The organism is Pseudomonas sp. FG13 (assembly GCF_057809755.1).
On record NZ_JBMDKO010000003.1, the window covers coordinates 169,154 to 282,459 of the forward strand.

At 61.6% G+C, this 113,306-nt stretch carries 98 protein-coding genes and 2 pseudogenes (1 of these 100 cut by a window edge); 54 read left to right on the forward strand and 46 right to left on the reverse strand.

Annotated features, from left to right (window positions below):
* From coaBC to argB, 4 genes and pseudogenes are all read left to right on the forward strand, one after another.
* Window positions 1-410, forward strand: partial view of a bifunctional phosphopantothenoylcysteine decarboxylase/phosphopantothenate--cysteine ligase CoaBC gene (coaBC, locus tag ACODTO_RS04740; RefSeq protein ID WP_041022862.1) — the final stretch only. Its footprint begins 799 nt before the window's first position; 410 of the gene's 1,209 nt are visible here — the last part of the coding sequence; its start codon lies beyond the left edge, outside the window; the stop codon is at window positions 408-410.
* A 6-nt stretch (window positions 411-416) separates the two neighbouring features.
* Complete coding sequence (gene dut, locus ACODTO_RS04745; RefSeq protein ID WP_047702584.1) at window positions 417-872, forward strand: dUTP diphosphatase; 456 nt, start codon at window positions 417-419, stop codon at window positions 870-872.
* Between the two features lie 250 nt (window positions 873-1,122).
* Window positions 1,123-2,526 (forward strand): annotated as a pseudogene (locus ACODTO_RS04750) (phosphomannomutase/phosphoglucomutase); the annotation flags it as partial.
* Between the two features lie 27 nt (window positions 2,527-2,553).
* Complete coding sequence (gene argB, locus ACODTO_RS04755) at window positions 2,554-3,459, forward strand: acetylglutamate kinase (RefSeq protein WP_053192101.1); 906 nt, start codon at window positions 2,554-2,556, stop codon at window positions 3,457-3,459.
* Window positions 3,460-3,647: 188 nt separating this feature from the next.
* Here the strand turns inward: argB and pyrE are convergent, their stop codons facing one another.
* Entirely contained in the window at window positions 3,648-4,292 is a 645-nt protein-coding gene (gene pyrE, locus ACODTO_RS04760) for an orotate phosphoribosyltransferase (RefSeq protein WP_047702586.1), read from the reverse strand.
* Between the two features lie 83 nt (window positions 4,293-4,375).
* On the opposite strand from pyrE, the gene crc reads away from it, so the two are divergent.
* On the forward strand, window positions 4,376-5,155 hold the full coding sequence (gene crc, locus ACODTO_RS04765; RefSeq protein WP_013694557.1) for a catabolite repression control protein Crc: 780 nt from the start codon (window positions 4,376-4,378) through the stop codon (window positions 5,153-5,155).
* A gap of 174 nt (window positions 5,156-5,329) precedes the next feature.
* Here the strand turns inward: crc and ACODTO_RS04770 are convergent, their stop codons facing one another.
* The gene (locus tag ACODTO_RS04770; protein WP_024780255.1) at window positions 5,330-5,698 is read right to left on the reverse strand and encodes a DUF4870 domain-containing protein; all 369 of its coding nucleotides are present in this window, start codon (window positions 5,696-5,698) and stop codon (window positions 5,330-5,332) included.
* 29 nt (window positions 5,699-5,727) lie between these two features.
* Entirely contained in the window at window positions 5,728-6,450 is a 723-nt protein-coding gene (gene rph / locus ACODTO_RS04775) for a ribonuclease PH (RefSeq protein WP_024780256.1), read from the reverse strand.
* Between the two features lie 276 nt (window positions 6,451-6,726).
* Here rph and ACODTO_RS04780 point away from each other — a divergent pair, with 276 nt between their 5' ends.
* The 6 genes from ACODTO_RS04780 to ACODTO_RS04805 all read left to right on the forward strand — a co-directional run bounded on the left by ACODTO_RS04780 (window position 6,727) and on the right by ACODTO_RS04805 (window position 12,031).
* Window positions 6,727-7,590, forward strand: coding sequence for a YicC/YloC family endoribonuclease (locus ACODTO_RS04780; RefSeq protein ID WP_139641158.1), 864 nt, complete (start codon window positions 6,727-6,729; stop codon window positions 7,588-7,590).
* Window positions 7,591-7,602: 12 nt separating this feature from the next.
* The gene (gmk, locus tag ACODTO_RS04785; RefSeq protein ID WP_139641160.1) at window positions 7,603-8,223 is read left to right on the forward strand and encodes a guanylate kinase; all 621 of its coding nucleotides are present in this window, start codon (window positions 7,603-7,605) and stop codon (window positions 8,221-8,223) included.
* Between the two features lie 167 nt (window positions 8,224-8,390).
* Window positions 8,391-8,654, forward strand: a complete 264-nt coding sequence (gene rpoZ, locus ACODTO_RS04790; protein ID WP_003177259.1) for a DNA-directed RNA polymerase subunit omega — start codon at window positions 8,391-8,393, stop codon at window positions 8,652-8,654.
* 60 nt (window positions 8,655-8,714) lie between these two features.
* Window positions 8,715-10,820: a bifunctional GTP diphosphokinase/guanosine-3',5'-bis pyrophosphate 3'-pyrophosphohydrolase gene (gene spoT, locus ACODTO_RS04795; protein ID WP_055135215.1), complete on the forward strand. Its 2,106-nt coding sequence runs from the start codon at window positions 8,715-8,717 to the stop codon at window positions 10,818-10,820.
* A 34-nt stretch (window positions 10,821-10,854) separates the two neighbouring features.
* Window positions 10,855-11,235, forward strand: a complete 381-nt coding sequence (locus ACODTO_RS04800; protein ID WP_014340863.1) for a RidA family protein — start codon at window positions 10,855-10,857, stop codon at window positions 11,233-11,235.
* Between the two features lie 55 nt (window positions 11,236-11,290).
* The gene (locus ACODTO_RS04805; RefSeq protein WP_489106036.1) at window positions 11,291-12,031 is read left to right on the forward strand and encodes a hypothetical protein; all 741 of its coding nucleotides are present in this window, start codon (window positions 11,291-11,293) and stop codon (window positions 12,029-12,031) included.
* 282 nt (window positions 12,032-12,313) lie between these two features.
* Here ACODTO_RS04805 and ACODTO_RS04810 read toward each other — a convergent pair whose 3' ends face one another.
* Together ACODTO_RS04810 and ACODTO_RS04815 are read right to left on the reverse strand one after the other, a co-directional pair.
* Window positions 12,314-15,262: a P-loop NTPase fold protein gene (locus ACODTO_RS04810; RefSeq protein WP_489106037.1), complete on the reverse strand. Its 2,949-nt coding sequence runs from the start codon at window positions 15,260-15,262 to the stop codon at window positions 12,314-12,316.
* Window positions 15,263-15,565: 303 nt separating this feature from the next.
* Complete coding sequence (locus ACODTO_RS04815; RefSeq protein ID WP_489106038.1) at window positions 15,566-15,928, reverse strand: DUF6124 family protein; 363 nt, start codon at window positions 15,926-15,928, stop codon at window positions 15,566-15,568.
* Between the two features lie 347 nt (window positions 15,929-16,275).
* Between ACODTO_RS04815 and ACODTO_RS04820 the strand changes: the two are divergent.
* Window positions 16,276-16,719 (forward strand): annotated as a pseudogene (locus ACODTO_RS04820) (protein kinase domain-containing protein); the annotation flags it as partial.
* A gap of 380 nt (window positions 16,720-17,099) precedes the next feature.
* The gene (locus ACODTO_RS04825; protein WP_175364174.1) at window positions 17,100-18,233 is read left to right on the forward strand and encodes a hypothetical protein; all 1,134 of its coding nucleotides are present in this window, start codon (window positions 17,100-17,102) and stop codon (window positions 18,231-18,233) included.
* A gap of 108 nt (window positions 18,234-18,341) precedes the next feature.
* On the opposite strand, the gene ACODTO_RS04830 is transcribed toward ACODTO_RS04825, so the two are convergent.
* Window positions 18,342-19,241: a DMT family transporter gene (locus ACODTO_RS04830; RefSeq protein ID WP_139641176.1), complete on the reverse strand. Its 900-nt coding sequence runs from the start codon at window positions 19,239-19,241 to the stop codon at window positions 18,342-18,344.
* 363 nt (window positions 19,242-19,604) lie between these two features.
* Between ACODTO_RS04830 and argJ the strand changes: the two genes are divergently transcribed.
* Window positions 19,605-20,762, forward strand: a complete 1,158-nt coding sequence (argJ, locus tag ACODTO_RS04835) for a bifunctional glutamate N-acetyltransferase/amino-acid acetyltransferase ArgJ (RefSeq protein WP_139641178.1) — start codon at window positions 19,605-19,607, stop codon at window positions 20,760-20,762.
* A 126-nt stretch (window positions 20,763-20,888) separates the two neighbouring features.
* Here the strand turns inward: argJ and ACODTO_RS04840 are convergent, their stop codons facing one another.
* A complete protein-coding gene (locus tag ACODTO_RS04840) occupies window positions 20,889-21,746 on the reverse strand; it encodes an SDR family oxidoreductase (RefSeq protein ID WP_175364172.1) in 858 nt (285 codons plus the stop codon).
* Between the two features lie 186 nt (window positions 21,747-21,932).
* On the opposite strand from ACODTO_RS04840, the gene exbB reads away from it, so the two are divergent.
* The 6 genes from exbB to ACODTO_RS04870 all read left to right on the forward strand — a co-directional run bounded on the left by exbB (window position 21,933) and on the right by ACODTO_RS04870 (window position 28,752).
* A complete protein-coding gene (gene exbB, locus ACODTO_RS04845; protein ID WP_175364171.1) occupies window positions 21,933-22,928 on the forward strand; it encodes a tonB-system energizer ExbB in 996 nt (331 codons plus the stop codon).
* Between the two features lie 6 nt (window positions 22,929-22,934).
* The gene (gene exbD / locus ACODTO_RS04850) at window positions 22,935-23,363 is read left to right on the forward strand and encodes a TonB system transport protein ExbD (RefSeq protein WP_041024074.1); all 429 of its coding nucleotides are present in this window, start codon (window positions 22,935-22,937) and stop codon (window positions 23,361-23,363) included.
* On the forward strand, window positions 23,360-24,118 hold the full coding sequence (locus ACODTO_RS04855; RefSeq protein ID WP_139641184.1) for an energy transducer TonB: 759 nt from the start codon (window positions 23,360-23,362) through the stop codon (window positions 24,116-24,118). The genes exbD and ACODTO_RS04855 overlap by 4 nt, the downstream gene beginning before the upstream one ends.
* 151 nt (window positions 24,119-24,269) lie before the next feature.
* Complete coding sequence (locus tag ACODTO_RS04860; RefSeq protein WP_041024076.1) at window positions 24,270-25,190, forward strand: hydrogen peroxide-inducible genes activator; 921 nt, start codon at window positions 24,270-24,272, stop codon at window positions 25,188-25,190.
* Window positions 25,191-25,199: 9 nt separating this feature from the next.
* A complete protein-coding gene (gene recG / locus ACODTO_RS04865; protein WP_175364170.1) occupies window positions 25,200-27,275 on the forward strand; it encodes an ATP-dependent DNA helicase RecG in 2,076 nt (691 codons plus the stop codon).
* Window positions 27,276-27,354: 79 nt separating this feature from the next.
* Complete coding sequence (locus ACODTO_RS04870) at window positions 27,355-28,752, forward strand: aminoacyl-tRNA deacylase and HDOD domain-containing protein (protein WP_139641188.1); 1,398 nt, start codon at window positions 27,355-27,357, stop codon at window positions 28,750-28,752.
* A gap of 176 nt (window positions 28,753-28,928) precedes the next feature.
* On the opposite strand, the gene ACODTO_RS04875 is transcribed toward ACODTO_RS04870, so the two are convergent.
* Both ACODTO_RS04875 and ACODTO_RS04880 read right to left on the reverse strand, forming a co-directional pair.
* A complete protein-coding gene (locus ACODTO_RS04875) occupies window positions 28,929-29,306 on the reverse strand; it encodes a helicase (RefSeq protein WP_464709961.1) in 378 nt (125 codons plus the stop codon).
* A gap of 278 nt (window positions 29,307-29,584) precedes the next feature.
* Window positions 29,585-30,064: a hypothetical protein gene (locus tag ACODTO_RS04880; protein WP_464709962.1), complete on the reverse strand. Its 480-nt coding sequence runs from the start codon at window positions 30,062-30,064 to the stop codon at window positions 29,585-29,587.
* 460 nt (window positions 30,065-30,524) lie between these two features.
* On the opposite strand from ACODTO_RS04880, the gene ACODTO_RS04885 reads away from it, so the two are divergent.
* Window positions 30,525-30,893, forward strand: a complete 369-nt coding sequence (locus ACODTO_RS04885; protein WP_489106039.1) for a DUF6124 family protein — start codon at window positions 30,525-30,527, stop codon at window positions 30,891-30,893.
* A gap of 603 nt (window positions 30,894-31,496) precedes the next feature.
* On the opposite strand, the gene tagQ is transcribed toward ACODTO_RS04885, so the two are convergent.
* From tagQ to tagH, 12 genes are all read right to left on the reverse strand, one after another.
* Window positions 31,497-32,432: a type VI secretion system-associated lipoprotein TagQ gene (gene tagQ, locus ACODTO_RS04890; RefSeq protein WP_489106040.1), complete on the reverse strand. Its 936-nt coding sequence runs from the start codon at window positions 32,430-32,432 to the stop codon at window positions 31,497-31,499.
* Window positions 32,433-32,515: 83 nt separating this feature from the next.
* A complete protein-coding gene (locus ACODTO_RS04895; RefSeq protein WP_489106041.1) occupies window positions 32,516-34,261 on the reverse strand; it encodes a formylglycine-generating enzyme family protein in 1,746 nt (581 codons plus the stop codon).
* Window positions 34,254-35,450, reverse strand: coding sequence for an ABC transporter permease (locus ACODTO_RS04900; RefSeq protein ID WP_489106042.1), 1,197 nt, complete (start codon window positions 35,448-35,450; stop codon window positions 34,254-34,256). The genes ACODTO_RS04895 and ACODTO_RS04900 overlap by 8 nt, the downstream gene beginning before the upstream one ends.
* Window positions 35,450-36,166: an ABC transporter ATP-binding protein gene (locus ACODTO_RS04905; protein WP_489106058.1), complete on the reverse strand. Its 717-nt coding sequence runs from the start codon at window positions 36,164-36,166 to the stop codon at window positions 35,450-35,452. Before ACODTO_RS04905 ends, ACODTO_RS04900 begins: the two co-directional genes overlap by 1 nt.
* Entirely contained in the window at window positions 36,166-39,279 is a 3,114-nt protein-coding gene (locus ACODTO_RS04910) for a serine/threonine-protein kinase (protein WP_489106043.1), read from the reverse strand. Before ACODTO_RS04910 ends, ACODTO_RS04905 begins: the two co-directional genes overlap by 1 nt.
* On the reverse strand, window positions 39,276-40,007 hold the full coding sequence (locus ACODTO_RS04915; RefSeq protein ID WP_139641203.1) for a PP2C family protein-serine/threonine phosphatase: 732 nt from the start codon (window positions 40,005-40,007) through the stop codon (window positions 39,276-39,278). Before ACODTO_RS04915 ends, ACODTO_RS04910 begins: the two co-directional genes overlap by 4 nt.
* Window positions 40,008-40,661, reverse strand: coding sequence for a type VI secretion system-associated protein TagF (tagF, locus tag ACODTO_RS04920; RefSeq protein WP_139641205.1), 654 nt, complete (start codon window positions 40,659-40,661; stop codon window positions 40,008-40,010).
* On the reverse strand, window positions 40,658-44,158 hold the full coding sequence (tssM, locus tag ACODTO_RS04925; RefSeq protein ID WP_464709966.1) for a type VI secretion system membrane subunit TssM: 3,501 nt from the start codon (window positions 44,156-44,158) through the stop codon (window positions 40,658-40,660). The genes tagF and tssM overlap by 4 nt, the downstream gene beginning before the upstream one ends.
* A complete protein-coding gene (locus tag ACODTO_RS04930) occupies window positions 44,155-45,459 on the reverse strand; it encodes a DotU family type VI secretion system protein (protein WP_175364129.1) in 1,305 nt (434 codons plus the stop codon). The genes tssM and ACODTO_RS04930 overlap by 4 nt, the downstream gene beginning before the upstream one ends.
* Before the next feature lie 6 nt (window positions 45,460-45,465).
* Window positions 45,466-46,800 carry a type VI secretion system baseplate subunit TssK gene (tssK, locus tag ACODTO_RS04935; RefSeq protein WP_489106044.1) on the reverse strand — a complete coding sequence of 445 codons (1,335 nt, stop codon included), beginning with the start codon at window positions 46,798-46,800 and terminating at the stop codon, window positions 45,466-45,468.
* Window positions 46,801-46,815: 15 nt separating this feature from the next.
* The gene (tssJ, locus tag ACODTO_RS04940; RefSeq protein WP_139641214.1) at window positions 46,816-47,322 is read right to left on the reverse strand and encodes a type VI secretion system lipoprotein TssJ; all 507 of its coding nucleotides are present in this window, start codon (window positions 47,320-47,322) and stop codon (window positions 46,816-46,818) included.
* 66 nt (window positions 47,323-47,388) lie between these two features.
* On the reverse strand, window positions 47,389-48,921 hold the full coding sequence (tagH, locus tag ACODTO_RS04945; protein WP_175386918.1) for a type VI secretion system-associated FHA domain protein TagH: 1,533 nt from the start codon (window positions 48,919-48,921) through the stop codon (window positions 47,389-47,391).
* 419 nt (window positions 48,922-49,340) lie between these two features.
* On the opposite strand from tagH, the gene tssA reads away from it, so the two are divergent.
* From tssA to ACODTO_RS05015, 14 genes are all read left to right on the forward strand, one after another.
* Window positions 49,341-50,378, forward strand: a complete 1,038-nt coding sequence (gene tssA, locus ACODTO_RS04950) for a type VI secretion system protein TssA (protein ID WP_175386917.1) — start codon at window positions 49,341-49,343, stop codon at window positions 50,376-50,378.
* Window positions 50,379-50,459: 81 nt separating this feature from the next.
* Window positions 50,460-50,966 (forward strand): type VI secretion system contractile sheath small subunit, encoded by a 507-nt coding sequence (tssB, locus tag ACODTO_RS04955; protein WP_003177230.1) that lies wholly within the window; start codon window positions 50,460-50,462, stop codon window positions 50,964-50,966.
* A gap of 2 nt (window positions 50,967-50,968) precedes the next feature.
* Window positions 50,969-52,465, forward strand: a complete 1,497-nt coding sequence (gene tssC, locus ACODTO_RS04960; protein ID WP_024776801.1) for a type VI secretion system contractile sheath large subunit — start codon at window positions 50,969-50,971, stop codon at window positions 52,463-52,465.
* 158 nt (window positions 52,466-52,623) lie between these two features.
* On the forward strand, window positions 52,624-53,112 hold the full coding sequence (locus ACODTO_RS04965) for an Hcp family type VI secretion system effector (RefSeq protein WP_047698356.1): 489 nt from the start codon (window positions 52,624-52,626) through the stop codon (window positions 53,110-53,112).
* Window positions 53,113-53,193: 81 nt separating this feature from the next.
* The gene (locus tag ACODTO_RS04970) at window positions 53,194-53,649 is read left to right on the forward strand and encodes a T6SS effector amidase Tae4 family protein (protein WP_024776799.1); all 456 of its coding nucleotides are present in this window, start codon (window positions 53,194-53,196) and stop codon (window positions 53,647-53,649) included.
* Window positions 53,649-54,074, forward strand: a complete 426-nt coding sequence (locus ACODTO_RS04975) for a hypothetical protein (RefSeq protein WP_024776798.1) — start codon at window positions 53,649-53,651, stop codon at window positions 54,072-54,074. Before ACODTO_RS04970 ends, ACODTO_RS04975 begins: the two co-directional genes overlap by 1 nt.
* On the forward strand, window positions 54,068-54,580 hold the full coding sequence (tssE, locus tag ACODTO_RS04980; protein ID WP_139641220.1) for a type VI secretion system baseplate subunit TssE: 513 nt from the start codon (window positions 54,068-54,070) through the stop codon (window positions 54,578-54,580). Before ACODTO_RS04975 ends, tssE begins: the two co-directional genes overlap by 7 nt.
* Window positions 54,577-56,436, forward strand: a complete 1,860-nt coding sequence (tssF, locus tag ACODTO_RS04985) for a type VI secretion system baseplate subunit TssF (RefSeq protein ID WP_139641222.1) — start codon at window positions 54,577-54,579, stop codon at window positions 56,434-56,436. Before tssE ends, tssF begins: the two co-directional genes overlap by 4 nt.
* On the forward strand, window positions 56,400-57,452 hold the full coding sequence (gene tssG / locus ACODTO_RS04990; protein ID WP_489106045.1) for a type VI secretion system baseplate subunit TssG: 1,053 nt from the start codon (window positions 56,400-56,402) through the stop codon (window positions 57,450-57,452). The genes tssF and tssG overlap by 37 nt, the downstream gene beginning before the upstream one ends.
* The gene (gene tssH, locus ACODTO_RS04995) at window positions 57,445-60,135 is read left to right on the forward strand and encodes a type VI secretion system ATPase TssH (RefSeq protein ID WP_055136873.1); all 2,691 of its coding nucleotides are present in this window, start codon (window positions 57,445-57,447) and stop codon (window positions 60,133-60,135) included. The genes tssG and tssH overlap by 8 nt, the downstream gene beginning before the upstream one ends.
* A 157-nt stretch (window positions 60,136-60,292) precedes the next feature.
* Entirely contained in the window at window positions 60,293-62,224 is a 1,932-nt protein-coding gene (locus tag ACODTO_RS05000) for a type VI secretion system Vgr family protein (RefSeq protein WP_024776793.1), read from the forward strand.
* Between the two features lie 18 nt (window positions 62,225-62,242).
* Window positions 62,243-62,677 carry a DcrB-related protein gene (locus ACODTO_RS05005; RefSeq protein ID WP_175386915.1) on the forward strand — a complete coding sequence of 145 codons (435 nt, stop codon included), beginning with the start codon at window positions 62,243-62,245 and terminating at the stop codon, window positions 62,675-62,677.
* Between the two features lie 12 nt (window positions 62,678-62,689).
* Window positions 62,690-67,126, forward strand: coding sequence for an RHS repeat-associated core domain-containing protein (locus tag ACODTO_RS05010; RefSeq protein WP_489106046.1), 4,437 nt, complete (start codon window positions 62,690-62,692; stop codon window positions 67,124-67,126).
* Window position 67,127: 1 nt separating this feature from the next.
* Entirely contained in the window at window positions 67,128-67,406 is a 279-nt protein-coding gene (locus ACODTO_RS05015) for a hypothetical protein (protein ID WP_139641231.1), read from the forward strand.
* 93 nt (window positions 67,407-67,499) lie between these two features.
* Here ACODTO_RS05015 and ACODTO_RS05020 read toward each other — a convergent pair whose 3' ends face one another.
* From ACODTO_RS05020 to ACODTO_RS05040, 5 genes are all read right to left on the reverse strand, one after another.
* Entirely contained in the window at window positions 67,500-69,008 is a 1,509-nt protein-coding gene (locus ACODTO_RS05020) for a DUF6630 family protein (RefSeq protein WP_489106047.1), read from the reverse strand.
* 165 nt (window positions 69,009-69,173) lie between these two features.
* Window positions 69,174-69,707 carry a hypothetical protein gene (locus tag ACODTO_RS05025; RefSeq protein ID WP_489106048.1) on the reverse strand — a complete coding sequence of 178 codons (534 nt, stop codon included), beginning with the start codon at window positions 69,705-69,707 and terminating at the stop codon, window positions 69,174-69,176.
* Window positions 69,704-70,999: a PAAR domain-containing protein gene (locus ACODTO_RS05030; RefSeq protein WP_139641236.1), complete on the reverse strand. Its 1,296-nt coding sequence runs from the start codon at window positions 70,997-70,999 to the stop codon at window positions 69,704-69,706. Before ACODTO_RS05030 ends, ACODTO_RS05025 begins: the two co-directional genes overlap by 4 nt.
* A gap of 28 nt (window positions 71,000-71,027) precedes the next feature.
* The gene (locus ACODTO_RS05035; protein ID WP_139641238.1) at window positions 71,028-71,462 is read right to left on the reverse strand and encodes a DcrB-related protein; all 435 of its coding nucleotides are present in this window, start codon (window positions 71,460-71,462) and stop codon (window positions 71,028-71,030) included.
* Window positions 71,463-71,623: 161 nt separating this feature from the next.
* Complete coding sequence (locus ACODTO_RS05040; RefSeq protein WP_489106049.1) at window positions 71,624-72,340, reverse strand: class I SAM-dependent methyltransferase; 717 nt, start codon at window positions 72,338-72,340, stop codon at window positions 71,624-71,626.
* Between the two features lie 165 nt (window positions 72,341-72,505).
* On the opposite strand from ACODTO_RS05040, the gene ACODTO_RS05045 reads away from it, so the two are divergent.
* The gene (locus ACODTO_RS05045) at window positions 72,506-72,883 is read left to right on the forward strand and encodes a hypothetical protein (RefSeq protein WP_489106050.1); all 378 of its coding nucleotides are present in this window, start codon (window positions 72,506-72,508) and stop codon (window positions 72,881-72,883) included.
* A gap of 198 nt (window positions 72,884-73,081) precedes the next feature.
* Here ACODTO_RS05045 and ACODTO_RS05050 read toward each other — a convergent pair whose 3' ends face one another.
* From ACODTO_RS05050 to ACODTO_RS05060, 3 genes are all read right to left on the reverse strand, one after another.
* Window positions 73,082-73,357: an HU family DNA-binding protein gene (locus tag ACODTO_RS05050; RefSeq protein WP_024777879.1), complete on the reverse strand. Its 276-nt coding sequence runs from the start codon at window positions 73,355-73,357 to the stop codon at window positions 73,082-73,084.
* A 192-nt stretch (window positions 73,358-73,549) separates the two neighbouring features.
* Window positions 73,550-74,698, reverse strand: a complete 1,149-nt coding sequence (locus tag ACODTO_RS05055; RefSeq protein WP_139641242.1) for an NAD(P)/FAD-dependent oxidoreductase — start codon at window positions 74,696-74,698, stop codon at window positions 73,550-73,552.
* A 34-nt stretch (window positions 74,699-74,732) separates the two neighbouring features.
* On the reverse strand, window positions 74,733-74,900 hold the full coding sequence (locus tag ACODTO_RS05060) for a rubredoxin (RefSeq protein ID WP_139641244.1): 168 nt from the start codon (window positions 74,898-74,900) through the stop codon (window positions 74,733-74,735).
* Between the two features lie 175 nt (window positions 74,901-75,075).
* Between ACODTO_RS05060 and ACODTO_RS05065 the strand changes: the two genes are divergently transcribed.
* Both ACODTO_RS05065 and ubiA read left to right on the forward strand, forming a co-directional pair.
* The gene (locus tag ACODTO_RS05065) at window positions 75,076-75,639 is read left to right on the forward strand and encodes a chorismate--pyruvate lyase family protein (RefSeq protein WP_257225562.1); all 564 of its coding nucleotides are present in this window, start codon (window positions 75,076-75,078) and stop codon (window positions 75,637-75,639) included.
* Window positions 75,639-76,529, forward strand: a complete 891-nt coding sequence (ubiA, locus tag ACODTO_RS05070; RefSeq protein WP_139641248.1) for a 4-hydroxybenzoate octaprenyltransferase — start codon at window positions 75,639-75,641, stop codon at window positions 76,527-76,529. Before ACODTO_RS05065 ends, ubiA begins: the two co-directional genes overlap by 1 nt.
* An 84-nt stretch (window positions 76,530-76,613) precedes the next feature.
* Here ubiA and ACODTO_RS05075 read toward each other — a convergent pair whose 3' ends face one another.
* Entirely contained in the window at window positions 76,614-76,997 is a 384-nt protein-coding gene (locus ACODTO_RS05075) for a COG4315 family predicted lipoprotein (RefSeq protein WP_139641250.1), read from the reverse strand.
* Window positions 76,998-77,148: 151 nt separating this feature from the next.
* Between ACODTO_RS05075 and phoB the strand changes: the two genes are divergently transcribed.
* The 3 genes from phoB to ACODTO_RS05090 all read left to right on the forward strand — a co-directional run bounded on the left by phoB (window position 77,149) and on the right by ACODTO_RS05090 (window position 80,671).
* Complete coding sequence (gene phoB, locus ACODTO_RS05080) at window positions 77,149-77,838, forward strand: phosphate regulon transcriptional regulator PhoB (RefSeq protein WP_003177195.1); 690 nt, start codon at window positions 77,149-77,151, stop codon at window positions 77,836-77,838.
* Between the two features lie 81 nt (window positions 77,839-77,919).
* Complete coding sequence (phoR, locus tag ACODTO_RS05085; RefSeq protein ID WP_489106059.1) at window positions 77,920-79,206, forward strand: phosphate regulon sensor histidine kinase PhoR; 1,287 nt, start codon at window positions 77,920-77,922, stop codon at window positions 79,204-79,206.
* Between the two features lie 124 nt (window positions 79,207-79,330).
* Entirely contained in the window at window positions 79,331-80,671 is a 1,341-nt protein-coding gene (locus tag ACODTO_RS05090; protein ID WP_041020539.1) for a hemolysin family protein, read from the forward strand.
* Between the two features lie 203 nt (window positions 80,672-80,874).
* Here the strand turns inward: ACODTO_RS05090 and ACODTO_RS05095 are convergent, their stop codons facing one another.
* The 10 genes from ACODTO_RS05095 to ACODTO_RS05140 form a co-directional block, all read right to left on the reverse strand.
* A complete protein-coding gene (locus tag ACODTO_RS05095; RefSeq protein ID WP_175386717.1) occupies window positions 80,875-81,771 on the reverse strand; it encodes a peptidoglycan DD-metalloendopeptidase family protein in 897 nt (298 codons plus the stop codon).
* Window positions 81,772-81,923: 152 nt separating this feature from the next.
* Complete coding sequence (locus tag ACODTO_RS05100; RefSeq protein ID WP_241801607.1) at window positions 81,924-82,967, reverse strand: archease; 1,044 nt, start codon at window positions 82,965-82,967, stop codon at window positions 81,924-81,926.
* A 187-nt stretch (window positions 82,968-83,154) separates the two neighbouring features.
* Entirely contained in the window at window positions 83,155-84,198 is a 1,044-nt protein-coding gene (locus tag ACODTO_RS05105; RefSeq protein WP_139641256.1) for a hypothetical protein, read from the reverse strand.
* A 259-nt stretch (window positions 84,199-84,457) separates the two neighbouring features.
* Window positions 84,458-85,405 (reverse strand): response regulator, encoded by a 948-nt coding sequence (locus tag ACODTO_RS05110; RefSeq protein ID WP_489106051.1) that lies wholly within the window; start codon window positions 85,403-85,405, stop codon window positions 84,458-84,460.
* Window positions 85,406-85,572: 167 nt separating this feature from the next.
* Entirely contained in the window at window positions 85,573-86,334 is a 762-nt protein-coding gene (phoU, locus tag ACODTO_RS05115) for a phosphate signaling complex protein PhoU (RefSeq protein WP_139641260.1), read from the reverse strand.
* Between the two features lie 112 nt (window positions 86,335-86,446).
* Window positions 86,447-87,280, reverse strand: coding sequence for a phosphate ABC transporter ATP-binding protein PstB (pstB, locus tag ACODTO_RS05120; protein WP_024777868.1), 834 nt, complete (start codon window positions 87,278-87,280; stop codon window positions 86,447-86,449).
* A gap of 99 nt (window positions 87,281-87,379) precedes the next feature.
* Window positions 87,380-89,050 carry a phosphate ABC transporter permease PstA gene (gene pstA, locus ACODTO_RS05125; protein WP_041020232.1) on the reverse strand — a complete coding sequence of 557 codons (1,671 nt, stop codon included), beginning with the start codon at window positions 89,048-89,050 and terminating at the stop codon, window positions 87,380-87,382.
* A 15-nt stretch (window positions 89,051-89,065) separates the two neighbouring features.
* The gene (locus tag ACODTO_RS05130; protein WP_175362316.1) at window positions 89,066-91,099 is read right to left on the reverse strand and encodes an ABC transporter permease subunit; all 2,034 of its coding nucleotides are present in this window, start codon (window positions 91,097-91,099) and stop codon (window positions 89,066-89,068) included.
* A gap of 472 nt (window positions 91,100-91,571) precedes the next feature.
* On the reverse strand, window positions 91,572-92,570 hold the full coding sequence (locus tag ACODTO_RS05135; RefSeq protein WP_139641264.1) for a phosphate ABC transporter substrate-binding protein PstS: 999 nt from the start codon (window positions 92,568-92,570) through the stop codon (window positions 91,572-91,574).
* A 239-nt stretch (window positions 92,571-92,809) separates the two neighbouring features.
* Window positions 92,810-94,108 (reverse strand): MFS transporter, encoded by a 1,299-nt coding sequence (locus ACODTO_RS05140; protein WP_139641266.1) that lies wholly within the window; start codon window positions 94,106-94,108, stop codon window positions 92,810-92,812.
* Between the two features lie 381 nt (window positions 94,109-94,489).
* Here ACODTO_RS05140 and ACODTO_RS05145 point away from each other — a divergent pair, with 381 nt between their 5' ends.
* Together ACODTO_RS05145 and ACODTO_RS05150 are read left to right on the forward strand one after the other, a co-directional pair.
* Window positions 94,490-94,894, forward strand: coding sequence for an acyl-CoA thioesterase (locus ACODTO_RS05145; RefSeq protein ID WP_139641270.1), 405 nt, complete (start codon window positions 94,490-94,492; stop codon window positions 94,892-94,894).
* Window positions 94,895-94,951: 57 nt separating this feature from the next.
* Window positions 94,952-95,851 (forward strand): D-hexose-6-phosphate mutarotase, encoded by a 900-nt coding sequence (locus ACODTO_RS05150; protein ID WP_175362301.1) that lies wholly within the window; start codon window positions 94,952-94,954, stop codon window positions 95,849-95,851.
* 132 nt (window positions 95,852-95,983) lie between these two features.
* On the opposite strand, the gene ACODTO_RS05155 is transcribed toward ACODTO_RS05150, so the two are convergent.
* From ACODTO_RS05155 to ACODTO_RS05175, 5 genes are all read right to left on the reverse strand, one after another.
* Window positions 95,984-96,520, reverse strand: coding sequence for a DUF3299 domain-containing protein (locus ACODTO_RS05155; protein ID WP_144929008.1), 537 nt, complete (start codon window positions 96,518-96,520; stop codon window positions 95,984-95,986).
* Window positions 96,521-96,608: 88 nt separating this feature from the next.
* Window positions 96,609-96,854 (reverse strand): GlsB/YeaQ/YmgE family stress response membrane protein, encoded by a 246-nt coding sequence (locus ACODTO_RS05160; RefSeq protein WP_003187057.1) that lies wholly within the window; start codon window positions 96,852-96,854, stop codon window positions 96,609-96,611.
* A gap of 103 nt (window positions 96,855-96,957) precedes the next feature.
* Window positions 96,958-98,043 (reverse strand): 5-(carboxyamino)imidazole ribonucleotide synthase, encoded by a 1,086-nt coding sequence (locus ACODTO_RS05165; protein ID WP_047703863.1) that lies wholly within the window; start codon window positions 98,041-98,043, stop codon window positions 96,958-96,960.
* Window positions 98,044-98,055: 12 nt separating this feature from the next.
* On the reverse strand, window positions 98,056-98,547 hold the full coding sequence (gene purE / locus ACODTO_RS05170; protein WP_003196369.1) for a 5-(carboxyamino)imidazole ribonucleotide mutase: 492 nt from the start codon (window positions 98,545-98,547) through the stop codon (window positions 98,056-98,058).
* Window positions 98,548-99,016: 469 nt separating this feature from the next.
* Window positions 99,017-99,919 carry a LysR substrate-binding domain-containing protein gene (locus ACODTO_RS05175; RefSeq protein ID WP_139641275.1) on the reverse strand — a complete coding sequence of 301 codons (903 nt, stop codon included), beginning with the start codon at window positions 99,917-99,919 and terminating at the stop codon, window positions 99,017-99,019.
* Window positions 99,920-100,100: 181 nt separating this feature from the next.
* Here ACODTO_RS05175 and aspA point away from each other — a divergent pair, with 181 nt between their 5' ends.
* The 8 genes from aspA to ACODTO_RS05215 all read left to right on the forward strand — a co-directional run bounded on the left by aspA (window position 100,101) and on the right by ACODTO_RS05215 (window position 108,946).
* Window positions 100,101-101,525, forward strand: a complete 1,425-nt coding sequence (aspA, locus tag ACODTO_RS05180) for an aspartate ammonia-lyase (protein WP_139641277.1) — start codon at window positions 100,101-100,103, stop codon at window positions 101,523-101,525.
* Window positions 101,526-101,972: 447 nt separating this feature from the next.
* Complete coding sequence (locus tag ACODTO_RS05185) at window positions 101,973-103,421, forward strand: alanine/glycine:cation symporter family protein (protein WP_139641279.1); 1,449 nt, start codon at window positions 101,973-101,975, stop codon at window positions 103,419-103,421.
* Between the two features lie 130 nt (window positions 103,422-103,551).
* Entirely contained in the window at window positions 103,552-104,556 is a 1,005-nt protein-coding gene (locus tag ACODTO_RS05190) for an asparaginase (protein ID WP_489106052.1), read from the forward strand.
* A 187-nt stretch (window positions 104,557-104,743) separates the two neighbouring features.
* Window positions 104,744-105,736: an AraC family transcriptional regulator gene (locus tag ACODTO_RS05195; protein WP_489106053.1), complete on the forward strand. Its 993-nt coding sequence runs from the start codon at window positions 104,744-104,746 to the stop codon at window positions 105,734-105,736.
* Window positions 105,737-105,967: 231 nt separating this feature from the next.
* A complete protein-coding gene (locus ACODTO_RS05200) occupies window positions 105,968-106,555 on the forward strand; it encodes a TetR/AcrR family transcriptional regulator (protein ID WP_489106054.1) in 588 nt (195 codons plus the stop codon).
* Window positions 106,556-106,582: 27 nt separating this feature from the next.
* Entirely contained in the window at window positions 106,583-106,882 is a 300-nt protein-coding gene (locus tag ACODTO_RS05205) for a YciI family protein (RefSeq protein WP_175386725.1), read from the forward strand.
* Between the two features lie 4 nt (window positions 106,883-106,886).
* Window positions 106,887-107,519 (forward strand): DNA-3-methyladenine glycosylase I, encoded by a 633-nt coding sequence (locus tag ACODTO_RS05210; RefSeq protein ID WP_175386726.1) that lies wholly within the window; start codon window positions 106,887-106,889, stop codon window positions 107,517-107,519.
* 587 nt (window positions 107,520-108,106) lie between these two features.
* On the forward strand, window positions 108,107-108,946 hold the full coding sequence (locus ACODTO_RS05215) for a DUF3800 domain-containing protein (RefSeq protein WP_175386727.1): 840 nt from the start codon (window positions 108,107-108,109) through the stop codon (window positions 108,944-108,946).
* Between the two features lie 54 nt (window positions 108,947-109,000).
* On the opposite strand, the gene ACODTO_RS05220 is transcribed toward ACODTO_RS05215, so the two are convergent.
* A complete protein-coding gene (locus ACODTO_RS05220; protein ID WP_489106055.1) occupies window positions 109,001-109,747 on the reverse strand; it encodes an SDR family oxidoreductase in 747 nt (248 codons plus the stop codon).
* 137 nt (window positions 109,748-109,884) lie between these two features.
* Here ACODTO_RS05220 and ACODTO_RS05225 point away from each other — a divergent pair, with 137 nt between their 5' ends.
* From ACODTO_RS05225 to ACODTO_RS05235, 3 genes are all read left to right on the forward strand, one after another.
* On the forward strand, window positions 109,885-110,796 hold the full coding sequence (locus ACODTO_RS05225) for a LysR family transcriptional regulator (protein ID WP_175362297.1): 912 nt from the start codon (window positions 109,885-109,887) through the stop codon (window positions 110,794-110,796).
* Between the two features lie 181 nt (window positions 110,797-110,977).
* Window positions 110,978-112,009, forward strand: coding sequence for a histone deacetylase family protein (locus ACODTO_RS05230; protein WP_139641292.1), 1,032 nt, complete (start codon window positions 110,978-110,980; stop codon window positions 112,007-112,009).
* 11 nt (window positions 112,010-112,020) lie between these two features.
* Window positions 112,021-113,121, forward strand: coding sequence for a polyamine ABC transporter substrate-binding protein (locus tag ACODTO_RS05235; RefSeq protein WP_139641294.1), 1,101 nt, complete (start codon window positions 112,021-112,023; stop codon window positions 113,119-113,121).
* Window positions 113,122-113,306 lie beyond the last annotated feature (185 nt).

A 113,306-nucleotide genomic window follows, 5' to 3' on the forward strand; every position in this document is an offset into this window, starting at 1 on the left:
GCGACTTGTTCATCGCCTCGGCAGCGGTAGCGGACTACCGTCCTGAAGTCATCGCCCCGCAAAAATTGAAGAAAGACCCTACGAGCGGCGACGGCCTGCTATTACAAATGGTCCGCAACCCGGACATCCTGGCCACCATCGCCACCCGTCCCGACCGCCCCTTCAGTGTCGGCTTCGCCGCCGAAACCGAAAACCTGCTCGATTACGCCGCGCGCAAACTCAAGGACAAGAATCTGGACTTGATCGTCGCCAACGACGTCGCCAACCCGAGCATCGGCTTCAACAGCGAAGAAAACGCCTGCAGCGTGATCGACCGCCAGTTGCACGCCACCCTTTTCGCTCAGACCAGCAAGGGCAAGATCGCCCGCCAACTGATCACTTTCATCGCCGAACGGCTGAACCAGGTTTAATTTTCCATGCACGCTCTACAAGCCAAGATCCTCGATCCTCGCATCGGCAACGAATTCCCACTGCCGCAGTACGCCACGCCGGGCTCCGCCGGCCTCGACCTGCGGGCCATGCTCAAGCAGGACACCGTCCTGGAGCCGGGCCAGACCCTGCTGATTCCCACCGGCCTGTCGGTGTACATCGGCGATCCGGGCCTGGCCGCGCTGATCCTGCCGCGTTCGGGCCTGGGTCATAAGCACGGTATCGTGCTGGGCAACCTGGTGGGCTTGATCGACTCCGACTACCAGGGCGAACTGATGGTGTCGTGTTGGAACCGTGGTCAAACGGCATTCAACATCGCGGTGGGCGAACGCATCGCCCAACTGGTGCTGGTACCGGTGGTCCAGGCCCACTTCGAACTGGTCGAGGAGTTCGACGAGAGCCAGCGCGGCGCAGGCGGTTTCGGGCACTCCGGCAGTCACTGACAGGCGGGATCGGGCCGGGCATGCCGCCCGGCCGGTTTATTAAGCTTCTGTTTCAGGGCAAAAAATGCGCAATGGCTTTCTGCTAGGTTTCCCATCCGGAATCAAGGTATTAGGCGAGCGAGGCCAGGGTAACGCTGTCTCATGGCATTTTCCCACCACGAACTCTCTGTCAAAAACGCCGTCATACCCTTCAGCTTGAGCCTGCCGACGCTGATCGTCGGCCTGTCCAGTCACTTCTGAATAGAGCGTCCCGCCCATGAACACCCCAGCCGCAATCGCACCGATCTTTCCTGACAGCATCTTCCGCGCCTACGACATCCGTGGCGTGGTGCCGGAAACCCTGACCGGCGAAACCGCCTACTGGATCGGCCGCGCCATTGGCTCCCAGAGCCTGGCCCAGGGCGAACCGAACGTGTGCGTCGGCCGCGATGGCCGCTTGTCCGGCCCCGAGCTGGTCGAGCAGCTGATCAAGGGCGTTGCCGACAGTGGCTGCCACGTCAGCGACGTCGGCCTGGTCCCGACCCCAGCGCTGTATTACGCCGCCAACGTATTGGCCGGCAAATCCGGCGTGATGCTTACCGGTAGCCACAACCCGTCGAACTACAACGGCTTCAAGATCGTCATCGCCGGCGACACCCTCGCCAACGAGCAGATCCAGGCCCTGCACACCCGTCTCAAGACCAACGACCTGAGCAGCGGCAAGGGCACCGTCACCAAGGTCGATATCCTCGAGCGCTACAGCGACGAAATCGTCAAGGACGTGAAGCTGGCCCGTCGCCTGAAAGTGGTGGTCGACTGCGGCAACGGCGCGGCCGGCGTGATCGCCCCGCAACTGATCGAAGCCCTGAACTGCGAGGTCATCCCGCTGTTCTGCGAGGTGGACGGCAACTTCCCCAACCATCACCCGGACCCGGGCAAGCTGGAAAACCTTGAAGACCTGATCGCCAAGGTCAAGGAAACCAACGCCGACCTGGGCCTGGCCTTCGACGGTGACGGCGACCGCGTGGGCGTGGTGACCAATACCGGCAGCGTTGTGTTCCCTGACCGCCTGCTGATGCTGTTCGCCAAGGACGTCGTGGCCCGCAACCCCGATGCGGAGATCATTTTCGACGTTAAATGCACCCGTCGCCTGGTGCCGCTGATCAAGGAATACGGCGGTCGTCCGCTGATGTGGAAGACCGGCCATTCATTGATCAAGAAAAAAATGAAGCAAAGCGGCGCCCTGCTGGCCGGCGAGATGAGCGGCCACATCTTCTTCAAGGAGCGCTGGTTCGGTTTCGACGACGGCATCTACAGCGCCGCACGCCTGCTGGAGATCCTCAGCAAGGAAAAATCCAGCGCCGAAGACCTGTTCGCGACCTTCCCGAACGATATTTCTACGCCGGAAATCAATATCCATGTGACCGAAGAGAGCAAATTCAGCATCATTGATGCACTGCACGACGCTCAATGGGGCGAAGGGGCCGAACTGACCACCATCGACGGTGTGCGGGTCGACTATCCCCACGGCTGGGGCCTGGTTCGCGCGTCCAACACCACACCGGTGCTGGTCCTGCGTTTCGAGGCCGATAACGAAGCCGAGCTGCAGCGCATCAAGGATGTGTTCCACACCCAACTCAAACGTGTTGCACCCGATCTTCAACTACCGTTTTGATTTTTTGAAGCGCCACTGGAGCCCTGAATGACCCTCGAACGCGAAGCCGCCACCAACACCGCCAAGGTCCTGTCCGAAGCGTTGCCTTATATCCGACGCTACGTCGGCAAGACCCTGGTGATCAAATATGGCGGCAACGCGATGGAAAGCGAGGAGCTGAAGACCGGCTTCGCCCGCGACATCGTGCTGATGAAGGCCGTGGGCATCAACCCGGTGGTGGTGCATGGCGGTGGCCCGCAGATCGGCGACCTGCTCAAGCGCCTGTCGATCGAAAGCCACTTCATCGATGGCATGCGCGTCACCGACGCGCAGACCATGGATGTGGTGGAAATGGTCCTCGGCGGCCAGGTCAACAAGGACATCGTCAACCTGATCAACCGTCATGGCGGCAGCGCCATCGGCCTGACCGGTAAGGATGCCGAGCTGATCCGGGCGAAGAAACTCACCGTCACCCGCCAGACGCCGGAAATGACCCAGCCGGAAATCATCGACATCGGCCATGTGGGCGAAGTGGTCGGCATCAACACCGACCTGCTGAACCTGCTGGTCAAGGGCGATTTCATCCCGGTGATCGCGCCTATCGGCGTGGGCGCCAACGGCGAGTCGTACAACATCAACGCCGACCTGGTGGCCGGCAAGGTCGCCGAAGCACTGAAAGCTGAAAAGCTGATGCTGCTGACCAACATCGCCGGCCTGATGGACAAGTCGGGCAAGGTCCTGACCGGGCTGTCGACCCAACAAGTCGACGATCTGATCGCGGACGGCACCATCTACGGCGGCATGCTGCCGAAGATCCGTTGCGCACTGGAAGCGGTGCAAGGCGGCGTCGGCAGCTCGCTGATCATCGACGGCCGGGTGCCGAATGCGATCCTGCTGGAGATCTTCACCGACACTGGCGTGGGTACGTTGATCAGCAATCGCAAGCGTCCATAAGCCACACCCCAAAAAAAGACCCCGCTCAGCCTGGCTGAGCGGGGTCTTTTTTTGCACCGGGCCACCTGCGAGATACCCCATGTGGGAGCGAGCCTGCTCGCGATGGCGGAATGGGCTTCAACACTGATGTTGACTGATCCGCCGCTATCGCGAGCAGGCTCGCTCCCACAGGGGATTGTGCAAGCCGATCAGACGCCGAACTGCGCCCGATAAGCCTCGACCGCCGGCAAATGCTGCTTGAGCTGCGGATCGTCGGCCAAAAACTCCAGGACCTGGGTCAGCGAAACGATGCTGATGACCGGAATGCCAAAGTCGCGCTCCACTTCCTGGATCGCCGACAGCTCGCCGTTGCCACGTTCCTGACGGTTCAGGGCGATCAGCACACCGGCGGCCTTGGCGCCGTCCTGGGAAGCGATGATCTGCATCACTTCGCGGATGGCGGTGCCGGCGGTGATCACGTCGTCGATGATCAACACGTCACCGGTCAGCGGCGCGCCCACCAGGCTACCGCCTTCACCGTGGGCCTTGGCTTCCTTGCGGTTGAAGCACCAGGGCAGGTCGCGGTCGTGGTGTTCGGCCAGGGCGACGGCAGTGGTGGCGGCCAGCGGGATGCCTTTGTAGGCCGGGCCGAACAGCACGTCGAACGGAATCCCGCTCTCGACAATGGCCGCCGCATAGAAACGACCCAACTGGGCCAGGGCGGAACCGCTGTTGAACAGGCCGGCGTTGAAGAAGTACGGGCTCGTGCGCCCGGACTTGAGGGTGAACTCACCGAAGCGCAAAACCCCGCGATCGATGGCAAAGCGAATGAAATCGCGCTGATACGCCTGCATGAAAAAAAGCCTCAAATACCGCGGATTTAGCTAAATAGGTACACGGCGTGTATCATACACGCACGTGATTTTTGGGGCCATTTATGCGGATCATCAGTGTGAACGTCAATGGTATTCAGGCTGCAGTGGAGCGAGGTTTGCTCAGTTGGCTGCAAGCACAGAATGCCGACGTCATCTGCCTGCAGGACACCCGCGCCTCCGCCTTTGAACTGGACGATGCAGCCTTCCAACTGGATGGTTACTTCCTTTATGCCTGCGATGCCGAAGTCCCCGCCCAGGGTGGCGTGGCTCTGTACTCGCGGCTGCAACCGAAGGCTGTCATCAACGGTCTCGGTTTCGAGACGGCGGACCGCTACGGGCGCTACCTGCAGGCCGATTTCGACAAGGTCAGCATCGCGACCTTATTGCTCCCATCGGGGCAGAACGGCGATGAAGATTTGAATCAGAAATTCAAGTTGATGGACGATTTCGCCCGTTACCTGGATAAGCAGCGGCGCAAACGTCGCGAGTACATCTATTGTGGCTCGCTGTACGTGGCGCAACAGAAGCTGGACATCAAGAACTGGCGCGACAGCCAGCAGTCCCCGGGTTTCCTGGCGCCTGAACGGGCCTGGATGGACGAGATCATCGGCAACATGGGCTATGTCGACGCCCTGCGCGAAGTCAGCCGCGAAGGCGATCAGTACAGCTGGTGGCCGGACAACGAGCAGGCCGAGATGCTCAATCTCGGCTGGCGCTTCGACTACCAGTTGCTGACGCCCGGCCTGCGCCGTTTCGTGCGCAGCGCCCGCTTGCCGCGCCAGCCACGCTTCTCGCAGCATGCGCCGCTGATCGTGGATTACGACTGGACGCTGACGATCTAAGCATCGTTTCGCACCCACAAAAAAACCGACAGCACTGTCGGTTTTTTTGTGGGCAATCCCTTTCCCCTGTGGGAGCGAGCCTGCTCGCGATGGCGGAATGGGCTTCAACACTGATGTGACTGATCCACCGCTATCGCGAGCAGGCTCGCTCCCACACGGGCCATGCGTTGATCGTTATTTGATCAACCGCCAGGTAAACGGGTATCGGTACGGCTGCCCTTCATTGGCCTTGATCCCGCCGATGATGGTCAACACCAGCGCGCCGATGGCGATCAGCCCGAACAGGAAGAAGCCGATCACCACGATCATCAACAGGAAGCTGATAAGCGAGGCAATCGCCACGGTAATCTGGAAGTTCAGCGCTTCCTTGCCCTGGGCATCGATGAACGGATCGGACTCGCGCTTGATCTGCCAGAGCACCAGCGGCCCGATCAGCGTACCGAACGGAATCACCAGGCCCGACAAGGCGGACAAGTGACAAAACATCGCCCATTGACGCGCCTCCCTGTCCGGCTGGGGCAGTAGCACTTGTTCATCACTCATGACGCTCTCCTTGTCTGAAGCGCTGTGGATCAATCGGCCAGGGCGGCCTTTTGCAGTTCGAAAATTTCGCTCATGCCTTTCTTCGCCAGCTCCAGCATAGCGTTCAGCTCTTCAGGCTGGAACGGCGCGCCTTCGGCTGTGCCCTGGACTTCGATGAAGCCGCCAGCACTGGTCATGACCACGTTCAGGTCGGTCTCGGCGGCGGAGTCTTCCAGGTAATCCAGGTCCAGCACCGGCTCGCCCTGATACATGCCTACGGACACCGCGCCGATCATCTGCTTGAGCGGGTCGCCGCCCTTGAGGCCGCCGCGCTTCTTGATCACCTTCAAGGCGTCGACCAAGGCCACCATGGCACCGGTGATGGACGCGGTGCGGGTGCCGCCGTCGGCCTGGATCACATCACAATCGACGTACAGCGTCACGTCACCCAGCTTGGACATGTCCAGGGCAGCACGCAGCGAACGGCCGATCAGGCGCTGGATTTCCAGGGTGCGCCCGCCTTGCTTGCCACGGCTGGCCTCGCGCTGGTTCCGCTCACCGGTGGCGCGCGGCAGCATGCCGTATTCAGCCGTCAACCAGCCCTGGCCCTGGCCCTTGAGGAACCGTGGCACGCCATTTTCGACGCTGACGGTGCAGATGACCTTGGTATCACCGAATTCGACCAGTACGGATCCCTCGGCGTGTTTGGTGTAGTTGCGGGTAATGCGGATCGAGCGGAGCTGATCGGCAGCGCGACCACTTGGACGTTTCATAGGGAACACCTGTACAGAGGACGGAAAACTGCCGGCATTATAAAGCCGCGAATCGTCCTAGGGCAGTTTAAAACGTCGCGACGCTTTGAAACCGCCGCGCCGCATGCCGCTCAAAGGCCCGCCCGACGGGTTGCAGCGCTTTGTCACAGGCACGGTTTGGGGGCACGCGCCTCACTGCGCTACAATCCTGCGCCTTTGCTGCCCGTCGGCTTTTTATCCACAGACCCCAGGCGCCACGACCCCGGTCGTGCCCGGCCTGCATTGCGAGGAACCTCCATGGTGCACAGCATGACCGCCTTCGCCCGCGTCGAAAAGGCCGGCGCCCAAGGCACCCTGAGCTGGGAACTGCGCTCGGTCAACAGCCGCTACCTGGAGCCGCACCTGCGCCTGCCCGAGTCCTTCCGCGACCTGGAAGGCGGCGTGCGCGAAGCACTGCGCCAGGGCCTGTCCCGGGGCAAGCTGGAATGCACCCTGCGCTTTACCGAAGAAAGCACCGGCAAGCCATTGCAAGTGAACCGCGAGCGCGCCGCGCAATTGGTGGCAGCGGCCGAAACCGTTGCCAGCCTGATCAAGAACCCCGCCGCCCTGAACCCGCTGGAAGTCCTGGCCTGGCCTGGCGTGCTGGTGGGCGATGCCAGCGATCCCCAGGCCCTGAACGCCGAGGCGCTGGCGCTGTTCAACCAGGGACTCAAGGAACTCAAAGCCGGCCGTGAGCGCGAAGGCGCGGAACTGGCCCGGCTGATCAACGAGCGCCTGACCTCCATCGAAGAAGACGTGGCGACCCTGCGCGAACTGGTTCCGCAGATGCTCGCCACCCAACGCCAGAAAGTCCTGGATCGCTTCGCCGACATGAAGGCCGAGCTGGATCCGCAGCGCCTGGAACAGGAAATGGTCATGCTCGCGCAGAAAAGCGACGTGGCCGAAGAACTGGATCGCCTGAGCACCCACATCATCGAAGTCCGCCGGGTGCTCAAGTCCGGCGGTGCGGCCGGTCGCCGCCTGGACTTTCTGATGCAGGAACTCAACCGCGAAGCCAATACACTGGGCTCCAAAGCCTTCGACCCGCGCAGCACCCAGGCTGCGGTCAACCTCAAGGTGTTGATCGAGCAGATGCGCGAACAAGTGCAGAACATTGAGTAAGGCTAACCCGACATGACCCACAGCACCGGCACTCTCTACATCATTTCAGCGCCCTCGGGCGCCGGCAAGACCAGCCTGGTCAAGGCCCTGATCGACGCCGAGCCGCAGATCCGCGTCTCGGTCTCCCACACCACCCGCGCCATGCGCCCGGGTGAAGTGAACGGCGTGAACTACCACTTCGTCGACCGCGAAGAGTTCGTGAAGATGGCCGAGCACGGCGACTTCCTGGAGCGCGCCGAAGTCTTCGGCAACCTCTACGGCACCTCGCAGAGCTACTTGCAGCAGACCCTGGACGAAGGCCACGACCTGATCCTGGAAATCGACTGGCAAGGCGCCGAACAGGTGCGCAAGCTGATGCCCCAGGCCCGTTCGATCTTCATCCTGCCACCGAGCCAGCAAGCCTTGCGCCAGCGCCTGAACAACCGTGGCCAGGACAGCGACGAGATTATCGAAGGCCGGATGCGTGAAGCCGTCAGCGAAATGAGCCACTACGTGGACTACGATTACCTGATCATCAACGATGATTTCGCCCACGCGCTGAACGACCTGAAGGCGGTTTTCCGCGCCAATCAGCTGCAACAGAAACGCCAGCAGCAACGTTTCGGTAAATTATTGGCCGAACTGCTGGGCTGACCGCCCCTTCCCAAAACCGCTGCAACGGCTTTACATTGGTACTTGCAGCGCGCCGAGGGGTTTGGTCAAAAAATCAGCGCTTCCCTAAACGCTGGTGTTTTTTTAAACTGTCGAGTCCGCTCGCCCAACCGGGCAGCGCGCATATCGCATTCGCTCCGAGGAATACCATGGCCCGCGTAACCGTTGAAGACTGCCTAGAACACGTGGAAAACCGCTTTGAGCTGGTCATGCTCTCTACCAAGCGTGCCCGTCAACTGGCCACCGGCGGCAAAGAGCCATTGGTCCAGTGGGAAAACGACAAGCCTACCGTGGTAGCGCTGCGTGAAATCGCCGAAGGCCTGATGAGCTACGAGTTCATCGCCAACGCTGAAATCGTTGAAGACGAACCGCTGTTCGCAGCGTTCGAGGACGAGTCCAACGAGGCGGTCTAAATCTATGCCTGGTCGACGTAGCACGGCGCGGGGTCACAGCAAACGGCAGGAGTCATCATCATGCCGAGCATAGACGCCCTCGCCGATCGCTTATCGGCCTACCTCGGCACGGACCAGGTCAATCTGGTCCGCCGAGCCTACTTCTACGCCGAACAAGCCCACGACGGCCAACGCCGCCGCAGCGGCGAGGCGTATGTCACGCACCCGCTCGCGGTGGCGGGCATCCTTGCCGACATGCACATGGACCATCAGAGCCTGATGGCGGCCATGCTCCATGACGTGATCGAAGACACCGGCATTGCCAAGGAAGCGCTGCAAGCGCAGTTCGGCGAAACCGTGGCCGAACTGGTCGACGGGGTCAGCAAACTGACCCAGATGAACTTCGAGACCAAGGCCGAGGCCCAGGCCGAAAACTTCCAGAAAATGGCCATGGCCATGGCCCGCGACATTCGCGTGATCCTGGTCAAGCTCGCCGACCGCCTGCACAACATGCGCACCCTGGAAGTGCTGTCCGGCGAAAAACGCCGACGCATCGCCAAGGAAACCCTGGAAATCTACGCGCCCATCGCCAACCGCCTGGGCATGCATGCAATCCGCATCGAATTCGAAGACCTCGGCTTCAAGGCCATGCACCCGATGCGTTCGGCGCGCATCAACCAGGCCGTCAAGCGCGCCCGGGGCAACCGCAAGGAAATCGTCAACAAGATCGAAGAGTCTCTGAGCCACTGCCTGGCCATCGACGGCATCGAAGGCGAAGTCAGCGGGCGGCAGAAACACCTCTACGGCATCTACAAGAAAATGCGCGGCAAGCGCCGGGCCTTCAACGAGATCATGGACGTCTACGCGTTCCGGATCATCGTCGACAAGGTCGATACCTGCTACCGCGTGCTGGGTGCTGTGCATAATTTGTACAAACCGCTGCCGGGACGCTTCAAGGACTACATCGCGATTCCCAAGGCCAACGGCTACCAGTCGCTGCACACCACGCTGTTCGGCATGCACGGCGTACCGATCGAGATCCAGATCCGTACCCGTGAAATGGAAGAAATGGCCAACAACGGCATCGCCGCCCATTGGCTGTACAAATCCAGCGGTGACGAACAACCCAAGAGCACCCACGCTCGGGCCCGACAGTGGGTCAAGGGTGTGCTGGAAATGCAGCAGCGGGCCGGCAACTCCCTGGAGTTCATCGAGAGCGTCAAGATCGACCTGTTCCCGGACGAGGTCTACGTCTTCACGCCCAAGGGCCGGATCATGGAGCTGCCCAAAGGCTCCACGGCGGTGGACTTCGCCTACGCGGTGCACACCGACGTCGGCAACAGCTGCATCGCCTGCCGGATCAACCGTCGTTTGGCGCCGTTGTCCGAACCGCTGCAAAGCGGCTCCACGGTGGAAATCGTCAGCGCCCCCGGTGCGCGGCCGAACCCGGCGTGGCTCAACTTCGTGGTCACCGGCAAGGCCCGTACCCACATCCGCCACGCCCTGAAACTGCAACGCCGCTCCGAATCCATCAGCCTCGGCGAACGCCTGCTGAACAAGGTGCTGAACGGTTTCGACAGCTCGCTGGAAAAAGTCCCGGCCGAGCGCGTGCAAGCGATGCTCCAGGAATACCGCCTCGAACTGGTCGAAGACCTGCTCGAAGACATCGGCCTGGGCAATCGCATGGCCTATGTCGTCGCCCGCCGCCTGCTGGGCGAAGGCGAACAACTGCCAAGCCCTGAAGGCCCACTGGCGATCCGCGGCACCGAAGGCCTGGTGCTCAGCTACGCCAAGTGCTGCACGCCGATCCCGGGCGACCCGATTGTCGGCCACCTGTCCGCCGGCAAGGGGATGGTGGTGCACCTGGACAACTGCCGCAACATCAGCGAAATCCGCCACAACCCGGAAAAATGCATCCAGCTCTCCTGGGCCAAGGATGTCACCGGCGAATTCAATGTCGAGCTGCGGGTCGAGCTGGAACACCAGCGTGGCCTGATCGCCCTGCTGGCCAGCAGCGTCAACGCCGCCGACGGCAACATCGAGAAAATCAGCATGGACGAGCGCGACGGCCGCATCAGCGTCGTCCAACTGGTGGTCAGCGTGCACGACCGCGTACACCTGGCCCGCGTGATCAAGAAACTGCGAGCCCTGACCGGCGTTATCCGCATCACCCGCATGCGCGCATAACCCCCAATAGCCCAGCCATTACAAGGAGTCATACATGACCAAAACCGTCATCACCAGCGACAAGGCCCCGGCCGCCATCGGTACTTATTCCCAGGCGATCAAGGCGGGCAACACCGTGTACATGTCGGGCCAGATCCCCCTGGACCCGAAAACCATGGAGCTGGTGGAAGGCTTCGAAGCCCAGACCGTACAGGTCTTCGAAAACCTCAAGGCCGTGGCCGAAGCCGCCGGCGGGTCGTTCAAGGACATCGTCAAGCTCAACATCTTCCTCACCGACCTGAGCCACTTCGCCAAGGTCAACGAGATCATGGGCAAGTACTTCGACCAGCCCTACCCTGCCCGCGCCGCCATCGGCGTAGCGGCCCTGCCAAAGGGCGCGCAGGTCGAGATGGATGCCATCCTGGTCATCGAGTAACAAGGCCGGCGCAGCGTCCCCCGCTGCGCCGTTTTCGTTTTGAAAGGATTCCACCATGCGCAAAGCGCTTGCTCTCCCGCTGCTCGCCCTCCTCCTGGCCGGCTGCGCCAGCGACCCTGCCGACCGTGACATCAGCGGCACCTGGATCAACCAGGCCGCCATCGACGCTGCCGCCAAGGGTGGCCCCCTGCGCGAAGCGCTGCAGGCCTATGGCCCCAACCTGGAATGGGACATCAACACCCGAGCCGGTCAGGCGCGCTACACCAACGGTTTTGAAAACGTCGAAGGCAAGTTGCTGGCCGAAGAAGACGGCCTGTGGAAAGTCGACATCTACGGCAGCGCCGCCAGCGAACTCAAGCGCGACGGCAACCAACTGAGCCAGGCCGCCACCGAGAACGAGCCACAACAAGTGTTCGACCGCGCGCAACTCCAGGTACCGGAAGGCACCCCCATCGGCGCGAGCTTCGAGCGAGCGCTATACGCCGCCTACCTGAACGGCACCTGGAACATCGTCAACGGCCCCGGCCAAGGCGCCACCGTACAGTTCCAACCCGACGGCCAAGTCAGCGGCCTGCCGGGCGTCGACCGCTACGCCCTGTGCCTGGCAGGCGACTGCGCCACCATGAGCAACGGCAACGACACCATCTGGCTGCAGCAGAAAGGCCATGGGAATACCTGGATCTTTGCTCGGGATGGGAAGCAACTGGAGATATTCCAGACTGTGAATGCGTCGTTGGCGGATGAGATTCCATCGTATACGGCGGGGCCTCGGCAGTGGGTGTTGGAAAAGCAGTAAGCCGCTCTCTCCGTACTAGCCCGCCCACTTCAGTGGCGGGCACACCCGCCAGCAAACCAGCCCCTCCGAAAAACCTCAAACACCGCCAACCTCATTGTGGAAGCCTGCTCGCGGTAGTAGTGAGCTATCATAATCCCTATCCAACTTCTTGATAGTTTACAGTCAATACTCTAGCAAGGATCTTACGCTTCTAATCAGTCGCCAATGAATCTACTATCCACCTGATGAATTTTCAGTGCTACTACCAGAATACCAGAATCACTTACCATTTTTTGCGAAGCACTATTCGGCCTTTTCCACCCCCTCCTCAATCAAAGCATCTAGCACCTCAAATACGCCATCTAAATCTTTGCTGTACGAAGCCATATAGCTGGAAGTAAACACATACCTTTCATCGGAGCCTGATACTTTCTGACGAATAAGCTCTCGATACCTGTACCAATAACACCCCACCACCTTCAGATCAAAGCCACTTACAATCCCAGATTTAGTTGCAATATAGCCAGCCACATCACCGCCTAGCAGAAATGAATTACTTAAATTCCCCAAACAGTGGTCCAAAAAATAGAACACGTTGTCCTCATTGACATCAGGATTGAAGCAAACTTCGAAGACGTACTCATTCATCAATTTTGCAATCCCGCCACCATCACCCTGCCCAACCACATCGTAATAACCACATCCCACACCAGAACCAGTTGGCGCCAGAGAATTGCTCAATTGATAGATAACGAATGCTTTTACAGCAGAGCGCATCGACGAAATAAGACGCGGCGAAGAATCGCCTAGGGAGTCATCAACTCTTGGAACCCATGGCGACGAACATGCACCCCAGAAAATTTCGGAAGGAGCAGAGTCCACATCCGAGTAAAAGTTATTTTGCGTATCGATGTAATTCGCCTTAAATAGGCTGAAAACCTCTTGAGACAGTTTCCTCATTCCTTGCAAAGCCAGATTGCTCACAAAACCATCAGTCTTAGCTCCTTGAGCCTCACGTAAGATGAGAGCCGACTGCAAGTTGTGCAACTGTCCTTGGCGGTCTGCAGAACACTGAAGCCTGAATAGCATAAGATCATTCCAGCCAAGTACGCCGCGCTCACTACTAGCAAGACGTCGGATTAAACCTCTCCCCTCATATGAGTAATCACCAAAAATCCGCCATGCAATCTCAACAACATTCTCAGGTGTATTTGAAAGCCGCTTACCGGATGTCCTTCCCCAACCAGCACGATCCAAAAGACGTATCAAGGCGTAGATCAGTCTTTGCCGCAATCCTCTATCGCCGTTTTCTATAGTGGAATAACGCGGAAGGTAGTTTACAAGCGTATCAATTGCATCTTCTGCAACCGCTCGAGTGAATAGATGCGATTGATTAACGAGTACTCGCCAAAATTGGTCATGTGCATGACCGCCTTTAACTAGTTCGAAATCAGAAGAATCTAGAATAGAAGCGATGCTTGCCCCTTGCTTCACCTTCTCCACGGCACGTTGGTAGAGAACAAACGTCTTCTGTGGCTCTGGTACGGAGAATCGCACAATAAGATTAAGGTACGCCTCCAGATTCCTGAACCCCTCTTGATTGAAGCAAGCACGCGTTGCCAACTCCACCTCCTCTACATCGTTCCGCGTCGGAAGCCCCAGGGTTTGTACATCGAAAAGCTGCCTCAACAAAAACGCAGCCTCAGCCGACTGCTTTTCGAGTAGTTTGGAAAACTCAGATGAATTGCTAAACTCTCGCTGCCCGTATTCTCGACGAACAGAAAAAATCCCAGATCGACCTTCAGCCTCCGCAGCATAAATACATCTAAACAACCCCGGACAGCACAAATGAATCAGTATTAGATTTATAAGATCACGCTTATTAAAGTCCGCCCGCCCTATATCGCTTTTATCAAGCTGCATGAGTAGCATAGCGTTAATCAACCGCTTAATTTTTCTTAGATCCCCCACGAAGGGCAAATAATTCGCAGCCAGTTCACCGTCTAATATTTCTGCAAGCTCATTCAGCATCGCACTGAACTTCAGCATAGTATCAGAGGGAATTGAGCCGAACTGGCCATCTGCTCGCTGCCAATCTTTCCTGAGGAAGTCTCGAATATGTGAGCTATCCACAAACAAACTTAACTTAACAGTTACGAATTTCTCGAGGAACGCTCTAGCTTTCCAACTTTCTTCTTGCCCACCTGCGAGCACTTCAGTGTCATAGCAAAGAATATAGGTTGCTTGGGAAAGCTTGAATGTCCGTCGAGTTGCAAATAGAACTGAGTTTGTTGTCTTTGCATCAAGGCGATCAAGGTCGTCAATGATAATAATCACCCGGCGGTCGATGCGCCTAAGCACCTCATCGATATCATCCAACAGCTCGTCTACAGTCTCTTGCGCAGGCTCGAGGGACAGTTTGAAGCCAAGAAATGAAACATCGGCCTTGCCTTTTATCAGTCTAGAGTACCGCGTTGCCGCTGGACGAAACTCTGGTGCAAAAACTTTACGCTGAATCGCGGCAGATAAGTCTTTAATCAACCGGTCCGCAAGATCAGGTTCAGATGCATATCGAAGGGGTTCAAATCTGCAGAGTATGACCTTGTCTTCTGCTTTCTCCCACGAACGCGCTGCAAGATTGATGAAGCTTGTTTTACCTACACCCCATGGTCCATCTATACCAAAAACTAGACCCGAGTGGGTTTCGCTTGCGAGAACCATTTCTGCAAATGACTTAGCTTGTGCTTTGGCCGCAAGCAAATCTTCGCCTTCGCTTTCAATTTCTTCATCCGTCATGAAATAAAGCTGCGAAATTTTTTCTCGTGGTTTAAAGAAATACAATTGAACCAGCGGTGAAATCAGTAAGGTACACAGAAGAAGAAAAACCACTAAGGTCCAGTTGGGACTTGCACTTTTCAGGACCTCATGCGCTGCACTCAACCAAGGGGATATCAGCTCATTTATCCATATACCAAAACCGATTGAGGCAAGTAAATCTAAGCGACCACTGCGAATCATTCGAACGGCGGATTGGTACGCTCCTCGTTCTAATAAATAAACTAGACATAACAAAAGAAAGAGCAGTATGACGCTGAGTTGCACCCACAGGGCAACCCCGGTCAATTTCGGCGCGAAATTTTCGCCAAGATAAGAGGCAATCCGCCAGACCTCTCCTCCGATAAAGCCGGTGGCAAGAGGCTTCGCATAAACCAGAAACTCAGGCATCTTCATCACTGGCTTACCAACCGTCATCGATGTCTCTCCTCAGGCACTCGCAATCAGCCTAGTCAAAGTGAATCTGCCCAGATAGCCTTCCCAATCAGCGGGTTGGGTGGATACGCTCCTGACCGGGCTGAGCTATAAGCACAGTCTAAGCAGCCACTCGTTCGAAAAGCTACTTTCCATTAATTGAATCACTCCCAAGACTATCAGGTAGATTTGGCTGGGTTGTGATGATTTGCGCGGAGCGCAAACATGGTCTTAAGATCTAAAAACCTCTAGGTAGTGTCAGATAAAAAACCGACGCAAGCGTCGGTTTTTTGGGGCATCTAATCGCTATGTCGCTTCGACGTTATCAAGCGCTCGATTCGCCAACAATGAACTTAGCTCTATCAGTTGCTGAATACCGAGGGCGACATGGCGTCGTGAGCCATCCAGTTCGAATGCCAAGTCGCTGACCATAGCATCAGCCGAGGCCAGGGTTTCGCTAAGGTTGGCGAGCAGACATTCGGTGTCGATGTCTTCTATGACGGTGAATAGCTGGCCCGGTTGAGTGCCAGCTTTGGACTTCGTCTGTTTGGGTAGTAGGTAGAAATCCAGGGCACGTTTTGCGGCGGCGTCCAGTTTCTGAGCGTTTATACCGTCGGCGTAGGGGGAAGCAGGATCTGCTTCTGGAGGATTCGGAGTTATTTTGAACATCGACTTTCCTTTAGTAGTAGGGCTGCAACCTTCTCGCTACTAAACGAATGAGGGTGGCAGCTGTGCGCAAGTTAGTAGACCGGTAAAGTCAACGAAAACCCGGCGCGCCCGAAGGCGCCATGCGCACAGCCACCATAAGTGCAGGCAATGCCTGACAGATGAGACTCATGCAGCCGATGTTAACTACCGGGCTACTAAACCCGACCACTGATGGGCAGTGGCAGGAAAACGATAAAGCCCAGGAACAAGGCGCACAAGCGGGCGAATTCTGGCGTAGTTGTAGGCAAAGGCGCAAGGATGTGTGGCTTGGCGGAAGCACGGTAGTCAGGCACTGAGTCACGCCCAGGCGGGACGGTCTGCACGGCTATGTGAAACCAAGCAATGTAATGCTGAGCGAAGACGGCGTGCGCCTGTTCGATTTCGGCTTGGGCCTGGCAACGGAAGTTCCCTTGAAAGACCTGCCCCACCTGAATCGCAATCGCCTCAACGCCTGGACCCCAGGCTACGCCGCGCCTGAACTGTTGGACGGCTCGCCGCTGTCGGCGAGGGCCGATGTCTATGGCGTGGCTTGCGTGTTGTATGAACTGGCGAGCGGCAGACATCCGTTCCGCCGCCTGCCTTCAACCCAGGCCCGCGATGACGGGTTGGAACACAAGCTCAAGGCCCCGCCCAACCTGCCCAGGCGCTGCTGGACGGCGTTGCGAACGGCCCTGGCGCTTGATCCGGGGCGACGCAACATCGGCGCGGCTCAGTTGCGTGATGCCCTGGGAGGTGTTTCGTCCTGGTGGTGAGGGGGCTGGGGCGAGAAAAGCGGAAGAGGCAGTACTTGTCAGCCAACCATCAAAAACTTTGGGAACGCAGTTGCTCGCGGATGCGAACTGTCAGTCGCATCAACATCGAGTGTTCCGGCCTCATCGCGAGCAGGCTCGCTCCCACAGGGTGGGTGGTGGTGTTGTGACTATTGCGCTTCGACGTTATCCAGAGTGCTCGGTTTGCGATCCCGCTCGAATACCAGATTGCTGACCGCCTGCCTGCTGAACGTATTTCGGAATGGGGATGGTATTTGCTGGCATCGCCTTCCAAGGGATTGGCGAGGCGGCAATTTGCCATCTACTCTGCGAGTGGGCGTGCAGAACCTCCTGAGCCCCCTCGCCTTCTTAGGGAAGAGATCATGATTAACATTAACGTGACTTGGTCATCCGTGGTTGTGGCTGTTTGCTTACTGACAGGATGCGCGCCTTATCAGAAGTCCCGGGTTCTTGAGGCCGACGAGCGGTTACTGACCTACTCCACCCGGGTGGATGGATATGGCCATAAAACCGAAGTGCTGTGCCCCGAGCCCAGCCCGGATGCGCTCAAGACGTTGGCCGGTTCGTTATCCGCAGAAAAAGCGGATGTGGCTGCACTGGCGGCCGCGTTCCAGGAATCAGGGGCAAGTATCGGCCTGCGAACCCATTCGATTCAGCTGTTGAGGGATCAGCTTTACAGTATTTGCCAAGCCTACGGTAACTCGGGGATTACACCGAGTGCGTACCGGATGATGCTCACCAGGAACCAGCGCAACACTGTCGCTCTCATGGCGATTGAACAGCTCACAGGAGTTGTTCGTAGTCCAAGTGTAACGCTGAGCGGCTCAGCGACAGCAGACAGAGCGGGCGCTGTGCTTGAGCTGACCACCCAGTTGAATGCGGCGAATGCGAAGTACAAGGGTATGGATCCAGCGACGGATGAAGCCAAGCAGTTGAAAGCGTCGATTGATTCCATTGAGGCTGCGCTGAAGGAGGCGAGGAAATCGCTTGTTACGACCTCTGGATCAAGCGCCTCCACATTGGCAAGCACGAGCGAGATCAACAAGGACGTAATGGCTGTGGTTGCAGCCAGTGTCGAGAAAATTGCTGGCTCGGTTATCGGCGTAGATGATCAGTTTTATCTGTGCCTCGATCTGTATGAAAGTATTGGCGAAGCCAGGGTCCCGGCCGTACTGAGAGCCAGGTGCTCTGCCGTTTTTGCCAGGGATTTGAGCGAGGGCGTGAAAAGTCTAGGTCGATCAGATACACATGGGCAGTCCAGTCAACCTGATGCTGGAGGCGTTGTTGATACGACTCCACCGCCTACTCTCGGAGATAACTCCAGAGTCGCTCGTACGGTAACCCTGCCATCGGGTGCACAGCTGTTTATCTATGATGATAAGAGTATGGCGGTGATGAGAAAGCTGGAGCCCGGTGAGTCATCCGAGAAGGCGATGGCCGCCGATTCCAAAGGTTTGCAAAAAGCGATTGAGGAACTTCGCCGAGGGGCGATGTAGTTTTCGTGAGAAGCGAGCCAGAGCGGAATGACCTCGCAGCCTCTTCAGCAAAAGGCCAAGTTCGCACCTTGGCCCCAGCCTTGATTGCGCTAAAAGCCCCGGCGACCTTCACACACCCGACGGAATAGGCGCTTTCTTACCCAAGCGGATCAGCTCATTGGAGAAGCACAGCCCAACGATGATCAGCGCCGCGCCCACGTACAGGCTTTCACGCGGGACTTCATTGAGCACCACGAACGCCAGCAGCGCGGCGAACAACGGTTCGGTCAGTTCCAGCGCTTGCACCTGGGAAGGCTTGAGGTACTCGATGGCCTTGGTGGTGCAGAAAAAGCCGAGGATGGTCGGCAGCGCGGCCAGCGCCAGCAGAGCGGCAATGGCCAGGGGCGACAACTCGCCGATCACGAAGCCGTCGGCCGCCGCCGGCATCAGCAGATACAGGCTGCCGAAGAACAGCAACTGACGGGTGAAGTGCAGCCCACCGGACACGCCCATCCGCTTCATCGCCACCGAAAACGCCCCGTAGCCGCAGCCGGCCATGGACGCGAGTGCCGCGCCCTGGAGGGTGAAGCCCTGTTGCAGGTCGGCGCCGAAGATCACCGCGATGCCGGCAATCGCCAGCGTGGCGCCCACGGTGGCGTTTGCGGTGATGGCGTCTTTCAGGAATATGCGGCCCAGCACAATCGAGGAGATTGAGGCACTGGCCATCAGCATCACCACGACGCCCGCCGCGGCGTAATGCCGATAGGCAGAGGTTTCGAAGTGGAACAGCACGAAGATGCCGAGGAACGCGCAGATCGCCGCCTGGGTCCATTTGGCCGTCGTCGCCGGGCGTTTGAGGAACAGCAACAAGGCCGAGAGCAACAGGCATCCCAGGAAGGTCTTGATGACGGCAACGCTGCTGGCGGTGAAGCCATTGCTCATGAGCACTTTGCTGAGCACACCGATTGTTGCGTTCAGTGCAGCGGCGGAGAGTGCAAAGATGACGCCTTTGCTGAAACTGGCTTGCATGGATGACGGTCCCTGTCGCGGTTGGGTCGTTCGATAGAGGTCGGCCACATCGACGACGCAAAATTAGAGGAGATGCATATCCCGCCAAACCCGGCAGTCGTTGCGGCATAGTCCGCGTCGCAGAGCAGGATCCGATGGGCCTTCTTGAGATTCCAGTACGGGGTGGCAAAAAAGAGAGGGTGAATCGAATGGAAGCTCTCTCCATGCATGACCGCGAAGAATGCTCGGCGAGTTCAATCAACCAAGTCAAGGCCCTGGAGGCATGTTGCCGCTGGCAACGTGATGCTTGACAGGATACCGTTGCCGCCGACCGGCAAGCCGGATCGCCAGTAGGGAAACAATCATCCATCTAAAGGACCTGACATGAGCGACACGCACATCCAGCCGAAGGGCTTTCGCAGCATCATCGCCAACCTGGGTATCAAGGACAGCCGTGACGATTTCATGGCTGTCATCTCCGACGTGCCGGCCAGCATCAGTGCCGTGTTCACCCAGTCGCGCTTCGCCGGCCCAAGTGTGACTTTATCCCGCGAAGTCGCGCAGCGTGATACCGCACGGGGCGTGGTGGTAATTGCGCGCAATGCCAACGTCGCCACTGGCCCCGAAGGCCTGGCCAATGCCCAGGAGGTGCGCACGGGGTTGGCTCGGGCGGTGGACGTCGACCCGCAGGAGTTGGTGATCGCCTCGACCGGCGTGATCGGCCGCCAGTATCCGATGGAGAAGATCCGCGCCTTCCTGGGTGACGTGCCGCCATCGCAGCCTGCCGATTTCCAACGCTGCGCGGCGGCGATCATGACCACCGACACCCACACCAAGTACGCAGCGCGCACGGTTGGCAACGCTAGCCTGGTGGGCATCGCCAAGGGTGTCGGCATGATTGAGCCGAACATGGCGACCCTGCTGACGTTCTTCTTCACCGACGCCAGGATTGCCCCCGATGTGCTGGATGCGCTGTTCCGTCGGGTCATCGACAAAACCTTCAACGCCTTGAGCATCGACACCGATACCTCCACCAGCGACTCGGCGGCGATCCTCGCCAACGGGCTGGCTGGCGAGGTGGACCTGGTGGCGTTCGAGCAAGCGCTTTACGACATCGCCTTGGGGCTGGTGCGCATGATTGCCTCGGACGGCGAAGGGGCGAGCAAGGCCCTGGAGGTGCAGGTCACGGGAGCCCGTGACGATGCGCAAGCCAAGCGTGTGGCTAAGGCCATCGTCAATTCGCCGCTGGTGAAGACAGCCGTACATGGCGCAGACCCGAACTGGGGACGCGTGGCCATGGCGATCGGCAAGTGCGAGGCGGAGCAGGACATCGATCCGGACAAGGTCCGCATTGTGTTTGGCGAAACCGAGGCCTATCCGCGCCAGTTGGACGAGGCCGGGTTACTGGCGGTCAAAGGTTACCTGCAAGGCAAGGAAGTGTTGATCTCGGTTGACCTGAACATCGCCCAAGGGCAATTCACCGTTTATGGTTGCGACCTGTCGGAAGGGTATATCCGGATCAATGCCGACTACACGACCTGAAGCGTAACCAATGTGGGAGCGAGCCTGCTCGCGATAACGGTGGGTCAGCTAGCATCCGTGTCCGATGTGCCGACGCTTCGCGAGCAGGCTCGCTCCCACAGGGGCCTGCGTCGGCCCATTGGCCTTTTAGCAGCGCCCTTCCAGGATCGCCGCATAGCCTTCGCGAAAGCTCGGGTAGCGCGGGGTCCAGCCCAGGGCTTTGGCCCGGGCGTTGCTGCAGCGCTTGCTGCCGGCGCGGCGCACGCTGGCGTCTTCAGCCCATTCGGTGACGCCCATGTATTCGCGCAGCCAGCCCACCACATCGGCGAGTGCGGCGGGGGCATCGTCGACGCCGATGTAGCAGTCGTCGAGGGGTTTGCCTTGGCGATCCGCTTCCAGCAGAAACGCCAGCAGGCCTGCGGCGTCGTCGGCGTGGATGCGGTTGGCGTACAGCGGCGGGTCGACCACCACGCGGTAGCCCTGGCGCACTTGGCTCAACAGCCATTCGCGGCCCGGGCCGTAGATGCCGGTCAGGCGCACGCGGCTGGCCGGGATGCCGCTGTCGAGGGCCAGTTGCTCGGCTTCGAGCATCAACCGGCCGGAGTAGCCGTCGGCTTCGGTGGGCGAGGTTTCATCGACCCACTCCCCCGCTTTCTGCCCGTATACGCTGCTGCTGGACACGAACAGCAACCGTTTGGGCTGCTGGCCATGCTGCTTCAACCAACCCAACACATGTTGTAACCCTTCAATGTAGGCCGCCCGATAGCCCGCTTCGTCATGCTCGGTCGCGGCCGCGCTGTACACCAGGTAGTCCAGCGGGCCGGTCGGCCAAGCGGCGGGGCATTGCGCGCTGAACAAATCTCCAGCCACCCCGATAACGCCCGCCGGCAGGCTCGAAACCGAGCGCCGCAAGCCATAGACCTGCCAATGTTCAGCCAGCAACTGGCTGGCGAGGCGGCCGCCGATATCACCGCAACCGGCGATCAAAACAGAAGACACGGACATCAAGCTCTCCTCGGGTAAAGCCGCAGACTAGCGCGCGGATGAGACGGGCGGCTAGGAATGCAGGAAAAAAAGATACTCTATTACTTTTGTTAACAAGAATTACTTGCAATAATGCACCCCACTTTTGTTCTCGGCCTCACGAGGCCTGGAAGAACATCGACTTCTTTACTCTCAGGTCCGGCCAGCATGAATCGCTCTCTATCCTCCGCTTCGCCAACCAACCGACCTCGCGCCTGGGGCGCCATGGCAGCGCTGCTGTTCAGCCTGCTGCTGGCCCCTGCTGCCGCGTTCGCCGACGCCGCCACCCCTGCAGCCGCCAACGAACCCGCCGCGAACACCCAGGCAGACGTACCGAGAAACCCTGACGGCAGCGTCGATACCTCGGCCCTCTCGCCCGAAACACAAAAGGCGCTGGCTGAATTCGGTGAAGCCATGAAGCATCTGGGAGAGGAGCAGAAGGACGACAACTCCCTGGGCATGGCCCACGACCTGTCCCCATGGGGCATGTACCAGAACGCCGACATCATCGTGAAACTGGTGATGATTGGCCTGGCGATCGCTTCGATCATCACCTGGACCATCTGGATCGCCAAGGGCTTCGAGCTGATGGGCGCCAAGCGTCGCTTGCGCGGTGAGATCGCGGCCCTGAAGAAAGCCACTACCCTCAAGGAAGCCAGCGCCACGGCGGCGAAGGAAGGCACCCTGGCCAACCTGCTGGTGCACGACGCGCTGGAAGAAATGCGCCTGTCCACCAACAGCCGCGAGAAGGAAGGCATCAAGGAACGCGTGAGCTTCCGTCTCGAACGCCTGGTGGCCGCCTGTGGCCGCAACATGAGCAGCGGCACCGGCGTTCTCGCCACCATCGGTTCCACGGCGCCGTTCGTGGGCCTGTTCGGCACCGTGTGGGGCATCATGAACAGCTTCATCGGCATCGCCAAGACCCAGACCACCAACCTCGCCGTCGTCGCCCCCGGTATCGCCGAAGCCCTGCTGGCAACCGCCCTCGGGCTGGTGGCGGCCATTCCTGCGGTGGTCATCTACAACGTGTTCGCCCGCTCCATCGCCGGCTACAAGGCCCAGGTGTCCGACGCTTCGGCCGAAGTGCTGCTGCTGGTGAGCCGCGACCTCGACCACCAGCCGACCGAGCGCAGCTCGCAACCGCACATGGTGAAAGTGGGGTAATCGGCCATGGGCCTGCATTTGAAGGAAGGCGCAGACGACGATCTGGCCGAGAACCACGAAATCAACGTCACGCCGTTCATCGACGTGATGCTGGTGCTGTTGATCATCTTCATGGTGGCCGCCCCGCTGGCGACCGTGGACATCAAGGTTGATCTCCCGGCGTCGACGGCCAAGCCATCGCCGCGTCCGGAGAAACCGGTGTTCCTCAGCGTCAAGGCCGACCAGCGCCTGTTCCTGGGCGAGGACGAGGTCAAGACCGAAACCCTCGGTGCCACCCTCGACGCCAAGACCCAGGGCAAGAAGGACACGACGATCTTCTTCCAGGCCGATAAAGGCGTGGACTACGGCGACCTGATGAGTGTGATGGACGCCCTGCGCGGCGCCGGCTACTTGAAGGTCGGCCTGGTCGGACTCGAGACGGCGCCGAAGAAATGATCACGACGCGCCAAAAGCTGACGCGTTACGGGGCTAGTCTGGCGGTGGTGTTGGGCGTGCATGCGCTCGCCATTGCGCTGGCGCTGAACTGGACGTCGCGCCCGCCCATCGAATTGCCGCCCCAGGCCATGATGGTCGAGCTGGCGCCAATGCCGGCCCCGCCACCGCCCGCGCCGCCGAAGGTCGTCACGCCGCCGCGGCCGCCGGAACCGGTTGAAGAGCTGCCGCTGCCGAAACTCGCCGAAGCGCCGAAGCCGGAGATCTCCGTGCCCAAGCCGGTCAAGCCCAAGCCGAAGCCTCAACCGCCCAAGCCCAAGCCTGTGGAAGAGAAAAAGCCGGAGCCGCCGAAGGAAGAGCCGTCGGATAAGAAGCCGAGCGACACCCCGCCGACCCAGGCCCCGAGCGAAAAGTCCGCGCAACCGGCCCCTGGCCCGTCGCCGGCGCAAATGGCGGCCAAGGCCAACTGGCAAGGCACGCTGCTGGCGCACCTGGCCAAGTACAAGAAGTACCCGCTCAGGGCTCGGCAGATGAACAAGGAAGGCACCAACCGCCTGCGCTTCGTGGTGGATGCTCAAGGTAACGTCCTGTCGTTCAAACTGGTGGACAGCGCCGGCACGGAGTCCCTGGACAAGGCCACCCTGGACATGATCCGCGACGCCCAGCCACTGCCCAAGCCACCGGCCGACATGCTGACCAACGGCTCTGTCGAAATCGTCGCGCCGTTCGTGTACTCCATCGACAAGCGTCGGCGCTGACCCCCTGCTTCGATCGTTCCCACGCTCCGCGTGGGAACGATCGGCACAGACAGACGACATTGGACAGTGTCACACCGCACCCGCAGTCTGATAACGTGCGTCTATCGATTGCAGCCGGTATGCTTGGCTCGCAACTTCACGGACGCTCGCCATGACCCTCACAGAATTACGCTACATCGTGACCCTCGCCCAAGAGCAGCACTTTGGCCATGCGGCCGAGCGTTGCCATGTCAGCCAGCCGACGCTGTCGGTGGGTGTGAAAAAGCTGGAAGATGAACTCGGCGTGCTGATTTTCGAGCGCAGCAAGAGCGCCGTGCGCCTGACGCCGGTGGGCGAAGGCATCGTGGCCCAGGCGCAGAAAGTGCTTGAGCAGGCCCAGGGCATCCGCGAGCTGGCCCAGGCCGGCAAGAACCAGCTGACCGCTCCGTTGAAAGTCGGCGCCATCTACACCGTCGGCCCGTACCTGTTCCCGCACCTGATCCCACAACTGCACCGGGTCGCCCCGCAGATGCCGTTGTACATCGAAGAAAACTTCACCCATGTGCTGCGGGACAAGCTGCGCAACGGCGAGCTGGACGCGATCATCATCGCCCTGCCCTTCAACGAAGCCGACGTGCTGACCCTGCCGCTCTATGACGAGCCGTTCTACGTGTTGATGCCGGCCCAGCATCCCTGGACTCAGAAAAAGACCATCGACGCCGGCCTGCTCAACGACAAGAGCCTGCTGCTGCTCGGCGAGGGTCACTGTTTCCGCGACCAGGTGCTCGAAGCCTGCCCGACCCTGACCAAGGGCAGCGAAGGCGCCAAGCACACCACGGTGGAATCCAGCTCCCTGGAAACCATCCGTCACATGGTCGCGTCGGGTCTGGGTATTTCGATCCTGCCGCTGTCGGCGGTGGACAGCCACCACTACGCCCCCGGGGTGATCGAAGTCCGCCCGATGACGGCGCCCGTGCCGTTCCGCACCGTTGCCATTGCCTGGCGCGCCAGCTTCCCGCGGCCCAAGGCCATCGAGATCCTCGCTGACTCGATCCGCCTGTGTTCCGTGGCCAAGCCGCCTTCGGCCAAGTAACCCTCGACCATGACTGAGCTGTCCAAAGTACCGGTCACGACCCTCAAGGGTGTCGGTGAAGCCATGGCCGAGAAATTGGCCAAGGTCGGTCTGGAAAACCTCCAGGACGTGTTGTTCCACCTGCCGCTGCGTTACCAGGACCGCACCCGCGTGGTGCCCATTGGTCATTTGCGGCCGGGGCAGGATGCAGTGATCGAAGGCACCGTCAGTGGCGCCGACGTGGTCATGGGCCGCCGTCGCAGCCTGGTGGTGCGCCTGCAGGACGGCACCGGCGGGCTCAGCCTGCGCTTCTATCACTTCAGCAATGCGCAGAAGGAAGGCCTCAAGCGGGGCACCCGCGTGCGTTGCTATGGCGAGGCGCGGCCCGGTGCGTCGGGGCTGGAGATCTATCACCCGGAATACCGCGCCATCACCGGCGACGAACCGCCGCCGGTGGACGAAACCCTGACCCCGGTCTACCCGCTCACCGAAGGCCTGACCCAACAGCGCCTGCGCCAGCTCTGCCAGCAGACCCTGACCCTGCTGGGCCCCAGCAGCCTGCCCGACTGGCTGCCCAAGGAACTGGCCCGGGACTATCAACTGGCGCCACTGGCCGACGCGATCCGTTACCTGCATCACCCGCCAGCCGATGCCGATGTCGAGGAACTGGCCCTCGGGCACCACTGGGCCCAGCACCGGCTGGCCTTCGAAGAGCTGCTGACCCACCAACTGTCGCAACAACGCCTGCGCGAAAGCCTGCGTTCGCTGCGCGCCCCGGCGATGCCCAAGGCTCGGGACTTGCCAGCGCGCTACCTGGCCAACCTGGGCTTCACGCCAACCGGAGCCCAGCAACGGGTCGGCAACGAAATCGCCTACGACCTGAGCCAACCCGAGCCAATGCTGCGGCTGATCCAGGGCGACGTGGGCGCCGGCAAGACCGTGGTCGCCGCCCTCGCCGCGCTCCAGGCCCTGGAGGCCGGTTACCAGGTGGCGCTGATGGCGCCCACCGAGATTCTGGCGGAACAGCATTTCATTACCTTCCAGCGCTGGCTCGAACCCTTGGGCATCGAAGTCGCCTGGCTGGCCGGCAAGCTCAAGGGCAAGAACCGCACCGCCGCCCTGGCGCAGATCGCCGAAGGCGCACCGATGGTGGTGGGCACCCATGCGCTGTTCCAGGACGAAGTGCAGTTCAAGAACCTGGCCCTGGTGATCATCGACGAACAGCACCGTTTCGGCGTGCAGCAACGCTTGGCCCTGCGCCAGAAAGGCGTGGGCGGGCGCATGTGCCCGCATCAGTTGATCATGACCGCCACGCCGATTCCGCGGACCCTGGCCATGAGCGCCTACGCCGACCTCGACACCTCGATCCTCGACGAACTGCCACCCGGGCGCACCCCGGTCAACACCGTGCTGGTCACCGACACCCGGCGGGTCGAGGTGATCGAACGGGTGCGCAGCGCCTGTGCCGAGGGGCGGCAAGCCTACTGGGTCTGTACGTTGATCGAGGAATCCGAAGAGCTGACCTGTCAGGCCGCCGAAACCACATACGAAGACCTCACCGCCGCCCTCGGTGAGTTGAAAGTCGGGCTGATCCACGGCCGCATGAAACCCGCCGAAAAAGCCGCCGTCATGGCCGAGTTCAAGGCCGGTGCCCTGCAATTGCTGGTCGCTACCACGGTGATCGAAGTCGGTGTGGACGTGCCCAACGCCAGCCTGATGATTATCGAAAACCCCGAGCGCCTGGGCCTCGCGCAACTGCACCAGCTTCGTGGCCGGGTGGGCCGGGGCAGCGCCGCCAGCCATTGCGTGCTGCTCTATCACCCGCCACTGTCGCAGATCGGCCGCCAGCGCCTGGGCATCATGCGTGAAACCAACGACGGCTTCGTCATTGCCGAAAAAGACCTCGAATTGCGCGGCCCCGGTGAAATGCTCGGCACGCGCCAGACCGGTCTGCTTCAATTCAAGGTAGCCGACCTGATGCGCGACGCCGATCTGCTCCCTGCAGTACGCGACGCCGCCCAGGCTCTGCTGGAACGCTGGCCCGACCATGTCAGCCCACTGCTGGACCGCTGGCTGCGCCACGGGCAGCAATACGGCCAAGTGTGAGCACGCTCGCAGTTTCCGGGCGCATCTGCCACGGCAAGCTGGTTATACTGCTCGACTTGTAGGAAAACGGATACAGACCATGACTGAAGCTGCCCTCGTCCCCGAAATTCCGCACGCTCCGTCAGTGATTCGGCAGTTGCTCGAGAAATTAGGCATCGGCTTTGACGAAGTAATCGAACGACCGAGCCTGAACCCCGCCCGCAAGGTGCAGGCGGTTCTGCTACACGATGCCGTCGGCGCACTCATGGTGCTGTTTCCACAAAGCCAGCTGCTGGACCTCAACCGCCTGGCCGAACTCACCGGTCGTAAACTCACGGCGGTACCGACCGAACGCCTGGAGCGCATGCTCGGCAAACATAGCCTGAGCCTGCTGCCCGGCCTGCCGGCACTGACCAGCTCGCCGTGCCTGTACGAAGAGAGCCTGCTGCGCGAACCGAAGCTGCTGATCCATTCGGGCGAGCCGGGGGTGCTGCTGGAAGTCACCAGCGAAGCCTTCAAGAGCATGCTCACCAAGTCCAGCGCCGCGACATTCGGCGAGCCCGTGAGCAATATCACCCCCAACCTGGATCGCCCGCACGACGACCGCGCGGAAATCACCCAGGCTGTACAGGCCTTTACCGCGCGCCGGATCCAGCAACGGCTGGAAGAAACCATCGAGATCCCGCCACTGGCGGAAACCGCGCAAAAAATCATCAAGCTGCGGGTCGACCCCGACGCCACCATCGATGACATCACCGGTGTCGTCGAAACCGACCCGGCCCTGGCCGCGCAGGTGGTGAGCTGGGCCGCGTCGCCGTACTACGCCTCGCCGGGCAAGATCCGCTCGGTGGAAGACGCCATCGTCCGGGTGCTGGGTTTCGACCTGGTGATCAACCTGGCGCTGGGCCTGGCCCTGGGCAAGACCCTGAGCCTGCCCAAGGACCACCCGCAACACGCCACGCCGTACTGGCACCAGTCGATCTACACCGCCGCCGTCATCGAAGGCCTGACCCGCGCCATGCCCCGCGCCCAGCGCCCGGAAGGCGGCCTGACGTACCTGTCCGGCCTGCTGCACAATTTCGGCTACTTGCTGCTGGCCCACGTGTTCCCACCACACTTCTCGTTGATCTGCCGCCACCTGGAGGTCAACCCGCACCTGTGCCACAGCTACGTGGAACAGCACCTGCTGGGCATCAGCCGCGAACAGATCGGCGCCTGGCTGATGCGTTACTGGGACATGCCCGACGAGCTGGCCACCGCCCTGCGCTTCCAGCACGACCCGCACTACGACGGCGACTATGCCGCCTACCCGAACCTGGTCTGCCTGGCCGTGCGCCTGCTGCGGGCCCGTAGCGTCGGCTCAGGCCCGGACGAAGAGATTCCCGATGCACTGCTCGAACGTGTGGGCTTGACGCGGGAGAAGGCTAACGACGTGGTCAGCAAAGTGCTGGAAGCTGAAGTGTTGTTGCGGGAGTTGGCTTCGCAGTTCCATAGCTGAAGAGCACACCGGATCACTGCGTCACCGAGCCTTTGTGGCGAGGGGATTTATCCCCGCTGGGCTGCGTAGCAGCCCTAAAATCTGTATGCCGGGTGTGTCAGGCTGATTGCATCCAACCTTGTTGGGGCTGCTTTGCAGCCCAACGGGGATAAATCCCCTCGCCACAAAAGCAGTCACTAGGCTTTCGTCTTCCTCGGCTTCAGATACCGCATCAGCCCCTGAAACCAGATCACCAGCGCCGGGCTGCCCTTGATCTGGATCGACTTGTCCTGAATCCCGTTCATGAACGCCAGCTGCTTGTTCTTGGCCTGCATGGTGGCGAAGCCATAGGCGGCGTCCTTGAAGGCGATGGCGAAGGCCGGGGTGGGGTAAGTGCCAGAGTGGCTGGTGATGCGCTGATTTTTCACGGTGAAATGCCGGGCGACCTTGCCGTCCAGGGTTTGCAGCTGGAACACCAGCTCCTTGTCGCCCAACTGCTGCTGGAACGCTGGATTGGTCCGGCTGGCCTTGCCCATCAAGAACCCCAGCATCCACAGCAGAAAACGAAATTTCATGGGCACAGCCTCGTCAGAAAAGATGAATGGCTGGCAGTTTAGCGATTCTTCGGCACAACGCCATCATCGAATCACGTTGGCGAGAGATGAATAGCTTTTCATGAAAGATGACTGCTAAGTCACGGCATAGCGCCGAAAGATCTCTTTTTCGATCCATTCTGTCCAAGGCGCCTGGCTGAATGCGTTAGCCAGCCTGAGCGAGGGACTTGCTCCCTCACCGCGAACCGGTCCGGCTCCCGGGGCCGGAACGTTGAACAGATCGAAAGTGGGCGGCCGGCTCATTGAACAAAAATGCAGACCGGCACCGTACAAGCCCCTTTCTGGCCCGTCACGGTGATGTATTTGATAGGGGTAGGGCTGTTATCCGGGAGCAGGATATTGATAGGAACCTCAGGATAACTTTCGCTGTTATAACTCTGCGTAGGCTCGACTTTCTGAGACAGACCTTTCTGGCTGACCACGATGGAGACCTTACTTCTATTCCAGACCTGCGCCGTGGTGGTGGCTACAGCAGCTGCGCCCGAAGCCGGAACGGCCGCTTCAGGCACCGCGCCCTGGGTGGCGGGCTCGGGGGTTGGCACGATGGCTGTCGCCGTCTCGGCGTTCGTGGACTGCATGGAAAACGCTAGAAACAAGGCTGCAACGTGGATCGAATGCTTGATGGCCATTTTTTCCGTGTGTCCTTGTAAAGTGCCAATGTGCGAAACCAGCGCCCTTTCCTGCAAATACGCTTCTTTTGACGCATGACTGTCATTCAACAATCAATGCAGATGGGTGTCACCTGTAGTAACTGACAGGTCGCCATCTCTGGTTTTCGCGAAAGATGCCTAAAAGATCGCAGCCCCCGGCAGCTCCTACATCGGTTTCTGTAGGAGCTGCCGGAGGCTGCGATCTTTTGATTTCTTGTCCCTGCCAACCCCTCGGATATTTCCTTCAAAACGTCGGGCTGTTCATGAACTAGGCAGGGCGCTGGTGCGCCGCTAACCTTTGTTCGTCATCGCAAAAAACGGTGACACGGACGTGCAAGTCCGGTTTGGTACGCAATTGGTTATGGCTATTGACCGAGCATTTTTTTATGCTCGCGTCCGTTATGGCGATTGTGCGTGGGAGGCCTTCGGGTCTGCCGGCGGTACCGGACCGGTCTTGCACACCTACGCACAGTTGCCACCTCTTCGAATGCAAGCGAAAGGATGGCAACTCCAACTCTGGTACATAAATATGGTCAAGCCGTCACCTAACCCGCCGCAAAGCGGCCACAAATCCCGCGTCGAAACCCTCGAAGCCAAAAAACACGAAGACGCCGCCACCCGCGCCCTCGACTACTACCTCAACCCCCCACCCTCCCCGCCTGAAGCCGACAAGCACCAGCTCTTCATCGTCGCCCCCCACATCGACACCGAAACGCTGCTGGCCAATGCCTCCGAAGACCTGCAATCGATCAGCACCATCGCCGCCGACCTGGCCGATGACGTCGACAACTCACGCCGTTGCATTGCCCTGGCGATCAGTCGCATGGCCGATGGGGTTCAGTTGTTGGTGGAACGGGCGCTGGATCGTCTGGAAGCGCAGGAGACGGCGGCGGGGTAATCTCGGCAGGACTGGCGCCATCGCGAGCAAGCTTTGCTCCCACAGGTTCAACTCCACAGCCGAAAGTGACAGGTCGGCTATAAGGCCGCCTTGCTTTTGCTTTGCTTTGCTTTTGATCTTCAGGCCCCATTAACCACGACGGCCGAACGCAGGCATTGCGTAGTGGGCAACCCGGCATGGATGCCGGGTTAGCCGCGCTGGGCCATGGATGGCCCTTCGCGGCGGGCCCACGGAGCAATGCCGGAGTGAGGGCATGCCGAGCCTAGGCGAGGTGCCGAGTGGTGGGGCCAAGCCTTTTTTGCTTACTTTTTTTGGCGTCTGAAAAAAAGTGAGCCGCCGTAAGGGCGGAACCCTAAGTGGCCGTTACCGCAGCAATGGATATGTACTCGACGCAAGACCGCCATCGCGAGCAGGCTCGCTCCCACAAGGGAATCGGGGGATAACGCAAATTTTGCGGCCAACACAAAACAACTGTGGGAGCGAGCCCGCTCGCGATGACGGGGGACCAGTCGACATTGAAGCCAACTGAACCGACGCCATCGCGAGCAGGCTCGCTCCCACAGGGTTTATGCAGTGATCAAATGATCAGCAGCAATCACTCAATCAAACATTCGGGCAAGGAACCGGTGCCCAGTCGCCCAGGTCCGGGTTTTTGCACATGCTGTTGACTTGAGTATTGCCAGCGCTGGCGACCTGCTTGCTTTCATCCTGCTTGGCCTTGGCGGTCTGCAGGGTTTTCTCGGTGGTGACCGCTTCTTTCGGCACGGTTGGCAGCACAGGCTTTTTCGCCGGTTTCACGGCTTTCTTGGTCTTGGTGGTCGGCACTACGACTGGGGTGGTTTCGGCGGTTGCCACGGTGACCACGTCAGTGCGCTGTACGCCCACTTGCTGCAGGTCTTTCTCGTAGGCCTGGGTGTAGTTGTTCAGGTCTTCGGAGGCTTTGCCGTTGACCGCGACGATCAGGTCGTTGGACTCTTTCAGGCCGGCGACGATTTCCGCCAGGCGCTTGCGGCCTTCGGTGTCGTTGACGGTCTTGGCCTTGCGGTCGGCGACCAGTTTGGTGAACGCGCTCTGGTAGCACTGCTGCGAAGCCTTGGCGTAGGCGGTGCTGCGGTCGATGTCGCCCACACGCTTGTTGACGTCGGCGGCGTAGGAGGCGATGCGCTGGTTGTCATCGGCGATCTGCTTCTGGCGCTCGTTGTAGTAACCCACTGCACCACCGGCCAGGGCGCCGCCCGCGGCACCGATGGCGGCGTTGCGGCCACGGTCTTCCTTGTCGGCGGTCAGGGCACCCAGCAGCGCACCACCGACGGCACCGACGGCGGCACCGGTGACGACCGACTGGGTCATGTTGCCTTCGGTGGCGCGCAGGTGCTGCACGGGCTCGTAGCAGTTAGGGTAGTACTCGACCTTGGTGCTCGACGCGACCTTGGATGTCGGCGACGTCGCGCAACCGGTCAGTACGGTGCTGAAACCGACAGCGACCATCAGCAAGTGACGCTTGGAAACCGAAGCAAAAGGTTTACGGGAGAAAAGCATAGTTGTGTTCTCTTTTAAGTTTTGACCAACCCAGCACGGCCGACGCCGCCTGGGTTCCCTCCAAGCTTGCTAACACTGAGCGCTCAAGACCGCAGGGCGCTCGTTGCCAGCAATTCCTTCAATATCGCCGCCGGGTCGGCTCGTTTTTGTTGACGATAATCCCCGACATGACGAACGAATAAGGTCGCGCGCGCCACCAGGCTCTTGCCCAGCACCGGCTTGCGCTCCATCTCCTCCTTGATGCGTTGAAACTGCGCCTGGATCACGGCATCGGTGTAGCGCGTGCCGGTCGCCAGGTTGTCGATATAGATCGCCACCGCGCCATCCAGCGCGCTGCGGCCGTTGTCGATGGCCGTGGCAAACAGTTGCGCGCTGGCATCGTCCTTGGCGTCCACCGCCGTCTGGTAACTGCGTTGCAGATTGGTCAGGCGGATGTTGTAGTTGTTGACGGTCTCGGCCACCAGGGCCGCCGACTGGATCAGGTTGCCGGCCGCTTCCTCGCGCTGCTGGGCGATGAGCGAGACGTTGCGCTTGAGCTCTTCGTTGACCAGTCCCAGTTCGGCTTGCAGGCGCGGGTCGACGCTGGCGGCGATGATGCTGTCCAGGCGTTTGGTCGGATCCTGGGCGTCGTCGATGGCATCGGTCAGGGACGCGAGGCGGCCTTCTTTCTGCCATTGGGCTAACAGTTCCTTGTAGCGTGAACGTGGTGCCGACAACGCGCCGACGGCCACCCGGAAGCCGGTGGTTTCGTTGCTCTGCTCGGTGCCGTCGGCAGCGAACAAGGGGTATTCGCGACGCATGCCGGTGAACAGCGTGCCCTCGCCTTCCAGGTAGTTACCGCCCTTGACCACGAAACCACCGTAGGCGCCCTGACGTCGTCCGGAATGCACCAGCTGGAAGGATTCCTGAACCATCTCGGCCGCGTTGCCGATCACGTCGAACAAGCCAACGGGGTTTGGCAACTTGGTGCCGATAGGCATCAGTCGTGCGGCCTGGCCCGTGCCGCCGGCCACTTGGTTGAACACCGCCCAATCGGCCAAGGGCCCGTCGCTTTCACTGCCCTCCAGGCGCCGTGGGAACAGGCGCCCTTCCAGGTCCTGGCGGCTGACGGCCTGTCCGCCACGGGCGGCGAATTCCCACTCGACTTCGGTGGGCAGGCGCACGAAGCCCAGCCCGCCGTCTTCGGCGGAGGTGCCGCGACCGCTCACCGGCAGCAGGTCCTTGTGGTATTTCATCAGCCAGGCGCTGTACACCGCCGAGAAACGCTCAGCCTCGAACTTCGACAGTTTCACCTTGGGCAAGCGCCCGGCCATGCCCTGGGGCAGCTCGGCTTGCAAGGCTTCGCAAGCCGGTGCGGGTTCGCCGCTGGCCAGGGACTGCGCCTGGGCCATGACCTGGGCGTACTGACGCGCCGTAACTTCGTATTTGCCGATGAAATACAGCATCGGCTTGAGCGGCGTCTGTGCGTCGGTCTTGGGCATCAACGGCGTGATGGTCTTGTTCCAGTCCTTGGGCAGGTCCTTGAGGGTGAACTGGCCGTTGATGAAGTCGCGTCGATAGCCGGAAATGAACGACTGTTGATAACCGGCCTCGCCCTCGCTGAACGGGTAGCCCAGGCTGATCTCGCGGTCGTCCAGGGTGCCCTGGGCGAGGATGTAGACGTAGCGGAACACCATCTGTCCGTCACACGGCAGCGGCAGGCTGACGTCATCGGGTAACGGCTTGGGATTGTCCAGCTTGTCGCTGCCTTCATCGGCGCTTGCCAGGTTGCTCAGAGCGGCCAGACTGGCCAGGCTCAGCGCCACGGCGGCGCCCAATAACTTATACATCGCGAATTCCTTCAGAAGCCTGGATGCGTGCCACCCGCCAGCCGCCACAGGCCGCCGCCACGGCGCTGACGCCGAGCACGGCCACCAGGGCCAGGGTGTAGTGACGCAGCAGCAGATGGCTGGCGTACTCACCTGGCATCTGCGCAAATAAATGATTCAGCCCCGACTGCGCCAAGCCGTACAGCCCGACGCTCAGCACAGCTGCAAGGCCGGCGCTGTACAGCGCCTGCAACACCACGAACAGCAACAGCGCGGCGGTGGACACCCCCAGCAGGCGCAGCACCGACAGCTCCCGCCGCTTGCGTTCGACCGCTGCCAGCGCCCCGGCAAAAATCGCCGCGAACGCCCCCGCCAACGCCAGCCCGGCGATGATCCAGAACACGATCGACAGGTTGCGGCTCAACGATTGCACTTGTGCGATGGTCTGGGTCTGAGTCGACACCAACAGATTCTGCGCCGCGAAATACTGCCGCAGCGGCTCCACATCGCCGAGGCTGCGGGCGTACAAGCGAAACGCCGGATAGACACGCTGCCCGGCCACCCCCACCGCCTCGCCCGGCCAGCCGAACGCGGGCACGGCACGCCCGTCGCGGTAATCCTCAGCCGCTTCCAGCAAGGCCAGCGGCGCGAACAACCCATCACGGGAGAAGGCTTCCAGCGGCAACACGTACAGCACCCGGACCCGGGTCCGCTGCGCCTCACTGCGACCGGCCACCTGCCGACCGAAACTGGCCTGCAACCAATCGCCGGCCTTGACGCCGAGCTTTTCGGCAGCGGTCTGGCTGAGCACGACCTCGTCCAGTCCTTGGGGCAACGGCAGATGTTCGAGCAGCGGGTCGTTGGCGGCGGTGGGGATCATCTCGACGGTGACGGCCGCCGTCGCGTTGTTCAGGTCCGCCGTTGCGGCGATCTGCCGGGTGCGCGGAAGGGCGAATGACACATCGCTGCGCTGGCCCAACTGCTCGATGAACTCGGCGCTGAAGCGACCACCACCCAGAGGAATGATTTCCCGGGTGGCCGGGTCGCTCTGCAGGCGCTCGGTCAGGCTGCTGACCAGACCGAATTTCAGCCCGAACAGCACCAGCAGAGGCGCCACCACCGCCACCAAGGCCAGCACCGAGCAGGCCGACAGCCAGGCGTCGTTGCGATAGTCTTGCCAGGCCAGGGAAGCCACCAGCGCGCTGCGCATCAGCAAGCCTCCCCAAGGGTGGCGGTGACACCGCCGTTGACGTCGCGGCGGCAACTGATGCGCCGCACCTGCAAGCCGCTGGCGCGGGCCAGGGCTTCATCGTGGGTGGCAACCACGCAGCACACACCGCTGTCGCGGGCCTGGGTCACCAGCAACTGCATGACCCGCTCGGCGTTCAACGGGTCGAGGGCCGCCGTCGGCTCATCCGCCAGCAGCAGCCGTGGCCCGTGGGCCAGGGCCCGGGCACAACTGACCCGCTGGCGCTGGCCGACGGACAGGTCCGCCGGTTTCTTGTCCAATTGATCGGCAATATCCAGTTGCCCGGCCAGGCGCGTCACGCTGCCGTCATCCTTCAAGCCCAGCAGTTTGCGCGACAACTCGATGTTGCCACGCACCGTCAGGAACCCGAGTAAACCGCCGGTTTGCAGCACATAGCCCAGGTGCCGACTGCGCAGCTGCGCCAGCTCACTTTGCTCGGCGCCGCGCCACAGCCGGGCGATGTCCAGCGTGGTATTGGAAGGGGCAAAGTCGAACTGCCCGGCCTGATCCGGTGCAAGCACCAACGCCAGCATATCCAGCAAGGTGCTCTTGCCGCAGCCGCTGGGGCCGACCAGCGCCAATTGCTCACCGGCACGCAGTTGCAGCCGTGGAATCACCAGGCTGTAGCGTTGGCTGCCGGTGCCCCGGCTTTTGTGCACTGCGCTCAGGCTCAGCATCATGGCAAGGTCGACAATGGAACACGGTACAGGGCATCGCCCGGCTCGGCGTCGCCGAAGCGCACCCAGTTGGCGAGGTCGTTGTGGAAGGTTTCGTAGAGGCGGATTTTCGAGTCCAGCTCGTCGATGAAGTCTTCCTGCTCGGCCACGCTCAAGGACAGCCACAGGTCCTGGGTCATGTTCAGCGACTTGCTGCGGTACGGCAGCCCTTCCAGGTACTCGCCCAGGATGCCGCCGTCGGCCAGGTTGCCGCCCTTGCGCAAGGCGGAAGGGTCGCGGCTCATGTAGGCACTGGCGCTGGCGATTTCCTGGAAGAAATCCTTGGGCGAACTCTGGGTCTTGCGGGCCGCGTCGACGATCAGTTTCAGCGACTGTTGCAGGTCGTTGAGCTGCAGCTTGGTCAGCATCACGCAGACCTGGAACGCCGGCAGCGCCGGGTTGGTCAGGTCGCGGTCGGCGGTCCAGGCGCTGACCAGTTGCGGTGCCTGGCTGGCGGCCTTGTGGCCGAGGAAATCCATGTGCATGGCATAGCCGACCGCCGCCGATTTGTCGGCCAGGCTCGGCGCGGCGCCCAACTGCGGAACTGCCTGCTCCTTGTTGCTGCGTACCTGGTGCACCAGGTCGGCGAATACCGTGCCGATCTCGTCCACCCGCTCGCCCAGCTTGCGCACATCTGCGCCCGCGACGGGAATGTACAGGTCGCCGATCTGCGGGTTCGCATCGGCGGTCAGGGTGCGGTATTGGCTCTGGGCACCGGCGTGGGTTTTCTTGCCGGCGTCGCTGAGCAGGTGCAGGGCATAGATCTTGATCTGCTTGCCCAGGGCCGCCTGACGCACTTCGGCTTCGTTCATCTGCGTGGTGGAAAAGGGATCGTTCTTGCGCAAGGCACCGGCGTCGGTAACGAGCAGGATCAGGCGCCCACCATAACCGGACCAGTCCATGTTCTCGACCGCTTCCATGACCCCGGCAAACGCATCCTCGTTGAACGAATGGCTCGACACCGTTGACGCCTTGACCTGCCGTGCAAGGTCGAGGAAGCGTTGCGGGTCACGGCCCTGCTCCAGGGTGATCAGGGTCTTGGCGACGTATTCCAGGCCCGGGGTTTTCTTGGTGCTGTTGCGGAACCCCACCAAGCCGAAGCTGACGCTGTCCAGCTCGCCGCGCTCGGCGATGCGGGTCTGCAGCTCATGGACCACGTCGCGCACCTGATCGATGTAGGGCTGCATGGACACGGTGGTGTCCACCACCAGGACCACAGCCGTGCGGAACGCATCGGCATTGGCGGTCAGGATCGGCGTGTTGTTGGACGCTGCCCGAGGGGTGTTGCCAGGGTCGATGGAGGCCACGTTGAGCAACTGCACCGGCTGGCCATTCTCGTCAAAGCTCTCGCGAGAGTCGAAAATCGGCAACAGGTAGAACTGGTTCTGCGGCACGGCGCTGGCGGCCGGCTCCAGGGCCAGCACTTGCTGGTTATCCTCGCGGTTCTGCTGGGCCTTGAGCAGCACGTTCTTGGCGTTCGACGGGTTGGCCAGCAGCTTTTCCACTTCACCAGGCTGACGCAGGAACATCACCGGCGCCCGGCCGGAACGTTCGGTGAACTTGAGCACCAGGCTCTGTTTCCAGTCGCTGACCTGGGCAGCCGGCAACCAGCCGTCGCTGCGTCCGTCCGTGGCGGCGCCGACCCGCATCCACTCGCCGCCATTGACGTCCTTGCGCTGATACACGTACAGCACCGAGAACGCCGGCAGCTCCTTGCCCGGCGCGGCGCCCGGTTCGGCGGCAAGTTTCGCCCCCGGTTTGCTCAGCACTCGCTGGAACAGGGTTTTCTTGCCAGCCATCAACAACGGACGCTGGCCGCCATCGGCTTCCGTCGCCACGGGAGGATTGACCGGCGGGGCCACGGGCGGCTTGACCGGTGGCGCGTCGGGGCTCTTCACCGGAGGTGTCTCAGGCGCTTTGACCGGCGGCTTGCTGGACGAGGCCGTGGATGCCACGGACTGCTTGCTGGTTTTGCCGCTGTCACCGGACAACCACCAATACCCCGCGCCACCCAATGCCAACGCCACGGCCACCGCGACAGCGGCCAGGGCAAACACCGGGGTCTTGCGTGGCTGCGCAGCGGTAGGTCGCTGGGGCGGGCTGACCGGTGGCGCGGTTGGTTTCGGTTGTGGCGCCGGTTGTGATTGGGGCTGCGCAGGGCCGCTCGGGATGTCGATGGACATCGGCGTCAATCCCGCCAGGTCATCGCGACTCGATTGCGGCGGCATGGGCAGCGGCAATGGTCGGATCAGGGTCGCCTCAGCCGAATCCGCGGGCAGGTTATCCAGGGCCCGCAACAGCGCCGCCGCATCCGGGAAGCGTTCCGCCGGGTCCTTCGCCAACAGCTTGCGCAGCACGTCCTGGTAACGGCCGTGGTGCACCGGTAGCTCCGGCAGCGGTTCGGTCAGGTGGGCCAGGGCCGTGGACAGCGCATCGTTGCCGGTATACGGCAGCTTGCCGACAAGAATTTCGTAGAGCACCACCCCCAGGGCGTACAGGTCGGCGCGGCCGTCGATGTCCTGGCCACGGGCCTGTTCCGGGCTCATGTAGCTGGGCGTACCTACCGCGAAACCGGCCTGGGTGAATTGAGTGCGGTCGTCCAGGGACTTGGCGATGCCGAAGTCCGAGAGCACCGCCGTGCCATCGGCGCGGAACAGGATGTTCGCTGGCTTGACGTCACGGTGCACCAGGCCCAGCCCATGGGCGTAGCCCAGGGCCGAGGCGATCTGGCGAATGTAGATCAGGCCCTGCTCCGGCGACAGGCCAGCGGCGATGCGCTCCTTGAGCGTGCCGTTGGGCAGGTATTCCATCGCCATGTAATACAGCTCACCGACATTGCCGATGTCATGGATGGTGACGGTGTGCGGGTGCGACAGGCGCGCCAGAGTCTTGCCTTCGCGCAGGAAGCGCTCGCAGAACGTCGGGTCGGCAGCCAGGGCGGCCGCCATGACCTTGAGCGCCACCTTGCGCTCCAGGGAGCGCTGGGTCGCCAGGTACACGCTGGCCATCGCGCCTTCGCCAATCTCGCCGTCGATGTCGTAGCCGGGGATCTGGATATTCGAAACGGGGTTCATGACGGCACCTTCACAACCACCACGGTGATGTTGTCCGGGGCACCGCGCATCAGGCCCAGGGAGACCAGGCTGCTGGCGATTTCGCCCGGTTCGTCGTGGCTCAGCACTTCGCGGATTTCTTCATCTTCAACGGTCTTGGTCAGCCCGTCGCTGCACAGCAGGTAGCTGTCGCCCGGCACCAGCAACAGCTCGGTCATCGCCACGTTCAACTGCGCCTCGACACCGATGGCGCGGGTGACGATGTTGGCCCGTGGATGCACTCGGGCTTCGGCTTCGCTGAGCAGGCCGCTGTCCTGCAGGTCCTGGACGTAGCTGTGATCCCGGGAGATGCCTTCCAGCACGCCGTCGCGCAGGCGGTACAAGCGGCTGTCGCCGGCCCACAGGCACATGCCGCGCAGGTCACGGGTGGCGAGTACCACCACGGTGCTGCCCATCATGGTCACGCCACGGTTGGCGGTTTCTTCACGCACGGCGGCGTTGACCCGCTGCAGGTCGCTTTGCAGCGCCGCGACGTATTCGTCCAACGAACGGCCCACGGCAATGTTGCGCAGGCTGTCGACGATCAGGCTGCTGACGTAGTCGCCCGCCGCGTGCCCGCCCATGCCATCGGCGACCACCCACAGACCGTTTTCCGGCAGGTCCAGACACGCATCTTCGTTGACCTGACGGACCATGCCGACATGGCTTTTGCTTGCAGACTTGCAGGCTTTCCCAGCACTTGGACGCATCTACACAACACCTTCTTGGCCGAGCAAAAATTGCGCAAAGTCAGCGGCGGCCGGCAGGCCCTGGCAGCGCATCAAACCGGGCGCGATGCGCTCCGAACCCTGGCCCCACCACAGGCTCGCCCCTTCGCAGGCCGACTCGGCCAGGGCGCTCATGCGCCGCTGCGGGTCGGTGGCATCGAAGCGATGCAGGCTGGCAAACCGGCTGCTGGGCACCCGTGGCAGAAACATCGGACTGCCGAGGTTTTCCAGTTCCGCGCCGAAGGCTTCGAACGTGGCCTCTACGCTCAATGTGCTCAGCAACAGGTTCTCCACCCGCTCGAACCACCCGTCCGCACCGCCGACCACCGATGCCGGGTCCGCATCGGGCTCCAGCAACACCGCGACAGTCAGCGGAAAATAGCGCCCGACCCGGTCGATGCTCGGCATCACCACCCCAACCGCAGCGTCCGGCCCACACACGCCGGGGGCGACCATGAAGCGCCACAGCGGGCTGACCAGATAAGCATCCAGCCAACGCTCGCCGAGGCTGGTCTGGCTGGCAAGCAAACCCGCCGCCAACCACGAGTCCCACGGACCGATAAAGCTCTGGGGCAAGCCACGGCTGACAAAGTCCCCGCGGCTGGCCAACTTTCCATAGAAACCCGCTGTACTCATAGCCGCTCCGGCAGGCTGAAGCCGCTGAGCACGCGGCTCTTGAACGGGTTGAAGGCACTGTTGGCCCGCAGCTCGTAGGAAGCGCTGGCGTTATCGACCCGCAGCCGCAGGTTGAAGCGGTCCGGCGAGTTGCCGGCGGTCAGGTCCGACTGCTCCAGCAACCGGAACCAGGCCCATGGCCCGTCCAGGGTGATGCCGGAGCGCCCGCTGGAAGACGGCGGCATGACCGAGATCCGCACCACGCCAATGCTGCCCGGATTAGGCCACTGCATGGCAGTCGGGCGACTCGGCCCGTGGTCGTAGCTCAACTGCTGGCCGTCGAGATCGAGCAGGAACTGGGTGATGGTCGAGTCCATCGCCACCGGCTTGAGTTCGAAACGCACCATCGGCTGGGTGCCGCCGGAACGGAAGAACGCATCGCGAATGGCCGCCGCGCGCTGGAAGGTCTGCAGCACGCCAGGGGCGATGCCGAGCTTCTGCGCCGCGCCCGGCTGCCAACGCCAGGTCGGCGTGGAGGTGTCGACGTAGGGTTGCAGGTACTTGCGGAAGTAGTTGTCCATCACCCCGCCGACGCCGAAGAACTGGCCGAAGTCATCGAGGGTTGCGTCCCGCGCACTGCCTGGCGACATCGGATAGCGCCCGGCCAGGGACTGCCGGTAGATGTTCACCACTTCGCTGGTCCAGGCGGCGTTCAGTTGATTGCGCACCCCGCCCATCATGCTGTTGGTGGTGGAGTTGACCACTGACTTGACCAGCCCCTGCACCAACGGCGGCTGCCGTTCGGCGTTGAGGCTGACCCGGGTGGCGGCCGCCGCGGCCTGGTTCTTGGCCTCGCCGAGCAAGGCGTCGCCGCTGGCCCCGACCATGGCACTGACCTGAACATACAGCGCGTTCATGTCGGCCAGCAGGCCATCGATGGCGGCCGGTTCACCGTCGTTTTTGCTGACGATGCTGTTGAGCTCGGCAAAGTGCGCCGTGATCGGATCATCGCTGGCCTGCGGCGCGCTTTGCGTCGCCTGCTCCTGGCCGAGCAGATTGCCCAGACGTTCCTTGAGCTTGTCCACGCCGCCTTCCACTGGCGCGCCCTGGGCGGCCAGCAGGCGTTCGTCCTGTTGCAGGTCAGTTTCCTTCGCCACCGCCACCAACAGTTTTTTCAATGGCGAGGTCGGCCCGGAAATCACCCGCAGTACATCGGCGGCCTGGGCCACGCTGGTGATCGGCACGAAATCGATGTCGGCGAGCAAGGCGTCCCACTGGCGCTGATAGTCCTGGAAGTACAGCCGGCGCACATCGGCGGCCAGGCTGGCAACGTTCTGCTGATCGGCCTCTTCGTGCCCCAGCACCCATTGCTCTTCAGCCAGGGTGCCGGTCTGGCTCAGGCTGGTGAGCAAGAAGCCCTGGCGGTAACCCTTGACGGTGAAGAACCCGCTCAGCGGCTCGCCCAACGGCTTGCCGCTCTTGCGACTGAACACCAGCGCGGCGTCACGCCCGGCGGCTTCGTTGATGCGGAAGTCCGGGATGCCTTCGGGCAGCTTCTGCCGTTTGATCCGGTCGTAGACACGCTGGGCCACGGGCAGCTGTTGCAATTGGCGACGCAGGTCTTCGATCAGCCGTGGGTCCAGCCGTGCGGTAGGCGGATGACGTTCGAACAGCGCTTGCAAATGCTCGCTCAGGGCCACCCGCTGTTCGGCCGGCAAGTCACGGGGCAGGCTGCGATCCCAGTCCAGGGCGATCCAGGCCTTGATGAAGTCGGCGTCGTAATGCTCGTTGTCGGCGAGCATCAGGTAGGCCTTCAAGCCTTCGTAGAGGAAGTCCGAATTGCCGCCGCTGTGCAGTTGCTCTTCGATGCGCGTCAGCAGGCGCGGCGCGAACACCGCAATCAGCAACTTGCGATAGACGCTGCCGGACTCGGCTTCCAGCATGTCGCCCTGGTACAGGCCCAGGCCCTCGGCCCAGTCCGGCGCATCCCCCGCTAGGTGTTTCACGGCGTTGAGCAACGGCAGCACCGCGAGCACATCGCGCTGTGCCGGGCTGAGGTTCTGCACGGTCTGGCCCAGTGGCGCGACCTTCTGGTCGACCTGGGCGATGTACGCCTGGTTGGCGCGATAACTGACCCACCACAAACTGCCGACCACTAACACCACCACCACGGTGGAGGCCAGTACGCCCCGGGCGATCCATTTGCGCCGACGCTCGACCTTCGGATCGACGCCCACCAGCCCACGCTCGGCGAAGGCCACAGCGGTAAAGAGTTTTTCGATGAAGTAGCTGCGCCCGGTGCCGGTCTGGCGTGCCAGATGCTGGCGGTCCAGGTTCATGCTCTGGGCCATGGAACCGATCAGTCGGTCGATCGGGCTGCCTTCCTGGGTGCCGCTGGTGAAATACACACCGCGCAGCAGTACGCGCTCTTCGAAGGCGTTGGGCTTGAACACGCCTTCGAGGAAGCTTTGCAGGCAATCCTTCAACGCGCCGAACTGCTGCGGGAAACCGTAGATCAGATCACGCCGCGCCGGGTCGCGTTCCTGTTGCAGGCGTTCTACCAGACGATCGTTTAGGCGTTGCTCCAGACCGACGAATTCGCTTTGCAGGTGCGCCAGCGGACTGTCGTTGCTCTTGCCGTCGTCGAGGGCGAAGGTCATGCCCCAGACCTGGGCGCGCTCTTCCTTGCTCAGGGTGTCGAAATACTCCATGAACCCGGGCACCAGATCGAGCTTGGTCAGCATCAGGTAGACCGGGAAGCGCACGCCCAACTGGGTGTACAACTCCTGGATGCGCAGGCGAATCGCCGCGGCATGGGCGGCGCGCTCGGCGTCGCTGCCCAGCAGCAGGTCGGACAGGCTGATGGCGATGAACGCACCGTCAATCGGACGCCGGGCCCGCTGTTTTTTCAGCAGGCCCAGGAAGCCCAGCCAGGCGGCCTTGTCGATGGCCGCGTCGCTGTCCTGGGTGGTGTAGCGCCCGGCGGTGTCGAGTAGCACGGCTTGATCGGTGAACCACCAATCGCAATTACGGGTACCACCGACGCCACGCACCGCGCCAGCGCCCAACTGGGCAGCCAACGGGAAATGCAGCCCGGAGTTAACCAACGCGGTGGTCTTGCCCGAACCCGGCGGGCCAATGATCACGTACCACGGCAGCTCGTAGAGGTTACGGCGCTCGTCACCGCCCAGCTTGGCCTTTTTCAAGAGTGCCAGGGCTTCGTCCATGCGTTGGCGCAGGGTTTCGAGCTCTTCGGCGGTGGCGATGCTGGTGGGGTCGGGTGGCGTCTGCTCGGCCAGGCTGCGCATGACTTCGGCGGCCTGGCGACGGGCCTGGATGATGCGGAACACGCGGTAGGCGATCCACACCGCGAACACCAGGATGATCAATGCCCAGCGCCGGCCTTCGGGCACCAGCCAGTCCAGCAGCGGGCCGACGAACCAGATGATCAGGCTCAGGGCAATCAGCCCCAGCAACGGGATGACCCAGCGGATCATGAAACTGAAAAACGCCTTCACTCGACTCCCTCCGCCAATACGGTGATTTCAACCCGACGGTTGCGTGCACGCCCTTCCGTGGTGGCGTTGGACGCCAGTGGTTCGGTGTCGCTGCGGCCTTCGGCGCTGAAGCGCTCGGGCTGGCCGGTCTTGGCCGACAGAATCTGCAGCACCGACTGCGCCCGCGCTTCGGACAGCGCCCAGTTGGACGGGAAACGCAACGTGGCAATCGGACGGTTGTCGCTGTGGCCGGTCACCAGGACCTGGCCCTTGACCTTGCGCACCGCCTCGGCAATGCGCAGCATCAACGGCTCGAAATCGTCCTTGATGCTGGCGCTGCCCGAGGCGAACAGTTCGTCGCCACGGATGGTCACCACCGAACGGTCGACGGCGTCTTCCACAGCGATGCGGCCAGCCCTGATTTCATCGGCCAGGAAACCGGCCAGGCGGGGTCGCTCGATCACTTTCGGCTGCACCACGGGGCGGTCGATGGTCTGCACCGGGATCTCGCCGAGGAAATGAATGTTCTTGAACACCGGTTCGGCATCGGAGGCGAGTTTCATGCGCAGGCCGAACAACAGCGCCAGCAGCAAGGCCGCGCCGATGGCCACGGCGATCCACGGCGGCATGAATTGCGCCAGGCGGTCGCGGGCCACGGTGACGCCGCGCCAGTGTGGCGACAACTCGCGTTCGTAGTCGCCACGGGCACTGCGGATCACCGCACTGGTGCGTTCGCGCAACGCTTCGAGTTGGCTGCGACCGTCGTTCATCACCCGGTAACGCCCCTCGAAACCGAGGCACATGCACAGGTACAACAGCTCCAGCAGGTACAAGCGTTCCCGTGGACTTTGCAGGCAATGCTCCAGCAGCTGGAACACCTTCTCGCCACCCCAGGCTTCGTTGTGCACGGTGATCAACAGGCTCTGCTTGCCCCAATCGCTGGTGCCGCCCCACGGCGTGCTCAACACCGCTTCATCCAACGCAGTGCACAGGGCGTAGCGGGCCAGCAGCACGTCGTTGCGCACCACGCCGGCAGCCTCGGCGCGTTCCTCGAACTGGCGCAGGTACGCCAGCAGTTGTGCGCGCAGGCTGGCCGGTGCCGGATGCGCAATGGTATTGCGCAAGCGCGTCAGCAGGGCCAGCAGCGGGCCGGCGGCGCTTTCCAGCGGATTGAGGCCCTGGGCCTTGCCAGTCAGGACCGGCGCGGCCGGCATCGACAGCGGCGCGGGTGCTGGCTGCGGGCGTCCGGCATCCGGGCGGAACGGATCCGCGCCACGGCCACCGGGCGTTGGCATGAACTGGGTACGATCGTCGTTGCTCATCGCGAATTATCCTCGGATCGCCCAGAACGCCAGGTTCAGCCCTGGGAACTGACCAGCGATGTGGAACGCAAAGCCGCCGGAGTTGCCCAGCTGTTTCCAGTGGTCGCTGCCCCGGTCGAGTTCGTAATAGGTGGAGCCGGCGTGATACGGAAGCTGACGTGGCGCCACCGGCAGCGGCAACAGGCCGATGCCCGGCAGTTGCAGGTTGACCAGGTCACGGATGTGCTCCACCGAACCAACCTTGCTCTGCTGGCCGAAGCGGCTGCGCAGGGTTTCGGCGGGAACGTCGGCGCGCACCACCAGGATGAAACTGGCGCTGTCGAGCAACGTCTTGTCGGCCAACATCGCCACGTGGATGCCATAGGCTTTTTCCACAATCGGAATCGGTGTGGCCTTGCTGTCGATCAACATCGACAAGGCCTCACGCAACGCCTGCATCACCGGCGTGAAGCTCAGCACCAGGTCATCATGCTGGTAGGGCGGGTATTCCTGCGGTCGTCGCCCGGAGGCGGTGAAGGTCGAGAACTCTCCGGCCAATGCCACCAGCTCGCTGTAGAACCGCTCGGGGTGCAACGGGCTCAACTGGCTCAGGTGCTGGACCAGCGGTTGGGCGCGGTTGACCAGTTGCAGCAGCATGAAGTCGGCGATCTCCGAAGCGCCACCGGCACCGGACGCCACGACCCGCCCGGCGAGGGCTTCGCCGCGTTGATGGAGCAGGCCCAGCAGTTCGCTGCGAAACGCCGCCAGGGGCTTGGAGGCGACCACATCCAGCAGCGGCGGGATGTAGGTGTCGTCGAGCACCAAGGCACGGTCGGCGCGCTTCTCCTTGATGCGCACCACGCCAACGGCGGCGTAGTCGCCAATGCCGTCCTGGGCGGTCAACAAACGCAAGGCCCGGGAGCCCACGGCCACCGGCGCACGGTTTTCGAACGGTGCGTTGTCGTCGCGTACTTCACACACCTGGCTGACGTAACGCGCGGCCCCCAGCACTTCTCCTTCATCCACGGTGTCACGGGTACCGGCGCGCTTGAGCGGCAGGGCCAGGTACACCAGGCAGTCGCGCAGGCTGTCGTCGATGTTCAGCGGGGTCGGCGCCACGTCATCCTGGGGAATGTTGAAGGGCGTACCGTCCGGCAACAGGCCACGCGCCGAGATGATCGCCAACTTGCCCTGGGCCAGCAGGCCCTGGTCGATCAGCAATTCGGAAAAGCCCCAGGCGCCGGCCGACAAGGGCCGGCTGCGTGCGTCGATGAGGTTTTCCAGGTAACGGTCGTGCTGTTGGAAGTGCTGCGTTCCGATGAACATGCCTTCCGACCAGACCACGCGATTGTTCCAGGACATGGGGGCTCCGATTGCTTATTGGGCAGGGCTGGATGGGGGAACGACGACGTCGCTGCGCACGGCGCGTACATCGAGGCTGATCTGGTATTCGGTGTAGGCGCGCGGGGGCACATTCAACACCGTGCGCCACAGCGACTGATCCAGTTCGCGGTAGCCCACCAGGATGCCGATATAGCGGGTCGACGGGTCGAGGTCGCGTTGCAGGCTCAATTGCTGGTCGGGATGGATCAGCACTTCGTCCTGATCGATCAGATCGGCGCCCAGCGTCGCCTGGGCCCGTTCGGCCAGGGCGAAATAATCGGAACGGCCGAAGGTCGCCGCATTTTTCAATTCGAAAATCCGCACCCGCACCGGGGCCGGCTGGCCAGTGGCACCGGGGTTGAGACCGTTGATGGCGTGGAAGTGCAGCTCGACGGCGGCGGTATCGGCCTCAGCCTCTTCGGGCTGGGGTTTGGCCGCATCCTTGGCGCACGCCGTCAACAGAAGCGCGGTGGCAACTGCGAGTAAAAACCTGGGAATCATCCTGCGTCCTCAATGACGTTTGAGCTATCCGTTGTTTATCTTGTGAAGGATTATGGACAGCGACGCTCAACGGCGTCGCTGTCGGGTACTGTGTTCTTCGTAGGCACGACTGAATTCACGACCGAACAGGTCCTGGAAATCCTCCTGGGCTTCCCGGGAAATATTGCTGTAGAGCTCGGTAAATTGCTGCCAATACTGGGCCTGCCGCGAGCCGCTGAAAATCCCCGTCAGCCCGCCAGGCTTGCCCATGCGTTCTTCCAGTTGCGCCGGCTCGAAGCGCGCCAGCAAATGTTTGATCGCCGCTTCCACACCGGCCATTACCGCCAGTTGGTGCGCCCGCAGGTCATCGAAGCTGTCCCGCACGGCCGCGTCCGGTGCCATGAACGCCTGGTTGCCATGGCGCAACAGCAGCAACAGGGCTTCATCGACGTTGGGGGCGAATTTCAACGGGTTGTTTTCCACCGGCTGGATCATCGTCTGCTGGATGCGGAACTCGCCCTTGAGACTGCTGCGAGCGCGCAAGACGTCGATCAAGCCTTCGACCATCAACCGATAACTGCGCCCGATGCTTTCCATCTGCGCCTCGGCCTGGGCCTTGTCCAGGCGCAGCTGGTCCAGGCCGGCACCGCGCAGGAAGGCTTGCAGCAGGTCGGGTTGGGCGGCGTCGACCGGAACGGTCGGCGTGACCGGCATGACTGGAGCGACTGGCGCGACTGGAGGTTCGACCCGAGCCACTGGTGGCTCGGGCAACGGCGCAGGTTCGGTCGGTATGCGGATATCCGCCAGATTGAACTCGGCGACACTCGTCTCAGGCGCGAAGATGTCCGGCAGCGGGATCGCAGGCTCGGGCATCTGGGGCACGGCTATCGAGACCGGCTCGACCACCGGCAATTGCGCGACCGGCGGCGGGGCAACGGACACCGGTGCCGGCTTGTCGCTGAACAGGTCCCAATCTTCCGGGATCACCGAGGCGGGACTCATTGCCACAGGCTCGACCACGGGCGGCGGGCTGGGACGAGGCATCGGCGTTGGTGGACGGAAATCATGCTGCTGGGCCGGCACATGATCGGGCTGGGTGGCCGGCGGCACGCTGGGCGGCGCAAGGAAATCGAACAGGTCCGGCATTGTGTCCATGGCAGAGACGCCCTGGAACTGCGCCGGCGGAACCATGGGGATCGGCGCGGGAGTATTCACTGGCGCGGCCGCCTGGCGGCCCATCAAGGCTTCGAAGCTGCTGGACGACTCGGCAAAGGGGTTGCTGTCGGTGGCCGGCAGACTGAAGTCGACCCGCGCCTGGATTTCATAATCACCGATGCGGATGATTTCGCCATCCTGCAGGGGTTCACTGTTGCCTTTGCGCAGGCGAACACCGGCCTTGACCAGCTCCACGCCATTGGTGCTGTTATCGGTTAAATAATATCGGCCGTCTTTGTATTGAATAACGCAATGTTTACCGGACACCAAACGTTCCGGGTCCGGCAATACCCAATCATTATCGGAACTACGGCCAATTGCCATCACTCCCTGATCCATGGACTTTTCAGAACACTGACCGGGGGTAATCTTGTGATAACTAGTGATAGTCAAACACAGCGGCATCTCGCCTCCTTGCCAAATACTTTTCACACGTCTGCGCGCGCGGGTGAGCTAGGGAAACATTCGCCTGGTGACTCACCGGAAAACCTTGCAAACAACCGCGAAACGGCTTTTTGCCAGCATGATGGCTGATATTAACCGGCCTGCATGACAAAAAACCGCTCTCAGAACCTTCCTCGACCTGCCAGTCGCGCGGGTTGTTAAGCGCCTCACAACTGTAACAGAGTGGAAATAGCTTACCTTGACAAGCGATAAGTACTACACCAAAAATGCACAACTCCTTGAATATAAATGATGGCACTTTAAGATCATCACGCATCTAAGGGGCCATTACCGTTAAGGGAGATGCGAAGTTCCACCCGGAACTTGCATGTGAACTGCCCGACTTCATTGTTCCTCGGGCGATAGGGAGATCGATCCAAGTGGATGTGCCTTTGTTGCTCGCCGCCGTTTCCGCGAACTCGCCTTGTGGCGAAGACCTGGAATATGACGCGGATTTCCTGCGCCTGGAACGTGATTCCCAAGGTCAACCCGAGCGCAGCATGGGCGACTCGATATTGCCCGCCGAGCCCCCCGAGTGGCGCAGCATCCAGCAACAGAGCCTGGACCTGCTGCAACGCAGCAAAGACCTGCGCATCACCCATTTCCTGTTGCAGAGCTCCCTGGCCCTCGAAGGTCTTCCAGGCCTGGCCCGCGTCTTGACGCTGATCAGCGAATTACTCAAGCAATACTGGGCCGACCTGCACCCGCGCCTGGATGCCGATGACGACAACGATCCCACCGTGCGCATCAACGCCCTCGCCGGCCTGACGTCCGATGTCACCATCCGCCTGCTGCGCGAGAGCATCCTGGCCCGTTCGCGCGCCTTCGGCCCGGTCACCCTGCGCGCCGCCGCCAACGCCAGCGGCCTGCAAAGTTTCGCGGACGAAAGCCTCGGTGCCGAACAACTGGCCGGCGCGTTGCGCGACAGCGACCCCGAACAGCTGGAAACCACCCGCGCGGCGCTGCTGGAAGCTCGCGCCGCTGCCGAAGCCATCGAGCAGGAGGTCAGCGATCAGGTCGGTTCCGCCCAAGGTGTGGACCTCGGCCCGCTGAAGCAGCCACTGAAGATGGCCTTGCAGATTCTCGGGCAGTTCGCGCCGCAGAGCGGCGACAGCACCCTCTCTGACGCCGTCGCCGACGACAGCGCCGCACCGAGCGAATACACCAGCGCGCCGAGCATGCCGCGCAACACCGGCACGAGCACGGTCAGCGGTGAAATCAACAACCGCGACGACGTGCTGCGCAGCCTGGACCGGATTCTCGCTTACTACACCCGTCACGAGCCCTCCAGCCCCCTGCCGGTGCTGTTGAATCGGGCCAAGAATCTGGTGCACGCCGACTTCGCGGCCATCGTGCGCAACTTGATTCCCGACGGCATAAGCCAATTTGAAAACCTGCGCGGCCCGGACAGCGAATAACAGCGAGCGGATCACGCAGTCACGTCACCGGCCCCACCGGATGACGCCAACACCGTCGCTCAAGCGACCAGGAGCAGCAACGTGGCGAAGCAAAGTTCTCAGAAATTCATCGCGCGCAACCGCGCGCCTCGAGTGCAGATCGAGTACGACGTCGAGCTCTACGGCGCCGAGAAAAAGGTCCAGTTGCCCTTCGTCATGGGGGTAATGGCTGACCTCGCCGGCAAGCCCGCCGAGCCTCTGGCACCCGTGGCCGACCGCAAGTTCCTTGAAATCGATGTCGACAATTTCGACTCACGCCTCAAGGCCATGCAACCGCGCGTAGCATTCCATGTACCCAACGAACTGACCGGCGAAGGCAACCTGAGCCTGGACCTGACCTTCGAGAGCATGGACGACTTCAGCCCGGCCGCCGTGGCTCGCAAGGTCGACTCGCTGAACAAGTTGCTCGAAGCACGCACCCAACTGGCCAACCTGCTGACCTACATGGACGGCAAGACTGGCGCCGAAGAAATCATCATGAAGGCGATCAAGGACCCAGCGCTGTTGCAGGCCCTGGCGAGCGCGCCGAAGCCAGCACAGGATCAATGATCATGACCGACAATACCGTCCGCGAAGGCGCACAGAACCTGGGCGCGACTGAAGAAACCAGCGAATTCGCGTCCCTGCTGCTGCAAGAATTCAAGCCCAAGACCGAGCGCGCCCGCGAAGCGGTCGAGACCGCCGTGCGTACCCTGGCCGAACAGGCCCTGGCGCAGACCGACCTGGTGTCCAACGACGCCATCAAGTCGATCGAGTCGATCATCGCCGCCATCGACGCCAAGCTCACCGCCCAGGTCAACCAGGTGATCCATCACCCGGACTTCCAACAGCTGGAAAGCGCCTGGCGTGGCCTGCACTACCTGGTCAACAACACCGAGACCGATGAGCAACTGAAGATCCGTGTGCTCAACATCTCCAAGACCGACCTGCACAAGACCCTGAAGAAATTCAAGGGCACCGCGTGGGACCAGAGCCCGCTCTTCAAGAAGATGTACGAAGAAGAATACGGCCAGTTCGGCGGCGAGCCTTACGGCTGCCTGGTAGGCGACTACTACTTCGACCAGTCGCCACCGGACGTGGAACTGTTGGGCGAACTGTCGAAAGTCTGCGCAGCGATGCACGCACCGTTCATTTCCGCCGCCTCGCCAACCGTGATGGGCATGGGCTCCTGGCAGGAACTGTCGAACCCGCGCGACCTGACCAAGATCTTCACCACACCGGAATACGCCGGCTGGCGCTCCCTGCGTGAATCGGAAGACTCGCGCTACATCGGCCTGACCATGCCGCGCTTCCTGGCGCGCCTGCCGTACGGCGCCAAGACCGATCCGGTGGAAGCCTTCGCCTTCGAAGAAAACACCGACGGCGCCGACAGCTCGAAATACACCTGGGCCAACGCCGCCTACGCGATGGCCGTGAACATCAACCGTTCGTTCAAACACTTCGGCTGGTGCTCGCGCATCCGCGGCGTGGAGTCCGGCGGTGAAGTGGAAAACCTGCCGGCCCACACGTTCCCGACCGATGACGGTGGCGTGGACATGAAGTGCCCGACCGAGATCGCCATTTCGGACCGCCGTGAAGCGGAACTGGCGAAGAACGGTTTCATGCCGCTGCTGCACAAGAAAAATACCGACTTCGCCGCGTTCATCGGCGCCCAGTCGCTGCAGAAACCGGCCGAATACGACGATCCGGACGCCACCGCCAACGCCAACCTGGCCGCACGCCTGCCGTACCTGTTCGCCACTTGCCGTTTCGCCCACTACCTGAAGTGCATCGTGCGCGACAAGATCGGTTCCTTCAAAGAGAAGGACGAGATGCAGCGCTGGCTGCAGGACTGGATCCTCAACTACGTCGACGGCGACCCGGCGCACTCCACCGAAACCACCAAGGCCCAGCACCCACTGGCGGCAGCCGAAGTGATCGTGGAAGAAGTCGAAGGCAACCCGGGGTATTACAACTCCAAGTTCTACCTGCGCCCGCACTACCAGCTCGAAGGGCTGACCGTGTCGCTGCGCCTGGTATCGAAACTGCCTTCGGCCAAGGGCGCGTAACAACCCCTTGATGTGATCGTTCCCACGCTCGGCGTGGGAATGCCGCCCGGGACGCTCCGCGTCCCTGGAACGCAGAGCGTCCCAAGATGCGTTGCCACGCAGAGCGTGGGAACGATCAACACAACACAACGTGGTTAGAAACCACACAGGGAGAAAACATGGCTGTTGATATTTTCATCAAGATCGGCGACATCAAGGGCGAGTCCATGGACAAGGCCCACAAGGACGAAATCGACGTCCTGAACTGGAGCTGGGGCATGTCCCAGTCCGGCAACATGCACATGGGCAGTGGCGGCGGCGCCGGCAAGGTGAACATCCAGGACCTGTCGTTGACCAAGTACGTCGACAAGGCTTCGCCGAACCTGATGATGCACTGCGCCAGCGGCAAACACATCGACAAGGTCAAGCTGACCGTGCGCAAGGCCGGCGGTGAAAGCCAGGTCGAGTACATGATCATCAACCTGGAAGAAGTGCTGATCACATCCCTGAGCACCGGCGGCTCGGGCAGCGATGATCGCCTGACCGAAAACGTCACCCTGAACTTCGCCAAGGTGCTGGTGGACTACCAGCCTCAGAAAGCCGACGGCAGCAAGGAAGGCGGTCCGGTCAAGTTCGGCTGGAACGTGCGTCAGAACGTCAAGGTGTAATCGAACACGCCCCCGGTGCCACGCGCCGGGGGTGTTTGGTGCTAGCTCTAATCCAATCCTTTGCAGCGCGGTGTCTGAGTCATGGCCAAGCCTTCGTTTATCAATTTGTGGAAAGCCTATTCCGACCTGTTGGTTGCCCATCCTGACGCAAAACCCTGTGACGGTCCCTGGGCAAACCAATGCGCCATACGCATGAGCCTGACGCTCAATGCGGAGAAAACCATCAAGGTCAACAAATCCACCTACACCAAAGACCCCCTGTGCAAGCATGAACACGCCAGGGGCGCCGAGTCATTGGCCAATTGGTTGTGGAAACATCATCTGGGCCGTCCAACTATTCTCAGTAACAGCCCCGAAGACCGAAAGACATTGATGGGCAAGACCGGCCTGATTTTCTTCAAGGACTGCTTCCAGCAATCCGGAGAGACTGCCGAAGGTCGTAGCGGCGACCATATCGATCTATGGAATCGTGGCCTGACCCAAACCAGCGACCTTTTCTATCGATCCAAGAAAGTCTGGTTCTGGGAGCTCACTTAATGAACAAGGCCCTGTTCGCCCTATGCCTGACGACTAGCCTGACCAGCCTGAGCGCATGCGCCGAGCATGCCGGGACGCCGACCACCCAGGCGGTTTTCGAGGGCCAGCCACTCAGCCTGGTGGACGATCAGGGTCAATGCACGCTGGTCAAACCCGACCAGAGTCGCATGAAGCTGGACATGGAATGGCCGTGCGGCTTCAGCTTGGATAAACAGCAGAAATTGCGCGTGGAAATGTTCAATAACATCCCGATTTTTGCGGTCTGGCGCAGCGAACACATGCCCGCCCCCAGCCGCGATTGTCTGAGCAAAATGCAGGCTATTCGTCAGCTGCCGGAAGGTTTCGAGGCGGGAACGGTCAGCCTGTATGCAGCTTGCGGCGCCGGCGGAGACCAGAAAATGTACGTGGCACCCTTTACGTGGTAACCGAAATCGCCACCCGCGATCGCCTCCAACCCTCCCTATTGGACCGGTTGACCGACGACGATCCGACCAACCCCAAGGAAAGCGCCGACAAACGCGTGCTGTCCCTGACCCAATTGAAGGCCTCGGTGCTGCGTGACCTGGCGTGGCTGCTCAACACCACCTCACTGCTCGACGCCGATGCCACGCTGCACACCCCGGCGGGTACCTCAGTGGTGAACTTCGGGCTGCCGGCGCTGGCCGGCAACAGCGCGTCGAACGTCGATCTTTCGGCGCTGGAAGCGCTGATCCACCAGGCCATCGCCACCTTCGAGCCGCGCATCCTGCGTCATACCCTGCGGGTGCGGGCCCGGTCGACGGCCGAGATGAACCACAACGCCTTGAGCTTCGAGATCGAAGGCGACCTCTGGGCGCAGCCGGTGCCGTTGCGCCTGATGCTGCAAACCGACCTGGACCTGGAAACCGGCCATGTGCGCGTGGTCAACGCCGATCAGCGGAGACGCTCATGAACCCGCGCCTGCTGGAGCTGTACAACCAGGAACTGCACCACGTGCGCGAAAGCGCGGCGGAGTTCGCCAAGGAATACCCCAAGATCGCCAGTCGGCTGACGTTGTCCGGCATGGACTGCGCCGACCCCTATGTCGAGCGGCTGCTGGAAGGTTTCGCCTACCTGACGGCGCGGGTCCAACTCAAGCTCGACGCCGAGTACCCGACCTTCACCCACAACCTGCTGGAAATCGCCTACCCCCATTATCTGGCGCCGACGCCGTCAATGACCGTGGTGCAGATGCAGGCCGACCCTGACGAAGGCTCCTTGAGCAGCGGCTTCGAGCTACCCCGGGACAGCGTCCTGCGCGCCGCCCTGGGGCGTGAAACCCAGACCTGCTGTGAATACCGTACGGCCCACTCGGTGACTTTGTGGCCCTTGCAGGTCAGCCAGGCCGAGTACTTCGGCAACCCGTCCACGGTGCTCGGACGCCTGGCCGCCAGTGAGCCGAAAGCCAAGGCCGGCCTGCGCCTGACCCTGCGCACCGGGGCCGAATTGCCGTTCAACAGCCTGGCTCTGGACAATCTGCCGCTGTACCTCAGTGGTGCCGACGAACAACCGTTCCGCCTTTACGAACAATTGCTGGGCAGCGCCTGCGCGGTGTTCGCCCGCCAACCCGGCGGCAATTGGGTCGAGCGGCTGCCCCAGGATGCGTTGCGCTCGCGCGGCTTCGATGATGTCGACGCTGCGCTGCCGGTGGTGCCGCGAGCGTTCCAGGGCTATCGCCTGTTGCAGGAGTATTTCGCCCTGCCCCAGCGCTTCCTGTTCGTCGACTTCACCCAACTGAGCCGAGCGGTCAAGCGTTGCGACGGCCAGGAGCTGGAGTTGATCGTGCTGTTCGACCGCCACGACCCGAGCCTGGAAGGCAGCGTCGGCGCGGCGCAGTTCCTGCCGTTCTGCACCCCGGCCATCAATCTGTTCCCCAAGCGCCTGGACCGCATCCATCTGTCGGACCGGGTCAACGAGCACCATGTGATCGCCGACCGCACCCGGCCGATGGATTTCGAAGTGCATTCGCTGACCGGCCTCACGGGCCACGGCACCGGGCCGGAGCAACCGTTCCTGCCGTTCTATGCCGTGCGCGACCCGTCCCGTTATGGCCGCGACCAAGCCTATTACACGGTGCGCCGTGAACCCCGGGTGTTGTCCAGCGATCAGCGACGCAACGGCCCGCGCTCGACCTACATCGGTAGCGAAACCTTTGTCAGCCTGGTGGACAGCCAGCAAGCGCCCTACCGCCATGACCTGCGCCAACTGGGCGTGACGGCGCTGTGCACCAACCGCGACCTGCCGTTGTTCATGAGCGTGGGCAGCGGCAAGACCGACTTCACCCTGGCCGACAGTGCGCCGGTCGGCGCCGTGCGTTGCGTTGCCGGGCCGAGTCGGCCACGGGCCAGCCATGCCCACGACGCCAAGGCCTGGCGGCTGATCAGCCAGTTGTCGCTGAACTACCTGTCCCTCAGTGAACAAGGCCAGGGCGCCGCCGCCCTGCGCGAACTACTGCGCCTGTACGGCGACAGCAACGATGCGGCGCTGCAATTACAGATCGAAGGCCTGCGGGAAGTCAGCAGCAAAGCCTGCACCCGACGCCTGCCGATGCCCGGCCCGATCGTGTTCGGTCGGGGCCTGGAGATCACCCTGGAATTCGATGAAAACGCGTTCCGCGGCACCGGGGTGTTTCTCCTCGGCGCTGTGTTCGAACGCTTCCTGGCACGCTACGTGTCGATCAACAGTTTTACCGAGACGGTGATCCGAACCACCGAACGCGGCGAGATCATGCGATGGAAAGCCAAGCCCGGACGTCGTCCGACCCTGTGAGTACCCTGGACGCGATGCACCAGGAACCCTGGGAATACGACTTCTTCCAGGCGTTGCGGCGCATCGAGTGCGAAACCCCCGAACTGCCGCGCCTGGGCCATTCTTTGCGCCTGGCCGATGATCCGCTGCGCCTCGGACAACAGGCCGACTGCACCTTTGCCCCGGCCACCCTCGCCTCGGTGCAACCGGGTGTCGACGGTGCGCCGGCGCGGCTGGAGCAGTTCTTCTTCGGCCTCGGCGGCCCCAACGGCCCGATGCCGTTGCACATGACCGAGTACGTGCGCGAGCGTCAGCGCAACAACGCCGACAGCACCAGCAAACGCTTTCTCGATGTGTTCCACCATCGCCTGCTCAGCCTGCTCTATCGGGCCTGGGCCGAAGCGCGGCCAACGGTCAGCCATGACCGCCCGGACGACGACTACTGGTCGGCGCGCCTGGCGGCGCTCAGCGGCCGGGGCATGCCGAGCCTGCTCAAGCAAGGGCTGATCCCTGATACGGCAAAACTGCATTACAGCGGTCACCTGGCAGCGCAAACCCGCTACCCGGACGGTTTGAAAGCCATCCTCAGCGAGTATTTCGGCCTGCCGGTGGAGATCGAGGAATACGTCGGCCAATGGCTGGAGTTGCCCGAACGCAGCCGCGTCGGCGTCAGCGCCCATCAACTGGGCGTGGACTTCTGCCTGGGCCGCTACGTGTGGGACCGCCAGCACAAGTTCCGCATTCGCCTCGGGCCGCTCAAGTTCGTCGACTACATGGGCATGCTGCCCGGTGGTGAGCCGTTCAATGAGCTGGTGGCCTGGGTCGCCGAGTACCTGGGCCATGAACTGGACTGGGACCTGAACCTGGTCCTGGAACAGCCCGAGGTGCCGGCGCTACAACTCAACGGCCGTTTCCGCCTGGGGTTCAACACCTGGCTGGGACAGCCCGAAAAAGATGCCAACGATCTAATACTGGCCCGGCATTACGCCGAACAGGCCAACACCTCACAGACCTCAAGGAGCCATGAGCATGGGTGAAATCAGTCGCGCCGCGTTGTTCGGCAAACTCAACAGCGTGGCCTACAAAGCCATCGAAGCCGCCACCGTGTTCTGCAAGCTGCGCGGTAACCCCTATGTGGAACTGGCCCACTGGTTTCACCAGTTGCTGCAGCTGCAGGATTCGGACCTGCACCGCATCATCCGCCAGTTCAACGTCGAGCCGGCGCGCCTGGCCCGGGACCTGACCGACGCGTTGGACCGCCTGCCACGGGGCTCGACCTCGATCACCGACCTGTCCTCCCACGTCGAAGAAGCCGTGGAACGCGGCTGGGTCTACGGCAGCCTGATGTTCGGCGAAAGCCAGGTGCGCACCGGTTACCTGGTGCTGGGCATCCTCAAGACCCCAAGCCTGCGCCATGCCCTGCTGGGGCTGTCGTCGGAGTTCGACAAGGTCAAGGCCGAAGCCCTGAGCGAGCGCTTTGACGAGTACGTGGGCGACTCCCCGGAAAACGCCCTGACCGCCAGCGACGGTTTCAACGCGGGCAGTGTGCCGGGCGAAGCCAGCGGTGCCATGGCCCCCAGCGCCATGGGCAAACAGGAAGCCCTCAAGCGCTTTACCGTCGACCTCACCGAACAGGCCCGCAGTGGCAAGCTCGACCCGATCGTCGGCCGTGACGAAGAGATCCGCCAACTGGTGGACATCCTCATGCGCCGCCGGCAGAACAACCCGATCCTCACCGGTGAAGCCGGCGTGGGCAAGACCGCCGTGGTCGAGGGCTTTGCCCTGCGCATCGTTGCCGGTGACGTGCCGCCGTCCCTCAAGGACGTGGAGCTGCGCAGCCTCGACGTCGGCCTGTTGCAGGCCGGCGCGAGCATGAAAGGCGAATTCGAACAGCGTCTGCGCCAGGTCATCGAAGACGTCCAGGCCTCACCGAAGCCGATCATCCTGTTCATCGACGAAGCCCACACCCTGGTGGGTGCCGGTGGCGCCGCCGGTACCGGTGACGCGGCCAACCTGCTCAAGCCAGCCCTGGCCCGCGGAACCCTGCGCACCGTGGCCGCCACGACCTGGGCCGAATACAAGAAGCACATCGAGAAAGACCCGGCCCTGACCCGGCGCTTCCAGGTGGTGCAAGTGGCCGAGCCGTCGGAAGACAAAGCCCTGCTGATGATGCGCGGCGTGGCCTCGACCATGGAACAGCACCATCAGGTGCAGATCCTCGACGAAGCCCTGGAGGCCTCGGTCAAGCTGTCCCACCGCTACATCCCCGCGCGCCAGTTGCCGGACAAATCCGTGAGCCTGCTGGACACCGCCTGTGCTCGCGTCGCCATCAGCCTGCACGCCGTGCCGGCCGAGGTGGACGACAGCCGTCGGCGCATCGAAGCGCTGGAAACCGAACTGCAGATCATTGCTCGTGAGCACGCGATTGGCGTGGTCATCGGCACACGCCAGACCCAGACCGAAAGCCTGCTGAGCGCCGAACGCGAGCGCCTCGCCGAGCTGGAAAGCCGCTGGGCCGAGGAGAAGACCCTGGTGGACGAACTGCTCGCCACCCGCGCCACCCTGCGCGAACGCGTCGGTGTGGTGGACAGCGAGGATGCCAGCGAAGCTTCCGACAACGAAAGCCACGCCCTGCGCGAAAAACTGGTGGACCTGCAACAGCGCCTGACCGCCCTGCAAGGCGAAACCCCGCTGATCCTGCCGACCGTGGATTACCAGGCCGTGGCCTCGGTGGTCGCCGACTGGACCGGTATCCCCGTGGGCCGCATGGCCCGCAACGAACTGGAAACCGTGCTCAACCTCGACCAGCACTTGAAAAAACGCATCATCGGCCAGGACCATGCCCTGCAGATGATCGCCAAGCGCATCCAGACCTCCCGCGCCGGCCTCGACAACCCGAGCAAGCCCATCGGCGTGTTCATGCTCGCCGGCACCTCCGGCGTGGGCAAGACCGAAACCGCCCTGGCCCTGGCCGAAGCCATGTACGGCGGCGAGCAGAACGTCATCACCATCAACATGAGCGAGTTCCAGGAAGCCCACACCGTGTCCACCCTCAAGGGCGCGCCACCGGGCTACATCGGCTACGGCGAAGGCGGCGTGCTGACCGAAGCCGTGCGGCGCAAACCGTACAGCGTGGTGTTGCTGGACGAGGTGGAGAAAGCTCACCCGGACGTGCACGAGATCTTCTTCCAGGTGTTCGACAAAGGCGTGATGGAGGACGGCGAAGGTCGGGTGATCGACTTCAAGAACACCCTGATCCTGCTGACCACCAACGCCGGCACCGAGCTGATCGCCGAGGTGTGCAAGAACCCGCAGGACGTGCCCGAGCCGGAGGAAATCGCCAAGGCCCTGCGCCAACCGCTGCTGGAGATTTTCCCGCCGGCCCTGCTCGGCCGCCTGGTGACGATCCCGTACTACCCGCTCAGCGACGAGATGCTCAAGGCCATCACCCGCCTGCAACTCAACCGCATCAAGAAGCGCGTGGAGAGCACCCACAAAGTCGCTTTCGACTACGACGACGCGGTGATCGACCTGATCGTCTCGCGCTGCACCGAAACCGAAAGCGGCGGCCGCATGATCGACACCATCCTGACCAACAGCCTGCTGCCGGACATGAGCCGCGAATTCCTGACCCGCATGCTCGAAGGCAAGGCCATGGCCGGCGTGCGGATCAGCGCGGTGGACAACGAATTGCAGTACGATTTCAGCGACGCGGCCTGACCTGACAGGAACACAGAAAACCCTGTGGGAGCGAGCCTGCTCGCGATAGCGGAATTACATTCAACCTCGCGTTGACTGACCCACCGCCATCGCGAGCAGGCTCGCTCCCACAGTGGGTTGCGCTCCTTCAGCCAACACAACTTGCACGGGACACTCGATGTTATTCAACCAAGCCTCACGCCTGGCCAAAATCACCAGCCCCCTGGGGCCCGAGGTGCTGCTGCTCAAGGACATGGGCGGCGGCGAAGAGCTGGGAAGGCTGTTCAACTATGAGTTGCAGCTGCACTCACTGGACAACGCCATCGATCTCAATCAGGTGCTCGGCAAACCCATGTGCGTGAGCATGCAGCTGGACGGCGGTGGCGAGCGGCATTTCCACGGCATCGTGGCCCGCTTCAGCCAGAACGTCGACCAAGGCCAGTTCGCCAGTTACCAGGCCACGCTGCGGCCCTGGCTGTGGCTGCTGACGCGCACCTCCGATTGCCGGATTTTCCAGAACCTGACCATCCCGCAGATCATCAAGCAGGTGTTCCGCGACCTGGGTTTCTCCGATTTCGAAGACGCCTTGAGCCGCCCCTACCGCGAGTGGGAATACTGCGTGCAGTACCGCGAGACCAGCTTCGATTTCGTCAGCCGCCTGATGGAACAGGAAGGGATCTACTACTTCTTCCGCCATGAGCAGGGCCGTCATGTACTGGTGCTGGCCGACGCCTACGGTGCGCACACCAGCGCGCCCGGCTACGCGTCGGTGCCCTACTACCCGAAGAATGAGCAGCAACGCGAGCGCGACCACATTCACGACTGGCACCTGGCCCAGGAAGTGCAGCCCGGCTCGCTGGAACTCAACGACTATGACTTCCAGCGCCCCAGTGCGCGCATCGACGTGCGTTCGGCGATGCCCCGGCCCCATGCCGCCGGTGACTATCCGCTGTACGACTACCCCGGCACCTACGTGCAGAGCGAAGACGGCGAACACTATGCCCGCACCCGCATCGAAGCCTTGCAGACCCTGCACGAACAGGTCGAGCTGGCCGGTAACGCGCGGGGCCTGGGCTCGGGTCATCTGTTCAGCCTGACCGGCTTCACCCGCCAGGACCAGAACCGCGAATACCTGATCGTCGGGGCTCGCTACTACCTGTCCCAGGAAAGCGGCGAAACCAGCGGCGGCGCACCGTCGGCACAGTTCGAAAGCAGCCTGACCTGCATCGACGCGCAGCAGAGCTATCGCCCGCTGCCCCACACCCATCGGCCCATCGTCAAAGGGCCGCAGACCGCCCTGGTGGTCGGCCCCAAGGGCGAGGAAATCTGGACCGATCAGTTCGGCCGGGTGAAGGTGCACTTCTACTGGGACCGACACGACCAGTCCAACGAGAACAGCTCGTGCTGGATCCGCGTGTCGCAATCCTGGGCCGGCAAGAACTGGGGCTCGATGCAGATTCCGCGCATCGGCCAGGAAGTCATCGTCAGCTTCCTCGAAGGCGACCCGGACCGGCCGATCATCACCGGCCGCGTCTACAACGCCGAACAGACCGTGCCTTACGACTTGCCCGACAACGCCACCCAGAGCGGCATGAAGAGCCGCTCGAGCAAGGGCGGCACGCCGGCGAATTTCAATGAAATTCGCATGGAGGACAAGAAAGGCGCCGAGCAGTTGTACATCCATGCCGAGCGCAACCAGGACATTGTGGTCGAGGTGGATGAAAGCCATTCGGTGGGTCACGACCGCAACAAGAGCATCGGCCATGACGAGACAGTGACCATCGGCAACAACCGCCTGCGCATCGTCAAACAGGAAGACATTCTGTCGGTGGGCCTGCGCAAGACCGACAGCATCAGCCAGAGCTACGTCATCGAAGTGGGCGAAAACCTGCGGCTGGTGTGCGGTGAAAGCATCCTGGAGCTCAATGCCAGCGGCCAGATCAACCTGACCGGCGTGCAGATCAGCTTCTATGCCAAGGGCGATGCCGAGTTCAACACCGGTGGCGTCCTGCACCTGAACAATGGCGGCGGCCCGGGTGCCACCCCTGACGGCCAGGGCGTCAAGGCCAGCATCGACGCCAACGTCAAAGCCGCGTTCCCCAAGGGTTAATCCAGAGATTCAGGCGCCATGACTTACCGCATCAACGAATTCCAGCTCCAATTGCCGCCCAGCGAGTTGCTGGACGCGACGATCAACATCCTCAAGTTCCCCGAGCTGGGGACTTCGCTGATCGTCAGTCGCAGCTTGCTGGCCGACGGCGAAACCCTGCAAAGCAACCTCGACGATCAGCTCAAGCGCCTGGAAAAACAGGTACAGGAACTGCGCTGCCAACCGGGCGCCACGGTACGCCTGGGCGCCAACCAGGAAGTCGAAGGCATCGAGCTGCGCAGCCAGTTCAGCAAGGGCAACGAAAAAGTCTTCCAGTACCAGTTGGCCCTGGTGCTGCCCGGTACTCGCAAGATGTTTGCCCTGAGCTACGTCAAGCCCGAGCCACTCGGCGCTGCCGAAGCCGCGCATTGGGCAACGATCAAGGCTTCGCTAGTGTTCGACGGGCCGGTCTGATGAGCGACGTGCATGTCTGACGCACTCTGGGCTGCACGGCTGGGCGACGCGCTGGATCACACCTCGATGATGGCCGACATCCTCGGCGGGGTGCTGGAGGTGGCGGCCAACATCGCGATCACGGCCGTCGCCACCGCTGCCGTGGTCGCGGCCACCGGCATCACGGTCGCGACCGGCGGCCTCGGTTGCTTCCTGCTCGGCGCCGTGGTCGGTGCAGTCGTCGGCCTCGCCATGAGCAAGACCGGCGCCGACAAGGGCCTGAGCAATATTTGCGAGGGCATCGGCAACGCCCTCTTTCCGCCCACGGTGCAGGCGAACATCCTCACCGGCTCCACCGACACCCTGACCAACAACATTCCCGCCGCCCGCGCCGCCGGGGCTATCGAGTCCCATGTCGCACCGGCCGGCACCGAGCTGGAAGCGCCCGAGCCCAGCTACCTGGACATGGCCGAGAGTTTCTTCTCGCAGATGTGGCGGCCCACCGTCGCCACACCCGCCCCCGGTGCCGTGCCCAAGCCGCTGGACATGATCACCTGCCTGAAGCATCCGCCGATGCCGCCGCAGTTTCTGGCTGAGGGTTCGGATAAGGTCACCATCAACGGCCAGCCCGCCGTGCGCAGCGGCGACCGCAGCACCTGCGAAGCCAAGGTGGTGTCGTCCGGGCTGATTTCCCCCGACGTGACCATTGGCGGCGGCACCGTGGTGGTACGCGAGATTCGCAGCGGCAAGACGCCGGGCGTGGGGCTGGCGGTCACCGCGTTGCTGATGCTCAAGGGCGGCAAGGGCAAGTTCCTGAGCAACCTGCCGTGCATGTTGATAGGCGGCGCGGCCTCGATGGCGGTCAGCAGCGCGATGGGCGCGGCGGCCAACGCGGCCATGGGCTCATCGAACCCGGTGCATGCGGCGACCGGCGCCAAAGTGTTGGGGGATGTCGAGGAACTGGACTTCGTCTTGCCGGGCATCCTGCCCATCGACTGGCAGCGTTTCTACAACAGCCGCGACGAACGCCGTGACGGCCTGTTCGGTGCCGGCTGGAGCGTCGCCTACGAAATACGCGTAGAGGTCCTGCCCCATCCCGAGGGCGGCGAAACCCTGATCTATACCGACGAACAGGGCCGGCGCATCGACATGGGTTCGATCCCCTTGGGCGGCGCGGTGTTCAGCGCCGGCGAAGGCCTCAGCGTGCGGCGGCACGCCAACGGTGAACTGCTGATCGAAAGCGCGGACGGGTTGTACCGGTTGTTCAAGCCCACATCGGCGAACGCCACGCTGCTGCGCCTGGAGCAGCTCGGTGATCGCAACGACAACCGTATACACCTCGACTACGACGAAACCGGGCGCCTGGTGCGGCTGCGCGACACCTTCGATCAGGTGCAGGTCGAACTGGCCTACGACGAGCACCAGCCACAACGGGTCAGCCGGATCGACCGCCTTTACCCCGACCAGCGCCGCGAAGTGCTGATGCACTACGGCTACGACGCCCAGGGAGACCTGGCGCAGGTGCGCCAGTCCAATAGCCAGGTCAAACGCCGTTATGCCTACGACTTCGGGCGGCGGATGGTGGAGCATCAGTTGCCCACGGGGCTGCGGTGCTTCTACGAATGGGCCTTGGTCGAAGACCGGGAATGGCGTGTGGTCCGCCATTGGACCGACGCCGGCGATACCTACACATTCGACTATGACCTGGCCGGCGGCATCACCCGCATCACCGACGGCTTGAATCGCGTCAGCACCCGGCGCTGGGATGCGCGCTACCAGATCACCGAAGCCACCGATGCACTGAATCGCACCTGGGCATTCGAATGGAACGACGAAAGCCAGTTGCTGGGAGCGACCGACCCCAACGGTGGGCAGCATCAGTTCAGCTATGACGAAGCCGGCAATCTCTGCCAAACCCTCGACCCGCTCGGCCGCAGCGAATCGACGCTGTGGCTCGAACACTGGGCCCTGCCTCTGGCCGAAACCGATGCCGCGGGCAATACCTGGCAGTACCGCTATGACGCACGTGGCAATCGCATTCGCGAAACCGACCCGCTGGGCCACGTCACCCGCTATCGCCACGACGCCCACGGCCAAGTGGTGGAGGTCATCGATGCCAGCGGCAAAAGCAAGACCATGCGCTGGACGGCCCTCGGCCAACTCAGCGAACACACCGACTGCTCCGGCTACACCACCCGGTTGAACTACGACGAGCGCGGTCTGTTGCTCAGCAGCAGCGATGCGCTGGGGGAACGCACGCGCTTCAGCTACGACGACCAGGGCCGGTTGCTGAGCAAGCAGTTGCCGGACGGTCGCATCGAACACTATCAACGCGATGCCAGCGGCCAGTTGATCGGCTACAGCGATCCCGCCGGCCACACCACGTCTTTCCAACACACGCCGAGCGGTCAACTGCGCCTGCGCACCGATGCCCATGGCCGACGGGTGGAGTTGAGCTACGACAGTTATGGGCGGCTGCTGGCCCTGACCAACGAGAACGGCGAAAGCTATCGGTTTGCCTGGGATGCGGGCGACCGCTTGAGCGCCCAGCACAGTCTGGATGGCAGCCTCAAGCGCTACGCCTACGATGCGCTGGACAACGTCACTCGCGTGCAGGCCTTCGCCGTTCCCGGCAGCACCGACCTGGACCTCTCGCCGCAAGCGCCCGTCATCCATGAGCTGGAACGCGATGCCATGGGTCGGTTGGTCGCCAAGGTCACCGCCGATGGGCGAACCGAATACCGCTATGACGCCCTCGATCAGGTCAAGACCATCACCTTCACCGGCCTGGCCGGCGAACAGCAAAGCATCGGCTTCAGCTACGACGCGCTTGGTCAACTGATCTCCGAACAAGGGTGGGCCGGTCGCCTCACGCATCGCTATGACGAACTGGGCAACCTTACACAGACTCAGCTCCCCGATGGTCGCTGGCGGAACCGCCTGCACTACGGCAGCGGTCATTTGCACCAGATCAACCTCGACGGCCAGGTCATCAGTGACTTCGAGCGCGACCGCCTGCACCGCGAGGTGCTGCGCACCCAGGGCAGTCTCAGCACCCGTAGCGAATACGACCGCAGCGGCCGCCTGCGGGCCCGTCAGCGACGGCAACGGGAGCAGTCGACACTACTGCCGCCAGCGGCGCAGTCGTTGTTTGCCTACGACGGCAGCGATCAGCTGGTGGAGCGCTTCGACAACCAGCCCGAAGCGCCCCATCGTCAACTGCTGCACTACGACGCCACCGGCCGCATCCTCGCCAGCCAGGACAATCTCAAGGGTCAGCGTGAAGGTTTCGCCTACGACCCGGCCGCCAACCTGCTCGACGGACTGGCGGGCTCCGGCCACGTCACCCATAACCGCTTGCTGACCTATCAGGACAAGCGCTACCGCTACGACGGCTTTGGCCGCATGGTGGAAAAACGCAGCAGCCGACGCGGTGTCCAGCGCTTCAAGTACGACGCCGAACAGCGTTTGGTGGAGGTGCACAACGACAACGGCTCGGTCGTGAAGATGACCTACGACCCGTTGGGCCGACGCATCGAAAAAACCGAGTACGATCGCCATGCTACCCCGCTTGGTCATACGCGCTTTACTTGGGATGCGCTGCAACTGTTGCAGGAACACCGCGACAGCCAGACCAGCCTCTACATCTATGCCGACGACGGCCACGAGCCTTTGGCGCGGGTCGATGGCCTTGGTGAGCAGCAAAAGGTCCGTTACTACCACAACGACTTCAACGGCCAGCCCGAACAACTTTCGGAAAGCGACGGCCATACGCTCTGGCGCGCCCATTACCAAGTGTGGGGCAACACCGCCGAAGAGCTGCGCGAACCGTATTACATCGAAGAGCAGAACCTGCGGTTCCAGGGCCAGTACCTGGACCGCGAAACCGGGCTGCACTACAACACCCTGCGCTTCTACGACCCGGACATAGGCCGTTTCACCACGCCGGACCCCATCGGCCTTGCCGGGGGGCTGAACCTCTACCAGTACGCACCGAACCCGGTGAGCTGGATCGACCCTCTGGGGCTGATGAAATGCACCACCCCGCCGAAGGGGCGCAAGGTCAATCGGACGGTTTATCGGTTCGAAGAACCCGGGCGGATCAGCACCACCTGGACCGCCCACAAGTGGAACGTTGCCGCCCGGCACCGTTATACCGCGCCGGGGCTTGGCGGCGTCTATGGCGCCAACTCGCGCAAGACCGCCATGGGCGAGGTCAATCACTGGGGCGTGGACCTGTCCACGCGGGTGCTGGTGAGCAAAAAGGTGCAGCTCAACAACGTCCTCGATCTGACCCGGGCCGATGTGCGCAAACAACTGGGCGTGTCCCTTAAAAGCATCACCGGCAACAAATACACCCAGACCCACCAGATTGGCGCCTGGGCCAAGGCCAACGGTTATGATGGGATCCTGGCGCCGTCGGCGCGAAACCCGACCGGCAGCAACTTGATCTCCTTTGCAGGTTTTTGACATGGGACTGGAAGACGAATATGTCGGCGACGCCGACTGGCAAACTTTCGTGCGCCTGTACGAAGAGGACTACCTCGACGACAGCGCTCGCACGCTCGCCAAGGCCATGGACGACCACCTCGACATGGCCGTGGTGCTCTACGGGAAACGCGGGCTCAAGGAGGGCATGTGGTGGCTGGAACAGGTCGTGCCGGCCCTGGGTAACAAGCGCCCGGCCGATTGCCTCAAGAATCCAAAGCTGGTCAAACGCCTGAGAATGGCCTTGATGAGCATGCCGTAACCCATAGCAATACACCGTGAAGTGCTGTGCACCCAAGGGCAGACCCGCACCCGCAGCGAATAAGACCGCAGTCCCTGTGCCTTGCGCACCGCATCAGTCGAAACTCAGCACCTCGCCGCCCTTGGCCTCGAGCATTTCGCTGAACACCGGCAACCTGGCAACGAAATCCGCTTCGAACGCCAGGTAGCGGTCCTGTGCCGGCAGGTAACGCACCTGCGGCTTGATACGCCGGATATCCTGGCTGGACAGTTTGAGCACCTGGTTGTCGAGCTGATTCCAGAACCAGGCCAGGGTGTACGAGCCGAACGTATTGGTGGTGTAGTTCCAGACCCACCAGTCACCGTGCCCTCGGCTGACATGAACATGCCCGTGGAACGTGCGTAGCGTGATGAGGTTCTTTGGCTCTGTGACGAGCAGGCGAGTGTCCTGGCGCACCTCGCTGCCAAAGCCATCCAGCAGCGCCTTCGTTGCGGTGCCCGTGACCAGGTTGAAGCGCCACGCCAGCAGCACGGTCTCGTGGTAGCGCGGGTCTTCGAGATTAGGGCGCTTGTCTTCGCTGAACAGCAGGATCTCATCCCCCCCCAGGTAGGCGGTCGAAGCCCTGAGGTGGTAGCCGTCCACCGCCGGCATCGGCCTGGCGGCGATGGCCTGGTGCGGTGGGTCCTGGTTCCAGATCCAGCACTGTGGGCCGTTGTGTTGCATGAACAGCAGGCGACGGGGGCCGATAGGCAGTATCGTCAGTTCATCCGGGTGTTCGAAAATGACTTCGCTGGCCTGCGCGGAGATCCGCCAGATACGCGTCATCGGCACCGGCTCGTAGATGCGCTGGCGTTCGAAGACCTCGGTATCCACCACGACGCAGGGTTGTTCAAACCCTGGCCACTCTACCTCGGCAGGGCCGAAAGCCTGGATGTCGTCGCCTTGGCGAACTTCGTACTTATAGCGGTCGTCCGAACTGTAGTCGCCGCTCCTGACCCGACGCCGCCACAGGCTGCGCCGGGCATTGGCGTCGATGAGCTGCAGATCGGCGCCGTCGAGCCCATCGGTGCGATGTTCGAGCATGTCCTGCTCGGCGGGCGGCCACTGATTGTAGTCAATCAGGAAGCACAGCCACTGCTCATCGTCCTGCTCGGTAATAGCGACCCAACCGTTGTGGTAGTTGCCGTCATGGACGTAGGTGGGGCCGGGATAGTCGTGCACTTCCTGGAGCCAGTTCACCTTGCTGCGCCTGGCCGGTTTGCGCGCGGTTTTCCGCTCAGCGACGCTAGCCTTTTCCGGCTCGATCAAGCTCGCGGTGAAGTCCTCCTGGTCTTGCCAGTGCCTGGCAAATGCCTCGCGCTGCTCGGTCGGGACCACGACCGGCCGATAATCATCGCCGCCAGCGTCCAGGTTCCACAGGTCATAGGCGCTTTCAGCCAAGGCGTTCGCCAGCGCCTGGAAGCAGATCTCGGGCATTTCGTTGGAGAGCTCGTCCAGCAACGCCTCGAATGGCTGGCCGACAAACACGTCGATATCGGGGTAGTAATGCTGGAGCAACCCAAGGAGCTCGCCGCCCGGCGTTTTCCAGTCGATATGAACCAGCGGATCAAAACGAGATTGCATCACGCCTGCCTTCCTTGAGTGTAAGGGCCAGCCCTAAATGCCAGTCAGTTAAGCCTGTGGGAGCAAAGCTTGCTCGCGATAGCAGTAAGTCAGTCACCCATAATGTTGACCGGCCTGCCGCTATCGCGAGCAAGCCTTGCTCCCACAGGTTTCTGCACCGCCCTGTCAGATGTTGGCCGGCACGAAGTCCGGGCCACCCAGCTTGTCACGCACCGTCACCGCCGAGCGCATCAAAGGTGTCCACATGCCGTCCGGGCTGTTCCACGTAGCGCCCGCCCAGCGGGTATCGGCCACCAGTTCGGCCTTGTGCCGTTCCAGCAAACGCTTGAGGGCGACGGCGACACTGCCCATGTCCACGTCAAACAGATCGCCATAGGGGCCTTGCGGCTGCTTGCGCTGTTTGTCCTGACAGAAGCGGTAGTACCAGACCCAGTCGTGGGCGATGTAGATCGCCCGCGTGCGGTCCGGGTAGGTCGCCAGCATCGTCAGCAGCGCCGAGACGAAGCGCATGGGGAAGCTGGCGTCGTGGGTCTGGCGCCAGTACGGCATGATCAACTGGTCGAACGCGGCCACCACGTTCTGCGGCTCGTCGTTATCGCTCTTGGCTTCGAGAAAGTAGAACGGCTCGCCCACCAGGAACTTGTCCAGCTCGTTATTGGCCAACGCCAGCAGCAGCACGCTGTCACTTGGATTGCTCATTGGATTCTCACTACGTCTCGGGTGGTCATCAACGCGTTGATATCGTTGCCATGGGCGATGGGCACGTTGTCCAGCACCGCTTCGCGCATGCCGCCCGGATGGGTCAGGCCGCCCGGCCGCCACAGCGAGTTCACCCCGCCTTCGTTACCGGTGGGCATCAGCACCTTGGGGTTGTCCAGGTTCATCATGTAGATGTCCTTGCCCACCAGCGATCCCGGATCGTAACCCAAGGCCGACTCCAGTACCGACACGTCGCCGGTTTTCTTGTACTCGGCGACCACGGCGTTCAGGTCGGATTTTGCCATGACGAACTTGTTCGGGTTGAACGAACCATATTTGGGGTTGGCGATATCGTCCGAGGTGAACAGGAAACTGCCACCCTCCTCCTCGAAGGTCTTGAGGTGCTTATCGACATACGGGCCTTCCAGATAATCCCGCGGCGGCGGTCGGCTGCCCTTGGGAATCGCCATGATATCGGCTTCGGTCACCCCCGCCTTGTAGGCCGCCGCGCGGGGTGTCGGGGTCGCGCCTAGGCGAGCCATTTTCGGCCCCAGGCCCAGCAGCGCCATGCCGGCGATGCCCTGGAGCAAGTCGCGATAACCCGGGCCGAGGCGGTCGCCCAACTGACCCAACAGCGCCATGCCCCCCATCATCGCGCCACCGATCACCACAAACCCGGCGAAGGCCGCCGCACCGGCCATCGCCGCCAGCACCGCGGCGGCGCCCATGGCGACCATGCCCAGGGCTTCCAGCCCGGTGTGCAGCCACCCTTCGAGATCGAGGACAAAGGCGACCGCAACCGTTGGCCCGCCAATGAACGTATTGGGGCTGCCGCTCTTGATGTGCGCGCCGCAGACCATCTTGCTCTGCAACCGCGCCGCCGGCCTGCCATTGATGAAAACTGTTGCGCTGCCTTCGGCGATCAGCACCGGGAATGGCCAGATCGGGTGATTCATCGGCAGGCCCGAACACGAGGACGACACGTCTGCCCCCGCGCGCATCGCGTTGCGGTTATTGATCTGGACGTTGAGGCTGCCCATGACCAACACTCCCGTGGTCGGCTCGGGCAGGTTGAAGATGGTGTTCAGGCCCTTGATGATCTGGAACATCGACAGGCCGCCCGCGGCAATCGAACCGGCCATGATCGCCAGCGCCACGCCGCCGGTCGCCACGGTGGCTGCGACCACCGCCGCACCGATCAACGCACCGGCAACGGCACCCGCCACCATCGCGGCGACACCAAAACCGTGGGCAATTTCATCGCCAAGACGCGCAGCGGCCAACATATCCATTTGGGGTTATCGTCTTCGCGCAGGGTAATCAGGCCGTTTGTGGACGCAGCTTGAGTGAGTGCATGGCCATCTTCCACGCCGACTCGTGGTGCACGAGATCGTTCGGGGTGGTGGTCAGGGTCGTGATCAACCCCACGGGCTGGCGGTCGATGAACACCTGGCGCAGCATCAGCTCCCGCCCCTCACGCTGCCAACTGTAATCGAGCAACACCGCTGCATGGCCATGGAGCGCGAAATCCCAGCGCTTGATCAGATTGAATCCGGGCAACTGCTGCTCGGCGCTTGCCAGTTGCGTGGCGACGTAGTCGTTGAACGGTGTATCGCCCCGGCCCGGGTCGCGGCTGATGACGAAACTGGCTTCCCTGGCCGTTCCGACGGCGGGCAACTTGAAGATGTTAATGCTCTGGTCCTGCCAACTGTCGGGAATGTCGAGGTCGGCTTCTTGGAGGCGATAGAGCGGCATGATTCGGGTTGTTTCCAGGCAAGGAGGTGGCGGAGTCAGCGGCAGATCTTCAAGCAATAGATGGTAACAATCAAGGCATGGGGAGGGGCCGTTCACGGGGCTATGACACCCGTCTCATTTCTCCCTCCCACAGCCTCCCTGGTCACCCGTTACCTGGATCTTCAAGCCGTCTTGCACGTCAACCAGGCGCTCCAGAACAGGCTGCTGAAGAAGCGGGTGGCATCGCCGAATCCGGACTCATGCAACAACGTCATGACGGCTGCCTCGGAATGCGGAGGGTCGGCACCTTCAAGGATCTTACCGAGCTTGACCTTCACTTCATCCGGACTTGCGCCGTGCTGCCGCCAGCGTTGTCCCCAGGCCGCCAGCAGCAACGGTTGGCTGGCATAAGCGTATTGGTTCCCCGCCACGACCAGAGGCGCCCCCGGTTTCAAATGGGCCCGTATGGACCGAAAGATCTGCCGCTTGGCTTCATCGCCCTCGAGGTGATGGAACACACCGATCAGGGTGGCGGCATCGTAAGACCCGTCCGCTGCCAGGTCCTCGACCTGACCGAGATGCAGGCGTGTTCTTTCAAGCAAGCCGTTCGCGTCCAACTGTTGCCTGGCGGCCTCCAGCATCGGCTCAGAAGGGTCGACGGCAGTGAAGCGCCAACCTGGCTCCAACGCTGCCATTGCAATGATCTCCTGAGCCGTGCCGCCAGCGCCCACGACCAGTATGTTCGCCGAGCCTGTCTGATCGAGGCTTGCCGCCAGCATGCAGGCGGCCAAGTCTTGGCAGGCGTCATACCCGGCCAGCGCGATACGGCTTTGTCGACCGTATTCATTGGCTCGGGCGGCATCGAATTTTGCAGCTGAGGGGTGTGGGGATGATTTCAAGGCGGCTCTCCTATGTCCGAGAATCAAGCTACGTCACCCGTTGGGATAATAAAAATTCATTAATTTCATGCGCTACATTCCCATCAGGAATGGCAAGCTCTATTCGAATTGAATTCGACGCCAGGGTAAGCTTCCCTCCAGCCCCCCATCTCGAGCCGCACAACGATGAATAACCAGGCGATGCGCCGTGTGTTAATGGCTTTGATTTTCCCGCTGATGTGCGCGCCCGTGCATGCGGCAACGTGGCAGATCTGCCGTCTGGAACTGCGCATCGTCGAGGTGCTGAAACAACCGTATCCGCAGCTCCAGGCCGAGGTTCTGAAAGTAAGCCGCAAATCGCCCGCGATCGAATGTCCGGAGGAAGGCTCAAGACTCACGTTCACGCCGGAAACCCCCGACTACCAAGCCACGCTGCCCCGCAAGCAATGGCCGGGGAAAGGGCAGTCGGTGCGTGTCGACTACCGGTACCTGGATGGCATTTGCAAGGGCGATGGCAATAACTATGCGTGCCGCATCAGGCATTACCCGGTGGTGGGTCGGTAGACCGCTATCGCGAGCAGGCTCGCTCCCACAATGGATTGGGGTCGTTCGCAGATCCCCTGGGGGAGCGAGCCTGCTCGCGATAACAGCTTGACGGGCACTGGGCCACTGAAAAAAAGCCATAAAAAAGGGCATCCGACTCCCTCGTCATGCCCTTTTTCATTGCTGCTTTATCCCCTCTGCCCGAGGAGCCCGTAGCAATTACGGGTTGACGCTGTCCTTCAACATCTTGCCCGGTTTGAAAGCAACGGTGTTGCTGGCCTTGATTTTCACCGGCTCACCGGTTTGTGGGTTCTTGCCGGTGCGGGCGCCGCGGTGACGTTGCAGGAAAGTGCCGAAGCCCACCAGGGTGACGCTGTCCTTGCGGTGCAGGGCGCCGGTGATTTCTTCCAGGACGGCGTTGAGGACGCGGTTGGCTTGTTCTTTGGTGAGGTCTGCTTTTTCCGCGATGGCGGCGGCGAGTTCTGGTTTACGCATGAATGAAGCCCCTTTGACGGTTTTTTTGTTGTTATGTCTGGACTGTTCTCTTGGGAAACAGCCTCTAAGGCACCGCAGGCTCTACACTGCGGCAGACGGGAGTGAGGATGGCACGGGCCCGGACACGACGCCAGTGTCCGCGCGACCTTTGTGGCATCAAAAGCATGGCTTTTGCGACAGAACCCCCAGTATTTACGCCAGCAAGGGCGGAAGTTCCTTGTTCAGGGCCAGTTTCTCCGTCACCGCTGTGCCTGTCAGGGCATAGCCCAGGAGGTTGCCTTCGGCGTCGCGGCACAACACCTTGATGTCGGAGCCCTGCCCTTCGACACTCCAGGTACCCTCACGGCCCCGTGGTGGTGGCGATACGACCAACGGGCATACCGGTGTCTTCACAGTAATCGGCATCGGACCGTAGCCGACGGCGGTCGGATTGCCCGCCAGGGTCTGGGCCAGGGCGCGGGCGCAGCTCATCAGCGGCATCACGTACAGCAGGTTCAAGCCATCGACCTCGGCGCAGTCGCCCAGGGCATAGATGTTGGCGTGGGATGTTTTCAGGTGGCGGTCGACCACCACGCCCCGATTGACCACCAGGCCGGCGGCGGCCGCCAGGTCGATACGCGGACGCAGGCCGATGGCCGAAACCACCAGGTCGCAGGCGATCACCTGGCCGTCGGACAGATGCGCCTCCAACCCGTCGGCGACCCGTTGCAGGCGGTTGAGTACCGGCCCCAGGTGGAAGCGGGCACCCAGGCTTTCCAGTCCAGCCTGCACCGCAGCGGCGGCAGCCGGATGCAGCAGCGTCGGCATGACCTGCTCGCAGGGCGCCACCAGTTGCACTTCGTAGCCGCCGAGGATCAGGTCGTTGGCGAATTCACAGCCGATCAGGCCGGCGCCCAGCAACAGCACCCGGCGCTTGCCGGCGGCCGACGCACGAAAGCGGGCGTAGTCTTCCAGGTCATTGATGGGGAAGATCAGGTCCGCCGCGTCGCCTTGCACCGGCACGCGCACGGTTTCAGCGCCCCAGGCCAGGACCAGGTCGCGGTAGTTCAGCGCTTCTTCACCGATCCACAAGCGCTTGTGGCCCGGATCGATGCCGCTGATACGGGTGTGGGTGCGGACTTCAGCCTTCAGTTGCTCGGCCATGGTCCCCGGCTCGGCCATGCTCAGGCCGTCGGCGTCCTTGTTCTTGCCAAAGCCGGTGGAAAGCATCGGCTTGGAGTAGGAACGACCGTCGTCCGCGGTAATCAGCAGCAGCGGGGTCTCGCTATCGAGTTTGCGAAACTCCCGGGCCAGGTTGTAACCGGCCAGGCCGGTACCGACGATGACGACAGGTGCGCTCATGTTGCTCTCCATGGGGCCTTTACGTGAAGGATGATCAGTTGATTTCGATCATTTCGAAGTCCATTTTGCCGACACCGCAGTCCGGGCAAAGCCAATCGTCTGGAACGTCCTCCCAGCGGGTGCCGGGCGCGATGCCATCGTCAGGCCAGCCGTCAGCTTCGTTATAGATCAGGCCACAGACGATACATTGCCACTTCTTCATTCCAATTCTTCCTCAAGATGTCAGGCCTTGGCCGGTATTTTCCGACTCAGGGCCGTTTTGTACTGATGGCTCGCGGCAGATGCAAGCACGATCGGCAGGCCGTAGGCCAGGCCAGTCAAAACCAGCGTCCGACATGGTAAGCTCGCGGCCTCATTTGCTGCCATTCAAGACTTCTGTGCCGCATACAAATTCGATATTTCCTACACTTCAATGGCAGCCCCGGCACCTGCTGTCACCTCGCCCCGATGCCGGTGTACTCGACTGGCTGTTCGACGAAGGCTCCCTGACCCGGCGCCTCACGCACCTGTCGGACGGACATTTCAGTGTGGCACCGTTGTTCGAGGGCTGGCAGCCGCTGCGCGACGACGAGTGTGCCGCGCTGGACCTGGCTCCTGGCAGCGAAGGCTGGGTGCGCGAGGTGTATCTGCACGGCCACGGCGAGCCCTGGGTGTTCGCCCGCAGCGTGGCGGCCCGCAGTGCATTGCAGGGCGACGGCTTGCAGATGGACGAACTGGGCAGCCGATCCCTGGGTGAGCTGCTGTTTAGCGACCAGGCTTTCCAGCGCGGGGCCATCGAGGTGTGCCATTACCCCGAGCCATGGTTGCCGCACGAGGTGCGCGCCGCTGAGTTGTGGGGCCGGCGCTCGCGTTTCGATCGCGGGGCGTTGAGTGTGCTGGTCGCGGAAATCTTCCTGCCGCGCCTGTGGAGCGTCGCCCGCGCCTATTCGGAGACTTGCTGATGTACTTGCAACTGCTCAAATCCTTGAATCGCTTGAACCCGCGGGCGTGGGACTTCGTGCAATTGACCCGCATGGACAAGCCCATCGGCATCTATCTGCTGCTGTGGCCGACCCTGTGGGCACTGTGGATTGCCGGCGACGGCTCGCCGTCGCTGGCCAACATCGTGATATTTGTTCTCGGCGTGACGCTGACCCGGGCCGGTGGCTGCGTGATCAACGATTGGGCCGACCGCAAGGTGGACGGCCACGTCAAGCGCACCGCACAGCGCCCGCTGGCCAGCGGCAAGATCAGTTCGAAAGAAGCCCTGGTGTTCTTCGCCGTGCTGATGGCTGTGAGTTTCCTGCTGGTGCTGTGCACCAACACGCCGACGATTTTGCTGTCCTTTGGCGGGCTGGCGCTGGCCCTCACCTACCCGTTCATGAAGCGTTACACCTACTACCCGCAGGTGGTGCTGGGCGCGGCGTTCTCCTGGGGCATGCCAATGGCGTTCACCGCCGAAACCGGCCATTTGCCGGCGTCCGCGTGGTTGCTGTACATCGCCAACCTGCTGTGGACCGTGGCCTACGACACCTACTACGCGATGACCGACCGGGACGATGATTTGCGGATCGGCGTGAAATCCACGGCGATTCTGTTTGGCGATGCCGACCGGGTGATCAATCTGACGCTGCAGGGCCTGGCGCTGGGCTGCCTGCTGCTGGCCGGCTCGCAGTTCAAGCTGGGCGGCTGGTTCCACCTGGGGCTGCTGGTCGCCGCCGGGTGTTTTGCCTGGGAGTTCTGGTACACCCGTGGCCGGGACCGGATGCGCTGCTTCCAGGCGTTCCTGCACAACCATTGGGCGGGGTTGGCAATTTTCGTGGGGATTGTGCTGGATTATGGGTTGCGCTGAGGCTAACTGTGGCGAGGGGCGGTGCGACGTTTCGCTAAATCCCCTCGCCACAATTGAATTTCACTAGCCCAAGCAGGTGGTTCGTCAGTCGGCCTTCGCAGCCTTCCAGGCGCCATCCATCAGGCCATCACCGGTCTTGTCCCCGGGCGCCTTGTCCTTGATGAAGGTGTACAACGGCTTGCCGTCGTAGGCCCACTGCATCGAGCCGTCGTCTCGCTTGATCACGGTCCATTCGCCCATGGACTTGTCGGTGTCCGTCGCCATGAGCGGTGGCCAGTTGGTTGCGCATTGGCCATTGCACATCGACTTGGCCCCTGCGTCCTTGGCAAACGTATACAGCGTCATACCTTTGTGGTCCGTCAGCATGCCGTCCTTTTCCATCGCCGGCTCAGCCGCGAAGGCCAGCGCCGGAAGCGCCAGGGCAGCCGTTACCGCCAATGCCTTGAGGGATTGCGTGAAATAAGTCATGGAAACCTTCTTTGGTGGTTGTCAGGATTCAGACTGAAAAGCGTAGTCCAGAATCCTCCTTGCCGTCGGACGCGGAAATACTGTCACACGACTGCAATAATTCCGTTATCTAATGCGGCGCAAGACAGTTAAATGACAAGAGGATTACCCCATGGTTGGCAGGAGCATTCTGATCGTCGACGACGAGGCGCCCATCCGCGAGATGATTGCCGTTGCGTTGGAGATGGCCGGCTATGACTGCATGGAAGCAGAGAACTCCCAACAGGCCCATGCCATCATCGTTGACCGCAAGCCCGACCTGATCCTGCTGGACTGGATGTTGCCCGGCACGTCTGGCATCGAGCTGGCGCGACGCCTCAAGCGTGATGAGCTGACCGGGGACATCCCGATCATCATGCTCACCGCCAAGGGCGAAGAAGACAACAAGATCCAGGGCCTGGAAGTGGGTGCGGATGATTACATCACCAAGCCGTTTTCCCCACGGGAGCTGGTGGCGCGCTTGAAAGCCGTGTTGCGCCGCGCCGGGCCAACCGATGGCGAAGCGCCAATTGAAGTCGGCGGCCTGCTGCTGGACCCCATCAGCCACCGCGTGACCATCGACGGCAAACCCGCCGAGATGGGCCCGACCGAATACCGCCTGCTGCAATTCTTCATGACCCACCAGGAGCGCGCCTACACCCGCGGGCAACTGCTGGATCAGGTCTGGGGCGGCAACGTCTATGTCGAGGAGCGCACCGTGGATGTGCACATCCGTCGCCTGCGCAAAGCCCTCGGTGACGCCTACGAGAATCTGGTACAAACCGTACGTGGCACCGGTTATCGTTTTTCTACCAAGGCCTGACCCGAGCCCTGACCGCCCGACAAGCTGACAAGGACGCGCGCTCAATTGAATCAAAACTGGCATGGCACCCTGATTCGCCACATGTTGTTGCTGGTGACCGGCTGTTTGCTGATCGGCCTGATCAGTGGCTATTACGGCTGGAGCCTCGCCGCGGGCCTGGGGCTTTACCTGGCCTGGACCCTCAAGCAGTTGCTGCGCCTGCATGAATGGCTGCGCCTGCACAAACCCGACGAGGCGCCACCCGACGGCTACGGCCTGTGGGGCGAGGTGTTCGACAGCATCTATCACCTGCAACGTCGCGACCAGCGCGTTCGCGGCCGCCTGCAGGCGGTAATCGACCGGGTCCAGGAATCCACTGCCGCCCTGAAAGACGCGGTGATCATGCTCGACAGCGACGGCAACCTGGAGTGGTGGAACCGCGCCGCCGAGACCCTGCTGGGCCTCAAGACGCCCCAGGACAGCGGTCAGCCGGTGACCAACCTGGTACGTCATCCGCGCTTCAAGGAATATTTCGAACAGGACAACTACGCCGAGCCCCTGGAGATTCCCTCGCCCACCAACGACCGGGTGCGCATCCAGTTGTACATCACCCGCTACGGCAACAATGAGCACTTGATGCTGGTGCGCGACGTCACGCGCATCCATCAATTGGAACAGATGCGCAAGGACTTCATCGCCAACGTATCCCATGAGCTGCGCACGCCGTTGACGGTGATCTGCGGTTACCTGGAAACCCTGCTCGACAACGTCGAAGAGGTGAATCCGCGCTGGAGTCGGGCCTTGCAGCAGATGCAGCAGCAGGGCGGGCGCATGCAGACCCTGCTCAACGATTTGCTGTTGCTGGCAAAACTGGAGGCCACCGATTACCCGTCGGACAACCAGCCGGTGCCCGTCGACGACCTGCTGCAGATCATCAGCGAGGATGCTCAGGAGCTGTCCGGGCCCAAGCGGCAGACCATCACCCTGGAGGTCGACCCTGCGGTGCAACTCAAGGGCAGCGAGGCGGAACTGCGCAGCGCGTTTTCCAACCTGGTGTTCAACGCGGTCAAGTACACGCCGGAACAAGGCCGGATCCACATCCGTTGGTGGGGCGATGTGCAAGGTGCCCACCTGAGTGTGCAGGATTCGGGCATCGGCATCGAAAGCAAACACCTGCCACGGCTGACCGAGCGCTTCTACCGCGTCGACTCCAGTCGCAACTCCAACACGGGAGGCACCGGGTTGGGCCTGGCGATCGTCAAGCACGTATTGCTGCGCCATCGCGCACGCATGGAAATCAGCAGCGTGCCCGGCCACGGCAGCACGTTTACCTGCCATTTCGCCCCGGCACAGGTGGTTCGCGCGCGCCTCACCAACCCCGCCGATTGACACCGGTCGGCACTACCCCCTAGGCAATCGCCGAGTCAGCCGCTACATTGGCTGACTTATGCCTGCTTTTTCAGGCCCTCATTTTTAACCTCTACAGCCCTTACGGAACCTGCAAAACTCCATCATGGACCCTTCCCCTGGCTTGTCCCTCGTTACACTCTTCGCCGAATTCGGCATGATTCTTTTTGCTCTGATCCTGGTTCTGCTCAACGGTTTTTTCGTTGCGGCCGAATTCGCCATGGTCAAATTGCGCTCGACCCGGGTCGAGGCCATTGCCGACCAGAACGGCTGGCGGGGGCACATCCTGCGCACCGTTCACAGTCAGCTCGATGCCTATCTGTCTGCCTGTCAGCTGGGTATCACCCTCGCCTCCCTGGGCCTGGGCTGGGTGGGCGAGCCGGCGTTCGCCCATATCCTCGAACCGTTGCTGGACCTGGTGGGCGTTCAGTCACCGGAGTTGATCAAGGGCATTTCGTTCTTCACCGCGTTCTTCATCATTTCGTACCTGCACATCGTGGTCGGTGAGCTGGCGCCCAAATCCTGGGCGATCCGCAAACCCGAGCTGCTGTCGCTGTGGACCGCCGTGCCGCTGTACCTGTTCTACTGGGCCATGTACCCGGCGATCTACCTGCTCAATGCCAGCGCCAACGCCATCCTGCGCATCGCCGGCCAAGGCGAACCCGGTCCCCATCACGAACACCATTACAGCCGTGAAGAGCTGAAGCTGATCCTGCACTCCAGCCGTGGCCAGGACCCGAGCGACCAGGGCATGCGCGTCCTGGCGTCGGCGGTGGAGATGGGCGAGCTGGAAGTGGTGGACTGGGCCAACTCCCGGGAAGACCTGGTGACGCTGGAATTCAACGCGCCGCTCAAGGAAATCCTGGCGCTGTTCCGACGCCACAAGTTCAGCCGTTATCCGGTGTACGACAGCGAGCGCCAGGAGTTCGTCGGCCTGCTGCACATCAAGGACCTGCTGCTGGAACTGGCGGCCCTGGACCACATTCCCGAGTCGTTCAACCTGGCCGAACTGACCCGTCCCCTGGAGCGCGTGTCGCGGCACATGCCGCTGTCTCAGTTGCTGGAGCAGTTCCGCAAGGGCGGCTCGCACTTCGCCGTAGTCGAGGAAGCCGACGGCAATATCATCGGCTACCTGACCATGGAAGACGTACTGGAAGTGCTGGTGGGCGATATCCAGGACGAACACCGCAAGGCCGAGCGCGGCATCCTGGCGTACCAGCCGGGCAAGCTGCTGGTACGTGGCGATACGCCTTTGTTCAAGGTCGAGCGCCTGCTGGGGATCGACCTGGACCATATCGAAGCCGAGACCCTGGCCGGGCTGGTCTACGAAACCCTCAAGCGGGTGCCGGAAGAGGAAGAAGTGCTGGAAGTCGAAGGTCTGCGGATCATCATCAAGAAGATGAAAGGACCGAAGATCATTCTGGCGAAGGTGTTGATGCTCGATTGAGCATCGCCCTGTGGCGAGGGGGTTTATCTGTGGCGAGGGGATTTATCCCCGTTGGGCTGCGCAGCAGCCCCATACAGCCTACTCAATCTGCCTGAAACACCGCGTTGCTGGTGTTCAGGGCTGCTTCGCAGCCCAGCGGGGATAAATCCCCTCGCCACAGATAGATCCTCTCGCCACAAAAACTCCCTCGGCACACCTCCAATCTATTGCTTGCCCACCGCAAAGCTGGGCAACTCCCCCACCGGTTGATCGAACTGGTAGGGGATCGACACCAGCCCCAACCCGGTATTGCGCTGCACCACGAAGTGCAGGTGCGGCCCGGAGCTGTTGCCGGTGTTGCCCGATAGCGCCAGTGGCGTGCCCACCGCCACCCGCTGTCCTTCCCGAACGCTCACCGAACCTTTCTGCAGGTGCAAGTAGACGCCCATGGTGCCGTCATCGTGCAGCACCCGCACGAAGTTGCCCGAGGGGTCGTCGCCACGGCCGGTCTGTTCATTCTCGGTCTTGATCACCACGCCGCCCCGCGCCGCGATGATCGGCGTGCCTACCGGCATGGCAATGTCCATGGCGTAGCGGTTCTTCGGACCGTAGTGGCTATATTGGCCGTTGGCCCCCTGGCTCAGCCGAAACGGCCCACCGCGCCACGGCAACGGGTAGCGATAGGCCTGTGCCGCGTCTGCCGGGTCGCCCAGGGAATATTCGAACCTGGGGGTGTACATCAACGGCTTTCCAGGTTGAATGGCCGTGAGCAGCGCCAGGCGCAGGTTGCTGCGCGCCGGCAAGACCCGACGAATCGGCCGGCTCGGCGCCCCGCTCACATTGTCCAGACCGGCGAAACTCAATTCGATCTCTACCGGTGCGTACAAGTCATTGCGCACGAACACTGCGTCCGCGCCCTTCTGCTTCTGGATGTCGAGAAACACCTGGCGCTCCAGGTGTTCGACCATGCGATCGCGAAACACGAACACCTGGGCGCCCCTGCTCGGGCGATCACTATAGGACACCACGCCATTGGCATCCGTGGATTTGTAGATCGTCATGGCCATGGCCGAAGTGGAGGCCAGGACAAGACCGCAAGCGAACAGCAGGGGCGCGAGCATGGGCAAAGGTTCTGTCGAAAAGTGGAGGCCTGCACAGCAGCCTAGCAGCTGGGATGGACATTCGTAATCGACAGTTGTTGCAGAGAGGGCTTGCCCGGGACCCACAGTCCCATCGCGAGCTGGCTCAGGATGGGGCTGATAAATACCTGTAATTAACTATCAGGAAACACCACCAGCTCCAGGTCAGGAGAACCAGCGGCCGTGCCGGCGAGTCGATCGACAATGCTCCAGATCGCGACTTTCGTCCCCAAAGGCAGATACGAAACTGGTACTTCATAGAGTATTTCACCCCCGCTGATGTCTGACTCTCTGACGGGAAAACGCCGCACGAAACCCATGCCGAAAATGCTGAGCATCAATACCACCACATCTCCCGCACTCATGCCCTGGGTCTTGATTCGTCCCGAGATTATGTCGCTTCCATCAGGCGGTAAGAGATTAGGGTAGTTCCCTCGAATCCAAAAAAACGGCTCAGGCACAGTCAGGTCACCCGCGACCTCCAGCCTGAGCGGGCGAGATATCACGGTACCCGTCGTAGATTGCACCGTATAGATAATCCGAACGCTGCCGTACTTGATCGACGTCAGGTAAGCCGGTTCGACCGGCACGAGCAGATCTTCAACCGGGCCAGCGCCGATGGTCAGATGTTTGACGAAACAGGCGTCTGCACTGGAGCCCCACCAATAAACCGAAACCAGTGCCCCCGGCGTGAATGAGGACGTAACCCTGAGCCTGAGGTTGACCCCTTGCGATTGCACAGACAGAGGAATCACGCCGTCAACGGCCTCATCCACGCACGGCGGGTAAAGCTGCCCCTCAAAAGCCAGGGGAGTGCTCGGTGATGTCGGATCTTCGAATTCGCTATAAAAATAGTACAGAACCGCGTCATACCATTGAAACAGCAACGCCCGTTCAGGCGGCACTTCCACCGTGACGTCCCGCCCTTCCTCCTCAATCGCTCCACCCTGGCCAAACATGGCCAGCAAATCCAGTGAGTGGAGGGCCACTTGATATCGCCCACCCACCCGCATCCCGTCGACAAAGGGAAACCGAATGGTTAAGCCTTTTTCCATAGCGGAAAATGGAATCTTCCCATCTACGGCTTCATCGATTGACGGCGCGAGTAAAGGTCCTTCATTTTGACGCAACGCCTTGGCAATCCGGTTCCTTTCTTCCAGGCTGATGAACTTGTTCATCGCGTTTTCCTATTTGGTGATGCGCACACGAAAAGTGCTCGCTCACGACAACCTAGAAAACAACGCCCCCAAAAAAACCTGTAGGAAATAACAGTTCAGACAAGCGGTTTCGTACAGCCGAACAGCTGTGTGGCTACCTGGCCTCATCGCGAGCAGGCTCGGGATGGGGCTGATAAATATCCTGCAATTAACTCTCAGGAAACACCACCAGCTCCAGATCAGGAGAGCCCGTGGCCGCGCCGGCAAAACGATCGACAATACTCCAGATCGCGACTTTCGTCCCCCATGGCAAATACGGAGTCTTTACCTCATAGAGTATTTCGCCCGCGCCGATGTCCGGCTCTCTGATGGGAAAACGTCGCACAAAGCCCTCGCCAGCAACGGAGAGCATCAATATCACCACATCTCCCGCGCTCATACCCTGGGTCGTGATTCGTCCCGAGATGATGTCGCTTCCGTCAGGCGGTAAGAGATTGGGGTAGCTCCCTAGCATCCAAAAAAGCGGCTCAGGCACAGCAAGGTCACCCGCGACCTCCAGCTTGAGCGGGCGAGATATCACGGTACCCGTCGTAGATTGCACCGTATAGATAATCCGAACGTTGCCGTACTTGATCGGCGTCAGGTAAGCCGGTTCGACCGGCACGAGCAGATCTTCAACCGGGCCAGCGCCGATGGTCAGGTGTTTGACGAAACAGGCGCCTGCACTGGAGCCCCACCAATACACCGAAACCAACGCCCCTGATGTGAATGAGGGCGTAACCCTGAGCCTGAGGTTGACCCCTCGCGATTGAACAGACAGAGGAATGACGCCGTCAACGGCCTCCTCCACGAGAGGCAGGTATAGCAGCCCCTCAAAAGCCAGTGGAGTGGTCGGTGACATCGGGTCTTCGAATTCGCTATAGGAATAGGACAGAACCGCGTCATAACCTTGAAATAGCAGCGCCCGTTCAGACGGCACTTCCACCGTGACGTCCCGCCCCTCCTCTTCAATTACTCCACCCTGGCCAAACACGACCTCCGTACCCGGTACTCGAAGGCTCACGTGGTATCGCCCACCCACCTGCATCCCGTCGACAAAGGGAAACCGAATGGTCAGCCCTTTTTCCATAGCGGAAAACGGAACCTTCCCGTCTACGGCTTCATCGATTGACGGCGCGAGTAAAGGTCCTTCATTTTGACGCAACGCCTCGGCAATCCGGTTCCTTTCTTCCAGGCTGATGAACTTGTTCATCGTAGTTTTCCTGTCTGATGATGCGTTCACGAAACGTGCTCGCTCACGACAACCTAGAAAACAACGATCCCAAAATAACCTGTAGGAAATAACAGTTCGGACAAGCGGCTTCGTACCGCCGGACTATGTGGATGCCTGGCCCATCGCGAGCGGGCTCGCTCCCACACTGGCGCTGCTGCGGACACACATTTCGTGACACTCAGAGCCCCATGTGGGAGCGAGCCTGCTCGCGATAGGCGGCCCAGCAAGCGCTGCCGGATCAGGCGCCCGGTACGAAGTGCTTCTGCGCGGTGCCGCGGGCGATCAGGCGGGAGATGTAATCGAGTTTCTGCGGATCTTTGTCGACGAAGCGGAAGGTCAGTTGCAGCCACTCGCTGTCCGGCGTCTGTTCGTGGGCGACGATGGCGTGCAGGTAGCCGTTCAGACGAGCGGTTTCAGCGTTGTCGCCCTGCTCCATGTCCAGCACCGAGCTCTCGAGCACCTGCGGCAGGGTGTCGGAGCGCTTGACCAGCAGCAGCGCTTCCTTGAGGCTCAAGGCCTTGATCACGCACTGTTGGGTGCCGCTGGACAGGCGCAATTGGCCCTGGCCGCGGTTGGCGCCGGCAGAGGCGGATGCGGCAGGTGCCTTGACCGGCGGGCTGTTGAGCAGGCCACGGGCCGGCGCAGCGGCGGCAGCAGCAGGCGCCGCTGCGGCTGGCCTGGCGGGCGTCGGGGCTGCTGCCGCGACAACCGGAGCCGCCTTGCCGCCCGTCAGGGCGCTGAGGGAATCATTGCCGAACGCCGAGTTCATCTTGGTCGGAGCGCTGTTCATCAGCGTGTCGAGCTTGCCGACCTTGTGCAGGGCCTGTTTGACTTTGGTCAGCAACTGTTCGTTGGTGAAGGGCTTGCTGACATAGCCGGAAACACCGGCCTGGATCGCCTGGACCACGTTTTCCTTGTCGCCACGGCTGGTGACCATGACGAACGGCATGCCCTTGAGGTTGTCCTGCTGGCGGCACCAGGTCAACAACTCCAGGCCAGACATTTCCGGCATTTCCCAGTCGCACAGCACCAGGTCGAACGCCTCGCGGGCCAGCAGAGCCTGGGCTTTTCTGCCATTCACCGCGTCTTCGATACGGATGCCCGGGAAGTAATTGCGCAGGCACTTCTTCACCAGGTCACGAATGAACGAAGCATCGTCCACGACCAACACACTGACCTTACTCATCCAGATACACCTCTAAAAAATCCCGGCAAGCATACCGCTTTTACTGATGGCACATCGCCAAAAACCTTCAGTCACGCCGGGACTTTTCGTTCACGGGGTGCTGCTGTCGATAAAAAAAATGGCAAAAAAAAGCCCGACCAGAAGGCCGGGCGCTTTTCTTGGCAATCCTACTTATCGTCAGTTTCGCCCGGAACATTAGGGGTTTCGGACAGGGTGCCCTCAACTTCTTCCTTCATGCGCTTGAGTCCCATGTGCCGTACGTCGGTACCACGCACCAGGTAGATCACAAGTTCGGAGATGTTGCGCGCATGATCGCCGATACGCTCCAGGGAACGCAGCACCCAGATGATGCTCAGCACCCGGGAGATCGAGCGCGGGTCTTCCATCATGTAGGTCGCCAGCTCACGCAGGGCGGTCTTGTATTCGCGGTCGATGATCTTGTCGTACTGGGCCACCGACAACGCCAGGTCGGCGTCAAAGCGGGCGAAGGCGTCCAGGGCATCGCGAACCATGTTGCGTACCTGGTCGCCGATATGACGCACTTCGACATAGCCCCGTGGCGCCTCGCCCTCTTCGCACAACTGGATGGCGCGACGGGCGATCTTGGTGGCTTCGTCGCCGATCCGCTCGAGATCGATCACCGACTTGGAGATGCTGATGATCAGCCGCAGGTCGGAAGCAGCCGGCTGGCGACGCGCCAGGATACGCAGGCACTCTTCGTCGATGTTGCGTTCCATCTGGTTGATCTGGTCGTCGATCTCGCGCACTTGCTGGGCCAGGCCGGAATCGGCCTCGATCAGCGCGGTCACCGCGTCGTTGACCTGCTTTTCCACCAGCCCGCCCATGGCCAGCAGATGGCTGCGCACCTCCTCCAGCTCGGCGTTGAACTGGGCGGAAATGTGGTGAGTAAGGCCTTCCTTCGAAATCATGGGTTTGCTCCGCAAAAGCTGTGAGCTGCAAGCTTCAAGCTGCAAGCTGATTTGTGTCGTTACGCTGAACTGCTTTTACTTGCCGCTTGAAGCTTGCGGCTCGCAGCTGCCGCTAGCCGTAGCGGCCGGTAATGTAGTCTTCGGTCTGCTTCTTGGCCGGATTGGTAAACAAGGTGTCGGTATCGCCGAACTCCACCAGCTTGCCCATGTACATGAAGGCCGTGTAGTCGGAAACCCGCGCCGCCTGCTGCATATTGTGGGTCACGATGACGATGGTGAACTTGGACTTGAGCTCGTAGATCAACTCTTCGACCTTCAATGTCGAGATCGGGTCCAGGGCCGAGCAGGGTTCGTCGAGTAGCAGTACTTCCGGCTCCACGGCGATGGTGCGGGCGATCACCAGGCGTTGCTGCTGACCACCGGACAGGCCCAGGGCCGAATCATGCAGGCGGTCCTTGACCTCATCCCACAGTGCCGCCCCCTTGAGCGCCCATTCCACGGCTTCATCGAGAATGCGCTTCTTGTTGATGCCCTGGATGCGCAGTCCGTAGACCACGTTTTCGTAGATGGTCTTCGGGAACGGGTTGGGCTTCTGGAACACCATACCCACGCGACGGCGCAGCTCGGCGACGTCTTCGCCCTTGCGGTAGATGTTGTTGCCGTAGAGATTGATTTCACCTTCGACGCGGCAACCGTCAACCAGGTCGTTCATGCGGTTGAAGGTGCGCAGCAAGGTCGACTTGCCGCAGCCCGACGGACCGATGAACGCGGTCACGCGCTGTTTCGGGATGTTCAGGCTGACATCGTACAGCGCTTGCTTCTGGCCGTAGAACAGGCTCAGGCCCGGCACTTCGATGGCGACAGTTTCATCGGCCAGGTTCAGGCTCTGCTTATCGCGACCCAGGGCCGACATGTTGATGCCGTGTGTATGTGCTTCGTGTTGCATGGGAGGCTCCCTGTGCTAACAAATTCGGTTCGGTTGGCTGCTGAGCAGCCATGCCAATCGGTGTACTTGTGTGGGAGCAAGCCCGCTCCCACATGGAAATCAGCTATCCAGTGCCTTGTACTTCTCGCGCAGGTGGTTACGGATCCACACGGCCGACAGGTTCAACGTGGCAATCACCAGCACCAGCAGCAATGCCGTGGCATAGACCAGGGGCCGTGCCGCTTCGACGTTCGGGCTCTGGAAGCCCACGTCATAGATATGGAAGCCCAGGTGCATGATCTTCTGGTCCAGGTGCACGTAGGGGTAGTTGCCGTCCAAGGGCAGCGACGGCGCCAGTTTCACCACACCCACCAGCATCAGCGGCGCCACTTCACCGGCGGCACGGGCCACCGCGAGGATCATGCCGGTCATCATCGCCGGGCTCGCCATCGGCAGGACGATCTTCCACAGGGTCTCGGCCTTGGTCGCGCCAAGGGCCAGGGAGCCTTCACGCACGGTGCGCGGGATCCGCGCCAGGCCTTCCTCGGTCGCCACGATCACCACCGGCACCGCCAGCAGGGCCAGGGTCAGGGAGGCCCAGAGCAGGCCCGGGGTGCCGAAGGTCGGCGCCGGCAGCGCTTCGGGGAAGAACAGACGGTCAACCGAGCCGCCCAGCACATAGACGAAGAAGCCCAGGCCGAACACGCCGTAAACGATGGCCGGTACGCCCGCCAGGTTGTTCACCGCAATGCGGATCAGGCGGGTCATCGGGCCCTGACGGGCGTACTCCCGCAAGTAAACCGCTGCCAGCACGCCGAACGGCGTCACGATCATCGCCATGATCAGGGTCATCATCACCGTGCCGAAAATCGCCGGGAAAATCCCGCCTTCGGTGTTGGCTTCACGGGGATCGTCGCTGAGGAACTCCCAGACCTTGCTGAAATAGAACCCGAGCTTGGTGAAAGTGCCCATGCCGTTCGGCTGGTAAGCGTGCACCACTTTGCCAATGCCGATTTCCACTTCCTTGCCGTTGGCATCGCGGGCGGTCAGGCTATCGCGGTTGAACTGGGCGTGCAGGTCGGTCAGGCGCGCCTCAATCTCCTTGTAGCGGGCGTCGAGCTCGGCACGTTCGCTGGCCATGTCGGCTTGCGCAGCGGCGTCGAGTTTGCCCTCCAGTTCCAGCTTGCGACCGTGCAGGCGGATACGCTCCAGGCCGGCGTTGATCGCACCGATGTCGGATTTTTCCAAGGTCTTGAGCTCGGCGGCGAGCTGGTTGACCCGCGCAATGCGAGCCTGCAACTGCGGCCAGGCGGCCTCGCCTTCGGCGACGACCTTGCCTTCTTCCTTGACGTTGACCAGATAGCCGTAGAAGTTGCCCCACTCGCGGCGCTCGATGGCCATCAGCTCCGGCGGCGTGGTCTGGTCGCTCAGCCAGTCACCGACGATCCAGGTGAAGTCGGTGCCGTTCAAGTCCCGGTTGCCGACCTTGATCAGCTCGCGGGTCATGAACTCGGGGCCTTCGTCCGGCACCGGCAGGCCAGCGCTTTTCAGGCGCTCACGGGGCACTTCTTCCTTCTGCACCACTTCGCCGACCACCAGGTGCGCGGGCATGCCCGGCACGTTGTAGTTGGCGTGGATCAGGTCCGCCGGCCAGAAATGACCCAGGCCACGCACGGCAATCACTGCCAGCAGACCAATGGTCATGATGACCGCGATGGACACCGCGCCACCGCTGATCCAGACGCCGGGGGCGCCGCTCTTGAACCATCCTTTCAGGGAGTTCTGTTTCACAGACTTCTACCTTTCTTAAAGCGACGAATATTTCTTGCGCAGACGCTGACGGATCAGCTCGGCGAGGGTGTTCATGATGAAGGTGAACAGCAGCAACACCAGCGCCGACAGGAACAGCACGCGGTAATGGCTGCCGCCGACTTCCGATTCGGGCATTTCCACCGCCACGTTGGCCGCCAGGGTCCGCAGGCCTTCGAACAGGTTCATTTCCATGACCGGCGTGTTGCCGGTGGCCATCAAGACGATCATGGTTTCACCCACCGCACGGCCCATGCCGATCATCAACGCCGAGAAGATGCCGGGGCTGGCGGTAAGGATCACCACGCGGGTCATCGTCTGCCAAGGCGTGGCGCCCAGGGCCAGGGAGCCCAGGGTCAGGCCGCGCGGCACGCTGAACACGGCGTCTTCGGCGATGGAGTAGATGTTCGGGATCACCGCGAAGCCCATCGCCAGGCCCACCACCAGGGCGTTGCGCTGATCGTAGGTGATGCCCAGGTCATGGGAGATCCACATGCGCATGTCGCCGCCGAAGAACCAGGCTTCCATGTACGGGCTCATGTACAGCGAGAGCCAGCCCACGAACAGGATCACCGGGATCAGCAGCGCACTTTCCCAGCCATCCGGCACTTTCAGGCGAACGGACTCCGGCAGGCGGCTGAAGACGAAACCGGCCACCAGGATGCCAATCGGCAACAGCATCAGCAGGCTGAAGATACCCGGCAGGTGCCCTTCGACGTAGGGCGCCAGGAACAGGCCGGCGAAGAAGCCGAGAATCACCGTCGGCATGGCTTCCATCAATTCGATCACCGGCTTGACTTTGCGGCGCATCCCGGGGGCCATGAAGTACGCGGTGTAGATGGCGGCGGCCACCGCCAGCGGTGCAGCCAGCAACATGGCGTAAAACGCGGCTTTCAACGTACCGAAGGTCAGCGGCGAGAGACTCAGCTTGGGTTCGAAATCGGTGTTGGCGGCGGTCGATTGCCAGACGTATTTAGGCTCGTCGTAGTTCTCGTACCAGACCTTGCCCCACAACGCGCTCCAGGAGACTTCCGGGTGCGGGTTATCCAGCAACAGCGGTTTCAGCTTGCCGCCCTGCTCCACGATCAACCGGTTTGCCCGGGGCGACATGCCGAACACGCCCTGCCCATCGACCACCTGGTCCACCAGCAATGTGCGGTGGGCAGTGCTGTGGAACACACCCAGCTTGCCAGCGGCGTCGAGGGCGACGAAGCCCTTGCGGCGCTCTTCGGCGGTGATCTCGACGATTGGCGCGGTGCCCATCTGGAAGGTGCGGATCTCTTTCAGGCGCTGCTCGCCGTCCACATCCCGGGCCATGAACCACTGGGACAGGCCGCCCTTGGAGTCGCCGACGATCAACGAAATCCCGCCCACCAGTTGGGTCGCGGTGGTGACCTGGGCGTCGGCATTTTCCAGCAACTTGTAACGACCGTTGAGGCTCTTGTCCCGCAGGCTGAACACATCGGCCTGGGCCCGGCCGTTGACCACGTACAGCCATTGCTGGCGTGGGTCGACAAAAATGTTCTTCACCGGCTCGGTCATCTGCGGCAGATCGATCCGCGTCTGCTCGCTGGTGACTTCACCGGTCATCATGTTCTCTTCGCTGGTGATCGACAGCACCTGCAACTGAGCACCGCTGGAACCGGCGATCAGCAGGGTCGAATCGGTGGCGTTGAGGCTGACGTGCTCCAGGGGTGCGCCCTGCTCATTCAAGGCGATAGGTGTTTCGCCATAGGGGTATTCAACGGCCGGTGAGATGGTCTTCTTGCCGTCCGGGTAGCTGACCTTATAGGTGTGTCGGAACACCAGGGCCTGGCCATTGGACAGACCGATGGCTACCAACGGGCTGCCGGGCTGGTCTTCGCCAATGGACGTCACGCTGGCACCGGCTGGCACCGGCAGGTCGACACGACGCAGCTCGGCACCGCTGTCGATGTCGTAGAACAGCGCCTGGCCCTTGTCGGAAACCCGCATGGCGACCTGGTTCTGCTCTTCGATAGCGATCATCAGCGGCTTGCCGGCGTCCTGCATCCAGGCCGGGGTGATGGAGTCCTTGGCCGTCAAGTCCGCGCCCTGGAACAGAGGCAACACCACGTAGGCCAGGAAAAAGAAGATCAAGGTAATGGCAGCCAGAACGGCAAGGCCACCGACCAGGACGTACCAGCGGGTCAGGCGGTCCTTGAGCGCACGGATACGGCGCTTGCGTTGCAGCTCAGGCGTATTGAAATCAATGCGCTTGGGAGGGGAAGTCGTAGTCATTGTGGAATTGGCCAGATCATTCATGCGCACACCCTAGCGATCCTGTATGACAGAAAGATGACAATGCAGTGACGCAGCAAATCCGCCGCCCGTGGAAGCTGGCAGCGGAGAGGAAATTAGTGTCTGTGGGAGCAGGCTTGCTCGCGAAGGGGCCAGCACATTCAACATGGATGCCGACTGATCCATCGCATTCGCGAGCAAGCCCGCTCCCACAGAGAGCCGGGCGTTGGCCCGGGCTCAGGTGTTACTTCTTGGCGACGTTTGCGCCTTCCGACAGACCCAGGTCAGCCAGTGCCTTGGCGGCTACTTTGGCTGGCAGTGGGATGTAGCCGTCCTTGACCACGACTTCCTGACCTTGCTTGGACAGGACCATCTTCACGAACTCGGCTTCCAGCGGGGCCAGAGGCTTGTTCGGGGCCTTGTTGACGTACACGTAGAGGAAACGCGACAGCGGGTATTTGCCGTTCAGTGCGTTCTCTTCGCTATCTTCGATGAACTCGGTGCTGCCTTTCTTGGCCAGGGCCACGGTTTTCACGCTGGCGGTCTTGTAGCCGATGCCCGAGTAACCCACGCCGTTCAGCGAGGAGCTGATCGACTGCACGACCGAAGCCGAGCCAGGTTGTTCGTTGACGTTTGGCTTGTAGTCACCTTTGCACAGGGCTTCTTCCTTGAAGTAGCCGTAGGTGCCGGATACCGAGTTGCGACCAAACAGTTGAACCGGCTTGTTAGCCAGGTCGCCGGTCACGCCCAGGTCGCCCCAGGTCTTGACGTCAGCCTTGGCGCCGCACAGGCGGGTGGACGAGAAGATCGCGTCGACCTGTTCCATGGTCAGGTGCTGGATCGGGTTGTCCTTGTGCACGAATACAGCCAGGGCGTCCACGGCAACCGGGATAGCGGTTGGCTTGTAGCCGTACTTCTGCTCGAAGGCCTGCAGTTCGTTGTCCTTCATCTTGCGGCTCATCGGGCCCAGGTTGGAGGTGCCTTCGGTGAGTGCGGGCGGCGCGGTGGAGGAGCCGGCGGCCTGAATCTGGATGTTTACGTTCGGGTATTCCTTCTTGTAGTTCTCGGCCCACAAGGTCATCAGGTTTGCCAGGGTATCGGAGCCGACGCTGGACAGGTTGCCCGACACACCAGTGGTCTTGGTGTAGCTCGGGATCGCAGGATCAACAGCGGCAACCGCGTTGGCAGTCGCTACGCCAGCAGCGACAAAAGTCATTGCCGCCATCAAACGCTTCAGTTTCATGCCTTACTCCTAGCAGATAGGGTGTGTTAAGTCGGCCAAGTATCGGTAAGCCGTGTGAACACTCTATGGCTGAAATATGACAATTGGATGAAAGGCCAGCATTGAGTTTTACAGGATGATTCGCAGAGTCCCCTATCGCGAGCAGGCTCGCTCCCACAATGGTTCTGCGCCATCGCGTAAACCCTGTGGGAGCGAGCCTGCTCGCGATGAGGCCAGTAAAGCCAATGAAAAACGGAAGACTAGCGCCCTTTCCTCCACAGGTAGGCACCCACCACCATCCCGACCCCACACAACACCGCCACATAATAAGCCGGCCCCATCGGGCTCTCCTTGAGCAGCAGGCTCACGATCATCGGCGTCAGGCCGCCGAAAATCGCATAGGCCACATTGTAGGAGAACGACAGGCCGCTGAAGCGCACCACCGGCGGGAAGGCTTTGACCATGACGTAGGGCACCGCCCCGATGGTGCCCACCAGCAGACCGGTGAGGGCATACATGGGGAACAGCCACTGCGGATGGTCGGCCAGGTTGTGGTAGAAGGTCCAGGCACTGGCCAGCAACGCGGCGCAACCGAAGACGAAGACCCGTCCCGCGCCGAAGCGGTCCGCCAGGGCACCGGCCAGGATGCAGCCAATGCTCAACATCACGATCGCCACACTGTTGGCTTGCAAGGCGGTGGTCGCCGCGAAATGGTAGACCGTCTGCAGGACCGTCGGGGTCATCAGGATCAGCACCACGATGGCGGCTGACAACAGCCAGGTCAGCAGCATGGAGATAACGATGGCGCCGCGGTGGTCGCGCAGCACCGCGCGCAACGGCACTTCTTCAGCCAGGGCCTTGCGCAATTGTAGTTCGGCGAACACCGGAGTCTCGTGGAGCCACTGGCGCAGATACACCGAAAAGAGCCCGAACACACCGCCCAGCAGGAACGGAATGCGCCAGGCGTAATCCGCCACTTCCACCGGCGTATAGAGGCTGTTGATCGCGGTGGCCACCAGCGAGCCCAGCAGGATCCCCGCCGTCAGGCCGGACGTGAGGGTGCCGCAGGCATAACCAATGTGGCGCCCCGGAACGTGTTCGGAGACAAATACCCAGGCCCCCGGCACTTCGCCGCCAATGGCCGCGCCCTGGATCACCCGCATCAGCAACAGCAGGATCGGCGCCCACATGCCGATCTGCGCGTAGGTGGGCAACAGGCCCATGATCAGCGTGGGTACGGCCATCATGAAGATGCTCAGGGTGAACATCTTCTTGCGTCCCAACAGGTCGCCGAAGTGCGCCATCACGATCCCGCCCAGGGGCCGGGCCAGATAGCCGGCGGCAAAGATGCCGAATGTCTGCATCAGGCGCAGCCACTCGGGCATGTCGGCGGGGAAGAACAATTTGCCGACCACAGTGGCGAAGAACACGAAAATGATGAAATCGTAGAACTCCAGGGCGCCGCCCAGAGCAGACAGCGACAGGGTCTTGTAATCGTTGCGGGTCAATGGACGGGCGGGTTGCGCAGGGGCTGCCGTGCTCGAAGGCGCAGTGGTCATGGCGAAGGCTTCTCTTATAGTCGGTTCTGCAACCCGCAAATCGGGGTTGGAGCGGTTTGGCACGATAGCAAATTGTTCGAAAAAGCACAGTGAGGCGCGTCATTCTCGGTCGAAATCAGAACCCGGTAGTCGTCTCGACGTCTATCGCCCGATATACTCGCTAGCTTGCGACACTCTGTAAGGGGTTGCTGTGCGAAAACGTCGTTGGTGCAGGGTTTGTAGGAAAAAACGCCAGAACCAGCCGGTTTCGCAGAGTCTCCCTTTAGCGCGCCTTTACGAAAAACGTGACGAACGCAATGTGTTCGGGCTGAATCGTTTTTTACGAAGACGGCTATTCACCTGAAGTACAAGACAGAGTTACGGGTCAGAGGCACCCCCGGCATGATAGAGCTCGAACAAGAAGATCCAATTCCGCAAGGCGACCTGGCCCTGCAAATCACCGCGCTTCCCCGCGAGACCAATGGCTTCGGCGATATCTTCGGCGGCTGGTTGGTGTCCCAGATGGACCTGGCCGGCACGGCAATGGCCAGCCGGGTAGCCGGCGGGCGCGTGGCGACCGTAGCGATCGATCGCATGGCGTTCCTGGTGCCAGTGGCCGTGGGGGCTCAGCTGTCGTTCTACACCCAGACCCTGGAAATCGGCCGCAGCTCGATCCAGATGATGGTCGAGGTCTGGAGCGACGACCCACTGTCCAGTGAATGGCGCAAGGTGACCGAGGCGGTGTTCGTGTTCGTTGCTATCGATGGCAGTGGCCGCACCCGTTCGGTTCCGCCGCGCGCTCGTTAAACGCGACGGCCGTTTTGTGGTCCATTGCGGTTCCTGTTCCTGAACGAGGTTTGCAGTATGCCCACGCCCAATGTCGAAGCCGTCAAACTGGATGAACTCAATGGCTGGCGTATCCGCCACGGTCAGGCCGAGTTGCTGGTGGCCCAGCAAGGCGCGCATATCCTCAGCTATCAAGTGGACGGCCAACCGCCGCTGATCTGGCTCAACGACCAGGCGACCTTCAAGGCTGGCAAGAGCATCCGTGCCGGTGTGCCGGTGTGCTGGCCGTGGTTCGGCAACCTGACCCGTAACCCCGACAGCGTCCAGGCCATGCGCGTGAGCAACGAGCCGGCCACCGCCCACGGCCTGGTGCGGGCGATGGATTGGGAATTGAAAGGCATCGAAACCGAGGGCGAAGGCCTGAAAGTCGAATTCGTGCTGCCCTATCCCGAAAACGGCCTGCCGGGCTGGCCTCATCAGGTCGACCTGACGCTGACCATCGTGATGGACGCGCAATTGCACATCCGCCTCACCAGCCATAACCGCGGCAGCGAAACCGTCAGCCTCAGCCAGGCGCTGCACAGCTATTTCGCGGTGAGCGACGTGCGCAACGTGCATGTCGAAGGCGTGGCCGGCTTGAACTACATCGAAACCCTGGACGACTGGAATACCGCCACCCAGTCCGGCGACCTGCACTTTGCCGGCGAGACCGACCGTGTCTATCTCGATACCCCGGCGACGCTGAGCATCGTCGATCCGCATTGGGAACGGCGGATCGAACTGACCAGCAGCGGCTCGCGCTCGGCGGTGATCTGGAACCCCTGGACCGAACGCGCCAAGGCCTTCAGCGACATGGCCGACGATGGCTGGCAGCGCATGCTGTGCATCGAAACGGCGAATGTGATGGACGATGTGGTGACGCTGCTGCCCGAGGCCAGTCATACCCTGGGCGTGAGCATCAGTAGCAAACCGCTCTAAAACCCATCACATCCCTCGGTGGGAGCGAGCCTGCTCGCGATAGCGATCTGTCAGCCACCATTACTTTGACTGATCCACCGCTATCGCGAGCAGGCTCGCTCCCACAGGGGATCTGCGTCAGGTTGACCTGAGCTACAAATCCGCTTCCTGCACCACCCGCACCTTCTCCGCATCCAGCGCATACGCCGCACTCGCCAGGTCGTTGTCGACCTTTTCGATCTTCAGCGTGCCGGTCACCCACAGCGGCGTGTAGATGTCGTCCAGCTTCAAGCCCTTGGGGTAGCGCACCAGCACCAGTTGGTTAGGCGGTGGCGGCGGAACGTGGATGCAGGCGCCGGGGTATGGCACCAGAAAGAACAGCGTGCTGCGGCCCTTGGCGTCGGTTTCCAGCGGTACCGGGTAGCCGCCGATGCGGATGTGCTTGTCGTTCATCGAGGCCACGGTCTTGGTCGAATACATCACCGCCGGCAAGCCTTTGCTTTGCTTCAGGCCACCCTTGTTGGTGAAGGTGCCATTGGCTTCGGGGGAGTTGTGGTCGATCTCGGGCATGGCCTCAAGGGCTTTCTGGTCCGACTTGGGCATCAGTTCGAGCCAATCGGTTTCCGGCAATTCGGCAGCATGGGCCAGGCCACTGCCCAGCAGAAGAAGGGTCAACACTAGACGGCGCATGAAAGGGCTCGGCAATGAGTGGTAGATGGAACGCCGGGCATTCTAGCCCCCTGCGCGCGCCATGCGCAGGGGGCTTTGTCGCATTGACTCAGTTTCTTTTGATCAGGCCGTAGATCACCAGCAGCACAATCGCGCCGACCAGGGCACCGATGAAACCGGCCCCTTGCCCGGCCTGGTAGATACCCAGGGCCTGGCCGCCATAGGTGGCTGCCAGCGAACCGCCGATACCGAGCAGGATGGTCATGATCCAGCCCATGCTGTCGTCGCCCGGTTTCAGGAAGCGTGCCAGCAGGCCAACGATCAAGCCGATGAAGATGGTTCCGATGATTCCCATGGCATTTCCCTCTTTTTTGAGACGCTAAGCCAAAGCCTGGTCAGGCTTTGGCGCTTAGCCATGAGAGAGTCTTGCCGATGAATGGTTCCACCGAAAACACGCACTATTGCTCGGCGATCAGCGTCTCGACCTTGATGATCTGCTGGGCCAGCGTGGCCCGGTCAGCACAACGCAGGTTGGCGTGGCCGACCTTGCGACCGGCCTTGAACGCCTTGCCATAGTGATGCAGATGGCAATCGGCAATCGCCAGGACCTTCTCGGTGTCCGGTACTTTGCCGATGAAGTTCAGCATCGCGCTTTCGCCGACCTTGGCGGTCGAGCCCAGCGGCAGCCCGGCCACTGCCCGCAGGTGGTTCTCGAACTGGCTGCACTCGGCGCCTTCGGTGGTCCAGTGCCCGGAGTTGTGCACCCGCGGCGCGATTTCGTTGGCCTTGAGACCGCCGTCCACTTCAAAGAACTCGAACGCCATCACGCCGACGTAGTCGAGCTGCTTGAGCACGCGGCTGGAATAATCCTCGGCCAGGGCCTGCAGCGGATGGTCGGTGCTGGCGACGGAAAGCTTGAGAATGCCGTCCTTGTGGGTGTTGTGCACCAGCGGGTAGAAACGGATTTCACCGTCGCGGGCACGCACGGCGATCAGCGAGACTTCACCGGTGAACGGCACGAAACCTTCCAGCAGGCAGCCCACGCTGCCCAGTTCGGCGAACGTACCGGCTACGTCTTCAGGGTTGCGCAGGACTTTCTGGCCCTTGCCGTCATAACCCAGGGTGCGGGTCTTGAGCACGGCCGGCAGGCCGATGGCTGCGACGGCGGCTTCCAGGTCTGCCTGGGATTGAATGTCAGCGAAGGCCGGGGTAGGAATGCCCAGGTCCTTGAACATGTTCTTCTCGAACCAGCGGTCGCGGGCGATGCGCAAGGCTTCGGCGCTCGGGTAGACCGGGACGAACTGGGACAGGAAGGCGACGGTTTCGGCCGGGACGCTCTCGAACTCGAACGTCACCAGATCGACTTCATCGGCCAGTTGGCGCAGGTGATCCTGGTCGCCGTAGTCGGCCCGCAGGTGTTCACCCAGCGCGGCGGCACAGGCGTCCGGCGCCGGGTCCAGGAAAGCGAAGTTCATCCCCAGCGGCGTACCTGCCAGGGCCAACATGCGACCCAACTGGCCGCCACCGATTACACCGATCTTCATTCGTCAACAACCTCAGGCAATGCGTGGGTCTGGATTGTCCAGGACGCTGTCTGTCTGCTCAGCGCGGAATTTTTTCAGCACGGTATGGAATTGTGGATGCTTGGCACCCAGGATACTCGCCGACAACAGGGCGGCGTTGATCGCGCCGGCCTTGCCGATGGCCAGGGTCGCGACCGGAATGCCGGCCGGCATCTGCACGATGGACAACAGCGAATCGACGCCCGAGAGCATCGACGACTGCACCGGCACGCCCAGCACCGGCAGGTGGGTCTTGGCCGCACACATGCCTGGCAGGTGAGCCGCACCACCGGCACCGGCGATGATCACCTCGATACCACGGGCCTCGGCTTCTTCGGCGTACTGGAACAGCAGGTCCGGGGTGCGGTGGGCAGAGACCACTTTCACCTCATAAGGGATGCCGAGCTTTTCCAGCATATCGGCGGTGTGGCTAAGGGTGGACCAATCGGACTTGGAGCCCATGATCACGCCAACCAGTGCACTCATCGTCGTGCCTCTTCTCTCTGGGCGCCCGCAGGCGCGTCAAAAAACAACAAGCCACGCGGGAAACCGGCGTGGCTTGTTGTACGAATAATGGCCGATCTGGACCGGCCGAAGGCCGCGCAGTATACCGCAATGAAGCAGATAAACAGCCCCTGTCGCGACCATCTGTCATTTGTGCCTGGACAGCGGTTTTATTGACTTCAAGGTCAATACAAGAACACCCCAGATCCCCCTCTGTGGGAGCGGGCTTGCTCGCGAAAGCGGAGGATCAGTGCAGAAGGTGGTGACTGGCACGCCGCCTTCGCGAGCAAGCCCGCTCCCACATCTGATCTGTATTGATTCCATACGTTGTGAACGACACAAACCCTGTGGGAGCGAGCCTGCTCGCGATAGCGGTGGGCCAGGCAACAGTGATGTTGAATGTCAGTCCGTCATCGCGAGCAGGCTCGCTCCCACAGGGTTGTGCGTGTTTTCAGGAGCCGGCGCCACCTTCGAGCTTGCGCCACAGCAATCGCACATTGGCCTTGCGCACCAGGGCACAGCGGTACAGGCGGATCTCCAGCGGGACGTGCCATTGCGCACCGCCGCAGATCACCAGTTCGCCCCGGGCCAGTTCGGCGCGCACGCTCAGTTGCGGCACCCAGGCGATGCCCAGGCCTTCCAGGGCCATGCTTTTCAAGCTGTCGGCCATGGCCGTTTCGTAGACAGTGGTGAAACGCAGCGCCCGCTGACGCAGCAACTGGTTCACCGAACGACCGAGAAACGCCCCGGCGCTGTAGGCCAGTAGCGGCACGCTGGCCTCGCCTTCGAGGTCGAACAGCGGCTTGCCGTTGGCATCGGCGGCACACACCGGCAGCATTTCGGTCTGGCCCAGGTGCAGCGACGGGAAGATTTCCGGGTCCATCTGCATCGCCGAATCCGGGTCGTAGAACGCCAGCATCAGGTCGCAACCGCCTTCACGCAGGGCATGGACGGCATCGCCGACGTTGGTCGCCACCAGGCGCGTGGCGATGTTCATGCCTTCGTTGCGCAACTGCGCGATCCAGCGCGGGAAAAAGCCCAACGCCAAGGAGTGCGCAGCCGCTACCTGGATCACTTCGCCCTGCCCGCCTTCCAGATGATGCAAATGCCGCAGCACCTCGCCCAACTGTTCCACTACCGTGCGCGCCGTCACCAGGAACAACTGCCCGGCCGCTGTCAGCTCGACCGGCGTGCGGGAGCGGTTGACCAACGTCAGCCCCAGCGCCGCCTCAAGGCTACGGATCCGCCGACTGAACGCCGGTTGCGTGACGAAACGCCGTTCGGCCGCCTGGGAGAAACTGCGAGTAGCCGCCAAGGCACTGAAGTCCTCGAGCCATTTGCTTTCAAGATTCATCACGCTCTCCCGAAACATGCACCAAAACAGGTCACACGTCCGCCGTACCGTCGGCGTCACATCCGCATTATGCCGAATATGCATAGGGCAGTGTTTAACAGCATTGGCCCTTACGTTTATGAGAGCCTACGATCCACAGCGTTCCGGCTCAGACCGGGTCCTTATCGAGATGATTTCCATCATGTCCTCCGCTGCATCATTCCGCACAGAAAAAGACCTGCTTGGCGTACTCGAAGTACCAGCACAAGCGTATTACGGCATCCAGACCCTGCGAGCGGTGAACAACTTCCGTCTCTCGGGCGTTCCGATCTCGCATTACCCCAAGCTGGTGGTCGGTCTGGCGATGGTCAAACAGGCTGCCGCTGACGCCAACCGCGAGTTGGGCCAACTCAGCGAAGCCAAGCATGCAGCCATCAGCGAAGCCTGTGCCCGTCTGATCCGCGGCGATTTCCACGAAGAATTCGTGGTGGACATGATTCAGGGCGGCGCCGGCACGTCGACCAACATGAATGCCAACGAAGTCATCGCCAACATCGCCCTGGAGGCCATGGGCCACCAGAAAGGCGAATACCAGTACCTGCACCCGAACAACGACGTGAACATGGCGCAGTCTACCAACGACGCCTACCCGACCGCGATCCGCCTGGGTCTGCTGCTGGGTCACGATGCGTTGCTGGCCAGCCTCGACAGCCTGATCCAGTCGTTCGCCGCCAAGGGTGAAGAATTCAGCCACGTTCTGAAAATGGGTCGCACCCAGCTGCAGGACGCCGTGCCGATGACCCTCGGCCAGGAATTCCGCGCCTTCGCCACCACCCTGAGCGAAGACCTGGCGCGCTTGAAAACCCTGGCGCCCGAACTGCTGACCGAAGTGAACCTGGGCGGCACCGCCATCGGCACCGGCATCAACGCCGACCCGCGCTACCAGGCCCTGGCCGTACAGCGCCTGGCAACCATCAGCGGCCAGCCGCTGGTACCGGCCGCCGACCTGATCGAAGCCACGTCTGACATGGGTGCCTTCGTCCTGTTCTCCGGCATGCTCAAACGCACCGCGGTCAAGCTGTCGAAGATCTGCAACGACCTGCGCCTGCTGTCCAGCGGTCCACGCACCGGTATCAACGAAATCAACCTGCCGGCCCGCCAGCCAGGCAGCTCGATCATGCCCGGCAAGGTCAACCCGGTGATCCCGGAAGCGGTCAACCAGGTGGCGTTCCAGATCATCGGCAACGACCTGGCCCTGACCATGGCAGCCGAAGGCGGCCAACTGCAGCTGAACGTGATGGAGCCACTGATCGCCTTCAAGATCTTCGACTCGATCCGCCTGCTGCAACGGGCCATGGACATGCTGCGCGAGCACTGCATCGTGGGCATCACCGCCAACGAAGCGCGCTGCCGCGAACTGGTCGAGCACTCGATCGGCCTGGTCACCGCCCTGAACCCGTACATCGGCTATGAAAACGCCACCCGCATCGCCCGTGTTGCCCTGGAAAGCGGCCGCGGCGTGCTGGAACTGGTGCGCGAAGAAGGCTTGCTCGACGACGCCATGCTCGACGACATCCTGCGCCCGGAAAACATGATTGCTCCGCGTCTGGTCCCGCTGAAAGCGTGATCGATGCAACCACCGCTCACCAGGTCGAGGGACTAGACACCTCTCACCTTTTGAGGGCTTGGGGATTATTCCCCAAGCCCTTTTTTTGCCACTGCCACGGAGGCCTTATGCCGAAAACGACAACATCGGATAAAGATCGCAGCCTTGGACAGCTCCTGCAAAGGGCTGTCGAAGGCTGCGATTTTCGTTAATCCCAGCAAGTCGTTTCGTCGCTTGCACCACAACCGTGCAGACGGGCATCGCACTGATAGGTATAGTGCCGCCCCTCTTCACATGTGTGGTCGTCGGTAGCGAGATCTTAAACATGCGAAACCCGAACTAATAACAACCCGCGAATTGGACCGGGACGAAACCTCGCCTCACCTGTCAAGCCGTGCGCCGACGGATGTTTCGTGATGTTTCCAAATGGCCAGCATTTGCTTAAACAAAAAACAGCGAGGAATACTCATGCTCGAAGTCATCAACGACTTCCTCTCAGGGAAAGTGCTGATCCTGCTCATTGTCGGGCTCGGCGGCTACTTCACGATCCGCTCGCGTTTCGTCCAGTTCCGTCATTTCTTCCACATGTTCGCGGTGTTCCGTGACAGCCTAAAAAGCAGCACCGACCAGCTCAGCTCCTTCCAGGCCCTGATGCTCAGCCTCGCCGGTCGTGTCGGCGCGGGCAACATTGCCGGTGTCGGCATCGCCGTGACCCTCGGCGGCCCCGGTGCAGTGTTCTGGATGTGGGTAACCGCGCTGGTCGGCATGTCCAGCAGCTTCTTCGAGTGCTCCCTCGGCCAGCTGTACAAGCGCTGCGACTCCGAAGGCCAGTACCGTGGCGGCCCGTCCTACTACATCCAGCACGGCCTGCAGAAACGCTGGTTGGGCATGATCATGGCCTTCCTGCTGCTGATCACTTTCGGCTTCGCCTTCAACGGCCTGCAAGCCCACGCCGTGACCCACTCGCTGAACAATGCCTTCGGCCTCGACACCACCTACACCGGCCTGGGCCTGGCGGTGCTGCTGGGCCTGGTGTTCATCGGCGGGATCAAGCGTATCGCCCGCGTCGCCGACCTGCTGGTACCGGTCAAGACCCTGGCCTACATCGCCGTGACCATCTACGTGATCGTGCTGCAGTTCGACCACGTACCGGCCATGCTGGCTACCATCGTCAAGAGCGCCTTCGGTCTGGACCAAGCGTTCGGCGGCCTGATCGGCAGCGCCATCGTCATGGGCGTCAAGCGCGGCGTCTTCGCCAACGAAGCAGGCCTGGGCAGTGCGCCTAACGTGGCCGCCGTTGCATCGGTCGAACACCCGGTCGCCCAAGGCGTGGTCCAGGCGTTCAGCGTGTTCCTGGACACCTTCGTGATCTGCACCTGCACCGCGCTGCTGATCCTGCTGTCGGGCTTCTACACCGCAGGCTTCGAAGGCGACGGCATTGCCCTGACCCAGAACTCCCTGGCCGCCGTGGTCGGTGACTGGGGCCGGATGTTCATCTCCGTGGCCTTGGCGCTGTTCGTGTTCACCTCGATCCTCTACAACTACTACCTGGGCGAAAACAACCTGCGCTTCATGCTCGGTGAGAACCGCAAGGCGCTGATCGGTTATCGCGCACTGGTACTGGTGCTGATTTTCTGGGGCGCCATCGAAAATCTCAGCACCGTGTTCGCTTTCGCCGACATCACCATGACCCTGCTGGCCTTCGTGAACCTGATCGCGCTGTTCCTGCTGTTCAAGGTCGGCATGCGCATCCTGCGCGACTACGACGCCCAGCGTTCGGCCGGCATCAAGACTCCGGTCTTCGATTCCAGCAAATTCCCGGACCTGGATCTGGACCGCAAAGCCTGGCCAGCCAGCCCATCCGCCTCGGCTGCCCAGCCTGACGCGGTGACCGGTGTGGCCGCAGCGCAACGCTGATCGGCAAGCCTGCTGCAAAAACCGGGCGCATCCCCTGCGCCCGGCGTGACACAACGTAAGGTCGGCGTCATGCTCGACCTTATGTTGGGCAGCTCGACGAAGCTGCCGTTTTCGTCCTCGGAGAACAACCATGAATTCCTCGACCTATCCTGCCGCCCAGCACGTCATGGTGCTCTACACCGGCGGCACCATCGGTATGCAAGCCAGCGCCCACGGCCTCGCCCCGGCTTCCGGCTTCGAAGCTCGCATGCGCGACTACCTGCACAGCCAACCTGAACTCGCCGTCCCGCAATGGCGCTTCCGGGAAATGTCGCCGCTGATCGACAGCGCCAACATGACCCCAACCTATTGGCAGCAACTGCGCGAAGCGGTGGTCGACGCCGTGGATGTGCAAGGTTGTGACAGCGTGTTGATCCTGCACGGCACCGATACCCTGGCCTACAGCGCGGCGGCGATGAGCTTCCAGTTGTTGGGCCTGCATGCCCGTGTCTGCTTCACCGGTTCCATGCTGCCCGCCGGCGTGACCGACAGCGACGCCTGGGAAAACCTCAGCGGCGCGCTGGTCGCCCTCGGCCGGGGCCTGGCGCCGGGCGTGCACCTGTACTTCCACGGCGAGCTGCTGGCGCCGACCCGTTGCGCGAAAGTACGCAGTTTCGGTCGCCATCCGTTCAAACGCCTGGAGCGTCAGGGCGGCGGTGCCAAAGCCACGTCGCTGCCGGCGCAGTTGAATTACAACCAGCCGAAGCAACTGGCGAACGTCGCGGTACTACCGTTGTTTCCGGGCATCAGCGCCGACATCCTCGATGGCCTGCTGAGCAGCGGCATCCAGGGCCTGGTGCTGGAATGCTACGGCAGCGGAACCGGCCCGAGCGACAACCCGGCCTTCCTCGCCAGCCTGACCCGAGCGCGGGACAGCGGCGTGGTGGTGGTGGCGGTGACGCAATGCCATGAAGGCGGCGTGGAGCTGGACGTGTACGAGGCCGGCAGCCGTTTGCGTGGCGTCGGCGTGCTGTCCGGCGGCGGCATGACCCGCGAGGCTGCGTACGGCAAGTTGCAGGCGCTGATCGGCGCAGGGCTGCCGGTGGATGAGATCCGGCGGTTGGTTGAGCTGGACCTGTGTGGCGAACTGATCTGACCGCCAGGCACACCTGTGGGAGCAAGGCTTGCCCGCGACAAAGTTGACGCGATCCTCAGAAATCGCGGCGATATATCGCGAGCAGGCTTTGCTCCTACAATTTGCTGCCACGAAGCATGGCAGCTTTGGGCTTTACTCCCGGCACACAACTTGCTCAATTTACAGCTTCCCCAGGCTGGAAACGGACATGCTTCATTCCCACCTCACCACCCTCAACGCCGTCTCACTGGTGCTCAACGCCTTCAAACATGAAGGCCTGCCCAGTGACGAATTGCTGGCCGGCAGCGGCATCAGCGCGGCGGACCTGAGCCGGGCCGACACGCGTATCACCACCAACCAGGAAATGCAGGTCTGCGCCAACGCCGTGGCCCTCAAGCGCGACATCGGCCTGGAATTGGGGCGCAGCATGCACGTTTCCTCCTACGGCATGCTCGGCTACGCCCTGCTCACCAGTGCCACCTTAGGTGACGCCTTGCAGCTGGCGCTGCGCTATCCGGCGCTATTGGGAACACTCTTCGACCTGAACCTGGAAGACGATGGCGAGCACCTCTGGTTCAGCGCCAGCGACTATCGGGAGGCCCCGGCCCTGGCCGCATTCAACGCCGAATTCTGCATGGTCTCGCTAAAAGTCATCTGCAACGACCTGCTCGGTCACCCGCTGCCCTTGCGCGCGGCGCGCTTCGAACACCCGGCACCGGATTACCAAGCCCGCTACGGGGCCCATTTCGATTGCCCGGTGCGTTTCGACGCCATCGACAACGCCTTTGCCTTCGACCGCCACTGGCTCGACCACCCGTTGCCGCTGGCCGACCCCATCACCCACCACGCCATGGTCGAACGCTGCCGCAAGCAAAATATCGAATTCACCGGCCGCCAGGCCTGGCTGGGCCGCATCCGCCAACTGCTCGCCGCCCAGCTCGACGCCGCCCCCGGCCTGGAAGGCCTGGCCGAACAAATGAACTGCTCCGCCCGCACGTTACGCCGGCACCTCAAGGATTCGGGTTGCAGTTACCAGGAGCTACTGGACGAACTGCGCTTCGAGCGGGCCAAGCAAATGCTCTGCGAGGACCAACTCCCCATCCACCGCATCGCCGAACTGCTGGGCTTCAGCGAAACCGCCAGCTTCCGCCACGCCTTCGTCCGCTGGAGCGGCGTGGCGCCGAGCCAGTTCAGGTCTTGAGCCCACGACTGTGGACCGCTCCCATCTCCTGTGGCGAGGGGATTTAGCGAAGCGTCGCACCGCCCCGCTGGGGTGCGCAGCAGCCCCAATCCAACCGACGCCACACACTCGTAAACCGGATAACGGCCCTTGACCAATTAGGATGCCCGTCCTACGCTCAGAACCATTAATTAGGTCGACCGTCCTAACCTCAATCAATGGGGGCCGGAAAGGTGATGGGGAGACAGTTGGATGGCTGAAATCACAACCCGCGAGCGCATCGTCGCGGAGGCAGACCGGCTGTTCTATGAGAACGGTTACGAACACACCTCTTTCGCAGACATCGCCCACGCCGTCGGTATCTCTCGTGGCAACTTTTATTACCACTTCAAAAGCAAGGACGAGATCCTGGATGCCGTTATCGCGGAACGTCTGCTGAGCACTTCACACATGCTTAAAGCATGGGAGGCAGAAAGTGCCTCCCCCTCCGAACGCATCAAGAGCTTCATCTTCATCGTCGTCACGAACCAAGCCCAGATCATTCGCCATGGTTGCCCGGTTGGCACGCTATGCAGCGAGCTGGCCAAGCTTGGCCACCCGGCGCAGCCACAGTCCAGCCAACTTTTTGCCCTGTTCCGTACCTGGTTGCGCCAGCAATTCGCTCTATTGGGGCGCGGGCCAGACGCGGATTCGCTGGCAATGCATGTATTGGCGTTCAGCCAGGGTGTGGCGTTGCTTGCACAGGCGTTTCACGACGAGCACTTCGTCAAGCTCGAGGCCGAACGCATGAGTAGATGGCTCGACGGCATCACCGGCACGACACGGACTTCGACCCAATAACCCATCACCCTTAGGAAGGACCTACGAATGTTCATCGTATCTCTGCGATTTTCAGCTGGACGCGAACTGGCGGGTCAGTGGATGCAAGCCCATAAGGACTGGCTGCAGTGCGGCTTTGACGACGGTGTCTTTATCCTGGCTGGAAGCCTTCAGCCGCAAGCCGGAGGGATGATCCTGGCAAGCGGAATCACACTGGCCCAACTTGAGGATCGCGTCAGTGGCGACCCCTTCGTGATTCAGGGTGTCGTGCAGGCAGAAATTGTCGAGGTGAAGCCATCGAAGGCCGACCCACGCCTGGCATTTTTGCTGGCCAGTACCGGGAGCTGACGCCATGGATACGACGATCATTGGCCTGGATGGGCAGCGTCGATGCCGCTGGTGCGCAGCCGCGCCGGAATTTCTTCAATACCACGATACCGAGTGGGGCTTTCCTGTGGTTGACGATAGACGCCTGTTCGAGAAGATCAGCCTTGAGGGATTCCAGTCTGGCCTCAGCTGGCGCACGATCCTGGCCAAGCGGGATAACTTTCGTGCCGCCTTTGATGGCTTCGACTTCGTCCGGGTCGCTCAGTACAACGACAGCGATGTAGAGCGTCTGCTTCAAGACGCTGGCATCGTTCGCCATCGCGGCAAGATCGAAGCTGTCATCAACAATGCCCGTCGTGCCTGCGAGCTCGTCGAAACGGAAGGCTCGTTGGCTTCCTTTTTTTGGCGCTACGCTCCTCAGGTTGCGAACCCGATTGAACCTCAGACCGCCTCGACGTCTGTCGAGTCGGTCGCGCTATCGAAAGAGCTGAAAAAACGAGGCTGGAAGTTCGTTGGGCCTACGACCGTTTATGCGTTCATGCAGGCAATGGGATTGTTGAACGACCATGCAACTGAATGCGTTATCAGGACACGAGTCGAACATGCACGGCGGGGCTTCGCACAACCTCAGGTGTTCCTGAAGCCAGGCACACCCTAGCCCCGATCGAACCGATGCCTATCTACCGACAGACCACATCAGCCAACCTGCGATCGCTGCGCCGTCGAGCGGGAGCAAGCTCCCTCGCCACAAATTGCAGCCATTTCCAGTCCGCATCGCATGGCCTGACTACAAGCCTTCCGCCAGGCTACCCAACCTTGCGCCTTTGCCTACAACTGCGCCGGAATCCGCCCGCTTGCGCGCCCAGGTCCTGGCCCCTATCGTAATTCCGGTCGCCGCACGCTCTGCGACCGGGTTTGAAAACCCTAGGCTCTGTACGAAAAGTCTTGAGACAAAGGTCAGTCAAGGCGAAAACAGCCGAGGAACGGCCGGGGTCGCGTCCGACTGTACTGAAGTACATGAGCATTCCGATGCTGTTTTCAACGCAGCATGAACGAGTCTCAAGGCTTTTCGTACAGAGGCAAGGAAGATCATGGGCTTTCATCGAACTCGATTGACATAGTGATTGTTCCGCAACAATAATCATCCCAACGCATGAGGGGTGACTCTCGTGCCTACCTTCCGAGGCCCGCTTGAGAGAAATCTCTGCGGGCTTTCGTGTTTCTGTGACAAGGAATCCGGTCACTATGACGCATTACGTGGCGTACCTAGACGAATTCGGGCACGTCGGCCAGTACGTCTCACGCAATCATCCAAGGTACAAAACCCATCCCATTTTCGGGTTTGCTGGCCTGATACTTCCGGCTACCGAAATCCGCGAATTCGCAATCTATTTCTACAAGCTAAAATGTCAGCTCCTGGCGTTCGACCTTGCCAACGATAATCCTAAGAACCTGCCCGCATACCAGTGGGAGAAAAAGGGCTCTCAGCTCTATGCCCTCCGGAACATCACCAGGTACGAACAACTCCGCCGCTCCACGTTCCGTCTCCTGAGCCACATAGAGAAAATTGGCGGCCACGTCTTCTACACAGGGGAGCGCAAGACCACTGACCCTGGTGCCCATGACTCCGCCGAAACGTTCAAACGGCAGCTCCTGCAGTCGGTGCGCAAAATAGACCGATTCTGCGTGCAGAGCGGCTCAACCTTCATGTTGATGCTCGATGAACAACGCTGCGGTAACGAATGGCGGGAAACCAACGTGGAGGTCTGCACGCTGGCCATGTTTGAGGACGCCTCGGAGAAATGTAGAGCACTCATAGAGCCGCCCATTCAGGCCGAAAGCCACCTGTTCCAAACCATCCAGTGCGCCGACTGGATCTGCGGCCTTATCGGGCGGCTGACGGCCTTATCAGTTGCACCTGACGAATATCCAGAGTTGGAACCATTCGATAAATATTTTTCAGATCGTATCGCCACAGTCACCATGCCAGGCAGCGGCCTGGAACATCAGAAGAGCGCTGAGATACCTGCCGAGCAGGCCGGAGAGCCTATGCCCGACGCAACTGGTGCCTTCGTAGGCGATTAATGCCCATCCACGCATGGGCGCCGGGCTGTATAACGCGTCGTCCGTGCGAAGCACTTAGAGCGAGCGGCCGCCGTCGACAATGATTTCCGAACCAACCGTCCATCGTGACTCGTCCGAAGCCAGGTACAGCACAGCCTTGGCGACTTCGTCGGGCGTGCCGAAGCGGCCGAACGGGATGGTCGCAATGATGTCTTTGTTGACCTGCTCGCGATAGGCATCGGGAATCCCGAGCTTGTCGTAAAGCGGCGTATCGACCGGGCCGGGGCTGACGGCATTGAAACGAATGCCACGCTGGAGCAGTTCGCTCGAAAGCGTCTTCGACATGTTGAGGAACGCGGCCTTTGTCGCCCCATACACCGATGAATGCGCAGCGCCGATGTGTGCATTGACCGATGTATTGAGCACGACCGACGCGGGGTTCGCAAAGACGGGTAGCAGCGCCTGAATCAGAAAGTACGGCCCCTTGACGTTGATGTCGAAGGAGCGATCGAACATGTCCTCCGTCCACTCCTCGATTGGCAGCCAAACGGATACGCCCGCATTGAGGAAGGCAACATCGAGTTGGCCATAGTGAGTCTGAACGACATGCGCCAGTTCCTTCTGAGCAGCGATGCTGGCCGAGTCGGCACGGAGTACCAGAACCTCGCTCCCCAGTTCCGCCTGGGCATTTGCGATGGATGCCGGATTGACTCCAGTGACGATCACCCGTGCGCCTTCAGCAAGGAATTGCTTGGCCGTTTCCAGGCCAATGCCGCTGGTGCCACCGGTAATGAGAGTGCGTTTGCCTTGTAATCGGGACATGTAAAGTTTCCTTTCGGTTTTCAAGGTCAGTCGATGCACTGACCTGCTTGAGGGAAACTATGTATTCATGCCCACATATTGATAAGATTGTTTCTTTGCATACATTTCATGCCGAAACTGCATGAATAAGGACCCAAATGGATCGACTGCTGCTGATGACCTGCTTTGTCCGCGCTGTCGAGACAGGAAGTTTCTCGGCTGCGGGGCGCGACTTGGGGCTGGGTCAGCCCAACGTCAGCCGCTATGTGGCTGCGCTGGAAGATCATCTACAGACCAGGTTGCTGCACCGATCCACGCGAAAGCTTGCTCTCACCCCCGAGGGAGAGCGCTATTACGCAGACGCCTTGCGCATTCTCGACGCCGTAGCACAATCGGAGTCGTCATTCAGGGAAAACGTCGCCCCGTCCGGATTGTTGCGCATCGCCTGTCCGACCGCGCTAGCCCATACCTTCGTCTTGCCGCATGTCTCCACCTTCCTGGAACGCTATCCAGAGTTGACGCTCGATCTGCAGCTCAATGACCGCTATGTAAATCTGGTCGACGAAGGGGCTGAACTGGCGATTCGCATCGGACATCTGGAAGACAGCGCAATGCGTGCCCGACCGCTGGCCTGGTTCGAGCGTGTGTGCGTTGCCAGCAAGGGATACCTGGCCAAACGCGGAATCCCCGTTACGCCCAATGATCTGAGAACGCACGATTGCCTGATCTACACCTTGCTGTCGACAGGCACTACATGGCGTTTCCGCAATATCGAGGTTCCCGTTTCCGGCAGGCTTCGGGTCAACTCGCCCGAAGCCATACGAACGTGTGTCAATGCCGGGCTGGGGATCGCACAGGGGCCTGAATGGCTTTACGAGGAAGGGCTGAAAAATGGCAATCTGCAGTTGGTGCTGAGGGACTACGTAGCCCCGCCCGTCCCCCTTCAAGTCGTCTACCTGGCGGATAGGCTCCTGCCCAAACGCGCCCTCGTATTCATGGATTTCATCGCCGAAGTATTTGCGAAGAGTCCTGCATTCAGCGAGCGCCACAAGCTGTCTCAGTTGCAATAGTCCAGCGTACGACCGCGCCATCGCCATGCCTTGATCCTAAGGTCCTGATCCCACCAAAGAGCCATTTCCGGTCAAACCTTTTGGCCATTTCAATCCCCTTTTGGCCTCTCCCACCGTTCTCCTGAGTTCCACCCGCCGCAAGACTATCCTCAACCGATCAGTCCCCTTGCGGAGAACAACAATGCTGACGATCTATTCAGACGATCACCACCTGCACCACGGCCGCTGCGAGCTCATGGACGGGCAGCTCATGCCCTGTTTCGAAATGCCCTCCCGCGCCGACCACGTGCTGGAGCGGGTCAAGGCTCGTGCGCTGGGGCCGGTGGAAGCGCCACGGGATTTCGGCCTGGCGCCCATCCAGCGCATCCACACCCCCGCCTACCTGGAGTTCTTCAAAGGCGCCTGGGATCGCTGGGCCGAATACAACCGCGACGGCGACTTGCTGCCCTTCACCTGGCCGGCTCGCACCCTGCGCACGGTGATCCCGAAGAGCCTGCACGGCCAACTCGGCTATTACAGCTTCGACGGTGGCGCGCCGATCACCGCCGGGACCTGGCAAGCCGCCTACAGCGCGGCCCAGGTGGCCCTCACCGCCCAGGCCGAGATCCAGCGTGGCGCGCGCAGTGCCTTTGCGCTGTGTCGGCCGCCGGGGCATCACGCTGCCAGTGATCTGATGGGGGGTTATTGCTACCTCAACAACGCGGCCATCGCCGCCCAGGCGTTTCTCGACCAGGGCCATGGGAAGGTCGCAATCCTCGATGTGGATTACCACCACGGCAACGGCACTCAGTCGATCTTCTATGGGCGCAGCGACGTGCTGTTCGCCTCGATTCATGGCCATCCGGAGGCAGAATTTCCGTTCTTCCTCGGTTATGCGGACGAGCGCGGCGAAGGCGCTGGCGAAGGCTTCAACTTCAACTATCCATTGTCGGCCGGTTCAGGCTGGGACACCTGGAGTGCTGCGCTGGAGCAGGCGTGCAGCGAGGTCCAGGGTTACGACGCCGATGTCATCGTCGTCTCGCTGGGCGTGGACACGTTCAAAGACGACCCGATCTCGCAGTTCAAGCTCGACAGCCCGGATTACCTGGCGATGGGCAAACGTATCGCGGCACTTGGCAAGCCGACGCTGTTCGTGATGGAAGGCGGCTATGCGGTGGCGGAAATCGGCATCAACGCCGTGAATGTTCTCGAAGGTTTTCAAAGCGCCCAATGAGGAAGAAGAGCATGCAAAGACTCAAGCGTTTGATGGTCCCCGCCCTCTGCACCGCGCTGCTGTGTAGCGCCGCCCAGGCCGAAGAGCGGACCTTGCGCGTCTACAACTGGTTCGACTACATCACGCCCAAGGCCCTGGAAGACTTCAAGGCGCAGAACAGTCAGGTCAAGTTGGTCTACGACATTTTCGATACCAATGAAGCCTTGGAGGCCAAGTTGCTGACCGGTAATTCCGGCTATGACGTGGTGGTGCCTTCCAATGTGTTCCTTGCCAAGCAGATCGAGGCCGGGGTATTCCAGCCGCTGGACCGCAGCAAGTTGCCGAACTGGAATCACCTCGATCCCAAGTTGATGAAGTTGATCGAGGCCAACGATCCGGGCAACAAGTTCGCCGTGCCGTACATGTACGGGACCATTCTGATCGGCTTCAACCCGGACAAAGTCAAGGCTGTCCTGGGTGATAACGCGCCAGTGGACAGTTGGGACCTGATCTTCAAGGAAGAAAACATCAGCAAGCTCAAGCAGTGCGGCGTGGCGCTGCTGGATTCACCTTCGGAAATCCTGCCCCTGGCCTTGCAGCACCTGGGACTGGACCCCAACAGCAAGAAGCCGGCGGATTATGCCAAGGCCGAGGCGTTGATGATGAAGCTCCGGCCGCACATCACGTACTTCCATTCTTCCAAGTACATGGCGGACATCGCCAATGGCGACATTTGCGTGGCGGTTGGGTATTCCGGGAGTTTTTCCCAGGCGGCCAATCGGGCCAAGGATGCCAAGAATGGTGTGACGGTGGACATGCGGCTGCCCAAGGAAGGCGCGCCGATCTGGTTCGACATGCTTGCCATTCCAAAAGGGGCGAAGAACCCGGATGACGCGTACGCCTTTATCAACTACTTGCTGCAGCCGAAGGTGATTGCACCGGTGAGTGATTTTGTGGGTTATCCGAATCCGAACAAGGATGCTACCGAGATGGTGGATCCGGCGATTCGTGGCAATCCCAATCTTTACCCGACAGAGGCGGCCATGGCGACGCTGTATACCTTGCAGCCTTTGCCGAGGGATGCCGAACGGGTGCGCACGCGGGTCTGGACCCGGATCAAGTCTGGGCAATGACCAGGGGGCTTGCTCGCGATGGCGGTGGGTCAGTCACCAGCGATGTTGGATGGGCCGACGCCTTCGCGAGCGAGCCCGCTCCCACAGGTTCTGCGTCGGGCATGAAGATCGGGTACGCCGCCAATCCCATTGTGGGAGCGAGCCTGCTCGCGATGGCGATGGGTCAGTTACCCGTGATGTTGGAT

Bases quoted from the DNA above. Each gene is read 5' to 3' on its own strand.
- phoU (WP_139641260.1), bottom strand. From the start codon at position 86,334: ATGATTTCGAAGGAAGGCCTTACTCACCACATTTCCGCCCAGTTCAAC.
- ACODTO_RS04975 (WP_024776798.1), top strand. From the start codon at position 53,649: ATGAACAAGGCCCTGTTCGCCCTATGCCTGACGACTAGCCTGACCAGC.
- ACODTO_RS04770 (WP_024780255.1), bottom strand. From the start codon at position 5,698: ATGAGTGATGAACAAGTGCTACTGCCCCAGCCGGACAGGGAGGCGCGT.
- rph (WP_024780256.1), bottom strand. From the start codon at position 6,450: ATGAAACGTCCAAGTGGTCGCGCTGCCGATCAGCTCCGCTCGATCCGC.
- ACODTO_RS05110 (WP_489106051.1), bottom strand. From the start codon at position 85,405: ATGAGTAAGGTCAGTGTGTTGGTCGTGGACGATGCTTCGTTCATTCGT.
- pyrE (WP_047702586.1), bottom strand. From the start codon at position 4,292: ATGCAGGCGTATCAGCGCGATTTCATTCGCTTTGCCATCGATCGCGGG.
- ACODTO_RS04840 (WP_175364172.1), bottom strand. From the start codon at position 21,746: ATGTCCGTGTCTTCTGTTTTGATCGCCGGTTGCGGTGATATCGGCGGC.
- ACODTO_RS05000 (WP_024776793.1), top strand. From the start codon at position 60,293: ATGTTATTCAACCAAGCCTCACGCCTGGCCAAAATCACCAGCCCCCTG.
- ACODTO_RS05155 (WP_144929008.1), bottom strand. From the start codon at position 96,520: ATGCGCCGTCTAGTGTTGACCCTTCTTCTGCTGGGCAGTGGCCTGGCC.
- ACODTO_RS05225 (WP_175362297.1), top strand. From the start codon at position 109,885: ATGGATCGACTGCTGCTGATGACCTGCTTTGTCCGCGCTGTCGAGACA.
- argB (WP_053192101.1), top strand. From the start codon at position 2,554: ATGACCCTCGAACGCGAAGCCGCCACCAACACCGCCAAGGTCCTGTCC.
- ACODTO_RS04900 (WP_489106042.1), bottom strand. From the start codon at position 35,450: ATGCGCAGCGCGCTGGTGGCTTCCCTGGCCTGGCAAGACTATCGCAAC.
- recG (WP_175364170.1), top strand. From the start codon at position 25,200: ATGACTGAGCTGTCCAAAGTACCGGTCACGACCCTCAAGGGTGTCGGT.
- ACODTO_RS04965 (WP_047698356.1), top strand. From the start codon at position 52,624: ATGGCTGTTGATATTTTCATCAAGATCGGCGACATCAAGGGCGAGTCC.
- ACODTO_RS05045 (WP_489106050.1), top strand. From the start codon at position 72,506: ATGAATAACCAGGCGATGCGCCGTGTGTTAATGGCTTTGATTTTCCCG.
- tssJ (WP_139641214.1), bottom strand. From the start codon at position 47,322: ATGATTCCCAGGTTTTTACTCGCAGTTGCCACCGCGCTTCTGTTGACG.
- purE (WP_003196369.1), bottom strand. From the start codon at position 98,547: ATGAGTGCACTGGTTGGCGTGATCATGGGCTCCAAGTCCGATTGGTCC.
- ACODTO_RS05160 (WP_003187057.1), bottom strand. From the start codon at position 96,854: ATGGGAATCATCGGAACCATCTTCATCGGCTTGATCGTTGGCCTGCTG.
- ACODTO_RS04970 (WP_024776799.1), top strand. From the start codon at position 53,194: ATGGCCAAGCCTTCGTTTATCAATTTGTGGAAAGCCTATTCCGACCTG.
- ACODTO_RS04815 (WP_489106038.1), bottom strand. From the start codon at position 15,928: ATGTTCAAAATAACTCCGAATCCTCCAGAAGCAGATCCTGCTTCCCCC.
- ACODTO_RS04805 (WP_489106036.1), top strand. From the start codon at position 11,291: ATGCGCAAAGCGCTTGCTCTCCCGCTGCTCGCCCTCCTCCTGGCCGGC.
- ACODTO_RS05195 (WP_489106053.1), top strand. From the start codon at position 104,744: ATGCTTCATTCCCACCTCACCACCCTCAACGCCGTCTCACTGGTGCTC.
- ACODTO_RS05150 (WP_175362301.1), top strand. From the start codon at position 94,952: ATGCCCACGCCCAATGTCGAAGCCGTCAAACTGGATGAACTCAATGGC.
- ACODTO_RS05200 (WP_489106054.1), top strand. From the start codon at position 105,968: ATGGCTGAAATCACAACCCGCGAGCGCATCGTCGCGGAGGCAGACCGG.
- ACODTO_RS04885 (WP_489106039.1), top strand. From the start codon at position 30,525: ATGGTCAAGCCGTCACCTAACCCGCCGCAAAGCGGCCACAAATCCCGC.
- exbB (WP_175364171.1), top strand. From the start codon at position 21,933: ATGAATCGCTCTCTATCCTCCGCTTCGCCAACCAACCGACCTCGCGCC.
- ACODTO_RS05060 (WP_139641244.1), bottom strand. From the start codon at position 74,900: ATGAAGAAGTGGCAATGTATCGTCTGTGGCCTGATCTATAACGAAGCT.
- ACODTO_RS05005 (WP_175386915.1), top strand. From the start codon at position 62,243: ATGACTTACCGCATCAACGAATTCCAGCTCCAATTGCCGCCCAGCGAG.
- ACODTO_RS05165 (WP_047703863.1), bottom strand. From the start codon at position 98,043: ATGAAGATCGGTGTAATCGGTGGCGGCCAGTTGGGTCGCATGTTGGCC.
- ACODTO_RS04870 (WP_139641188.1), top strand. From the start codon at position 27,355: ATGACTGAAGCTGCCCTCGTCCCCGAAATTCCGCACGCTCCGTCAGTG.
- pstB (WP_024777868.1), bottom strand. From the start codon at position 87,280: ATGCAACACGAAGCACATACACACGGCATCAACATGTCGGCCCTGGGT.
- ACODTO_RS05145 (WP_139641270.1), top strand. From the start codon at position 94,490: ATGATAGAGCTCGAACAAGAAGATCCAATTCCGCAAGGCGACCTGGCC.
- tagF (WP_139641205.1), bottom strand. From the start codon at position 40,661: ATGAGTACAGCGGGTTTCTATGGAAAGTTGGCCAGCCGCGGGGACTTT.
- ACODTO_RS05050 (WP_024777879.1), bottom strand. From the start codon at position 73,357: ATGCGTAAACCAGAACTCGCCGCCGCCATCGCGGAAAAAGCAGACCTC.
- ACODTO_RS05035 (WP_139641238.1), bottom strand. From the start codon at position 71,462: ATGCCGCTCTATCGCCTCCAAGAAGCCGACCTCGACATTCCCGACAGT.
- ACODTO_RS05210 (WP_175386726.1), top strand. From the start codon at position 106,887: ATGGATACGACGATCATTGGCCTGGATGGGCAGCGTCGATGCCGCTGG.
- gmk (WP_139641160.1), top strand. From the start codon at position 7,603: ATGACCCACAGCACCGGCACTCTCTACATCATTTCAGCGCCCTCGGGC.
- tssK (WP_489106044.1), bottom strand. From the start codon at position 46,800: ATGTCCTGGAACAATCGCGTGGTCTGGTCGGAAGGCATGTTCATCGGA.
- tagH (WP_175386918.1), bottom strand. From the start codon at position 48,921: ATGCCGCTGTGTTTGACTATCACTAGTTATCACAAGATTACCCCCGGT.
- ACODTO_RS05135 (WP_139641264.1), bottom strand. From the start codon at position 92,570: ATGAAACTGAAGCGTTTGATGGCGGCAATGACTTTTGTCGCTGCTGGC.
- ACODTO_RS05205 (WP_175386725.1), top strand. From the start codon at position 106,583: ATGTTCATCGTATCTCTGCGATTTTCAGCTGGACGCGAACTGGCGGGT.
- ACODTO_RS05075 (WP_139641250.1), bottom strand. From the start codon at position 76,997: ATGACTTATTTCACGCAATCCCTCAAGGCATTGGCGGTAACGGCTGCC.
- ACODTO_RS05235 (WP_139641294.1), top strand. From the start codon at position 112,021: ATGCAAAGACTCAAGCGTTTGATGGTCCCCGCCCTCTGCACCGCGCTG.
- spoT (WP_055135215.1), top strand. From the start codon at position 8,715: ATGCCGAGCATAGACGCCCTCGCCGATCGCTTATCGGCCTACCTCGGC.
- ACODTO_RS05220 (WP_489106055.1), bottom strand. From the start codon at position 109,747: ATGTCCCGATTACAAGGCAAACGCACTCTCATTACCGGTGGCACCAGC.
- phoR (WP_489106059.1), top strand. From the start codon at position 77,920: ATGTTGTTGCTGGTGACCGGCTGTTTGCTGATCGGCCTGATCAGTGGC.
- ACODTO_RS05190 (WP_489106052.1), top strand. From the start codon at position 103,552: ATGAATTCCTCGACCTATCCTGCCGCCCAGCACGTCATGGTGCTCTAC.
- ACODTO_RS05100 (WP_241801607.1), bottom strand. From the start codon at position 82,967: ATGAACAAGTTCATCAGCCTGGAAGAAAGGAACCGGATTGCCAAGGCG.
- ACODTO_RS05130 (WP_175362316.1), bottom strand. From the start codon at position 91,099: ATGCAGGACGCCGGCAAGCCGCTGATGATCGCTATCGAAGAGCAGAAC.
- argJ (WP_139641178.1), top strand. From the start codon at position 19,605: ATGAGCGACACGCACATCCAGCCGAAGGGCTTTCGCAGCATCATCGCC.
- ACODTO_RS05175 (WP_139641275.1), bottom strand. From the start codon at position 99,919: ATGAATCTTGAAAGCAAATGGCTCGAGGACTTCAGTGCCTTGGCGGCT.
- ACODTO_RS05015 (WP_139641231.1), top strand. From the start codon at position 67,128: ATGGGACTGGAAGACGAATATGTCGGCGACGCCGACTGGCAAACTTTC.
- tssH (WP_055136873.1), top strand. From the start codon at position 57,445: ATGGGTGAAATCAGTCGCGCCGCGTTGTTCGGCAAACTCAACAGCGTG.
- aspA (WP_139641277.1), top strand. From the start codon at position 100,101: ATGTCCTCCGCTGCATCATTCCGCACAGAAAAAGACCTGCTTGGCGTA.
- ACODTO_RS04860 (WP_041024076.1), top strand. From the start codon at position 24,270: ATGACCCTCACAGAATTACGCTACATCGTGACCCTCGCCCAAGAGCAG.
- phoB (WP_003177195.1), top strand. From the start codon at position 77,149: ATGGTTGGCAGGAGCATTCTGATCGTCGACGACGAGGCGCCCATCCGC.
- ACODTO_RS05215 (WP_175386727.1), top strand. From the start codon at position 108,107: ATGACGCATTACGTGGCGTACCTAGACGAATTCGGGCACGTCGGCCAG.
- tssG (WP_489106045.1), top strand. From the start codon at position 56,400: ATGGAAAGCCAAGCCCGGACGTCGTCCGACCCTGTGAGTACCCTGGAC.
- ACODTO_RS05230 (WP_139641292.1), top strand. From the start codon at position 110,978: ATGCTGACGATCTATTCAGACGATCACCACCTGCACCACGGCCGCTGC.
- ubiA (WP_139641248.1), top strand. From the start codon at position 75,639: ATGTACTTGCAACTGCTCAAATCCTTGAATCGCTTGAACCCGCGGGCG.
- ACODTO_RS04895 (WP_489106041.1), bottom strand. From the start codon at position 34,261: ATGTATAAGTTATTGGGCGCCGCCGTGGCGCTGAGCCTGGCCAGTCTG.
- tagQ (WP_489106040.1), bottom strand. From the start codon at position 32,432: ATGCTTTTCTCCCGTAAACCTTTTGCTTCGGTTTCCAAGCGTCACTTG.
- ACODTO_RS04915 (WP_139641203.1), bottom strand. From the start codon at position 40,007: ATGCGTCCAAGTGCTGGGAAAGCCTGCAAGTCTGCAAGCAAAAGCCAT.
- exbD (WP_041024074.1), top strand. From the start codon at position 22,935: ATGGGCCTGCATTTGAAGGAAGGCGCAGACGACGATCTGGCCGAGAAC.
- ACODTO_RS04800 (WP_014340863.1), top strand. From the start codon at position 10,855: ATGACCAAAACCGTCATCACCAGCGACAAGGCCCCGGCCGCCATCGGT.
- ACODTO_RS04905 (WP_489106058.1), bottom strand. From the start codon at position 36,166: ATGCTGAGCCTGAGCGCAGTGCACAAAAGCCGGGGCACCGGCAGCCAA.
- ACODTO_RS04910 (WP_489106043.1), bottom strand. From the start codon at position 39,279: ATGAACCCCGTTTCGAATATCCAGATCCCCGGCTACGACATCGACGGC.
- dut (WP_047702584.1), top strand. From the start codon at position 417: ATGCACGCTCTACAAGCCAAGATCCTCGATCCTCGCATCGGCAACGAA.
- ACODTO_RS05095 (WP_175386717.1), bottom strand. From the start codon at position 81,771: ATGCTCGCGCCCCTGCTGTTCGCTTGCGGTCTTGTCCTGGCCTCCACT.
- crc (WP_013694557.1), top strand. From the start codon at position 4,376: ATGCGGATCATCAGTGTGAACGTCAATGGTATTCAGGCTGCAGTGGAG.
- ACODTO_RS04855 (WP_139641184.1), top strand. From the start codon at position 23,360: ATGATCACGACGCGCCAAAAGCTGACGCGTTACGGGGCTAGTCTGGCG.
- ACODTO_RS05055 (WP_139641242.1), bottom strand. From the start codon at position 74,698: ATGAGCGCACCTGTCGTCATCGTCGGTACCGGCCTGGCCGGTTACAAC.
- ACODTO_RS04930 (WP_175364129.1), bottom strand. From the start codon at position 45,459: ATGAGCAACGACGATCGTACCCAGTTCATGCCAACGCCCGGTGGCCGT.
- tssC (WP_024776801.1), top strand. From the start codon at position 50,969: ATGACCGACAATACCGTCCGCGAAGGCGCACAGAACCTGGGCGCGACT.
- ACODTO_RS05090 (WP_041020539.1), top strand. From the start codon at position 79,331: ATGGACCCTTCCCCTGGCTTGTCCCTCGTTACACTCTTCGCCGAATTC.
- ACODTO_RS05020 (WP_489106047.1), bottom strand. From the start codon at position 69,008: ATGCAATCTCGTTTTGATCCGCTGGTTCATATCGACTGGAAAACGCCG.
- tssF (WP_139641222.1), top strand. From the start codon at position 54,577: ATGAACCCGCGCCTGCTGGAGCTGTACAACCAGGAACTGCACCACGTG.
- ACODTO_RS05185 (WP_139641279.1), top strand. From the start codon at position 101,973: ATGCTCGAAGTCATCAACGACTTCCTCTCAGGGAAAGTGCTGATCCTG.
- ACODTO_RS04780 (WP_139641158.1), top strand. From the start codon at position 6,727: ATGGTGCACAGCATGACCGCCTTCGCCCGCGTCGAAAAGGCCGGCGCC.
- ACODTO_RS04875 (WP_464709961.1), bottom strand. From the start codon at position 29,306: ATGAAATTTCGTTTTCTGCTGTGGATGCTGGGGTTCTTGATGGGCAAG.
- rpoZ (WP_003177259.1), top strand. From the start codon at position 8,391: ATGGCCCGCGTAACCGTTGAAGACTGCCTAGAACACGTGGAAAACCGC.
- ACODTO_RS04825 (WP_175364174.1), top strand. From the start codon at position 17,100: ATGATTAACATTAACGTGACTTGGTCATCCGTGGTTGTGGCTGTTTGC.
- ACODTO_RS05025 (WP_489106048.1), bottom strand. From the start codon at position 69,707: ATGAGCAATCCAAGTGACAGCGTGCTGCTGCTGGCGTTGGCCAATAAC.
- ACODTO_RS05030 (WP_139641236.1), bottom strand. From the start codon at position 70,999: ATGGATATGTTGGCCGCTGCGCGTCTTGGCGATGAAATTGCCCACGGT.
- ACODTO_RS04810 (WP_489106037.1), bottom strand. From the start codon at position 15,262: ATGACGGTTGGTAAGCCAGTGATGAAGATGCCTGAGTTTCTGGTTTAT.
- ACODTO_RS05140 (WP_139641266.1), bottom strand. From the start codon at position 94,108: ATGACCACTGCGCCTTCGAGCACGGCAGCCCCTGCGCAACCCGCCCGT.
- ACODTO_RS05010 (WP_489106046.1), top strand. From the start codon at position 62,690: ATGTCTGACGCACTCTGGGCTGCACGGCTGGGCGACGCGCTGGATCAC.
- ACODTO_RS04830 (WP_139641176.1), bottom strand. From the start codon at position 19,241: ATGCAAGCCAGTTTCAGCAAAGGCGTCATCTTTGCACTCTCCGCCGCT.
- ACODTO_RS05105 (WP_139641256.1), bottom strand. From the start codon at position 84,198: ATGAACAAGTTCATCAGCCTGGAAGAAAGGAACCGGATTGCCGAGGCG.